We start from the raw sequence: 114,236 nt of genomic DNA on the forward strand, positions 1-114,236 counted from the left end.
GGACAGACCAACCCCTGCCCGATGGACGACGAGTTATTCGACCTGCTCCGAGGCAACGTCGACGGCGCGGACCGCGACCGTGCTGATGCCGGCGAGGTCGGAGCCGACGCCGGGTTCGCTCATCGCGATCGCGGTGTACAGGTCACCGGAGGCCAACCCGGGGAACCACCGGCCCCGCTGGCCCTCGTCGGCGAAGGCGAGCAGGTACGGCAGCACGATGTCGAGGTGGGTACGCAGACCGCCGAGGGTGACCACGGCACGGGCCGTCTCCTCCTGGATCACCACGTTGTACCGGTAGTCGACGGTGCCCGCCCCGCCGTACTCCTCGGGGACGGAGAATCCCATCACTCCCACCGCGCCCAGGGTGCGGAACAGGTCTCGGGGCACGATGCCGGCCTCGCACCACTGCTGGTGGTACGGCGACACCTCCCGTTCGATCACCTTGCGGACCAGATGCCGGAACTCCTCGTGTTCCGGTGCGAACAACGTGCGCCGCATCGCCTCAGACGCTCTCTTCCTGTGCCGGCCGTTTGGCCTGGTCGTGGTCCTCCCAGAAGATGATCTTCCGGTTGAGCAGGGCCAGGATGCCGTGCACCGCCAAGCCGATCGCCGCCATCACCACCAGCAGCGCGAAGACCCCGTCGACGTGCAACTGGGCGTTGCGCTGCAACAGCATGTAGCCCAGCCCCTGCGAGGAGCTGATGAACTCTCCGGTGATCGCACCCAGCAGGCTGAACACGGCGGCGACCCGCAGCCCGGCGAAGATGTACGGCAACGCCACCTTGACCCGCAGCATCCGGAACGTCTGCCACTCCGAGGCCTGCAGCATCCGCATCAGATCGCGCTGCTCCCGGGTGGAGGACTTGAGCCCGACGATGACGTTGACGAACACCGGGAAGAACGCCAGCACGGTCGCCAACGCGATCTTGGGCGCCATACCGAAGCCGAACCAGGTGACCAGCATGGGCGCGATCGCGATCTTGGGGAAGTTCTGGAAGGCGATGATGTACGGGGAGAAGCCCTTCTCCAGTGGCGGGATGCGCACCAGGACCGCCGCGACGATGATCGCCGAGACCGAGCCCAGCACGAACCCGATGCCGAACTCGGAGACCGTCACCAGCAGGTTCCGGTACAACTCCGCGCCGGTGAGCATGATCCACAGTTCCTCGAGCACGTCCAGCGGCGGCGGCAGGATCAGCGGCTCCACGCCGAAGATCTCGATGGCCGACACCCACGCGGCGAGCGCGACGAGCGCGATCAGCGGGCTGACGATGAGCGTGGGGTACCGGCGCACGAGTGACCGGGACCGCCGCTTGCGGGTGGCGGGGGCTGGGGTGCCGGTGGCCCCGGCCTCGCCCTGGACGGGCTCGCTCCTGGTCACGGTCATCCCACCGCTCCTCGTGCGTGCAGGTGCCCACGGATGTGGTTGGTCAACCTCGATGCCTCCGGCGAGTCCATGACGTCGAACGTGCGGGGACGGGGCAGGTCGATCTGGACCTGGTCGAGGATCGTGCCGGGGCGGCCGGAAAGCACCACCACCACGTCGCTGAGGAAGACCGCCTCTGCGATCGAGTGGGTTACGAACAGCGTGGTGGCGCCGGTCTCCGACCAGATGCGCAGCAACTCGGCGTTCATCGTCTCCCGGGTGAGCGCGTCGAGGGCACCGAACGGCTCGTCCATCAGCAGCAGGCTGGGGCGACTCATCAGGGCCCGGACGAGCGCGGCACGCTGCTGCATGCCGCCGGACAGCTCACGGGGGTAACGGTGCTGGAATCCGTCGAGACCGACCAGTTCCAGCAGGTCGGCAGCCCGTTGGCGGGCCTGGGGCGAGCGGTCCCGGGCGACGTCGGCCGGCAGCATGACGTTGCGGAAGATGGTCAGCCAGGGCAGCAGCACGGGCTGCTGGAACACCATCCCGAAGTCCCGTCGCGGCCCGTCGACCGGTGTGCCGGCCACCTTGGTGGTGCCGCCGCTGCTGGTCTCCAGCCCGGCGACGATCCGCAGCAGGGTGGACTTGCCGCAACCGCTCGGGCCGACCAGCGAGACGAACGAGCCCTGCCGGACCTCCAGGTCGATGTCGGTCAGCGCCACCACGTCACCGGCGTTGGTGCGGAAGGTCTTCGACACCCCGCTGACCTCGATCCCGGGTGCCACGCCGACGGCACCCGGTCCGCTTGTGGATTGCACGGTCACGCTGACCTCCATCAGCTGGGTGCTGTCACGGCGCGTACGGCCGCCTTGTCGAAGGTGTTGACGCCGGCGATCAGGGACCCGTCGTAGATCGCGCCGATCTCGACCGGCTTCGTCAGCTGCCCGTTGTCGGTGAGGTAGCCGACGATGTACTCGAGCTGGTCGGGGCGGATCGAGCCGTACTCGCCGTTGTCCGCTGCCTTGATCGCCTGGAGGCGGGCCGTCACCTGAGCCACGCCGCTGGCGATCACCGCCGCGTCGTCCCCGGCGGGCTTGGTCTCCGGGAACTTGCGGTAGTGCAGCTTGACCGCTTCCTCGGGGTTGGCCTGCATCCACTCGGTGGCCTTGGCGACGCCCCTGGCCCACGCCTCCAACGCGTCCTTCTTTCCGCTCATGTTGGACTTGGTGGTCGCCGCGACGACGCCGATGACGAGCTTGTCGTTGATCGCGCTGTCGAGCAGCTTCAGCTCGGTCCCGGCCTGCTGGAAACCGACGATCGAGGTGTCGGTGTCGCTGACCGCGTCGACCTGACCGCTCCTGATGGCGTTGGCGGCCTGGGCGCCGGTGCCGATCGCCACGAACGTGATGCTGTTCGGGTCGACGCCGGCCTCGGCCGCACCGGCCTTGGTGAAGGTGACCGCACCGCTGGCGAGGTTCGGCACGCCGACGGTCTTGCCGCCCAGGTCGCCGAGACCGTTGATCGCGCTGTTCGCGGGCACCGCGGTGACGACGATGCCGCGCTGGCTCAGCGAGTACGGGATCACGAAGGGCTGTCCTTCGGAGATCGGCGGGACGACCGCCTCGCCGGAGACGACGGCGACGTCGATCTGGTCACCGACCATCGCCGACAGCGCCACGGCGGTGCCCTCGATCCGGGTGATCTCGACCGTGAGCTTGTCCTCGCCCCAGAAGCCGAGCAGGTCGGGCAACGAGGTGTACATGGCGGCACCGGGCGACAACACCGCTCCGGCGAATCCGAGGCGGAGCGTCATCTCGCCGTCGGCACCCGTGGTGCCGGAATCGTCGTCGCCACACGCGGTAAGAGGTAGGAGAGCGAGCGCGGCCACCATCGCCAGCGCCCTGCGCCTTTTCATCGTCGAAGCCACCGAATTCCTCCAAAGCCTGGAATAAATCCTGCGAATGCAGATGCGTGAGGGCCACAGGAAATGTGCTCGAAATCATCGTCACGGCCTGGGGAGCGGTGGTCAACGTACGATTCGGTCTACCGCATACCTAGTTCGACTGCACCCATAGCGGGGAAGTATCGGTCGTATTCGGCGACGCACATGCGTCAGCTTGCGAGGCGTACCTGGCGACTCGCCGCGGCCGCGCGGGCGTCGCGGATCCGCGCGTCGACGGCGGCACCGGCGGCGACCAGGCCGAGCCCGAGGTCCTGTTGCTCCTGTAGCGCGGTGACCCATCGTTTCGCGTCGGCGTGGATCACGCCGGTGAGGGCGTTGACGCCGACCGACCGGTCCCCCGGGCGGCGGAGCAGCCGCAGCCGGCGGACCTGCGCGGGCGTGATCTCCTGGACCACTGCGCCGCGCGCCCGAGCCTCGATCGCCAGGCGCAGGGTCAGGAACGTCGAGCCGACCCCGGCCAGCACGAGCGGGATCGTGGAGGAGGTGCGGGCGACCTCCACGACGACCGTGGCGGCGACCCCCCGATCCGCCATCGCCCGTTCCACGTCCGTCCAGGCCTGGCCCCGGCGGTCACCGACGACCATCGGCACCCCGGCGAGTTGTTCCAGCGGCACCGGCCCACCCGAGCAGGGCGTGCCGGGCGGCGAGACCAGCACGACGTGTTGCTCGCTGACCAGCAACTGCTCCAGTTCGTCGCAGACGATCAGGCCGGCGGTCAGGCCCAGCTCGCAGTCGCCGGAGCGGACGAGTTCGGCGACGCCGTCGTCACTCTCGCTCTCCTCGACCCGCACCACTGTGTCGGGATACTTGCGACGGAAACGGCCGAGCCAGGGGGCAAGGGGGTCGGCGACGAGTCCCGCCCCGGCGGCGACGGAGATCTGCCCCGCGTGCAGTTCACGGACCCGCTGCACGGCGACCTGCGCCCGCTCCACCGAGCGGACGACCTGGCGGGCGGGGCCGACCAGGGCCTGTCCGGCCGGGGAGAGCACCAGGCCACGGCCGACCCGGAGGAACAGGTCGGTGCGCAGTTGCCGTTCCAGGCTGCGGATCGCCTGGGACAGCGACGGCTGGGACAGGTGCAGGGCCTTGGCCGCGCGGGTCACCCCGCCGTAGTCGTGAACGGCCAGGAAGTACTCGAGCTGACGAACCTCGATGCTGGTCATCCCGCACCTCACGCATCATCGCCGGGGGTTCTAGCCGGCGAGTGTTCCAGAATCAAGTCTGGTTTTCAACGGTTGCGTTGCCGTGCGATATCGCCGATAGTGCCTGGTCAGAGACAGCAGCAGCGATCAAGGTTACGGAGAGACAGAACCGGTTCTGCTGCCGACCGACTCCGGCGGCAGGTCCAGCAACCGGCACGCCAGCGCGATCTCGAACCGCGCCTCGTCCGCCGAGAGCAGACCGGCGATCCAGTTGCGGGTGGCCGAGCCGAAGCAGCCGGCCACCACCCGCAGCACCATCCACGCCTCGTAACCGGGGGTGCTGTCGTGGCCGTGCGCGATCACCGAGAGCAGCCGTAGGTGCATCTGCTGGACCTCGTCGTGGGTCTCGCGGTAGTCCGGGTTCGTGCCGATCAGCACCCGCGCCAACGCCGAGGTGACGTGTGGTTGGCGCTGCTGCGCGGCGAACTCCCGCAACAGGTACGCGCTGACCCGCTCGCCCGGTGTCGAGCCGACCAGGTCGATGTCGGCCTGCTGGACCCGGACCAGCGCCCGCTCGAACCGGGCCCGAGCCATCGCCAGGAGAAGATGGTCCTTGGACGGGAAGTAGCGGTACACCGTCGCCAGCGACACCCGCGCGTCCTCGGCGACCCGCTTCATCTGCAGCGCGTCCTCGCCACCCGTAGCCAGCATCGCCGAGGCGCTGGTCAGGACGCGACTACGCCGGTCGTGCTGGGCCGGGGTGCGGGGCTGAGCCGGAGCTGCGACCACGCGCGACGCGGCTACCTTCACCGCGGAGGCTTTCACCGTCACGTCGGACATCGTGGCGACGGAACGGCCCGCCGTCCACTCCGCAGCACCGGACTTGTCCGTCATCGCCCCTCGAACCGGGCGGGTCGGCGTTCGCGGAACGCCGCGATCCCCTCCTGCGCGTCCGCCGAGAGCCGGTTGATCGACTGGGCCATCGTCTCCGCGGCGAGGGACTCCTCGACGCCACGGGCGAACGAGTCGCGGAGCAGTTGCTTGGTGAGCCGGGTCGCGATCGGCGGGCCCGCCGCCAGTCGCGCGGCGAGGGCCTCGACCCGTCCGGGCAGCTCGTCCGGCTCCACGACGTCCTCCAGCAGACCCCACTCGTGGGCGCGGTCGGCGTCGACGATCTCCGGCAGCAGGCACAGCCGGGTGGCCAGGCGTGGCCCGACCAGCCGGGGCAACAGCCACGACGTGGCGAAGTCCGGCGACAGACCACGGGCCAGGAACATGGTGCCGAACCGTGCCCGCCTGCTGGCCACCACGAAGTCGCAGGCCAACGCCAGGCCGAAGCCGGCGCCTGCGGCGAGCCCGTCGACCTGCGCGATCGTCGGCTGCGGGAGCGACACCAGGGTCTGACAGGTGCGGGCGACCGCCGCGAGCTGCGCGTGCGGATGCGGCGCCCGGTCGCCGCCGTCGAGATCGCCACCGCTGCAGAACGCCCCGGCGGTGCCGGTCACCACCACCACCCGGGCGTCGCCGGCCGCCGCCTCGCCCAGGGCCGCGCCCAGCTCGTCCCAGGCCGCATAGGTCATCGCGTTGCGCCGTGCCGGCCGGTCGATCGTGACGGTCAGCACCGGCCCGTCGCGGGTCACCCGCACCGCCTGCGCATCGGCGTCGCCGGATGCGGCCCCCGGGTCGGCCGGTCGGGCCAGCGGGATGCCGTGCTGCGGGGCGCTCACGTGGTCACCGCCAGGTCGGCGGCGAGTGCGGCACGGACCGTCTTTCCGGACGCGTTCTTCGGCAGCTCGGCGACGACCACGACCCGCGCCGGTGTCTTGTAACCGGCCAGCCGGGACCGGCAGTGGGCCCGCAGCTCGTCGGGGTCGGGCACGGCACCGGGCCCGGCGACGACGGCCGCCACGACGACCTGCCCCCACCGCTGGTCCGGTAGGCCGACCACCGCCGCCTCGGCGACCGTCGGATGGTCCACCAGCACGTTCTCGATCTCGGCCGGGAAGATGTTCTCGCCGCCGCGCAGGATCATGTCGTCGACGCGGCCGGCGAGATACAGGTAACCCTCGTCGTCCCGCCAGGCCATGTCTCCGCTGCGGATCCAGCCGTCGACGACCTTGGTGGCGGTGAGCTCGGGGTTCCCGACGTAGCCGCTCATCACCGTGTCGCTGCGCGTACGGATCTCGCCGACCGTGCCGACGCCGACCTCGTTGCCGTCCGCGTCGCACAACCGCAGGTCGACGCCGAACATCGGACGGCCGATCGAGCCGAGCAGGTGCGGCCGCCCGGCGAACGCGGCACGGTGGTCGGCCGGACGCAGGATCGTCTGTCCACCTCCTTCGGTGCCGGCACCGAAGGTGTTGTACAGGTCGCAGCCGAACGTCTCGTGCAGCCGACGGACAAGCTCGGGAGGCATCGCGGAGCCGCCGTAGGCGATGCTGCGCAGGGCGGGGACCGCACCCGCGTCCGGATGGTCGAGCAGTGCGACGACCATGCTCGGCACCAGCAGACAGCGGGTCACCACGCCGCTGCGCAGGCAGCCCAGCACCGCCGCCGCGTCGAACTGCGGGAGCAGCATGAGCGCCGCACCCCGGGAGATCGCGTAGTAGAGCCAGCCCATGCCGGAGACGTGGAACAGCGGGGTGCCCGCGTACAGGCACTCCCCCGGCTGGAACCCCTGTTCGAGCACGCCCTTGGCGGTGTTCGCCTTGAGCATCCGCTGGGTCTGCGCGACCACCCGGGGAGTGCCGGTGGTCCCGCTGGTCAACATCCACAGCAACACGTCGTCGTCGCTGGTCGCGGCCGGCAGGCTGGCCGGGCCGGGCGGGTCGTGCGCGTCGCCGAACTCCTCGATCGAGGCGATCCCGGCCGACGGTCCGTCCAGGGTCAACACCAGCCGCAGCCCCGGTGCCGCGGCCCGCAGGTCGTCGAGCAGGTGTGCGTAGCGCGATTCCAGCACCAGCACGGCCGGATCGGCCAGCGCCGTCAACGCGGACAACTCCGCAGCGGCGAGCCGGTAGTTCAGCGGCGCGCCGATCGTGCCCAGCTTGAGCGAGGCGAAGAGCGTCACCGCGTAGCCGACGCTGTCGGTGCCCAGGATCGCTATCCGGTCGCCCGGTGCGATGCCGGCCGCCCGTAACGCGCTCGCCAGCCGCGACGCGCGGGCCTCCAGACCGGCGAACGTCAGCGCGACCCCGTCAGGGGTCCGCAACGCCGGTGCGTCCGGGTAGGCGTGCGCGCTCATGGTGGGCCAGTCACCCGGTCCGACCGAGGCCAAGGATCTCACCGGCTCACTCCCGCAGAATGTGCTTCCGAATATGCCCGCGCCACTGCCACGGACGACGTTAGTCGGCACACAATCCGTGTCAAGACGAAGGCGCCGAACCGTCCGATAGGCATCCCCTATCTGTTCGGCGCAGAGGTGTATTGGACGTGGCCGCGATTTGCCGTAATCGTCAATGGCGTCAGTGGCGCAATGGCGGCAGGAGAACTGAACGTGAATCTGGACAAGGCCACCGTCGTGGTGACCGGTGGGGCCTCCGGGCTCGGTCTGGCCACCACACGCCGGCTCGTCGCCCGGGGCGCGACCGTGGTGATGGTCGACCTGCCCACCGGGACCGAGGCCGGCACCGCCGAAGCGAAGGCGCTCGGCCCGGCCGCGACGTTCGTCGCCGCCGACATCACCAGCACCGAGGAGATGTCCGCAGCCGTGGACGTCGCGCGGCAGCGCGGGCCGGTACGGGGGTTGGTGCACTGCGCCGGCCGGGGCAGCGACCGTCTGCGCATCCTGGACAAGGAGGGTCGGCCCGCCCCGATCGAGGGCTTCGCCGAGGTGGTGCGGGTCAACCTCGTCGGCACGTACAACGTGCTGCGTCTGGTCGCCGCGGCGATCGCGGAGGCGGAGCCGGTCGACGGGGAGCGCGGCGCGTGCGTGCTCACCGCGTCGGTCGCCGCGTTCGAGGGACAGATCGGTCAGGCGTCCTACACCGCCGCGAAGGCCGGGGTGCACGGGATCACCCTGGTCACCGCGCGGGACCTGGCGAGCCGGCAGATCCGGGTCAACACCATCGCGCCCGGCGTGTTCGACACCCCGATGCTGGGGCGGCTGCGCGACGACCTGCGCGCCGGGCTGGCCGCGAGCGTACCGAGCCCGAAGCGGCTCGGCGCGCCCGACGAGTACGCGGCGCTCGCGGTGCACATGCTCTCCAACGGCTACCTCAACGGTGAGACCGTCCGCCTCGACGGGGCGATCCGGATGGCGCCACGCTGATGGCCGGCGCTCCGCACGCACCAGCCGACGCGCCCGCCGTCCTCCTGCACCGCCACGGCCACGTCGCGGTCGTCACGGTGAGCCGGCCGCACCGACGCAACGCGATCAACCGGGTCACGGCGGAGGCGCTGGCCGAGACGTTCATCTCGCTCGACTCCGACGCGAGCGTCCGGGCCGTCGTGCTCACCGGCGCCGGTGGCACGTTCAGCGCCGGGATGGACCTGCGTGACTTCCCGGTCCAGGGCCGACCGAGTGTGCCCGGCCGGGGGTTCGCCGGGTTCGTGCAGTCGCCGCCGCAGGTGCCGATCGTCGCCGCCGTCGAGGGCTGGGCGCTGGGGGGCGGCTTCGAGATGGTGCTCGCCTGCGACCTGGTCGTGGCCGCCGAGGACGCCCGGTTCGGGCTGCCGGAGGTCACTCGGGGGCTGGCGGCCCGGGGCGGCGGGGCGTTCCGGCTCCCCCGCCGGCTGCCCTACGCCCTCGCGATGGAACTCGTCCTCACCGGCGCACCGATCGACGCCCCGCGTGCCGCCGGGTGCGGGCTGGTCAACCAGCTCACGCCGGCCGGCGGGGCGCTCGACGGGGCACTCCGGTTGGCGCAGACCGTCGCCGCGAACGCGCCGCTCGCAGTCGCCGCCAGCCTCCAGGTGCTGCGGCGTAGCCCGGACTGGGCCGACGACGAGGCGTTCGCCCGGCAGGACGAGTGGTTCGACCCGGTGTTCGCCTCCGCGGACGCGGCCGAGGGCGCGCGCGCGTTCGCCGAGCGGCGCGCGCCGGTCTGGGCAGGGCGGTGACGATGCCGGACCCGACGTTCGACGCGCTGGTCACCGAGATCCACGCGTTCGCCGCCGCTGAAGGGCTGGTCCGTCACGACCCGGAGGCCGTGGTGGACGAGTCCGCTGGCGGCGACAGCGGGCTGGCCGTCTCCTCGGCGTTCCAGCGACGGCTCTTCGACGCCGGCCTCGCCTGGTTCGACGGGCCAGTCGAGCACGGCGGCCGGGGCCTGGACCCGGACGTCGCCGCCGCGCTGCGCGACGTCCTGTGCGGGTACGTGCTGCCCGACCAGGCGTACTTCACGGTCAGCCGGCGCATCGTCGCGCCGACGATCCTGGCCCACGGCACCGCGTCGCAGCGGGACCGCTGGGTCCGGGCCCTGTGGCGGGGGGACGCCCTCGCCTGCCAGCTCTTCTCGGAACCGGAAGCCGGTTCCGACCTCGCCGCGCTTCGCTGCACGGCGGTACGCGACGGTGACGACTGGGTGCTCAACGGCCAGAAGGTGTGGTCCTCGTGGGCACATCTCTCCGACGTCGGCGAGCTGCTCGCCCGCACCGGGGCGCCCGCCGACCGTCACCGGTCCGTCACCGCCTTCCTGGTCGAGATGGACCGTCCCGGCATCACCGTCCGGCCGATCCGTCAGATCAACGGCGACAGCCACTTCAACGAGGTCTTCTTCGACGACGTCCGGATCCCCGACAGTGCCCGGCTCGGTGCCGTCGACGACGGTTGGGTCGTCGCGATGTCCACGCTGACCAGCGAGCGCGCGGCGATGGGCAGCCGGGACAAGACGTACCTGAGCCAGCCGTTCCGGCGGCTGCGCGCCCTGGTCGGCGACCGGGACCCACTCGGTGAGGCCGACCGGGAGCTGCTGGCCGAGGCGTGGATCCGCGAGCAGCTCACCGGGGTGACGGCGGACCGCGTCGCCACCGCGGGGCTCTCGCCGTCGGTGGGCAAGCTCGCCCTCGTCGACGACCTCGGCTTCTACGGTCGGGCGGCCGCGCGGCTGCTCGGACCCGACCTGGTCGCCGACGACGGCAGCTCGGGCGGCTCCGCCTGGTCGGACTTCCTGCTCAGCTCACCCGCGCAACGCATCGCCGGCGGCACCGACCAGATCCAGCGCGGCATCGTCGCCGAGCGGGTGCTCGGCCTGCCCCGTGACCGGCACCCTCGAACGAAAGGACCCGCAGCGCCATGATGACCGGGGAACAGTACCGGCAGAGCCTCCGTGACGGCCGTCAGGTCTACCTCGCGGGCCGGCGGATCGAGGACGTCACCGAGGAGCCGCTGCTGCGGCAGAGCATCGCGATGACCGCGGCGAACTACGACGAGTTCTATCGGCCCGGCGACGACGCGTACGGGCCGCTGTTCTTCATCCCGCGCAGTGTGGAGGATCTGCGTTACCAGGAGGTGGAGCAGCTCAAGTGGGCCAATCCCACCCGCACCACGTCGGTGAGCCTGCTGATGCTGATGACCGCCGCCAGCCGGATCCGCTCGCAGTTGCCCGAGTACGCCGACCGGGTGATGGACTACTTCGAGCACGCCAAGAAGGTCGACCTGCGCTGCGTGCAGACGATCACCGACGCCAAGGGCAACCGGGCGCTCTCGCCGATGAAGCAGGACGACCCGGACCTGTACGTCCGGGTGGTCAGCCGGGACTCCGGCGGGGTGGTGATCCGTGGGGCGAAGCTGCACATCACCGGTGCCCCGATCGACCACGACCTCATCGTGATGCCGACCAAGCGGATGAAGCCCGGTGAGGAGGACTGGTCGATCGCCTGCGCGGTGCCGGTCAACTCGCCCGGCGTGAAGATCGTCGCCACCACGTACGCGCCGCGTCCGGACCTGCCGACCGACTACTTCCCCTACAGCGGTCGGCGCAACATGGCCGAGGGGTTCGTCATCTTCGACGACGTCTACGTGCCCAACGAGCGGGTGTTCCTCGACGGCGAGGTGGAGCACTCCGCCACGTTCGCCCACTCGCTCGGGCTGTGGGAGCGCATCGGCAGTGTCGCGCACTACGTCGAGATGGCCGACACGCTCGTCGGTATGGCCCAGCTCATCGCCGAGGCCAACGGGTTGCCGCGCATCCCGCACATCCGGCAGAAGATCGCCGAGCTGATCAACTACGCGACGATGGTGCGGGCCGGGCTGGAGGCCGCCGTCAACAACGCCCAGTTCACCGCGGAGGGTTGGGCGTCCCCGGACGAGCTGATGACCAACGCGGCGAAGTACTTCGCCGCGTTGAACTACGCCGAGATGGTGCGCAACCTGCACGACGTGGCCGGCGGCAGCATCCTCACCGCGCCGATGCTCGACGACCTGCGTCACCCCGAGACGGGCGAGTTCGTCGCGAAGTACATGCGCACGATGGAGGGCGTCGACGCCGAGCACCGGATGCGGCTCTTCCACGGCATCCGCGACTTCACCGCCGACACGTTCGGCGGCTGGCAGAGCGTGACCATCCTGCAGGGCGGCGGAGGGCTGCACGCGCAACGCCTCATCGTCGAGAAGCACTACGACATGACGCACGCGAAGCACCTGGCCCGCAAGGTGTGCGGGATCGAGGAGCCGACCGCCGATCCGACGCCGGGAACCGTGTCGTGACCGCTGCGGAGGAGGTGGCCGCGGAGCTGGGCTCCGCGCTGCGGGACTTCCTCGGCGCGTACGCCCGCCCCGTCGTGCCGGTGGAGGACGGCGGGCACGTGTGGTCGCGGCTCAGCGGCGAGCTGGGCCTGGCCGGGTTGCTCGTCCCGGAGTCGCGGGGCGGGCTGGGCTTCGGCGCGGCCGAACTGGTCGCCGTCGCGGCGGAGCTGGGCCGCGCGGTCGTCGGCGGCCCGTTCGTGCCGGGTGCGGTCGCGGCGGCGACGGCACTGTCGGCGGTGGACACGGCCCGCTCGGGCGAACTGCTGGAGGGCATCGCCGCCGGAACCCCGCTGCCCACGCTGGTCCACGTGCCCTTCGCGTCGGGCCGTCGGATGACCGCGTCGACGGCGGCGGACGGCGCGCTGACCCTGACCGGCACGGTCGGTCCGGTGCTGGCCGTCCCGCCGCCCTGCCCGATGCTGGTGCCGGTCGACGTGGCGGGATCACCGGCGCTCGCCCTCGTCGCGCCGGACGCACCCGGCGCGACGCTGACCGCGCTGCCGTCGCTGGACCTGAGCCGGCCGGCCTGGCGGGCCGGGTTCGACGAGGCTCCCGCCACCGTCCTCGCCGACGGTGCCACCGCCGCCGAGGCCATCCGGCGGGCCGAGATCGCGACCTGTATCGCGCTGGGCGCCGAGTGCGTGGGCGTCGCCGGGCACGCGTTGGAGCTGACCGTCGACCACGCCAAGACCCGCCACCAGTTCGGGCGGCCGATCGGCGCGTTCCAGGCGTTGGCGCACACGCTGGCCGACCTCACCGTCACGGTCGAGGTGGCGCGGTCGGCCGCCGCGTACGTGACGCGGTGCGGCGGGGACGAGCGCAGCGCGCACACGCTCGCGGTCAAGGCGTCCGAGGCTGCCGTGACGATCACGACCGAGGCCATCCAGCTGCACGGCGGGATCGGCTTCACCTGGGAGTACCCCGCCCACGTCCTGCTGCGCCGGGCGCACGCCGCCGCGGTGCTCGCCGGAACGCCGGACCAGCACCGGCGCGCACTGTTCGCACTGGTCGACGAGAGGTGAACGATGAGTACTGACGACCGGTCCCGGGTGCGGTTCGTCGCGCCCGCCGCCGTGATGGGCGGCGGCTTCTCCACGAAGTCGTTCCGCGCCGCGTTGCAGACGAAGCCCGACTTCATCGCCTGCGACGCGGGCAGCACCGACTGGGGTCCGTACTACCTGGGCGCCGCGGCCAGCTGGGCCGGTTACCGGCAGACCCGCCGGGACCTGGAGCGCATGGTGCTCGGCGCACTCGACATCGGGGTGCCGCTGCTCATCGGGTCGGCCGGGTTCACCGGCAGCGACGCCGGACTCACCTGGTTCCGTGGGATCGTGACGGACATCCTCGCCGCCCACGGCCGTACCGCCCGCATCGCCACGATCCGCACCGAGCAGCCGAAGGACTGGGTACTCGACAAGGTCCGTAGTGGACAGACGTGGGGACTCGACGGCCGACCCGAGCTGACCGAGGCCGACGTCGAACGGGCGACGCGGATCGTGGCGATGATGGGCCCGGAGCCCTACGCCGAGGCGCTCGACGCCGGTGCGCAGATCGTGCTGGCCGGCCGGTCCTCGGACGCGGCGATCTACGCGGCCGTCCCGCTGCTGCGGGGCATCGCGCCCGGCCCGGCCTGGCACATGGGCAAGACCGTCGAGTGCGGGTACGCCATCGAGGAGCCGATCGGGGCCGGCGAGTGCATCGTCGGCGAGGTCGACGACGAGGGCTTCACGGTACGCCCGGTCGGCGGCCGGTCCCGCTGCACCGTCCGGTCGGTGGCCGCGCAGATGCTCTACGAGAACGCGACGCCGTACCTGTTGCGGGAGCCGCCGGGGACACTGGACACGTCGGCGGCCCGGTACCTCCAGCTCGACGAGCAGAGTGTGCGCGTGGTCGGCGCGACGTTCACCCCCGAGCCGTACAGCGTGCGGCTGGAGGGCGTCGAGCAGCTCGGCTACCGCAGCATGTGCCTGTTCGGGGTCCGCGACCCCGCCGTGGTGGCCAACGTCGCCGACTACACCGCCGCGATCACCGATCTCGTGCACCGCACCGCTCGGGACCGGTACGGCCTGGACGACTCGGCGTACACGTTCGGGTTCCGCCGGTACGGGTACGACGCCGTCCTCGGCGCCGCCGAGCCGAACGCGGCCCACGGTTACGCCGGCTGCTACGAGATCGGGTTGGTCGCCGAGGCGGTCGCCGCCGACCAGGAGATCGCGCACGAGATCGTCTCGGGAGCGATGCCGTTCTTCATGCACGGCGTACGGGTGCCCGGCGTCGCCAACTCCGCCAACGGCGCGCTCGCCTACGCCCCGTCGGTCGTCGACGTCGGCCCGGTGTTCACCTGGAGCGTCTGGCACGGCGCGGCCCTGGACCACCCGATGGAACCGTTCACCCTGGAGATCACCGATTCGGCCGCCGTGGAGAAGGTGACGGTCAGCGCATGAGTGACATCCGATCGGACTGCAGCACGTTCCGTACCCGCAACGCGGGAGCGTTCCTCGTCTCGGTGGACATGGTGTTCCGCACCGAGGAGGCGTACCTGACGTGGCGCGACTCCGGAGCCGTCACCGCCGGGGCGGTCGCCGACCTGCTGCACGTCGACCCCGCGACCGTCCAGGTCATCGACTACCCGGCCGCCAACGCCATCAAGGTGACGATGCCCCGCCGGACGGTCGCCGGTGGCCCCGACGACACCGACCTGGACAGCGCGGCCCAGTTCGTGCCACTGCTCGCGCTGCGCCTGCCGTGAGCGGGGGTCCGCTCGCCGGGGTCCGCGTGGTGCTGCTCGCCGGTGCCGGCCCGGCGCCGTTCGCCGGGATGCTCCTGCGGGACCTGGGCGCGGAGGTGGTCCGGGTGGACCGCCCGGGTGGTGGCGTCGGGGTCTCCGGGCTGCCGGTGCACCACGACTCCCGTTCGTCCGGGGTGCGGGCGGTCACCGCGGACCTGAAGACCACCGAGGGCCGGGAGGAGGTACGCCGTCTGGTCGCCACCGCCGACGTGTTCGTCGACCCGTACCGGCCGGGCGTCGTGGAGCGGCTCGGGCTCGGTCCGGCGACGCTGTGTGCCGCCCACCCGACGCTCGTCTACGTGCACATGACCGGCTGGGGGCACAAGGGCGCCTGGGCGCAGCGGGCCGGGCACGACATCAACTATCTCGCCGTGGCCGGGGCGCTGCACCCGACCGGTCCGGCCGACCGGCCGCCCCTGCCGCCGCTGAACCTGCTCGCCGACTTCGGCGCGGGTGGCACGTACCTCGTGACGGGGGTGCTCGCGGCGTTGCTGGAGCGGACCCGCACCGGTCGGGGTGCGGTGCTGGACGTCGCGATGACCGACGCGGTGGCGTCGCTGACCACGCTGCTGCACGACATGCGGGCGGCCGGACTGTGGTCGGACGAGCGGGAGTCCAACATCTTCGACGGCGGCGCACCGTTCTACCGCACGTACCGCACGGCGGACGGCGGGTTCATGGCGGTCGGCGCGATCGAGGCGGCGTTCCACGCGGCGTTCCTCGCCGTCCTCGGGATCGACCCGGCCGGCTGGCCGCAGCACGACCGCAGCCGCTGGCCCGACCAGCGGCGGGAGTTGGCCCGGATCTTCGCGTCCCGGACCCGGGCCGAGTGGGCGGAGGCGTTCGACGACGTGGACGCCTGCGTGACCCCGGTGCTCACCCCGGGTGAGGCACCCGAGCATCCCGCGCTCGCGTCGCGGCGCACGTTCGTCGACTCGGGCGGTCGTCCGGCTCCCGCTCCGGCCCCGCGCAGGGTGGTCCGGTGACTCCCGCCGCGCAGACCCTGCTGCTGGAGGTGTCGGCGCTGCAGGCGGCGTACTGCCGGGGCGTCGACGACCGCGATCCCGACCTGCTGCGCGCGGTCGTCACCGACGACGTGGAGGTCGTCGGCGCCGACGGGGTGCGGCGGACGGGGGCGGAGGAGTTCGTCGGGCTGTTCGCCCGGTACTGGACGGCCGCCGCGTCACCGGGCCTGCACCTGGTGTCGAATGTGGAGGTGCTCGGTGACGGCGACCCGTTCGCGGTCCAGGCGCTGTTCCACGCGGTGTCCCGGACGGCCGACGGCCAGATCGTGCAGACCTGGGGTCGGTACCATGACCTCGTCACCCGGGCCACGCACGGTGGTCTGGTCTTCGCCGCCAAGCGGATCTCAGTAGTGCACCGCCGCTGACGTCCCGCCGGAGACCGTGAGCACCTGCCCGGTCAGGCCCGAGGACGCCGTGGACGCGAGGAACACCACGACGGCGGCGACCTCGGCCGGCTCGACGAAGCGACGCAGCGACTGTCGGGCGGCCAGCCGTCGCAGGTGGTCCTGCGGGTCCGTGCCGGGCGGAGCGGCGGCCAGCAGCATCGCCCGGACCTCACCGGTGAGCACCACACCGGGCTGGACGACGTTCGCGGTGATTCCGTCCGGGCCCAGTTCACGGGCCATCGAGTGGGTCAGGTGGACGAGGGCGGCGTTGCGTACCCCGGAGCTCACGTTGTGCCGGGCGATCCGTGCCGCCTCGCCGCCGATGTTGACCACCCGGCCGGAGCCACCGGCCCGCAGGTGCGCCACGGCGGCGCGGACGACACGCAGGTAGCCGACGACCTTCTCCTCGAAGTCGGTCCGCAGCAACGCGTCCGTCGTCGAGAACAGCCCGTCGGGCACTCCGCCGGAGACCCGGGCGGCATTGTTCACCACCACGTCGACGCCGCCGAGCGCGTCTGCCGCGTCCACCACCGCGCGCCCGCACCCGACCGGATCGGTGATGTCCGCCGCGTGCACTGACGGCACCGGCAGACCGGCGTCGGTGCACGCGGTGACCACTCCGGCCGCCCCGGCGGGATCCCGGCAGAGCACGGCGCAGCGGGCACCCGCTGCTGTCGCGGCCTCGACGATCGACCGGCCGATCCCCCGGGAACCACCGGTGACGAGCACCCGTCGACCGGCCAGGGAGCTCACTCGGCCAGCTCGACGATCGTGGCGTTGGCCAGGCCGCCCGCCTCGCACATAGCCTGCAGGCCGTACCGGATGCCCTGGTCGCGCATGTGGTGCAGCAGGCGGGTCATCAGGATCGCCCCGGACGCGCCGAGCGGGTGGCCGACCGCGATCGCACCACCGAGCGGGTTGAGACGTTCCGGTTTCGCACCGGTCTCGGCGAGCCAACCGAGCGGTACCGGCGCGAACGCCTCGTTGACCTCGAACGCGCCGATGTCGTCGATGCCGAGGCCGGCCCGGGCGAGCACCTTCTGCGTCGCCGGCCAGGGCGCGCTCAGCATGACGACCGGGTCGTCGCCGACGACCGTGCCGCTGTGGAAGCGGGCCATCGGCGTCAGGCCGAGCGCGCGGGCGCGGTCACCGGTCGTCACGAGCAGGGCGGCGGCGCCGTCGGAGATCTGGGACGAGTTGCCCGCGTGGATGACGCCGTCGGGACGGAACGCGGGCGTGAGACCGGCCAGGGTCTCCACGGTGGAGGTCCGGCGGATGCCCTCGTCAACGCTCAGCGGAGTGTCCGGCAGCGTGACGAGCTGGCCGACGAAGGCGCCCGCATCGGTCGCCTGCGCGGCGAGCGTGTGCGACCGTACCGAGAACTCGTCGAGAGCGGTGCGGGACAGGCCGTACCGCTCGGCGATCATCTCCGCGCCCTCCCCCTGGCTGAAGGAGTCACGGGCGTAACGGGCGCGGACCTTCGGGCCGTAGGGCATGCCGGTCGCGCGGGCTGCGCCCAGCGGTACCCGCGACATCATCTCCACGCCGCCGGCGACGACCGTGTCGGCCATGCCGGACAGCACGCTCGCGACCGCGAAGTGCAGGGCCTGCTGGCTGGACCCGCAGGCCCGGTCGATCGTGACGCCTGGCACCGTCTCGGGCCAACCGGCGGCGAGCGCGGACATCCGGCCCACGTTGGTGGACTGGTCACCGAGCTGGTTGACGCACCCGAACACGACGTCGTCGATCTCGGCCGGGTCGACCCCGGTCCGCGTGACGAGCGTCGTGAGCACCTCGGCGGCGAGATCCACCGGGTGCCAGGCGGCGAGGGCCCCGATGCGTTTGCCGATCGGGGTACGAACGGCGTCGACGATCACCGCATCACGCAAGACTGCTCCTCAGGCCGCAGGGCTCCCTCTCCCCATCCCACCCGGCCGGGCAGGGGCGCACAAAGACGAACCGCGTATCGCTCGATAGGCACTACCCATCACCGCGCGACCGCCGACGGTCCTCGGCCGGTCCTATGGTCGGCTGATGGGACAGGGGATGTACGTCGACGGCCGCTGGCGTGGGGCCTCCGACGGTGGCACGGCGGACGTGGTGAACCCGGCGACCGAGGCGGTGATCGGCACCACGGCCGTCGGCACGGTGTCCGACGCGGCCGACGCGGTGGCCGCCGCACACCGGGCGTTCCACGACGGTCGCTGGTCCGGGCTGCTGCCGGCCGACCGTGCCGCCGCCCTGCGCCGGCTGTGGCGGAGGCTGAGCGAACGGATCGACCACCACGTGGCACTGTCGGTCGCCGAGTCGGGCGCGCCGCGTGGCCAATCGGCGGCGTTCGTGGCCGCCGCGCTGGCGCACCTCGGGTACGCGATCGAGGTCGCGACCGGGGAACACGACCGGATGCTGCCCCCGCCACCCCGTGCGGCCGGCGACCCGCCCCGGACGACGGCGAGTCTGGTGCGCCGGGTGCCGGTCGGGGTGGTCGCGGCGCTCACCCCGTACAACGCGCCGTTGCTGCTGACCCTGCCGAAGGTCGCGGCAGCCCTGGCGATGGGCAACACGGTGGTGGTGAAGCCGTCGCCGTACACGCCGTTGGAGATCCTCGCCCTGGCCGAGGCCGCCGACGAGGCCGGGATACCGCCGGGCGTGCTGAACGTCGTGACCGGTGACGCCGACGTCGGCGCGGCGCTGAGCGGTGATCCCCGGGTCGGTCTGGTGACGTTCACCGGCTCGGACGCGGTGGGGGCACGGGTGATGGCCCAGGCCGCCCGCAACGTCACCCGGGTGGTGCTGGAACTCGGCGGCAAGTCGGCGCTCGTGGTCAGGGCCGACGCCGACCTCGCGATGGCGAGCCGGATCGGTGCCGTGAACACGACCACGCTCGCCGGTCAGGGCTGCGCGCTGCTCACCCGTCACCTGGTGCACCGCGACGTGGTCGCCGACTACGTGGCGGCGCTCGCGGAACGGCTCGCCGCCGCCGTACCGGGTGACCCGGCCGACGAGCGGACGACCCTGGGCCCGTTGATCAGCGCCGCGCACCGGGACCGGGTGTCCGCAGCGGTCCACGCGGCGAAGGCCCGGGGCGCGCGGGCGTTCGTCGACGGTGGACCGACCGGCGTCGACGGCCGTGGCTTCTTCCACGAACCCGTGGTCCTGACCGGTGTCGGAAACGACGACCCCGTCGCCCGGCAGGAGATCTTCGGCCCGGTCGCGGTGGTGCTGCCGTTCGACACCGACGAGGAGGCGGTGGCCCTGGCGAACGACTCACCGTACGGGTTGGCCGGTGCGGTGGTGTCCGCCGATCGGGTGGCAGCCGTCGCGGTGGCCGAGCGGCTGCGTGCCGGACGGGTGAGCGTGAACGACGGTGCGACCCCGGACGTGCGGTTGCCGTTCGGCGGTTTCGGGCGCTCCGGGATCGGACGGGAGTTCGGCCTGGAGGGGGTCCTGGAGTACACGGAGGTCCAGACGGTGCAGTGGTAGCCGGTCCCGGGCCGGGTGGAGCCCCGGGACCGGCAGGGTCGGTCAGCAGCCGAGGCGTCGGCTGGCCAGGGCGATGTCGTCGATCCAGAGGTCGAACGCGCCCGGGGTGGTGCCGCCCTGATAGAGCTGCCAGCCGATCTTCACGGTGTTGACGTTCGGCAGGACGAACGGCACGTCGTTGCCGCCGTGCTCGGTGGTGGAGGCGGTCAGCTCCGGGTTGGCCACTCCGTCGATCCAGACCGTGACGCGGTTGTCGGTCGGGTCGAGCTTCCACTCGAAGCACTGCCAGGTGTCCTCGACCACCGGGGCGGACTCGCGCCAGTTGGTCCAGTCGCCGGTCGGCCCGCCGTCGGCGCCGATCCCCCAGAAGATGCCGGGGACGGTGGGGGCGTACTGGCCGCCGACCGGTCGGACGACCTCGGCGCTGCCGCTGCCGGTGGCCTCGACGAGGGTGAAGTGCGCCCAGTCGGGGGCGGTCGGGAAGGCGTCCACGCGCAGCCGCATCCGGCCGTAGAAGCGGTTGCCCGGTGCGGCGAAGTCGTCGACGCGCAGGAAGGCGCGTCCGTTGTCGACGGTGTGGACGTGCAGCACCTGGTTGCCCCGGTGGGTGCGTTCCACGGTGAGCGTGCCGTTGCGGGTGTCGATGCCCCAGTTCAGGCTGCTGGCACCGCCGCGCGGCAGGCGTTCGAAGTCCTCGCAGAACAGCATGTGCCGGGTGCAGGAGCCACGATGCGAGGCGTTCGCGGCGTCGGACGGGACGCTGCCGGCCGTGACGGCGAGTGTCAGCGCGGCGGTCAACGCGGCGAGAAGTGTGCGCATGCCTGTCCTCCGATGGTCGCCACGGCGGCGGTCCGCCGCCGGGCACCCGGCGTCCGACCTCCGGTGCGTCACGGGTGCCCAGGCGGGACCAGAATCCGTCGACCGCCTGTGGAAGCGTTCCCATATATAGCAGATGATGGATGCCTGCGATGGCCCGTGGTCGGACCCGACCGGGTGACGGGCCTCAGGCGCGGGCGTCGAAGACGCTGACCGAGCGGTGTGCGGGATCGTCGGAGAAGAGCGACGGCCCGTGGCTGACCTCCCGGGGCATCGAAGACAACGCGGTCAGGCCGTGCCGGGCGGTGTACTCGCCGAAGGCGAGCACGTACAGGTATCCGGCCGCCGCCTCCTCGACGGGCGACAGGTCGCCGTCTGCACCGGCGGTGAAGGTGATCTCCAGCCGGGCCGGCAGCGTCCCGGTCACCGCGCGGACGGGCTCTCCGGTCCGGGAGCGCACCCGCTCCTCGATCAGGTCGCGGGCGGCCTCGTCCAGACCGGCGGGTCCGGGACGGGCCAGCAGCATCCGGGAGGCCGCGCCGGCCCCGACCGACTGCGCGGCGGCGGCCCAGCAGAAGGCGGCCGGGGGCAGCGCCAGGTCGGCGAGGGCCTCGCCGAACGCCTGGTCGACCTCGGGCGTGACGGCGGCCATCTCGGACATCCGCCCGACCGTGCCCTCCACGTCGTCGGGGATGTCGAGATCCAGGATCACTCCCACCCACTCCAGGCTCGGTGCGGCCTGCCGGTGAGCGGTCAGGTCCGCCGGGTCGCACTCGGCGATGTGCGCGGCGACGGCCAGGAAGAAGTCCTCGAAGCTGCGCCGCATCATGACCTTGTCGCGCCACTGCGCGAACGGGAAGTCGGCGGCCTCCCCCAACTCGGACAGGGGCACCTGGGCACGACGCAGGAGATCAGCCATGATCCCGTGTCGCACCTGCGAGCGCGCGTACTGCCGGTACCCGGAGCGCGGGTCGACCGACGCCGGGGGCAGGATGCCGCGCTCCGCGTACAGGCGCAACGCCTTGGCCGACAAGCCGGTCATCACCTGGAACTCACCGGCGGTGAGGTCGTCGTTCATGGTTCTCCTCGGGCCTGGCGCTTGTGGACCGACTCATCATCGGCCCGGCCCTTTGGGCAAGGTCAACCGCGCCTCGAACGCCGCCCGCCGGCCGGTGCGCCCGCGCTGCCGGAGAGACCAGCCCGACGACGGGACGCAGACTGTTCGTCACCAAGAGTTCATCCGCCGGCCGACCAGCCCGCCGGACGCTTCTCCACGCGTCCTGAGCTGGGATTTTACCGGCTCCGCAGGGAATCGTCGGGCCGGGAGCGAGGGTCCGTCCACGGCTAGCATTCGACGGCGGCCGCGCCGTGCGCAGGCCGCTACCGCGCGAGGAGGAGCACGGTTGGACACGCCGTCCCTGAGCGAGCTCGGCGGCTTCCTGGACACCCACCGGCAGACGCTGCTGACCGTCCTGACCGTCGTGGAGCTGGCGATCCTGCTGGTCCTGCTGCTGCGGTGGGTCAACCGTCGGTACGGCCTGCGTCACCTCGGGCGACGTCTCCGGCGCGGCATCACCGACACGGCCCGGGGCCTGGTGGCGCCGATCGTCGGTCGCCTGCGGGCCCGGCGTGGCATGCGGGTGGTCGCGGCACGGTTCGCCGGTCCCGGTCCGGTGCCGACGGCGCGAGCCGGGATCATGTCGGCGGGCGCGGCGCTCGGCGGGCAGGACGAGTGTTGGCCGTACCTGGTGCTGCTGGGTGACCAGGAGGTCGGCGTCCGGGTCGCCGGGCCCGGGTCCACCGCCCTGCGGCCGTCGGCGGAGTCCGGGTGGCAGGTCAGCGGACACCTGTGGCGTACGCGACGACCGCTGCCCCCGACGTCCGGCGCCGTCTCCGGGGCACCGCTGCCGGTCGCGGTGGGCGTACGGGCCAGGGATCTGGTCCTGCTGGACCTCGGTCGCTGCCCGGGCGTCGTGTCGGTGCACGGCGCACCGGGGGCGGTGGACCGACTGGTCTGCGCGATGACCGTCCAGGTGGCCGCGCTGATCGGTGGGCACGGCGTGGACCGCCTGATCGTCGCGGTGCCGCCGGACGACGATCTCGCCACGGCCGACCTGGAGCGGCAGGGGTTACCCGAGGCGTTGACGCTGCTCGCCACAGATCGAGCCGCCGCCGTCGGGCGGCGCGTCCTGGTCTGCCGACGGCCCGACGCCGCGACGGCTGCACGGCTCGCCGCGCTGGTCGCCGACGACCCGACCCTGCTGGTGCTGGTCGCCGGTTACCTGCCCGGGTCCCGCTGGCGGCTGCGGGTCGACACGGACGGCCGGGTCAGCGCGCCGGAACTGGCGCTCGACGCGGAGTCCGCACCGCTCGTGCGGATCACCAGGTCGCGTCGACGGCCGACGGCGCCCACGACGTCACCGACCTGGGCCGAGGAGGACTCCCCGGCCGCCACGCCCGTCAGCGCGGTCTCCTCCGCACCCGCCGCACCGACGGCGGGTGTGGACACACCGCCACCGCCACCACCGACGCCGACGCCGACGCCGACCGGCAACGACGACCTGATCGAGCAGACGCCGGAGACGCACCGGCCGATGGCGCACTCCAGCGCCGAGCCCGCCGGCCGACCCGGAGACCGATGATGCGACTGCTGCTGACCGTCAGTGCGGCCGAGGCCGAGCGGGACGTCGCGGTGGACGTCCAGGTGGACACGCCGGTGGGGGCGCTCACCGACAGGGACGACCGGCCCGACGGCTGGTACCTCGACGGAAACCGGCTGGATCCGACGCAGACGGTCGGCACCGCCGGGATCGTCGCCGGGGTCCGCGTGGGTGCGGGCACGCCGACGACGGCCGGCGGTGTACGGGACCTGCCGGGCGACCCCGGTACGCACTGGTTGGAGGTGCACGGGGTCGGCGGCCCGGACGCGGGACGGGTCTGGCCGGTCGGCCTGGGCTGTCACGACATCGGCGCGGCGCCCGGGTCGGCGATCGGCCCGGCCGGTGCCGGCGTACCCGCGCACGCCGCCCGACTCGCGGTCGACGCGCAGGGCCGGGCCTGGGTGACCCTGGGCGACGGGGTACGGCTGGCGCTTCCGCAGGCGCCGCCGGAGACCGAACCGGTGGTTCCCGCCACGGACTCGGACCGGCCGCGACGCGACGACGAACCCGCGAGCGGACGGCCCGAGGCGGCGCGATCGGCTGGTGCCCGACGCTGGCCGCTCGGGGTGGACCTGGCGGTCGGTGACAGTCTGCTGCGGCTGGTCCGGCGGCCGGCCCCGGACGCGGCGGTGACGCCCGCCGTGGACGTCCCGATGCTGGACTTCAACCGGCCGCCCCGGATCGTGCCGCCGCTGCTCTTCGCCCGGCGACGGCTGCCCACCCCGCCGAGCAAGCCCACCCGCCGGCCCATCCCGCTGCTGATGATCCTCGCCCCGATGGTGCTGGGTCTGGCCTTCGTGTTCCTGTTCGGCTCGTACTTCTTCCTGCTGATCATGCTGCTCAGTCCGGTGCTGGCGATGGCGAACTGGTACACCGACCGGCGCAGCGGTCGTAAGCGCTACCGCCGGGAGCTCGCCGAGTACATCCGCAAACGCGCCCGGGTGGTGCGGGAGCTGGCGGCCGACGTCGCCGGGGAACGACTGGCCCGGTGCGAGGCGTCGCCCGACCCGGCGACCCTGCTGTTCACCGCCGTCGGTCCGGGCCGCCGGCTGTGGGAGCGGCGGCGGCGCGACCCCGACCACCTCGTGCTGCGGGTGGGCACCATGGACCAGCCCTCGCTGATCGAGGTGGAGGACCCGGCCCGCGTCGACGGGGACCGGCAGTTCCGGTGGACCGTGCCGGACGTGCCGGTCACCGTGGACCTGGTCGAGCGCGGTGTGGTCGGTCTGGCCGGCGCGGCGGAGACCACGTACGCGACGGCGCGGTGGCTCCTCGCCCAGGCCGCCGCCCTGCACAGCCCACGTGACCTGCGGATCCACGTGTTGACCGAGCCGGCCGGGGAGGAGCGGTGGAGCTGGGTGCGCTGGCTGCCGCACACCCGGCCGCCCGAGGACGGGACCGGACGGCCGTACACGCTGCTCGGCAACGACCCGGAGACCGTGGCGAACCGGGTCGGCGAGTTGGTGGCGATGGTGACCGCACGGACCAAGGCCCGGGGCACGCAGCTCGGTCAGGTCCTCTTCACCGAACCCGACGTGGTGCTGGTGGTCGACGGCGCCCGGCGGCTGCGGGACGTACCCGGCATGGTGCAGGTGCTGACCGAGGGTCCGCCGGTGCGGGTCTTCGCGATCTGCATCGACGCCGAGGAGCGGCTGCTGCCGGAGGAGTGCACCGCGGTCCTACGGGCCGACGCGGAGGGGCTGACCGTCCGCCAGACCGGCGTGCCGGAGGCCACCGGCGTACGTCCGGACCTGGTCACGCCGCAGTGGTGCGACCGGGTGTCCCGGGCGATGGCCCCGCTGCGGGACGTCACCCCGGACGAGAGCGCGGGGCTGCCCGACCGCAGCCGCCTGCTGGAGTTGCTGGACGCCGACCCCCCGGAGGGTGCCGAGGTGGCCGCGCGCTGGTCGCGGCAGCCCGCGTCGACGGCGTTCGTGATCGGCAGCGGGTTCGACGGGCCGGTCAGCCTCGACCTGGTCCGGGACGGGCCGCACGCGTTGATCGCGGGCACCACCGGTGCCGGCAAGTCCGAGTTGTTGCAGTCCATCGTGGTGTCGCTGGCGGCGGTGAACCGACCCGACGAGTTGACCTTCGTGCTGGTCGACTACAAGGGCGGCAGCGCGTTCCACAGTTGCGTCCGCCTGCCGCACACCCTCGGCATGGTGACCGACCTGGACGGCGCGCTGGTGGTGCGGGCGCTGGAGTCGCTCGGCGCGGAGCTGCGCCGACGCGAGGAGATCCTGGCCGGGGTGGCCGCCAAGGACCTCGTTCAGTACCGCACGATGCGCGGTCGTGACCCGGCGCTGCCGGCTGTGCCACGGCTGGTGCTGGTGATCGACGAGTTCGCCACCCTGGTCCGGGAGGTGCCGGACTTCATCCCCGGCCTGGTCAGCATCGCCCAGCGGGGACGGTCGCTCGGCATCCACCTGATCCTGGCCACCCAACGGCCGGGCGGGGTGGTCACCACCGACATCCGGGCCAACACCAACCTGCGCATCGCGCTGCGGGTCACCGACCCGACGGAGAGTGCCGACGTCATCGACGTCCCCGACGCCGCGATGATCCCGGCGGCCACGCCCGGTCGGGCGTTGGCCCGGCTCGCGCACCGCTCCACGCTGCCCTTCCAGACCGGGTACGTGGGCGCGGTGCACCAGGGCGCCGAGCCGGACACGTCGGAACCTGGGCCGGTGGTGCCGGTGCGGGGCACCGAGCTGCCCTGGTCCCGGTTGGGCCGGTCGTTGCCGCCACCGGTGGAGGTGACGCCGAACGGTGTCGCGCCGGACGAGTTGGCCGCCACCGACCTGGACGTGTTGGTGGACGCGATCGACGCGGCCGCCCGGGAGGTGGCGTGTGAGCGGCAACCGAGCCCGTGGCTGCCGCCGCTGCCCCCGGTCGTGCTCCTGGAGGACCTGGCCGCGCCCGCGTCCCCGGCCGGTCCCGGGTTGCCGCCGGTGCCGTACGCGCGGACCGACCTGCCGGAGCAGCAGACCCAGCCGGTGCTGACCGCCGACCTGTCCCGCCTGGGACACCTCTACGTGCTCGGCGCCGCCCGCTCCGGCCGGTCGCAGTTGCTGCGCACCCTGGCCGCGTCACTGGCCCGGTCGCTGTCCAGCGCCGACGTGCACTTCTACGCCATCGACGCGGCCGGCGGAGCGATGGCGGCGCTGGCGGAGTTCCCGCACTGCGGCGCGGTGGTCCCCCGCGCCGACCTGGAACGCCTGGAGCGTCTGCTCGGTCGGCTGCGCGGTGAACTGGCCCGGCGGCACGACCTGCTGGCCCGCCACTCCTGCGCCGGGCTGGACGAGTTGCGCGCGGCGCTGTCGCCGGCCGAACGTCCGGCGCACCTGGTGCTGCTGGTGGACGGCTGGGACTCGCTGGCCGCAGTGCTCGGCGACCACGACGGCGGGCGGCTGCTCGACCAATTCCTGGGTCTGCTGCGGGAGGGGCCGGCGGCCGGGCTGCACCTGATGATGACCTCCGAACGGGGGTTGTTGTCCGGACGGGTGGCCACCCTCAACGACCACCGGATCATGCTGCGGATGACCGACCGCACCGACTACTCGGCGATCGGCGTCAACCACCGGCGGGTGCCCGAGGTGATCCCACCGGGCCGCGCCTGGAGTTCGGTGGACCGGGGCGAGCTGCAGATCGCCCTGCTGGACCGGGACCCGTCCGGTCCGGCGCAGGTCGAGGCGATGCGCCGGATCGCGGCCCGGGCCACCGCCCGGGACAGCGGCGTGCCCGCGCAGCGCCGACCGTTCCCGGTGGCCGGGCTGCCCGGCGCGGTCACCTTCGCCGAGGCGTTCGCGCTGTTCCCCGACGCACAACGGCGGCCGTTGCACGGTCTGCTCGGGCTCGGCGGCGACGCCGCCGCACCGGTCGGTGTGGACTTCGCCGGCCAGCAGGCGACCTTCCTGGTCGCCGGGCCGCCCGGATCGGGACGCAGCAACACCCTCGCCACGCTGGCGGTGTCGCTGCTGGCCGGCGGCACCGCGTTGGTGGTCCTGACACCCCGGGAGTCGGTGCTGCGCCGGTTGGCGGTCCACGCCCGGGTGCGTGTCCTTTCCGGTACGAGTCCGGACCCGGCGCAGGTGAACGCCGCGCTGGAGGAGTTGGGCGGCCCGTCGGTGGTGCTGGTCGACGACGTCGACCTGTTCGGCTTCGCCAACCCGGTGGACGGGGTGCTGCGGGAGGTGGTGGCCACCGGCCGCGACCGGGGCATCGGACTGGCCTACGCGGGCACCGCCGAGACGCTCGTCCAGTCGTTGGGGGGCTGGATCGCCGAGGCCCGCCGGTCCCGGCAGGGGGTGCTGCTGGCACCGCAGTCGGCCATCGAGGGGGACCTGGTGGGCTCCCGGGTGCCACCGGCGGCACTGCGGTCGGGCAGCCGCCCGGGTCGCGGGTACGTGCCGGACCCGGCGACCGGCGCCCTGAGCACGGTGGCGATCCCGCACACCGTGGTGCGATAGGCCCGACACAGAACGGCCGAGCCCCGGGCGCCGTGGTCGGCACCCGGGGCAGGACCGGTCAGTCCTTGGCCGGCGGCTTGGACAGCGTCTGGTCCATGTCGGTCAGGTTCTTCACGATCGCCGCGAAGCTCTTGGCGAAGCTCTCCAGGTTGCTGACCGCCTTGGTCAGCGAGGCGGTGAACTCGTTGTACTGGCTGTTCATCACCGGGCTGGCCTGCTGCATCCAGAGTCCACCCTGGCTGGTCAGCAGCTCGGTGACGCTGCCGTTGAGGGTCTTGAGCACCTGGGCGATGTCCGCGCCCTCGGTGGTGAGCCGCCCGGAGACCGTGTGGACCCGGTCGTAGTCGACGTCTACCTCTGCCATGGTCTGCCTTCCGGTCCTCGGGTGCTCAGCCGCCGCTGGACGACGTGGAGATCTGGTCGTCCATGGTGCGGAGCTGGACGGTGATGTTGTGGAACTGCTGGGCGAACGAGCGGATGTTCTCGATCGCGCTGGTCAACTCGGTGTTGAAGGTCTGGTACTGCCCGCTGAGGGTCGGGCTGGACCGTTGCAGCCAGAGACCACCGTCGCTGGTGAGCAACTGGGACACCGCGTTGCGCAAGTCCTCCAACCGGGGCACGGTCTGCGTGACGGCCAGGTTGAGCTGGTCGTTGACGGTCTTGACCCGCTCGAAGTCGACGGTGATGTTGGCCATGGCCTCACTCCAGAAATCAGATGGTGACGGTGGTGTAGGGGACGTAGTCGTCCTCGGGTGGCTCCTCGGAGACGAGCGTCCACTCCCCCGTGGTCGGGTTGCCGTGATAGACCTCGGTGCCGTCCGGACCCACCACCGTCTTCGTGCCGGTGTCCGGTCCGGTCACCACGATGTCGGTCGTGGTGGTCTCCCCCTCGTGGTCGACGGTGACCTGGTGTGACCCGCCGTCGTCGGTCGAGGTGATCGTGCTGGTGGTGGTGCCCTCGTCGGTCGTGGAGGTCACCACGTACGAACCGTCGGGGTTGGTCTTCTTCTCGATCGTCTCCTCGGTGCCGTCGGAGTGCTGGATGGTCGAGGTGAAGTCGACGACATCGGGCTCACCGTCACCGTCGGTGTCGTGGTAGGTGAACCGGGTCGTCTCGGTGTAGGCGAGCCCGTCGCCGGAGTCCACGGTGGTGGTCTCGGAGACGATCCGGCCCTGGTCGTCCACGACCGCTACGACGTCGTTGCTGCCCACCGGCGAGGTGCCGGCCTTGGAGGTGGGCACCTCCCCCGGCTCGGGCACCGGATCCCCGGTCCACACCGGCACCGAACCGTCGACCAGGTTCCCGTGCTCGTCGTAGTACTGGAAGGTGATCTGGCGGTCCTTGAGATCGAGGTAGCGCTCGTACGCGGCGGTGTCGGACTGCCAGCCGGCGATGTCGGCCCGCAGCTGGTCCAGGTTGACCTTGCCGGCGATGTCGGCGTCGAGTTCGAAGTACGCCTGGGCGATGCCGTCGAAGGTGCCGGCCAGTTCGTCGAGCAGGTCCATCGAGTCCTTGAACGGGGTGTGGCAGGCGTAGAAGAAGGCGCTCAGCGAGGCGTACAGCGACGAGTTGCCCACCTGGGACGAGTCGACCACGGACCCGTCGGAGGTGACCACCGATCGCCGTGAGCCGGTGTCCACGTCGAACTGGATCCGGCTCTTCAGCTCCCGCATGCTGCCGGCCAGCCGGTGCAGCAGCGCGTAGTCGAGCACCAGGTCGGCCATCCCCGCCCTCTCCTCCGGTCGTCGCTCCTCGCCGTCTGTCGGGTTCGACGCGGCCGGGGCGGCCGGAGGTTCACCGTGAACCTCCGCGCGGGTGCGCCGCGTCGAGCAGGACGAGGAGCGTCGGGGGCGGTGGGAGGGGTGCGGTGGGCGTACGGCCCGGTGACTGGTCGCCGCTGACGCTGTCCGGGGACCCCACTCCCGGCGATCCGGACGTGCTGGTGCGGGTCGCCGACTACATGGACGTGATGGCGCGGCACGCCCAGACCGCGGACGACGGGCTCGGTGCGGTGCTGCGGCAGAGCGGCGAGGGCGCGTTCGTCGGCAAGACCGCCGACTGGCTGCGCGAGCAGGTCAGCAAGGAGTTGCGCGGCTTCGTCGCCGGTGTGCGTACCGCCTTCACCGCCGCCGGGCCGGCGATTCGCGCGTACGCGCAGGCGCTGCGCGAGGCCCAGGCCAAGGCGGACCAGGCGCTGCGCGAGGCGAGCGCGGCCGGCGACGACGAGGAACGGATCCGCACCCTGAAGGCGGACGCCAAGAGCGCCGCGGCGGACGTCCGGAGCGCGGCGGGTACGGCCCGGCAGGCCATCCTCGACGCCACCGACCACATCACCTCGCCGGTGACGCCCAAGTCGGCGTGCGAGGTGTTCTGGGAGATCTTCAACTGGCTGGCCATCATCGTGACGGTGGTGGCCATCTTCGTCGGAGGGCCGCTCGGTCTGCTGGCCTTCGCGATGAACGCCGCGTTGGCGATGAAGGCGGCGCTGGACTTCGCGACGGGCAAGACGAACGCGCTGGGGTTGGCGCTCGGGCTGCTGGCGATCCTCGGGCCCAGCACCCGACCGTTGATCGCCCTCGGTGACCTGACCAAGCTCGCCACCACCGCCTGGCGGAACATCACCCAGTTCAGCCGGAACAGCTTCACCCTGGCGCGGGCCGGCATCGACGACTTCTGGCGGGTGGTGTCCACGCTGAGCATCAGCGCGGCGGTACGCGGCATCGGCGACCTCGGGATCACCGTGGCCAACTCGGTGAAGAACGGCGCGCTGCTGATCCCCAGGATCGTCGGGCCACTCGACGGCCTGGCCGTACGCGGGTTCGTGACCCTGGAGAAGTTCACCCTGGTCACCGTCCCGGCAGCAGCCATCACACTGGGCAACCTGGGATACCGGGGCCTGGTCAGGCTCGGTGGCCTGGCGGCCGCCGGCGGTCGGTTCGTCGCCGTCAACGCCGTCCGGTTCGGCAACCTCATGGTGCGCGAGTTCGGCGGCTGGAAATGGCTGCGGATCTTCCTGCCGCTGGCCGGGCACGAGATCGGCGCGGTCGGTCTGTCCGGGGCCGCCAAGCTCGGGATCCTCGGTCGCGGACTCGGGATGAGCCGGTTCGACGCGCTCGCCGGGCTGGGCGGGGGCGTACGGCTCGCCAACGGACTCACCACCGTGCACGTCGTCAAGCCCGGTGACGCCCCGCCCGCCGGTGGGCTCCACGTCAGCCCGAGCGGCCTGCACCTGCCCGACCTGATCGAGAAGCCGCTGATCGGTGCCCCGTCGACGCCCCACCTCGCCTTCTCCGCCCGCAGCGTCGACCTGTCCGCGATGCGCGGGCCGCTCGGCGCGCACGACCTCGCCGCCGTCAGCCCACCCCGGATGCCGGCGATGGCCGGCGGGGTCGACCTCGGCGCGCTCCCCCGGTTCGACCCGCCGACGGTCACCGGGGCGACGATCCCGAGCCACGTCGACGTCCCGACCCCGGGCGCGGTCGGCGCGGTGCACCTGCCGGACGTACGGATGGGCAACCTCGGCGCGCTGAACCGGGCCGGCGGGCTGGAGGGGCTGGAGACCTTCGGACGTGCCGAACTGCGCCACCTGCACACCGGCGACGTCAGCGCGGTGCGGACCTCGGAGACCGCGGTGGCGTTCAACCTCGGCGCCCCGGAGAAGGTGTTCGGCGACACCACCGTGGTCACCCCCACCAGCGTCGCGGTCCCGCACACGCCGCCGACCGCCGTCATCCGCGCGGAGACGGTCACCACACCACCCGCACAGGTCACCACACCACCGGCACCGGTCGGCACGGTCACCGACGCGTCCACGGTCCACCAGGCCCTGCACCTGTTGAAGGAGCCCGGGCCGACCGTGCCGAACGCCCTGCACCGGTGGGACGCGCCACCGTCGACCGCGCAGGTGAGTCACCTGCACGCCCTCGACCAGCTCAAGCAGGCCCAGCGGGCGCTGACCGACGCCTCCGGGGACGCGCTGGCCGTCGCCCGCGCCGAGAAGGACGTCCGGGTCGCCGAGGCACTGGTCCGGCGTACCTCGGACAGCCTCCGGATCGACGGTCCGGGTGTCCTCCTCGACGCACCACCGGCCCGGGCGGTCGAGACGGCCGCGCCCGACCTCGCGGTCACCCCGCCGACGACGGCTCCCGATCTCGCCGCCGCCAGGGCCCCCGTGACAGTGGACGAGGCGACGCGGGCGTTGCAGGCCCGGCTGGACCGCCTGCGCGGCGCCGACGCCGTCGACCTGGCCGGGCTGGACGTAACGCACCGGTTCGCGCCGGTGTCCACCGCCGACCTGCTGGACCTGCCCTCGGTGCCCACCCATCAGCCCGGCACCGGCGTGGCGGAGTTGGAGAGCCGGCTGGCCGCTCTGCGCGGCACCGACGTGCCCTCGCCCAGCGCCCGCCACCTGGAGCTGGAACACCGCTTCGACCGGCTCCGGCCCGGCTCGACGGGTCAGGCCGGGCCGGTCGACCCGGCGATGTTCCCGGCCCCACCGACGATCTCCCCGGCCGAGGCCACCGCCCGCGCCACCGCCGTCGAGCGCCTCGCCGATCTGGAGGTCGAGCTGGCCGCCGTACGGGCCGAGGAGGTCCCGTCGGTCACCGACCCGTCGCGGCTCGACAGCGCGACCCCAGCAGCCACGCCGCAGAAGCCGGGAGCGGACGTCCCGGGTCGCACGGCCAACCCCGACCGGGCGGAGGTACCCGGTCGGCCGGCGGGAGTGGACGGTCGATCCTCCCTCGACGACCTGTCGGACCTGCCCGCCGTGCCACGCACCGAACCGGCTGCCACCCCCGGCGCCGACGAACTCGGCCACCGGTTGGCGGAGCTCACCGACGACGCGCGGCGTACCCAGCTTCCCGAGCGGGAGTTGCGCCCCCTCACCACAGACATCCGTACCGCGATCGAGCAGGGGCGGCACGGTGACGCCGCCCGGGGAATCAACGCGCTGCACGACCGGGTCGACCGGCACTCCCTGTTCCAGCGGCTCGACTCGTACCGGGAACACGTCGACGCCGGGCACCACCGCGCCGCCCAGCTCGGCATGGACAAGACCACCTGGTTGCAGCACGCCGTGGACATCGAACGCGCGACCGCGACCGGGCACACCGATGACCTGCACCGGCTGCTCAACGCCTACGAGAACGCCCTCGCCGATCGGCTGGCCCAGCAGAAGCTGCTCGACCAGCCCACAGGCACCACCGGCCGGGTCGCCGACGAGGCCGGGTCCCCGGGCGACCTGGACGAGCTGAGCGCCCGGCTCGACGCGCTGCGCACCCACCACACACCCGATCCGCAGCTCGCCGGCCTGGAACTCGAGCTACGTTTCGCCAACCTCCGCAACACCGACGATGCCGGCGGTCCGTTCCCCGAGCTTCCCGACCCGCCGACGCGAGCCCCCGAGAGCATCGACGACCTCCACCGACGGCTCGAGGCGCTACGCCGGGAGAGCACGCCGAAGCTGGACCTCGCCGGCCTGGAGCTACGCCACCGGCTGGACGCGCTGCGTGGCACCGCCAGCCCGCCGCCCAGGGTCGACGACCTGCCCGACGTACCGACGCAGGCACCCGGCAGCCGTGACATCGACGCCGACCTGGCCGACCGGCTCGCCGCCCTACGCGCCCACGGGGACGAGGCGCTCGGCATGCCGCCGGCCGAACGCGCCGAGTGGAGCGCCGAGTTCACCCGCGCCTCCGACGAGGCCGCGCACGCCGACGTCCTGGCCCGCCACGAACTCCGCGTCGCCGCACTGAACCGGGAGCTTCGCCTCGCGGAGCTGCGGGGCGGCACCGGTCCGCTGCCCGCCGACGAGCTCCGGGGCTGGCAGGACGCGCTGGCCCGAGTCGGCGACAACCAGGCCGGCATCGACCATGTGCTGTCCCGGTACGCCCTGCGCCTCGACGAGCACCGGCTGGCCGACACCCAGCAGATCCACGCCGCGCTCAGCTCACCCGACCACCTCCGCGCGCTCGACTCCCGGCTGGACGAGGCGCTCGGCGGGCTGTCCCAGGGCCTGCGGGACTCGACCGCGACGCGGTACACCACCCTCGGTGACCGGCTGACCCAGCTCCGGGGACCAGAGGGCCCACCAGTTCCCGGCCGGGCCGGCGACGGCCCGCCGACGCCCTCGCCGCGAGCCGGCGAGGCGACGAGCGGACACCGGCTCGACCAGTTGCCGAGCCCACCCCGCGACCTGCCGACACCGCGCACCGGTTCCGACGGCGCCGCCTCGGCCCGAACCGACCCGTCCGCGCTCCCCTCGATCCGCCCCGATGCGCCCGCAGCGGACGTGCCGACCGCCACCAGGCTGGCGGACACCCCGGCGGTCACCAAGCCGACGGATCCACCCGCAGTGACAGAGTCGACGTCGACGAAGCCGCTGGACGGACCACCGGCACGGCCTACGCCAACGGCCGGCGACGAGGTTCTCGAACTGCCGGCGCCTCGCCGCTCCACCGACGACGCGTCCACAGCTTCGCCCGTGCAGAAGGTGGCGACGCCGCCGCGCAACCTACTCGGCGACGGTAGAACCGGCGGCCCGGCCCGGGTGATCGAGGTGGACACCGAGCGATGGACCCCGCTGAAGGACGCCTTCCGCTTCGAGCCACCCACCACCGCCGGCCAGCCACCGAAGGTCATCCGGCCGCCGGCCAGCGGCGAGCGAGTCGGCGTCGGCTACCGCCTCACCGTCACCGAGCAGGACATGCACTTCGCGCTCACGCTCCGCCTCGACCCCGCGCCCGGCGTCACCGCGCAGGAGATCGCCGAGGTGAAGGCACGTACGGTCGAGGGGCTTCAGCGCTATGTCAACGCAGCCCAGCACCAGTTGCCCGGGTGGGACGTCCCGATCCGGGTGACGGTGGACTTCGACGACCCGGCCAACGCGCGCGGCGCCATCACGGTCGTCCCCGCCGGTAACCAGATCTCCCAGCAGGTCTGGGCGGCCGGCGCGTCGCCGGCCAAGTACGCCCACGAGATCGTGCACCAGCTCGGCGTCACGGACGCCAACCCACCCCCGAACGCGTTGCTGCGCGGCGGCCACCTGCCGGAGCACGGTGACCTGATGGGCCGCCACACGCACGACGTCGATCACTTCGTGCTGACCCCTCGGGCCCTCGGTCAGATCGCCGAGGTGTTGTCGCCGTACTTCTCGGGCTCCACCGCCCCGCGTCCGGTGCCGGACGTCATCGCCGGCAACGTCGCCGAGGAGTTCTGGTCCTCCGGTGTGGACACCGCGCCCAAGGTCAGCACCGCCGAAGCCACGGTGTCCGCCCCGGCCGGTACCTCGTCGGGCACTCCGCCGCCGCCGTTGGCGCCGCTCGTCATGAGCAGCACCACGCCCAAGATCACGATGACCCCACCGGGTGAGAGCATCCCCATGACGGTCCTGGCGCCGACCACGATCGCCGACAGCCCACTGCCCGGCCTCTACAAGACTCGGCCCGACCTGCTGTACACACCCGACTTCATCGACGACCTCGACGACCTGATTCGCGGCCTGGAACAGAGCGTGACCGACGCGGTGCGTGCCCGGGTGGCGGAGAACCTGCCACTGGTGCCGGGGCTGTCCAAGCTCTCGGTGCAGACCGGCGACATCGCGCAGGCGCTACGCGACGACCAGAAGTCCTTCTTCGTCACCGGTGGCCGTAGCTTCTATGTCCAGGACGGGCTCTTCGGCTGGCACCGGGTGACCGTCGCACCGAACTGGTCGTCGTCCCAGGCCCAGGTCATCGATCAGTCGGCGGACAAGGCGAAGTTCGACACCCGCAGCGACCAGTCCGCCGGTGTCAAACATGCCTCCACCACCGGCGGCTCCGGATCGCTCGGCGCCGGCACGATGTTTCCCCAGCGAGTCGGCTACGGTGCCGGCGGCGCCATCGACGTCGCGCTCTCCCGGCCCCTGGAGTCGTTCGAGAACGGCGTCAAGCTGACCGACTCGCACAACGTACGCAGCGGCTCCGGCTCCCACCTGCTGTCCATGCCGGTCGGCTTCGGGGTCGCCGTGACGGACCCGACCGCGCCGCTGACCGGCCCGAAGGCGGCCGAGCGCACTCGCGGCGAGCCGGTCCCCGCCGACGTGACCTTCCGGACCGTCGACGACGTCGCCAAGGCCACACCCCGCGAACCTGGCTGGCTCACGGTCGACCCGAGCAGACACACCTCGATGCTCGTGGAGAACTTCACGCCGGTCCGCATCCTGCGCGCGGACCTCGGCCTGACCGAGGATGCCGACCCCACGGGCACCTGGAACGACGTGGTCGAGGACATCCTCGTGATGCTCCAGCCCACCAAGGCTGTCGGGCCGGGCACGCTGGGGGCAGGGCAGGCCCGGGGCCTGTTCGAGGAGTCCTCCATGCTCGGCAACCTGATGCCGGCCCTGGACACGGTGGTCCACCCACCGACGATCACCAGCACGCACGGCGCGCACGCCCTGTCGCTGGAACTCACCGCGACCATGCCGAAGCTGTCCGTCCTGGCCGACGTCGGCAAGACCTCCTTCCGCTGGCAGCCGGGGCAGAGCGAGGCGACGAAGCTGTCCCATTCGAGTCGGGTCGGCACGGGCCTGTCCCTGGTGCCCGCGCGTTGGGCGTTCGGCACCGGCTACGTACAGGCCCGGCTCTTCTGGGGCTTCCTGCGCTCGATGACCGCCTCCGCCACACAGGGCGGCACGTCCCGGGTGGGCACCGAGTTCAAGGACATCCCCAACGTCCTGGTGGAGGCGCACTTCCGGGTCGTGACGAACGCCGGGCTACGCGAGGTGCCGGGCAGCCGGCTGTTCGGCAAGGGCACCGTCGAACCGATCACCGTCGATCTGGTGGTGCTCGGCCACCTGCCAGCGGCTCGGGTGGCCCAGCTCCTCCACGACAGCAGCGTGCTCGTCCCCTCCCCGACGCAGTGGCACGTACCGCCGTACGCGCTCGGCGGTGGGCGTTCCGTGACCTACGGGCTCGGCGGGTTCCAGCAGCTCTACCTGGACGTGAGCGGACTGATCCGGCGTATCGAAGGCGGTTTCCTGCCCGAGTTCGGCAAGTCCGGCGCGGTGAAACGGATGGGCAGCAGCCGGGCGGCGATCGAGCGGCAGGCCAACCAGGACGCGCTGGACCGGGTGCTGACCGTGGCCGGGCTGCGTCAGGGCCGGGGCAGTCTGCTCAAGACCGGCCTGATCGCCAGACTGAGTCGCACCAAGAAGATCGGCACCCGGCACATCATCGTGCACGTCACGGGCAGCTATACCAAGGCCTTCGAGTACCTCGGCACCAGCAAGGGCGACGCGGTGCGGACCACCCACGCCGACACCTTCCAGGAGAAGATCAACGCCGGCAGCCAGTGGCGAGGTGCCCTGGCGTTCGAGGGCGGCGGCGTGTTCCGGCTGACCGGAACGACGGCCGCCGCGTTCGTACCCGGTGGCGCGATCGAGGTCCGGGGCCGCATCGATCGGCAGAGCGGCCAGCAGTTGGCCGGCCAGGAGAGCCGACTCAACGGCGGCACCCCCGACTCGCAGGCGTTCGGCAACGACCTGAGGATCACGGTGCGGGTGTACGCGTACACGAAACGCCTGGGTGTTGACCCCAGGTCCCGCTTCAGGTACGGGCGGGTGATGCGCCAGCGCCTGCCTCGGCCGGTGACCAACTCGGCCGCCGGGACCCGGGTGGTGAACCCCGTCCACGAGCCGGCGGCCGTGGTGGGCGGAAAGGCGTTCACCCGATTCCGGTTTGTCGAAACGCGTCCGGTCACCGTGCAGTTCGACGACGCGTCGGTGCTGGCCCAACCGATCGACATGCCGACCACGATGACACTGCGGCCCGATCCACTGGCGGTCGACCGGCGGACCCAACTGGAGTTGACCAAGTTGCGCGACTGGGTCGACGAGGGGCCGACGTCGAAGGTGAACCGCTGGCTGTCGGTGGAGGACTTTCCCGGCAGCACCTTCATCCGGGACCTGGCCAACGATGCGCTCCAGGCCGCCCAGAACTACACCGATGCGGTGTCCCGGACCAAGTTGGGCGGCCTGCGCGGCGTCGACGGGTTGGCCGAGGGGATGCCGGTGTGGGCCGACACCATCGATCGGCTCGCCGAGTCACGTCAGATCCACGGTCTCACCTCGATGCTCGACAATGTGTGGCACGTGGACCGGCTCACCTCCGCCGAGGACGGCGCGGCGACCGACCTGGCCGTCGCGGTCTCGTTGACGAACCCGACGGTGCTGCCGGCGTACGCCACCATCACCAACGAGTCCGCCTCGATCGGGTCGGTCGAGATCAGCGCCGCGACGACCTCGGAGAAGCAGTTCGCGCTCCGGGCCAACTTCTCGACGAACGTCCGCCGCGCCGGCAGCAGCAACGACAACACCCACGGCGGTGGCGCCGTCTTCCCGGCCACGTACGAGAAGCTGCTCTACGCCGGGTCTCAACGCGAAACCGAAAGCGTCAGTGGCGCGATCGAACGCAACGCCAACAATCGCAAGGGCAAGCAGCGGTCCTTCCTCGTCGCCTTCGACATGCGGGTCTCGGCGGCCGCAGAGATCACCACCGATCCGGACCGGTACGCCGCCGTCCCGCAGTCGGTGCGCAGTGGTGAGTGGCTGCACCACCACAAGTCGATCGCCCGGCACGGCACCATCACCAACGCGATCTTCCTGCGGCTGTCCGCCAGGACCATGGTCAAGCTCGGCTTGTTGCCCAAGTTGGCCGGGGACCCGGGCATGATGGGTACGCCGTGGCTGCCGAAGGTGCCGCCGACGCTGACCCTGCCGCCCGGCCGCAGCCCCGGACTGGGCCTCTACACCTTCGACGAGACACCGACCCTGACCGAGGCGATGACCGCCGCGCTGCGGGCCGAGGCCGCCAAACTCGGCCCGGACCGGGGGTTGGTCAAGAGCCTTCTCGACATGGTGCAGGCCAAGGTCAGCAACCGGTCGATCGGCAAGATCTCCGACTCGCTCTCCGGCCCCGGGCTCGACGACCCGATGTTGAACCGCCGCCGCCTGCTATACCTGCTCACTCCCGAAGGGCAAGCACAGCACTGGTCCTCGATGGCCGACGGCGGGGCGTCGGTGCTGCACATGAAACCCGGCCGGATGACGCAACACTCCCGGGACGTACGCCTGCTCTCCGAACCCATCGGTCAACCGAAGGTCCACGGTTTCGTCGCCGACCACGAGGACCTCGACATCAAGACCACCCACACCAGCGAACAGGGCGTCACCAAACAGCGGATACAGGGCAGCACCGTGACCGCCGGGGTCGCCGGCACCGGCGTCTCCAACCACAACGGCGAGAACCTCGCGGTCGGCGTGGGAGACACGGTGGGACGGGTCTCCCAGGTGCTGAACGCACAGAACGACGGCTCGACCACTCTCGACGTGAATCTGAGTTCCGCTCGTGGGATCAAGGCCAGGATGGAAACGCCCGTCAAGTACACCCTGGCCATCTTCGACAATGGCAAACGCGTCGACGGCGACCTGCTCGTCGTCTATGACAAGGTGGTCCAGGACCGGTGGGCCGACGACCTGAGGCCGTCCCGATCCACGCCGGCGGCAACGCCCACGCCCTACCGGATCCTTCCGCCGGAGAAGCTGCCACCCGGCTGGCGGATGCTCAACGGGATGCCGTTACCGCCGCGGTTCAGCGCCGAGGACCTCCACCAGGTTGCCCAGGTACAACGCGTCGTCGAGGGCCTGCTGACCGACGCCGCCAAGCGCCTGAAGACGACGGGCTATGCGGGGGCGCACCAGATCCACCAGAGCCTCACCCCGGAGATCCTGCTGCCCGCCATGCCGAAGATGCTCTCCACCGGCGGTTTCGTCCTGCCGCCGGCGGTCAGCGCGCAGATCTTCGGGCAGGCCGCCACGATCACCCTCAAGCTGCTGCCCGAGAGTGCCTCACTCGGCGGGGTCAGCTCCGGCGTCTACCGTGAACACGCAGCTCAGCAGAGCGGCGGCTACAGCACCGGCACCAGCATCGTGACCCAACAGCTACGGATCCCCCGGGTCCCGCTGATCGGGCGGGGCTTCGCCGACGACCCGTACCAGGCGTTGGAGGCGGGTGGTCCCGGTGTCGCCGCGGGTGACACCCAGGCCGCCGCCGAGAACGGCGGCAACACCACCGGCGACCTGGGCAACGTCAAGCCGGAGAGCCGCTCGGGCGCCGTCGACTACCTGAGCCGGATCGAGGTCACCGTCGACCTGTCGTACTCGGCGTGGTCGACCAAGAAGGTGACCAGCGCCAGCCAGCCGGACGAGCTGGTGAACGTGTCGTTGCGGATGGGCCTGCACGACACGCGTACGGCGCTGCACATCCCGCGGGACACCACGGCGATAGCCGACGACTCACCCGACCGCGTCGCCGCCTTCGACGAGATCGTCGATCACGAGGCGAAGCTGGCCAAGGCGGCGGAGGGCTTCGTGTCCGCCGCCGACAAGCTGGACCAGGCCCGCTACGATGCGTACACGGCGCCGGAAGGCAGCCCCGCCCGCACCGCCGCAGAGGCCAGGGTGCCTGGGTTGCACGAGGACTGGGACCGGGCCGGACAGTCCTGGTGGGACCTGCTGCAACGGCACCACCACCTGCTCGACGACTTCCGGTACCGGTACCTCGGGGTCCCCGAGAGCACCCCGGACAGCGACGCGGCCGCCCTCGCCACGTACGTCCAGAACGACAGCACCCGCCGCACCGACACCGGTCCCCACGCGGACACCACCAAGACGACGACGGCAGCGCCGCAGGTGCTTCCGACACCGGGTGGCGGGTACTGCCAGCTCTACGCCACCATCGGCAGCGCTCCTGCGCTGGTCAGCGGGAGGCTGACCGCCGCCGGACTCGGCTCGCCGGCCCTGCACGCCTGGCTCAACGACGCCGAGGCGGTCCGCCTCCAGATCCGCGCGGCGGCTTCCCACGCAGGTGGCCTGGTGCCGTCGACCACCCAACTCGGTCAAGCGGCAGAACTCCTGCGCCGCCTGGTCGAGCAACACCTGAACACCGTGGGCGCGGACGGTGTGCCGGCGGCGGCCTTACAGGGTTATCGCAACAACCGGGTGCTGGCGTTGCGTACCACGGTGAATGCGATGAACCGCGACACGTTGCTGGGGCGGTTGCAGGAGGCGGGCATCACCACGCCGAGAGATCCCCACCTGATCCCGGCCACCCAACTACGTGACCTCTACCTCGCCCAGCGAACCGCCGACCTGGTCGCCGTCGGGTGGCACCCGGCGGTGGCCCGCACCCACGTGGAAAACCGGGTACCCCTCAAACCCACGACGGACGGATCGCCGTCCCGGGACCTGGCCGACGAGTCGCTCTCGATGCGGGCCATGTTCGACTACCTCACCGCCAGCGGCAATCCGGTCGGCCTACGGACGCTCACCGACGAGACGCTCCGGGACCAGCTCATGGTGCATCTCCTCGACCCGCTCCGACCGGCCGATGCCGGCGAGTTCGCCGACCTCACCAAGTCGGTCCGGCGCTGGGAGAACCGTTGGCGGGACGCGGCCGGCGAGGCGTTTCCGGGTCTGTTGGCCGACGCGTTGGACGCCCGGATTCGCATCCACGCCCCCGAGCACACCCAGACGATCGGTCGCGAGGACGCGCCCCTGCTGGACGTCTACCGCCGCAGCGACCACTACCAGGCGATGGCCGACCAGCAGCCACCACCGGTGGACACGTCGACTCCGACCGAGTCGCACCCGACCGAGTCGCACCAGACCGAGTCGGACCAGACCAGCGGTCCCGCCGTCCATCCGAAGCAGGCCAAGCCCTTCGAGATCGACCCGCCCGCCCGCGCCGACGGGAAGAAGATCAGCGGAGAAGCCCTGCACACCCAGCGGATGCGAGTCAACCCGGCCTGGATGCCGCTGTCCGACTTCACCCCCGAGATCCACGCCGGCAGACCGGACGCACGCTGGCACTACGTGGTCACCGAAACCGACGAGATCATGATCGGCAGTGAGGAGATCCTGACCGCCGTCTCCGCGCGACAGCTTGCCGACCTGCACACCGCGATGCTCACCAAGAACCCCGACCTCACTCTGGACCAGCTCAAGGAGAGCATCAACCAGCAGGGCCATCCCACCATCGGGGTACGTTTCGACGCCGACGGCCACGCCTACGTCGGCAAGGGACGCATCAGCGGTGAACTGCACCGTGACCCGGAAACAGGCCGGTGGGTCGTCGACGACAAGTCCGGCCGCTACATGAGCGAGAAGGTCCGTCCCGGCCTCGACCCCAGGGACGTCAAACGGTGGCTCGACGGCGTCGCCGCCAAGGTCAGCGAGCAACTGGGCGAATCTGTCGAAGCCCGCCCGCACAAACACGCCACCGCCCCGCCACCGCCTCCCCCGCCGCCACCGCCTGTCCCCGAGACCGCACCGGGGATCGGCACCACCGCGCCGGCAACCGACGACCTGCGCACGCGATGGGTGGAGTTGATGGCGCAGCGTCTTCAGACCGAGGGCACCGACCCGGCGGCGGCCAGGATCCTCGCCAGCGGACTACCGGCCGACCTCGACACCATGCTGGCTGACCTGGCGACCGCACACACCGCCCCGGAACCACTCGTCACCGCCACCGAACCCGCCGTACCACCGCCCGGCGACCACGGACAGGCATAGCGGATGTTCCAGTCCGACCACGTCCAGCATCACCGCGAGGCAGTTGACCGGTTCCTCGCCGCCGGGCGAGGTCAGTTCGTGGCGCTGCCGGTCACCCCGTGGCGGCTCAGCGCCCGCTGGAGTTCCCGGGTGGCGTGGTGGGTGCGCGACTTGACCGTGCCCGGTGGCACGCCCAGGGCCCCGGCCACCTCGCTGTGCGTCCGGTCCTGGTAGTACACCAGGATCAGTGCCTCCTGGTGCACCGCCGAGAGGCTCCGCAGGGCCGGCATCAGCATCGCCCGGTCCAGGGCGGCGTCGTAGAGGCTCTCCGCCGGTTCCCAGACGGTGGTGGTGACGTCCTCGGCCACCTCGGTGGGGCGGGCCGTCACCCGTCGGGCCTGGTCGACACAGAGGTTGTGGGCGACCCGGGACAGCCACGCCTGCGGATTCCGGGTGTTGGCCACCGTGGGCAGATGACGCCAGGCCCGCAGCAGCGTCTCCTGGACCAGGTCCTCGGCCCGGTGCGGGTCACCGGGGACCAGCCGACGGGCGTACCGGCGCAGCGCGGGTGTGCTCTCGGGCACCAGCACCCGCTCGTACCAGTCGGCCAGGTCGGCCTGGCTCGGCGGGGCGTCGCACTCGACGGTCGTCGTCATCGGATACCTCTTCTCTGGCCGGACGAGCCGGTCAGGCGATCGAACCGGCGGTGGGTACGTCGGAGGCGGTCAGCCGCAACAGGTCCTCGGTCGACGGTTCGGCCAGGTCGGCCACCCGCTGCGCCTGGTGTTCGGTCATCCGCTGGAAGAGCTGCCGGGCGGCACGACCGTTGCCGAAACCGTGACCGTGGTCCATGCCGGCGAACAGGGTGTGCAGAGCGCTGCGGGCCTCGTCGGCGAGCTGGTACTCGTGTTGCCGGCACTGGGACTCGACGATCGCGGTCAGCTCGTCCGGCCCGTAGTCCTCGAAGGTCAGGGTGCGGGAGAAACGGGACGCCAGGCCCGGGTTGGAGGCGACGAAGCGGTCCATCTCCAGCGGGTATCCGGCCACGATCACCACCACGTCGTCGCGGTGGTCCTCCATCAACTTGACCAGGGTGGCGATGGCCTCCTGGCCGAAGTCGTTGGTGTGCCCGGGCGGGACCAGCGAGTACGCCTCGTCGATGAAGAGGACGCCGCCCAGTGCCCGCCGGAAGACGGCCTGGGTACGGGGTCCGGTGTGGCCGACGTACTCGCCGACCATCGTGGTCCGGTCGGCCTCGACCAGGTGGCCGCGTTCCAGCATGCCGAGTGCGGCGATCAGTCGGCCGTAGAGGCGGGCGACGGTGGTCTTGCCGGTGCCCGGGTTGCCGGCGAAGACGAGGTGCCGGCTCAGCGGCGGTGCCGCCAACCCGGCCTGCTGGCGGCGGCGGACCGTCTGCATGAGTTTGATCTGGGCCTGCACGTCCTGCTTGACCCGGTCCAAGCCGACCAGCGCGTCCAGTTCGGCGAGCAGTTCCGGCAGGTCGGCCTCGGTGGGTGGCTCGGGCACCGGGGTCGGTGCGGTGCCGGCCGCCTCGCCGCCGGCCACCGCCGGCACCGCCGGGGCGGCGGCGTCGGCGGCGAGCCCGGACGGCGGCAGCAGGGAGCGGGTCACCCCGGTCAGCCGGACCTCCTCGAAGACCGGCCGGGCCTGCGGGTCCACGTCGACGTCGAGATCGCTGTCCCGGATCCGGGCGCGCACGACGGTGGGAGTCGCCCCGGCACCGACGTGGATCGCCGGGTACCCGCTGGCGGTGAGGACGCAGTCGACGTACTCGCCGGCGGCGCCCTCGGCGACGAAGAGCGCGTTCTTCGCGCCGGACGTGCACGACGTGGACGTCACCCGGGGTGCCGCGCCGGTCCACACCACGATGCCGGAGCCCGCCGCGTCGTGCACCGCGCACCGGTCCACGGTGCCGCCGCTGTCCTGCTCGAAGACGATCCCGGCGGTGCCGGGGCGGTGGATGCGGCAGTCGGTCAGCTCCACGGTGGCGCCGACACCCACCTGCACCCCGGCCCGGTCGCTGGCGTCGATGACGCACCCGGTCAGCCGGACCGGCTGGTCCGACCCGGCCACCACCCCGTTGCGGTTGGCGGCGAGCACGGTCGCGGTGGCGGTCACCTGGGCGTGTCCCTCGCTGCTCAGGCCGGCGAGTCCGCAGTCGTGGACCCGGCCGCCGGTCAGGTCGGCGCGGCCCGTCCCGACCACGTGCAGCCCGTGCTCCGCCGACGGTCCCAGCCAGGTGTCGACGGCGGTCAGCCGGCCGTGCCCGCCGACGTGCAGGACGCTGTAGGTGGTGGGACCGACCGCGGTGTCGGTGAGTGTCACCGTGCCGCGGTCGGTGACGTAGACGCCGTTGCCCGCGCAGGTGCGCACCGATGTCGCGGTGAGGCTGACGTCGGCGTCGTCGCGGCACACCACGGCGGTCGCGCCCGCGCGGTCCAGGGCGCAGCCGGTCAGCACGACCTGCGCCTGGTCGGCGGCGACCACACCGGCGGCGGTCGGGTCGCTCAGCCGGCAGCCGGTCAGGTCGACCCGGGCGCTGCCGACGGCGGAGATCACCTCGGCCCCGCTGCGGGTCACCGCGACGTCGCGTGCGGTCACCGCCGCGTTCTCCTCGGCGCGTACCCCGTTGCGTCCGGGTGTGACGACCGCCCCGCCGACCAGCTCGACCCGGGCGGTGCCACGGGCCCGGACCCCGGAGCCGGTGACCGGGCCGATCCAGGTGTCGCGGAGCGTGCCGTGGGCCGACTCGCCGGCCACCACACCGATGCCGTCGACGTCGGCGACGACGCAACGGTCGAGTTCCACGACGCTGTCGCCGACGGCGTACAGGCCGGCCAGCCGGGCCCCGGTCAGCCGGCAGTCGCGCAGCACCGGGCGGGCCTGCCCGCTCACCTCGACCCGGCCACCGTGCAGACCGCAGCCGCGCAGTTCGACGTCACCGTCCTCGACGCGCAGCAGTGGCTCGCCCGGGTCGGTGCCGAGCACGGTCAGGTCGACCAGCGTCGCCGAGGCGGCGATCCGCAGCGGCGTACGCGCCACCAGCGTCACGGTGCCGGGACCGCGCTCCGCGCGCAGCCGTACCGGCCTGTCGATCAGCAGGTCCTCGGCGTACCGGCCGGGTGCCACCAGGACGGTCTGCCCCTCGGCGGCGCGTAGGGCGGCGGTGATGGTCGGTGCGGCGCCGCGTTCGCCCGGTGCCACCCGGACGCCCTCCGGGGCGGCACCGGGCCGGCGGGTCCTGAGTATCCGTACGCCCATCGTTCACCCCCGCCGGACACCGCTGGTCCGGATGCTCACGGCTTGCCGCTGCGCACCAGGTCCGCGCCGTCGGCGTGGCTGCGGAACGGGTCGTCGGCCTGCTCGGCGTCCCATCGGCGGCGTCGGCGGGCCGCCCGGTACCGACTCCACAACCGGCCGCCGACCAGCAGCGCACCGAGTGTGGCGAGGACGGTCAGCACGACCGGCCAGGAGACCGGTACGGTCCGCGCGGTACGGGCGGCGCGCGCCTCGGCCGTACCGGGCAGCCCGCTGTCGACCAGCGGTCCGGTGACCGCCCGATGCGGGTCGAGCCGACCGACGCCGGCCGGTCCGTGTTCGACCGGGGCGACGGTGCTGACGAGTTGCCGGCCGAGTTGTCCGGCGGTCAGTCCGGGGTGGGCGGATCGCACCAGTGCCGCCGTACCCGCGACGAAGGCGGCGGCGTAGGCGGTGCCGTTGCCGACGAAGGCGCCGGAGCCGGCCGCGCCGATGCTGCGGACGCTGGTCGCCGGGGCGAGCAGGTCCACCGAACCGGCCGGGTGGTCGACGGTGGCGTGCTGCGCGGACCGGAGACCGCCGACGCGGAGCAGACCGTCTGCCGGGGCCACCGGCGTGCCGCCGGTGGGGGCCGGCACCACCACGAGTACGCCGTGGCCGATCGCCTCGTCGATCGCGGAGCGGACGGTCGGGTCGGTGGCGTCCACGGCCGGGCCGAGCAGGATCACCTTCGCCCCGGTGGCGACCGCGACCTGCACGGCGGTCACGGAGGCGGGAGGGCTCGCCGGGACTCCCCGGTCCACCAGCCGCACCGGGACGATCACCGCCTTCGGCGCGACGCCGACCCGTCGGCCGTCCGCACCGTCGTCGGCGGCGACGATGCCGGCCAGCGCGGTGCCCGTGCCGACGCAGTCGACGTCGCCCGACCCGTTGCCGGAGACGATGTCGGCGCCCCGGCCGAGCCGGTCGCCGAGTTCCGGGCGGCCGGCGGCCACCCCGGAGTCGACCACGGCCACCCGGACCCCACTGCCGCTGGTGATCCGCCAGACCTCGTGCGGGGCCATCAACCGCTGTCCCCAGGTCGAGGCGGCCGGTGGCTCGGCGACGACGCGGGGCCGGCAGCCGGACCGGGCGGCGGCCGGGGAGCCGGCCGTGCGGACGGTGCCGGGTGCGACGGGCGGCAGCGTCCGGGCGGCGGGTACGGCCGGGGCGGGGGCGGACCGGGCGGTGGTCGGGGCGGTGGTCGGGGCGGTCGTCAGGACGCCGTGGCGCAGACCGGTGCCGATCGCGTCCCAGGGCAGGACGAGGTGCCAGCCGGCGTTCAGTCGCCCGGGGTCGGTCAGCCGTCCGCCGTCGGGTTGCCGCCGTCCGGTGTTCAGTTCGAGGATCTCGCCGGCCCGCTCGGCGTCGCCGAGGAACCGGGCGGCGATCGTCCAGAGGGTCTCCGGCCGACCCTGGTGGGAGGCGGTCACGGTGTAGTAGAGGACGTAGGGCTGCACCTGCGGGTCGGCCGGTGCGGCCAGTGCCGGCGCGGGGTCGGTGACCACGGCGGTGGCCGCCGGGGCCAGCGCCGTGAGCACGGCGAGCCCGGCCAGGGCCGCCCGCCCGGTCACCAGTCCGCCCTGCGGATCAGCGCCCAGTCGTGGTCGTCGTCGGCCCGGCAGCCGAACACCTCCAGGCGCAGGTCGGGTCCGCCGGTCGCCAGGCCGGGCACGTCCAGGCAGAGGTTCGACGCGGTGTTGACGATCCGGTGGTACGCGATGCCGCCGGAGCGCACCGTGGGTTGCAGCCGCCAGTACTGGTTCTCGTCGTCGAAGCAGCCGGTCTCGTTGAGCGGTGTCGCCGGGGCGACCGTGCCGAGGCCGGGCAGGTCGAGGCAGTACTGACTGGCGACGTTGCGGATCCAGTAGAGCTGGTTGCCGGCGCTGTCGACCCGACGGGGGACGAAGGCGAACTCCTGGTTGTCCGACGTGTGCGGACGGCAGCGGCTCTGGTTGACCGGTCCGTCGCGGGGCCCCGGACCGGTTCCGGGGATGTCCACGCAGAGTGTCGTGCCGAGGTTGCGCAGGAGGTACGGCCCGTACGGGCGGCCGGTGGTGTCGGCGTCCACGGCCTTGACGGGTGGCTGGTCGGAGCGGGGCTGGGCCGGCGTCGCGGCGGTGTCCGACGGCGTGGCCCTCGGTGTGGATGAGGCGGCCGGGTCAGCCGTGGGCGTCCGGCCGGGCGAACCGGGGGTGCGGTCCGGGGTGGCCGACGGGACGGCGGGCGGGTTGAGGCGTGGGTCCTTGGCGTACTCGGTGGTGAAGTGCTCCACCTGCGCCGCGAGGATGGTGATCCGGTCGCCGCCGGGCACGTCGGCCAGGGACCGGACCGTCGGGTCGCCGCGCAGGAACGCGGCCAGCGCGAGGGGGTAGTCGTCGGTGCCGGGCACCGCCGCCAGCAGCGCGCACATGGTCTCGCCGAGGGCCGGCACCGCCGAGTCGGGAGTCCACGGGGAGTCCGTCGGTGACGGTCGCACGTAGGCCACCCACACCTGCGGCAGGAACTGGGCGATGCCCTGCTCGCCGGTGGCGCCGAGCCGCTGCGGGTCGAAGGCGGAGGTGGCCATGAGCTGCGCGGCGACGCGGGCCGGTGGCATCGGGGCGCAGACGTCTCCGGCGGCCAGGATCGACGCCAGGTACGCGTCGGGCACCGGCAGCGGCGCGACCTCGGTGACGCGTTCCGGGATCGCCGCCGGGGTGACCGGGGGCCCGGCCGCGTCGCTGCCACCGAAGGCCGGCTGCATGGCGTACCAGGTGGCGTACCGTTCGACGGTGTCGACGTAGTCCACCGCGCCGGCCGGCACGTCGCCGGTCGCGACGATCGCCTCGACACCGACGCGGTGCGCCGCGAGAGCCAGGCGCCACCGGTCGCCGTCCAGGTCGAGCACCCGGAGTTGGCCGACCAGTTGGCACATGTGGTGAGCGAGCGCCGTGACGCTTGCCGTGCGGTCGGCCGGGCGGGCGCCGTCCCAGGGTGCCCACTTCTGCCACACGCTCGGCACCAGGCCGGCGGTGCCCTGTGCGCCGACGGCCTGCACCGCCTCGACGGGCGTGGCGGTGAAGCGGGAGGCCGCCATCACCTGGCCGGCGAGCCGGGGTGGGGTCAGCGTGGGGCAGGCCGTGGCCGCCTCGGTCAGCAGCCGGACGTCGGCGTCGGATACCCGGGTGCCGGCCAGCGGCTGCACGGCGTCGGCCGGGCGGGGTGCGATCGAGGCGGTCATGGTGACCAGTGCCGCCGTCGCCAGTGTCGCCGCGCCGATCAGGCGACGGCTGGTACCGGTCGATCTCCTGGTCCGCGTCGGTCTCGTCGCCACCGCGCCACGCCTCCCCGCAGTCCGTCTGAAGTGGACTGCACGGACGGTAGATGCCGGCGGCGTGGAGTGCGGGCGATCGAAGGGGCGTCACCGTGAACTTTGCGTGAATCGCCGGGTGGCCGACCGACGCGCGCCCTGCACCGTCGGCTCCGCCGGGGAGCCGCCGGAGTCGCCGCCCCAAACCCGGATTTTTAATACCATATGTCCCGTATGAGTTTTCGTGGGCCAGCCGCAGCGACGGTGCCGGCGGACGGCCGGGTGCCGCGATGACCTCTGCCAACAGCCTGCTCCGCAGCGCCGCCACCCCACGCCGGGCCACCTTCCTGGAACTCTTCTTCGACCTCGTCTTCGTCGTCGCGCTCGCGCTGCTCTCCGAGAGCCTCGTGGCGGAGCTGACCTGGCGCAGCGTCGCCGAGGCCGTGGTCGTCCTGCTCGCCGTGTGGTGGGTGTGGGTGATCACCACACTGGTCACCGACCTCTACAACCCGGACAGCTGGGTCATCCAGGTGGTGACGGTCGGCGTCATGTTCGGCGCGCTGATGATGGCCGCCGCGTTGCCGTCCGCGTTCGTCGACCGGGCGGCCATCTTCGCCGGGGCCTACGTGGCCATCCACCTCGGTCGAGGATTCCTCTTCTTCCTGACGTTGCACGAGCCGGTCCCGCGCCGACGCGCGGTACGTATCTGGGCGTGGTTCGGGATCTCGGCCGTCGCGTGGATCGCCGGCGCCTTCGCCGACAGTACGACGCGCCTGTGGTGGTGGGGCGGTGCGGCGGCCGTCGACTACCTGGCCTTCGCGTTCGGCTACCCGTTCCCCGGTCGGCGACGGGTCGGCGCGGCCCAGTTCAACCCCATCGCCGAACACATGGCCGAGCGGTACCACCAGTTCTTCATCATCGCCCTGGGCGACATCATCCTGGTCGCCGGCCTGACGTACAGCGCACACCCGGTCACCGCCGAGCGCACCGCGGCGATCGTGGTGGCATTCGCCAGCGCGACGCTGCTGTTCCGGATCTACGTACACCGCGCCGCCGCGCAGTTGACCCAGGCCATCGAGAAGGCCCGGCAGCCGGGCCGGTTCGCGCGGTCCGCGCCGTACACCCACCTGCTGATGATCGCCGGGGTGGTGACGGCCGCCGCCAGCGCGAAGCTGATCATCGCCGAGCCGACCGGCACGGTCGAGCCGGAGCTGCTCGCCGTCGTCGTCGGCGGACCGGCGATCTTCCTCATCGGTCGGACCCGCTTCGAGTACGAGGTCTTCGGTCGGGTCGCCTGGCCACTGTTGGCCGGCGTCGTGCTCCTCGGCGCGCTCGCCCCGGTCGCGCTGGCGCTCACCCCACTGCTCGCGGTGGTCTGCGCCAACCTGGTGCTGCTGGCGATCGCCGTGTTCGATTTCGCGCACCGGCGACGTCGCACACCCGTGCCGGCGACGCCGCCGCTGTGACCGGTCCGGCCGGTGGCGCACGATCCGGTCGACTCTGCCGCGCAGGCGGGTGACGCCGTCCGACCGACACCGGTGTCCGGGAACCGGCCGGACAGCAGACGGTCGGGCCACCGTGGGCGTACCCACCCAGGCCACCACCCCCGACGAAGGAGAACCGATGCTGAGAAGAAGTGGGGCGCTCGTCGCCCTGGCCGCCGTGGCGCTCGCGTCCACCGCCCTCGCGGCGGCACCGGCGGCGGCCGCGACGAGCTCCGGACCGGACAACCGGGTTCCGGTCACGTCGACCACGACGTATCCCGCCAGCGCCACCGTGCTGCTGACGTTCCCCGGCGGCCGGTGCAGCGGCTTCATGATCAGCCCCCGCACGGTGGCGACCGCCGGGCACTGCGTGCACACCGGAGGTTCCGGCGGTGGCTGGCGGACGAACATCGTCGCGTACCCGGGGCACAACGGGACGACCGCGCCCTTCGGCTCGTGTGCGGCGACCCGCCTCTTCGCCCCGCAGAACTGGACCGGCTCCATCTACGCACCCGGCGGCGGCGACCCGGCCCACGACTACGGGGCCGTGCAGCTCAACTGCGCCGTCGGCAACAGCACCGGCTGGTACGACCTCGGATCCACCACCCAGCCCCTGACCGGCTCGTGCACCGTCACCCACGGGTATCCGGCGGACCGGACCGGGCAGTGGGCGAGCACCGACCGCATCCGCGCCGAGACCGCCACGCAGCTCTACACGTCGCACAGCTTCGGCGGCGGACAGGACGGCAGCCCCGTCGCCTACACCCCCGACCCGGAGGACTGGTGCCCGCTGCCGCCGCGACTGGACTTCCCGTGGCCGAAGCCGCCCTGCCCCTGCCCGCCCACGCTCACCGCCCTGGGCATCCTGGCCAGCGGCGTGGGTGGCACCGGACCGGTCCACACCAGCAGCGTCGTCACCCGACTGACGCAGCAGGCCCTCACCAACTACGCGCAGTGGCGGTGACCGCCGCCCACGGCCGATCCACGTTCGCGCCGGCCCGGTCAGGCCGACCGGGCCGGCGCGGCGGTCAACCGCGCCCGGACCTGCGCGGCGTCCGCGTGGTCGAGTTGCTCCAGAATCTCCAGCGCCCGACACCAGGCGGTACGGGCCGACTCCGGATCGCCGGCCACGCGGTGGCTGTCGCCCAGGTGGGTCAGGGTGGTCGCCTCGAAATAGCGTTCCGCCGCCTCCCGCCACAGCGCCAGGGCCTGGTGATAGCACCGGATCGCCTGCGGCTGCCGGTCCAGCCGGTAGTGCACGTAACCGAGGCTGTCCCAGGTGTGCGCCTGCCAGTACCGGTTGCCGACCTGTTGTTGCAGCGCCAACGCCTGCTGGCAGTGCGCCAACGCCTGCGGGTACTCGCCGAGCTGGCTGTGGTACCAGCCGATGTTGTTGAGCGCGTTGGCCCGGCCGCCGACGTTCCCCGCCTCGGTGAACAGCTCCAGCGCCTGCCGGGCCTGGTCGAGGGCATCCCGCAGCCGCCCCTGACGTTCGGCGAGGATGCCGAGGTTCAGATGCACCCGGGCGCTGCCGACGGCGTCACCGAGCCCGGCGTAGAGCGCCAACGAGGCGTCCAGATGGGACCGGGCCTGCTCGTGGTCCTCGCGCCGCAGGCAGGCCACGGCCCGGTTCCGGTGGGCGCGGGCCTCGCCGTCCCGGTCGTCCACCCGTGCTGCGGCGGCCAACGCCAACTCCTGCACGACCAACTGCTCCGGCCAGGCGCCGATGCGGTCGAGATAGGTGTTCAGGGTCCAGGCGAGCTGCCAGGCGTGCGTGTCGAACCGGGTCTGTGCGGCGAGAGCGACGAGCGCGAGCAGCACCCGATGTTCCCGGACGAGCCAGTGCCATGCCTCGGCACGGTCGGCCGGCGGATCGACCACCGCCCCGACGCGCGCCGGGACGAGATCGATCGGGTCGCGGTGGTCGTACAGGAGCAGCGCGGCGGCGTACGCGGTGTGCAGGTAGTGGTCCAGGAGACGACCGAGGGCCTCCCGGCGTACCGGATCGGGGTCGTGTGTGGCCGCCTGCTCGGCCGCGTAGGCGCGCAACAGGTCGTGCAGGACGTACCGGCCGGGCCGTGGCTCGGAGACCAGGTTCGCGTCGGCCAGCGCCGTCAGCGTCCGTCCCGCCTGCCCGGCGGGCACGCCGGTGAGACTGGCCAGTGCCGCGACGGTGGCCTCCGGCCCGGGGTGCAGCCCCAGCAGGCGGAACGCCCACGCCCCGGTCGCGTCGAGACTCCGGTACGACCAGGAGAAGACCGCGCGGATGTCGAGGGTCCGGTCGCCACCGGTGAAACCGTCGAGGCGCCCCGGCTCGGCCAGCTCGTCGGCGAGGCGGCCGAGGCTGAGTCCGGCCCGGGTGGCAGCCCGTCCCGCCACGATGGCCAACGCGAGCGGCAGTCCGGTCGCCGCAGCGACGATCCGCGCCGCCGCGTGCGGCTCGCCGGCCATCCGGTCCGGACCGAGCCGGGCCGCGAGCAACTCGTACGCCTCCGGCGGCGACAGCGGTGCGAGGACGAACGGTTGGGCGGCCTCGATGCCGACCAGTCCCGGCAGGTGGTTGCGGCTGGTCACCAGCACCAGACACCCGGGTGTGTTGGGCAGCAGCGGACGCACCTGCGCGGCGTCACGGGCGTTGTCGAGCAGCACGAGAACCTGCCGATCGGCCAGCAGGCTGCGGAACAGCCCGGAGCGGCCGGACAGTCCCGCCGGGACGCGCGGCGCGGACACCCCGAACGCCTCCAGGAACTCCCGCAGCACCTCCGCCGGTTCCGGTACCGGCCCGTCCGGGTCGAACCCGCGCAGGTCGACGTAGAGCTGCCCGTCGGGGAAGCGGTCGGCGACCCGGTGTGCCCAGTGCAGTGCCAGCGCGGTCTTGCCGACGCCGGCCGTACCACTGATCAGCGCGACCGGCACGGTGCCCGGCTCGCCGGGTCGGCGTGCCACCAGCGCCGCCAGCCCGGCGAGCACCGTGCGCCGGCCCACGAACACGGGTACGGCCGCCGGAAGCTGCCGGGGTGTCACCGGCGGCGTCACGCGAGGGGCGGTGTCCTCGGCGCGCCGGGCGAGCTGCGCGTGGGCGGCGGCCTGGAGCCGGTCCTCCGCGCGACCGGCGTCGACGGCACGCAACAGTCGCCAGTGCGCCGCGTCCCAGCGGCTCAGCTCGGCCATCTCGGTCGGCACCGGGACGCCGGACTGCTCGGCGTGGGCCAGGCAGGCGGTGACGTAGGAGACGACGAACGGCCACTCGGGCAACGACTTCGCGTTGAGCTTGTCGCTGAGGGTGGAGCGGGCAAGCGGTGACCCCAGCTTCGTCGACACCACCACCAGGGTGTTCAGCGACGGGGACCCGCAGTGTTGCCGCAGGCGCCTGAGGTCGTCGACGAACCGGGCCAGAGCCGCCTGCGCCTGCCCAGCCGGTCCGCTCATCCCGCACCCCTCCCCAGCCGGACGCGATCGCCAATCCATAGAGGATTGTCGACCTATCCCGCCGTCGCCACGGGTCGGCGCATCCGGCGATGTCGCGACATCTCGGGAAAACGTGTCCTGGCAGAGCGAGGCACCCCCGCCCCGGGTACGCCTACCGCTGCGCCTCGAAGTGCTCCTTCATCGCCGGGTAGTAGTCGTCGAAGTTCGGTCTCGGCTGACCGGTGTGCGCGGCGACCAGTGCGTCGAGGTAGTACTCCCACCCCGGCCCGACCTCGCCGGCGTCCGCCGTGCCGGTCAGGTGGTGGGTGAACCGCAGCTCGGTCACACCCGCGCTCTCGACGAGCGTCATGTCCAGGTGCCAACTGCCGTACTCGTCCACCGCGGAGACCGTGAGCCGGCTCGGCGGTTCGCACACCTCGATGGTCATGTCCATCCAGGGCTCGTCCTCCTCGTACGCCATCTGGACCTTGATCGTCCGCCCCGGTGCCGCGTCGCCCTGCCACGGGCCGAACCAACGCGCCGTCCGCGACGACTCGGTGAGGCTCGCCCAGACGTCGGCGACGGGTGCGCGGAACGTGCGGGTCAGCACGAGGTCGTCGCCGAACAGTCGGCCGGTCGGTGTCGGTGTCACGCCGTCTCCTTCGCTGATGGGTGCCGTTCGGTGGTGGTGCCCCGCCCGGTGGCGGGGCGCCGTTCGCGGCGGGTGCGGTAGACCTCGGTCTCCAACGCGTCGAGGTGCTGTTGCCATCGGGACGGGCGCATCAGCCGTCCCAACCACCCGACCAGTTCGTCGAGGGGCGCGGCGGTCAGGGTGTAGACCCGCCGACGTCCGTCGGCCGTGTCGCGCACCAGACCGGCCTCCCGCAACACGCGCAGGTGACGACTGACGGCCGGTCGGCTGATCACGAACCGGTCGGCGATCTGCCCGGCCGAGAGCGACTCGTCGCGCAGCATCAGCAGGATCTCCCGGCGCACCGGATCGGCGATCGCCGCCGCCACCTCGTCCACGCCTGAAGCGTAACCCATAGGTTACGCTTCTGCTCGCCGCCGGACGCGCGGTCGTCTTCACCGCGACCTGAGCCGATCCCCGCTCCGGGTGCTGAGCCTCAGGCCACGAGAAGTCGCAGGCCCAGCTCGGCCGCGTCGAGGTCGACGAGCTCGCGGTTGAGTTCGGCCCACCGGCCCGAGGACAGGTCCTGCCGGAGGGCGCGTACGGCCCGCTGCTCGGCCGCCGGCCCGACCCGGGTCCACACCGACACCGCCCGGCGGACCTGCTCCTCCAGGTACGCCTCGGGCCGACGCCAGTACGCCTCGAAGAAGCCGTCGGCACAGTCCCACGGGACGAGCACCGGTTCCATGCGGGCCCCGATCGCGCGGGCCAGCTCGTCCACCGAGGGGCGGCCGACCACCAGGCCGGCGACCTCGGGCAGGTAGTCCCGGCTGAGCCAGAACCGCTGCCGCCAGCCGGTGTCGCTGGCGTCGTGCGTGAACACCACGACGCGACGGGCCACCCGCCGCATCTCGTGCAGACCGGCGATCGGGTCGTGCCAGTGGTGGACGGTGCTGAAGGCCAGCGCCGCGTCGAACGCCCCGTCCGCGAAGGGCAGGTTCTCGGCGCCGGCGGCCACACACGGCGCCGCGTCCACGGCACGCTGCGCCCTCATGGTCGCCGAGGGTTCCACCGCGGTGACCGCACGATCGACGGGTTCGTACGAGCCGGTGCCCGCCCCGACGTTCAGCACCGTGCGGGCGTCACCGAGCGCTTCCCAGACCCGCGCGGCGATGCGCGGCTCGGTGCGTCGCGTCGCCGGGTAGGCGGACCCGATGGACTCGTACAACTGCGCGCCGCTGACCCTCAGATGCTGCTCCGGCGTCATGCTGATGCCCATTGCCCGCGCCTCCAGTTCCCTGTCGATGGCGGCGATCGTGGCGGTGGCGCGGTCCCGTTGTGCCAGCAGCAGGCCACGCAGCCGATGCAGATGGGCGACCGCGTCGCTGGTCGGGTCGTCGACCAGAGCGGCGATCTCCCGCAGACCGAAGCCCAGCCGCCGGTAGGCGAGCACCTCCCGCAGCCGTTCCACGTCGCCCGCGGAGTAGGCTCGGTGGCCGGCGCCGGTCCGGGCGACCGGTCGCAGCAGGCCGATCTCGTCGTAGTGGTGCAGCGTGCGCACGCTCACGCCGGCCATACTCGCCACGCGTCCCACGGTCAGGTGCTCGGTCACCTCGTCGACGATGCGGCATGACGTCACGTGAGGTGCAAGGGCTACCGGGTCAGTGTCCGCCCGCGAGCGCCTCGCCTCGGGCGAACGGCTGTGCGGGATCGGAGTGACGGCAACCGAGTACGTCGGCGGGTCGGTGTCGTCGGGCTAGCGGTCGTGCGACGGTGTCGGGACGCCTGGCCGGCCGCTGGTTCGAGTCGGCGTGCCCCTCGTCCGTGCCGCCAGGACGGCGAGCGCGGTGAGGCTGACGAGTACGGCCAGGACAGCGACCGGACCACCCGGCCCGAGCGCGGGCATGACCGCCGGAACCGTCCCGTCGAAGAAGCTGCTCGCGTCGTCGTAGCGGATGGCGATGGCGACGGCAGAGCCGGCCACGGCAAGTCCGGCCGCCGCGCTGACCGCGAGGGGTCGGCGGGCGGGGGGCCGCAGCAGTGCCCACAGCGCCGCGCCGTACAGGACGATGACAGCGGCGAGGTGGACGAACCAGCCCGGAAATCGGTGCAGCGGTATGTCGATGCTGCCGTAGCCCGCCCACGGCAGCACCAGGACCGCCAACAGGTTGCCGAGAGCACCGACGATGACGGCGATCCGGATTGCCACTCTCATCTCCCGTCCTTCGCGTGCGCCGGCGTGGCGGGCGCTCCCGTCCGCCACGCCGACGACCGGTCACGAGGTCTGGAGCGAGACACCCAGCGCGGCGGTCGCCGTGCGGGCGTCACCGAGCGCTTCCCAGACCCGCGCGGCGATGCGCGGCTCGGTGCGTCGCGTCGCCGGGTACGCGGACCCGATGGACTCGTACAACTACGCGTCGCTGACCCGCAGATGCTGCTCCGGCGTCATCCCGCACCTGCTCGCGATCGTTCGCACTCCATGATCGCGAGCAGGTGTCGTCGGGTCAGTTGGACCAGGTGAATCCCGCCAGGTGCGAGATCTCCTGGGCCTGGTCGAAACCGAGGGCGGCGACCACCCCGGCGACGGCCAGGAGGGCGAGTGACACAGCCGTGCGGCGCAGGCGCATGATGACCTCCATGAGGAGCAACACGGGCTCGACTTCCTCGAAGGGTATCAATCCTTCGCGCAAGCCGGGGACGCCTCAGGGGATCGACTCGGTGGCTTCCCTGCGGGCCGGACCGGCCAGCGAGTAGGCGATCAGCCCGCCGAGGGCCAGCACCGTCGCCGTCACCGTTGCCGCAGTGCTGTCGGTCGGCTGGCCCTGCCAGGTCAGGACCGCTCCCCCGGTGCCCGCCTGGGGATACATGACCGCGACGCTGGTCCAGCCCAGCGGCAGGAACCACGATCGACCGGCACCCACCACCGTCGCACACAGCGCCGTCAGTCCGAGCAGGCCCGCGGCGTCGCGGAACACCAGCGTGGCCGGCCCGAAGCGGGCCCCGGTGTACCGCGTGGCGACCAGGGCCAGCAGGACGACCAGCAGGCCGACCAGCAGGTGTGCCGCACGCCGTGGCGGCCATCGCACCGAGGCGGTCCGGTCCAGGTTCTCGTCGGGTGCGGCCAGAGTGGCCGAGAGCACCGCGACCATCAGCAGGACCGTCAGGACGACCGTCGTCGGGGCGACGTCGCGTTCGTCGGCGATGGTCAGCCACAGCGTCCAGATCACCGCCGCGCCGCCGAGGGCCACGGCCAGCGCCAGGGGTACGCGCCGGGAGCGCAGGTACAGCAGCGTCCAGGTCACCGAGTGCTCCGGGACAGCAGTTCGCTCGTGTCCTCGCAGGCCCTTTTGGCGTCACGGACCGCCGTCACCCGGGCCAGCGCCTCCTCGGCGGAGACCTCGCGCAGCCCCTGCCACAGGGCGAGCGCCTCGGAGTTGAGCTCGGGGTCCTCCTGGATCATTCCGGGGATGAGCCCGACGTCGGACTGCGGCTCGCGGCCCAGCAGCCAGTACGCCGCCGCCCGTTCGACCGCCTCGTGGTGTTGCCGGCATTCGACGTCGGTGGGGACGCCCAGCCCTCGGACGACCTCGACGGCCACGACGCCCGGGTGCGCGAGTCCGCCGTGCTTGTCGATCCGGACCGGTACCTCGACGACGTCGTCGCGGGACGGCGTGGCCCCGCCGCGCCCGTACGTGGAGGTGTCCTCGTGCACGGCGGTCGGGGCGTCCGGGAGTTTCGCCAACGCCGCCAGACCTTCGCGGGCCAACGGGGTCAGGTCGTCGAGGACCTTGGTGTTGACCCGGCTCACGCACACCGTCGGGGCATCGTCGGTGCACACCAGTTCCCGGGCGATCGGGTCCACCGGCGCGTCGAGCACCGCCGGGTCCCGGGGCACGAACGCCACTGCCGCGCCGAGCCCGAGCAGCACCGGGACCAGCGCCGCCGTACGGGTCCGCCAGCCACCGGCGACGAACAGCACCAGGCCGGCGACGGCGAGCAGGGCAAGCCAGATCGCCAGCGCTCCGCTGACCCGGTTGTCGATCGTCTGGTACGCGTGGAACTGGCTCGTGCCGTAGATCGGGGACACCGCCGCGGCCAGCCAGTCCGGACGGATGAACATGCTGACCGAGACGACCAGGACGCCGGCCACGCCCAACGCGGGCGCGGTCGCGGGAACAGGTAGCAGACGCCCGATCCCCAGACCGAGCCAGGCCGCGGCGATCAGGGACAGCACGCCGACGCCGGTGACGACGGCGAAGCCGAGCAGGGGCAGATAGCCGGCGCTGGTGGCGATCCGGGCGGCACCCGCTGCGGTCACCAGCAGGTAGGCGGTGCCGAGGGTGAGGGCCATCGCGCCGAGAACCGGCACCATCCGCTGGATGCGGGGCCGGGCGGTGGTGCCGAAGAGTTCACCGACGTTCGACCGGTGTTCCCGACGGCCCTGCCAGGCGCCTGCGGCCAGCGCCAACGGCCACATCAGCAGCAGGTACTCGCGGGTGATGAGAGCCAGCGACATCCAGCCGCCGGACCAGCGGGCCGGGGCGACATAGAGTGCGCCGATTCCGGCGAGCACGGTGATCAGCGCGGCACCGAGCGCGGCGGAGCGGCGTAGTTCGACTCCCAGGATGCTCATCGGGCGGCCTCCGCCCGGTGCCGGCGCAGGACGGCGGAGTAGCCCCGTTCGGTCGGGCTGTCGCCCGGGTGGCTCTGGTCACCCTGGGCGCTGAGCGCCTCGGCGGTGCCCTGCCAGACCAGGCGCCCCTCGTTGACCATCACCACGTCGGTGCAGGCCGCCGCCACGTCCTCGACCATGTGGGTGGAGACCAGGACGCAACTGTCGGTGCCGAGGTCCCGCAGCAGTTCGCGGAAGTCGAGTCGTTGTTCCGGGTCGAGGCCGACGGTGGGTTCGTCGAGCAGCAGGAGCTGCGGGTCGTTGACGATGGCCTGGGCGATGCCGGCGCGGCGCAGCATGCCGCCGGAGAGGGTCTTCAGTCGGGCGTCGGCCCGGTCGGTCAGGCCGACCCGGTCGACGGCCCGCTGGACCGCTGCGGGGATCGCGGCCTTGGGCATCTCCTTGAGCCAGGCCATGTATCCGACGAACTCGCGCACGGTGAAGCGCGGGTAGAAGCCGAAGTGCTGCGGCAGGTAGCCCAGGCCACGGCGGACCGCGCGCAGGTCGGCGCGGCCGTCGACCGGGTGTCCGAGCAGTGTCAGGCGCCCGGCGGCCGGCGCGAGGACGGTGGCCAGGGACCGCATCAGCGTGGTCTTCCCGGCGCCGTTGGGGCCGAGCAGTCCGTGGACCCCGATGTTCAGGGCCAGGTCGAGGCCGTCGACGGCCAGGCGCCGTCCGGCGCGGACCCGCAGTCCCTCGGCGTGGACAGCCCAGGGATTGGTGGTGACGGCCGTTTCGGCCGCGCTCAGGGCACGCATCGGCATCCTCCTTCGTTCGGGGTCGGTGGAGCGGGACGCGGCGTCGCGCGTCCGGTGGGCGGAAAGGTGTTACTGCTGGGCGACTCGTCGGAGCCCGTCGGCCCGCAGCAGCGCGGTGAGGGTCAGGGCGACCGTGGTCAGTGCCCAGATGCCGGTGCTCTCCTCGGTCAGCACCAGTGGCGTACGGGCGGCGGCGAGGCTGGGTGTGATCACCGCGAGCGTCCAGACCGCGACCAGTCCGATCGCGGCCCGACGTACGCCGACGAGGCTGCCCAGCGCCAGCGTGGCGGCGGTGAACGTCAGGCAGGGCAACAGCATCAGCGCCGGTGGCACGCCGGTGCCGTAGCCGGCGAGGGCGAGGGGCGGGATGACGACCACCAGCACCGTCGCGGTGCGTCGCAGCAGGGTGGTCAAGCCGGCGCCGGGGGTGGTGGCGATCAGTTCCCAGGCGGGATCGGCCCGGCGGTGCCACGCGACCGCGACGCCGGGCAACGGGGCCAGCGGCGCGAGCAGCAGCACCAGCGACGGCAACTCGGTCCACAACTCGCTGAGCACGACGGCGCAGGCGAGAACCGCGGCGGTCATGGCCAGCCAGGGGACGAGCGTGCCGGCCAGCCAGCGGCGGCGCAGCACCGTCCAGGACCGGCTGCGGGCGGCCGGGGCCGGGGACGCGGCGATCTCCCGGTCCAGGGTGGCGGCGACCTGGGCGAGGACGGTACGCGTGTCGACGGTGGTGCTGCCGGCCAGCCGGGCCCGGCAGTCGGCGCAGTCCTCCAGGTGCACCTCGACGGCCCAGACACTGGGCTCGTCGAGGCGGGGGTCGGCGGTGGCGTACCGCTCGATCTGGGTGAGGGTCGGGTGGGAAGTCATGACAGGGCCTCCCGTAGCGCGATCCGGGCTCGGCGGACACGGGACTTGACGGTGTTCTCGGGTACGCCCAGCAGCACGGACGCCTCGCGGGGCGAGAGCCCGTCCAGAACGGTGGCGCGCAGGGCGGCACGGACCTCGGGCGGCAGGGTGAGCAGCGCCTGTTCGAGTTCCTGCCCGATCCGGGCCGCCATCACCTCGTCCTCGGCGGCGGGTGCCGTGGTCGGCGTCAGTGGCACCTGCGGCAGTTGCGCCGTGCGGGCCCGGCGACGGAACGCGTCGACCAGTCGGTGGGCGGCGATGGTCCACAGCCAGCCCACAGCGGTACCCCGCGCCGCGCCGCCGCTTCCGCTCCGCACTCCGGCGAAGGTGCCCGAGGCCCGCCAGACGGTCAGGTAGGTGTCCTGGAGGACCTCGGCGACGATGTCGGGGTCCGCGCACCGGCGACGCAGGCGCACCTCCAGCCACGGCGAGGTACGCCGATACAGCTCGTCGAAGGCCCGCCGATCACCACGGGCGACGCGCCGCACGAGTTCACCCTCGTCCGCTGCGTCCATGCCAGTACTCACACCGGGTAAGACGACGGGCGGACCGGGATCGGGTCCCGGTTTCCTGTGATGGCCATCACCTTCGTCGCGCCTCGGTCGACCGGCCGGACGTGTCGACCACGGCCGACATTGTCCGGCGGCTGGCGGCGCGGGATGACCTTGGCTGACATCGCCGGGTAGTTCGGCTGACTCGGCGAGACAACTGGCCGCGCAGGTGCGGGGTCAGGGTCGACCGATGAGGTCCAGGCCGGTCAGGTCAGCCGAGAGGGCCCAGAGCCGGGCCGCCTCACGACGGTCTGTGACCACGTCCCCTGCGATTCCACAGTCCGCGCAGTACGCACCCCCGCTCGCGTCGAGCGCGGGTGACGTGGCAGCCCAGACCTGCGTCGCCGCGCCCTGTTCGGCGGTCTTGAACAGGCCCGGCAGGGAGTTGCCGGCGGTGTCGATCCAGCCGGCGGCGACCATCTCCCCGGCGGTGAGGTGTCGTTGCAGGGCGGTGCGGATCCATCCGGGATTGACCGAGAAGGCGCGTACCCCGTGTGGTCTGCCGATCAGGTCGAGGTGGCGGGCGAAAAGGATGTTGGCGAGCTTGGACTGGGTGTACGCCTCCCACCTGTCGTAGCCGCCGTCGAACTGCACGTCGTCCCACCGGATGCGCCACGCCGGGTTGTAACCGGAGGTGACCGAGACGACCCGAGCCGCACCCGCGGCGGTGAGCGCGGGCCACAGCAGGTTCGTCAGCGCGTAGTGGCCGAGGTGGTTGGTCGCGAACTGCGCCTCCCAGCCGGGTCCCCGGCGCTGGGGTGGGCAGGCCATGATCCCGGCGTTCGCGATGAGGATGTCGAGAGCGGAATCGCGGTGCAGGTAGCGTCCGGCGAACGCGCGGACCGAGGCGAGGTCGCCGAGGTCGAGATGGTCCACCTCGATGCCGGACGTGCCGGCGAGCGCCCGCCGGGCGACGTCGGGCCTCCGTGCCGGGACGACGACCCGGGCACCGGCCCTGGTGAGCGCGAGGGTGGTGGCGAGGCCGATGCCGGAATAGCCGCCGGTGACGATTGCGGTCTTGCCGCGCAGGTCGATTCCGGCCAGGACATCCGTGGTCGTGCTGTGGGCACCGAACGGGGTACGGGTGGCGTCGTTGGTCATGCCCTGGACGCTAGGAGCTGGACCGAGGTCTAGGTCAATCGACTACGGTCGACCGCATGGCAGAGGGCGGCCTGAGTATCGGGCAGGTGGCGCAGCGCACCGGGTTGAGCGTGCACACCCTGCGGCTCTACGAGCGTGAGGGTCTGTTGGGCGGCGAGGTGCAACGTGACCGTTCCGGTCGGCGCGTGTACAGCACCTGGGACGTCGAATGGCTGACCAACTGCGTGAAGTTCCGGACCTCCGGGATGCCGCTGACCACGATCAGGCGCCTGGCCGAGCTCGTCCGTGCGGGCAGCGGCAACGAAGCCGAACGACTCACCCTGCTCCGCGAACACCAACACCAGGTCACCGAACAACTCGCACGGCTACACGACTGCCTCCAGCTCATCGACACCAAAGTGGCCAGTTACGAGCGGCACCTGGCTGCCGGCGCCTCCGGAGATCCCTGGTAACGGCGGTGCCCGGCGCGGCAGGCCGGACGGAGGACGCTCCGCCGCATGCCGGCCAGGGTGTCCACGCTCGCCGGTCACCCCTCGGGTCGAGGTGCGGGCGCCGCCAGCCGGATCACCTCGACGGGACCGTCGACACGCAACGGGCCGGCGGCGTACGGGACCAGCAGGGTGTCGCCCCGTCGCAGCGCCAGGTCGTCGTGCTCACCGGTCAACCTGCCGTCCCCGGCGACCACGACCAGGACGCCGAAGCCCGGCTCCAGTCGGTCGCCGCCGTGCAGCCGTCCGGCGGCGAAGAACTCGTCGGCGGCCTCGGGCAGCAGCCGGTGCCCGCCGCGCAGCCGGTCGAGTCGGTCCGGTGTCCACCTGCTGCGGTCCACGCACTGCAGGGCGAGGTCGTAGCCGATCCCCAGGTGGCCGTCGGCGAGGCCGAAGCTCTCGTATTCCAGCAGCACGGAGAAGTCGGTCGGCTCCTGGACCTCGACGAGCAGGATGCCGTCGCCGATCGCGTGCGGCAGGCCGGCCGGGCAGAGGATCGCGTCGCCGGCCGACACCGGGATCCTGTTGGTGGCGTCGAGCATCTCGGCGGTCCGCTGCCCGGTCACCCAGCCGGCCAGTTCGTCGGCGGGCACGTCGCGGGAGAAACCGAGGTGGACGTACGCGCCGGGGCGGGCCGAGACGATCACCCAGGCTTCGGTCTTGCCGTAGGGCGAGGCCAGGTGGGCGGTGGCGAACCGGCGGTCCGGATGGACGTGCAGCGGCAGGCGTTGGCCGGCGTCGAGCAGTTTGACGAGTACGCCCGTGTCGGTGCGTCCCGGTCCGAGCCACCAGCGCGGGTCGGCGGCGATCGCCTCCGCCAGCACGCGCCCGTCGGCGAGCGTGGACAGCCCGGACGGGCCCAGGCCGAACCGGGTGGTCACCGAGCCCACCCAGTCCTCGGGGCGGTCGGGCGACGCGGGCACGGTGCGGAAGTCGGCGATCCGGCCGGCGCCCCGATAGAAGGTCTCCGGCTGGTTGGCGGATAGGACCTCGACGGTCATCGGTGGTCAGTCCGTTCGTGGTGGGGGTGGCGGGCCGGTCGCGCCCGTCGCGGCGAGCGCGGCGAGGAAGCCGCCGACGAACGTGTCGCCCAGGCCGACCGTGGTGGGGTTCGGGACGTCGAGCGCGAAGCCGGGCACGCAGTGCACGGTGTCGCCCAGGCGGGTGCGCACCGCGGCGGCGAAGGCCACCGACTCGGGTCGGCGGGGCCGGGCGCGCAGGCGGGCGACGTCGGTGTCGGTGACGTCGTCGCCGTGGCAGTAGCGGGCGGCGGCCATGACGGTGCCGGTGTCGAGGGCGTCGGCGTAGCGGGTCGCGGCGGGACCGAACGCGGCGGCCCAGTACTTCGTGTGCAGGACCAGCGTCGGTGCCGGGATGAGCCGGTGCAGCGCGGTGAGCGCGTCCGCGACCTCGGCCGGGGAGAGCAGGTCGACGGGGTGGCCGAGGTACGACTGCATCTCGTCCTCGTTGAGGCCGTACACGTCGATGACGTCGAGCAGCGCGTCCCGGACCTGGCCGCTGAACGCGGGCTCGTGGTAGGCCGCGTCCTCGAAGTAGGTCACCGCCCCGGGTGGCAGGTGGCGCAGGTGGGCGCGCAGTTCGGTGAGCCGGTCGTCGAGCTGTGCCGAGGAGCGCATGGCGTTGAACCCGGAGATCAGGAACACCTCCGCGCCGCTGAGCCGGTGGCCGAGGTCGTCGCTGAGCAGCATGGTGCTGTTGGCGGGGTCGTTGACGTAGATCAGCCGGTTCGGGTGCGGCGCGGTGATGTCGAGCCGGTCGGTGCGGATCCGCAGGCCCTGGTCGTACTGGACGATGAGGTGCGGATAGAAGGTGTCCTCGGTGGCGGTGGTGAAGTGGTCGCTGTCGCGCGGCAGGAGCCGGCGGACGGTGTCGTTGACGGTGACCAGGTGCAGCGTCGACGGTATGCCCAGTCGGCTCATCAGGATCCCGGCCCGCACGGAGGTGCCGCCCAGGGCCACCCGGTGCGGGAACCGGCGGGCGAAGGTCTCCAGCACCGGGGCGGAGGCGACGAAGTGTTCGCCGCCTCCGCCCCTGGCGACGTAGCCGAGGATCGACACCACGAGGTCTCGCTCGCTGGTCACCGGCGTCGACGCGGTCAGGTCGGCGGCGACGATGTCGTAGTCGCCGACCAGGCGCGCCAGCACGTCGGTGGTCAGTGTCACCTCGTAGTCGACGCAGCCGCCGAGGCCGAGGACGACACGGGACGCGTCGGCCATGTCAGTACAGCGAGCCCTTGCCGGCGGCGCCGAACAGCTCGATCTTCTGGGCGGCGACCACCTTCATGGCCTCGATGCAGGCCGGCTGGATGGCGTTGGGCTCGCGGGTCTTCGGGTCGTTGCCGAGCACCTCGCGCATCTTGGCGTGGTAGGCGAGCTTGATGTCGGTCGAGATATTGATCTTGTTGATGCCGATCTGTGCCGCCTCGCGGATCTCGTCGTCGGGGTTGCCGGAGCCGCCGTGCAGCACCAGCGGGATCTGCACCCGGCTCTTGATCTCCTTGAGCAGGTCGAGCTTCAGCTCCGGCTTGAGGTGGGCCGGGTACATGCCGTGGAAGGTGCCGATGGCCACCGCGAGGCTGTCCACGCCGGTCTGCTCGATGAAGGTGACCGCGTCGTCGGGGTCGGTGTAGATGATCTCGGCGGCGCCTGCCTCGGCGTAGCTGTCGTTGCCGCCGATGGTGCCGAGCTCGCCTTCCACCGACACGCCGAGCACGTGGGCGGACTCGGTGACCTTGCGGGTGATGGCGACGTTCTCCTCGAACGGCAGGAGCGAGCCGTCGATCATCACCGAGGTGAAGCCGAACTGCACGGCCTGCAGGATCTGCTCGTAGGTGGCGCCGTGATCCCAGTGGATCGCGATCGGCACGCTGGAGCGGTGTGCCCGCTCGACGACGCCGTTGATCATCTCCCGGCCGATGTGCCGCATCTCGTCAGGGTGGATCGCGACGATCAGCGGGGCGTCCGTCTCCTCGCTGATCTCCACGATGCCCCGGAACATCGCCCAGTCGCTGATGTTGAAGGCGGGCACGGCGAAGTGGTGCGCGTTGGCGACGTCGAGGATCGCCTTACCGGTCGTCAGCATGTTCGCGTTTCTCCTTGTCACTGATGGGTGTTGCCGGTCGGTCAGGCCTTCACGGCGCCGGCGGTGAGCCCGCCGATGAACCGCCGCTGGAAGAAGAGGAAGAGCAGGAGTACGGGAATGGACCCGAGGATGCTCATCGCCATCATCTGGTTCCACTCGTACGAGTGCTGGCCCATGAGCAGCTGGATGCCGATGGGGACGGTGCGCATCTCGTCGGTGCGGGTCAGCGTGAGCGCGAACAGGTATTCGTTCCACGAGATCATGAAGGTGTAGACACCGACCGCGATCAGGCCGGGCACGGCGGTCGGCACGAGGATCCGCCACAGCGCGGTCCAGCCGCTGCCGCCGTCGACCTTGACCGACTCGTCCAGCTCGCGCGGCAGCGTGTTCAGGTAGGCGGTGACCATGATGATCGCGTACGGAAGGGTGAACACCATGTGGGTGAGGATCAGGCCGAGGTAGGTGTCGTACAGGCCGAGCGCCACGATGAGCCCGAAGTACGGGATGACGAGGGTGATCGGCGGTACCGCCTGGACGCTGACGATCGCGGCGTTGATGGTCTTCTTGAACGGGAACGCGAAGCGGGAGAAGGCGTACCCGGCCAGGATGGCCACCAGCAGCGTCAGGATGGTCACCGCGAAGGCGACGATGTAGCTGTTGAGGAAGAAGCGCAGTTGGGCGGCGTCGCCCAGGATCGCGCGGTAGGCGTCGAACGAGAAGCCCTCGGTGATCAGCTGCGGCGGGTTCTGGAAGACCTCGCCGTTGCTCTTGAACGACGTGGAGAGCAGCCACAGGACCGGCAGGCCGGCGAAGAGTCCGCCGATGACCAGCCCGGTGACGACGCCGACTTTGGCGAAGGTACGCCGCATCTTGACGGTGGTCATGTCTCACCGCTCCCTTTGCGAGCGTACGTAGAAGAAGGCCAGCACCATGGTGAGCAGCAGGACGATCACGGCGGCGGCCGACGCGGTGGCGAACTCGTACTCGCTGAAGGCCTGCTTGTAGGTGAAGGTGCTGAGCATCTCGGTGGTGTTCAGCGGTCCCCCGCCGGTGGTCATCCAGATCAGCGCGAACTGGTGTGAGGTCCAGATCAGGTCGAGCACCGCCATGCTGATGATCACCGGCCGGAGCTGGGGCAGCGTCACGTGCACGAACCGCTGGAACCAGTTCGTGCCGTCGACGGCGGCGGCCTCGTACAGGTCGCCGGGGATGCCCTGCAACGCGGCCAGCAGGCTGATCATGAAGAACGGGTAGCCGGCCCAGACGTTGACGAACGTCACCGCCCAGAGGGCCGTGCCCGGGTCGCTGAACCAGTTCACGCCCGACTGGATGACGCCCAGGGTCTGGAGCACGTGGTTGACCACGCCGGCCGGGTCGAGCAGCAGCCGCCAGATGACGGCGATCACCGCGATCGTGAACAGCCAGGGCAGAATGTAGACGATCCGGAAGATGGCCTTGGTGACGCCGCCCAGCAGCGGGCTGTTGAGCATCATCGCGAAGGCGAGGCCGAGGACCAGATGGGCCGCGGTGCTGACCGAGATGAAGACGGCGGTGTTCTTGAGCGCGGCCACGAAGGCCGGGTCGGTGAGCACCGTGGCGTAGTTGGCGAACCCGGCGAACACCGAGTTCTCCTGGGCGATCACGTTGTCCCGGAACGAGTAGCCGATCACCATGACGATGGGCACGACCATCAGGACCACGACCAGCAGCATCGTGGGGAACAGATAGCCGTACGGGACGAGGCGCCGGGTCAGGGTGGATCGGGAGCGCCCGGTGGTGCTCGGCGCGGCCCGCGTCGAGGTCTCCGGTGCTGTCAGGGTCATGGCTGTCTCCTTGGTCGGGCGCCGCGCCGAGGGTCCGGCGCGGCGCCCGGGCGGGCTAACCGATTACCGAGGACCAGTTCTCCTGCGCCTTGGCGAGGGCGTCGTCGACGCTCGACTTGCCGGTCAGCACGAGCTGGAGCTGCTCGGCGAAGCTGCGCATCAGGTCCTCGGACTTGGGCAGTCCGACGAACTCGTTGGACGGGTAGCCCTGCTGGTAGATGTCGAAGGCGGTCTTGAACAGCGGGTCGCTGTTGCCGAAGTCGGGCTCCGCGGTCTTGTTGCCGGGGAAGCCGTTGGCGATCGTGCTGAGCTTCGCGTTGGTCTGCTGGCTCATCAGGTACGAGACGAAGGTGAACGCCTCGGCCTTGTGCTTGGTGGAGTCGGAGATGCCGATGCCCCAGGAGGCGTAGGGGATGCCGCGCTCACCGGTGTAGCCGTCCTCGGCCGGCAGCGGCGCCACCTGGAAGTTCAGGTCCGGCTTGTTCTTGCGGATCAGGTTGATGTGCGCGAGCGAGTCGATCATCATGCCGACCTGGCCGTTGGTGAACTTCTCGACCTTGTCCTGCTCTTTCATGGTGAGCGAGCCGGGGGCGATGACGTCGGCGTCGTTCAGGCTCTTCACGTACTCGATGGTGTTCTTGACCGGCGCGCTGGTCAGGTTCGGCTTGCCGTCGGCCAGCATGCTGCCGCCGGAGGCGCCGAGCCAGGACATGACGTCGTTCTGCACGCCGTTGGGTACGGCGGTGTCCAGCGGCAGCACCCAGCCCTTGGCGTCGCCGTCGCCCGCGCTGATCTTCTTGGCGGCGTCGAGGAACTCCGTCCGCGTGGCGGGCACCTTGTCGACGCCGGCGGCGGTGAGCAGGTCCATGTTGACGAACAGCGGGTAGACGAAGTTGACCACCGGGATCATGTAGGTCTTGCCGTCGACCTGCACCTGGCTGGCCAGCTCGCTGTCGTCGTAGTTCGCCTCGGTCATCAGCGCGGACAGGTCGGTGATCGCGCCCTGCTTGGCGAAGTCGTTGACCCAGGCGCCGTCCAGGCCCACCACGTCGGGCAGGGTCTTGGAGGCCGCGCCGGTCAGCAACTGCTGCTTGGTCGAGGCGTACGGCGCACTGAGCAGCTTGATCTTGATGTTCGGGTTCTGCGCGGTGAAGTCATCGATGATCTTGTCGAATTCACCGGCCGGCAGCTCGGCCCCCCACCACTGCGCGAACTCCAGAGTCACGCTGCCGTCCGAGGCGGCGTCGTCCGAACCACAGGCGGCCACGGCCGCCACCATCGTCGCCGCCGTCACCACCCCGACCAGCCGCTTCAGCCGGGTAGCACGAAACATCATGGGGGACTCCTTCGATATCGAGATCCTTCGCTTCTCTGCGAGATTGGCGTCACGTTAGCAACGTGTTACAGGCAAAGACAAGAGGAGAACAGCAAGAAAACGCGTAGTACGGCAAAGCTGTGCGCACGCTGCGCTTTCGTTGGACTCCGCTCGGCTACGCCGCTCCGTGCTGTTCTATGCCGCCGCGCGCGGCACCGACGCGGGGTTGTGGCATACTGCCGCATTGACAAGGGGGAACCATGAGTGTCGACAAGGACGAGCGACAGCGGCATCTGCCCGCCGGACGCAAGGCGCAACTGGCCGCGTACGTCGCCGACACCGGCCAGGTGACGGTCAGCGAGCTGGCCGAACGCTTCGGCGTCTCCATCGACACCGTCCGACGCGATCTCGACCAGCTCAGCGCCGACGGCGTCCTCGTGCGCACGTACGGCGGCGCCGTCAGCCTCTCCACCGTCTTCCGCACCGACCGTGCCGTCGACCAGCGGCTCACCCTCCAGGAGCAGGAGAAGGAGAAGATCGCGGCGCTGGCCGCCGCGCTGGTCCGGGACGGCTCGACCATCATGATCAACGGTGGGACCACCACCCTGGCCGTGGCCCGCAACCTCGGCCAGCACCGGGACCTCACCGTGGCGACCAACAACCTGCTGGTGCCCGGCGCACTGCCGCCCACCGCGATCCGCGACATCTACGTCTTCGGCGGAGCGGTACGCACCCTCACGCTCGCCACCATCGGGCCGGTGAGCTTCCGGGCCGGTGGCGGTGCCGAGCTGGACATCAGCTGCGACCTGGCGCTGATCGGCGTGGGCGCGGTCGACGCGGACGCCGGCTACACCACCAGCAACCTCGCCGAGGCCGCGATGATGCAGGAGATGATCTCGCGCGCCGCCCGGGTGGCGATCCTCGCCGACTCCTCCAAGTTCGGCCGCCGACTGTTCGCGCAGGCATCCGAACTGGGCAGCGCCGACTACCTGATCACCGACACCGCGCCACCGGCGAATCTGCGCGACGCCCTCGCCGCGAGCGGGGTGCAGGTCATCACCCCGACCACCTCACCGCGTCAACGGGACGCCCGCCGCACCGACTAGCCGGGCCCGACCTTTCTCGGACCGGCCGCCGGGGGCACCGGCGCCGGCCGGCGCCCCGCAGTCGACGCGTTCGACGGCCTCAGGTCCAGGGCAGCGCCGCGCGCTCCTGCCAGTAGCGGTCGACCGGCATCGCCAACTCCGCCCACCGTGCCGGATCGACGGGGAGCGTGGACGCCCGCAGGTTCGAGGCCAGTTGGTCGCCGGTGGCGGCTCCGGACAGGACGATCGTCGCCCACGGCTGGTGCAGCGCCGCCGCGAGCGCGCTCGCGTCGCCGACGTCCTCGCGTACGGCGAGGCGGCCGTTGGCGAGGGCCTCCTTGACGATGACCACGCATCCCGCGTCGTGCGCCTCGGCCAACGCCGGGCCCGCGCTGGGCTCCAGCAGGTTCCAGGTGGCCTGCACGCTGCGGAACAGCGGCTCGCCGTCGACACGTACGCCGAGCGCGTCGCGGATGACCTCGGCCTGCCTCGGCCCGCTGGTCGACAGTCCCACCAGCACACCCTGCCGGCCGAGGTCGGCGAGTCGACGGTGCAGGGCCACGTCGTGCAGCGCGGGACTGTCCGGGGTGACCGAGTGGATCTGGTAGAGGTCGAGGCGGTCACCGAGCACCTGCCGGGTCTCCGCGTACTGCCGCTCGAAGGTGGCGAGACGATGGTCCTTGACCTCGTGCGTCTCGGCCTCGACGCGCCAACCGGCGGTGTAGGTGTAGCCCCACTTGCTCCCGACGACCACGTCGTCGACGTCCGGCCGGCTCCGCAGCCAGTGCGCGAGGAACTCCTCGGCCCGGCCGTACGAGCGGGCGACGTCGACGTAGCGGACCCCGGAGGCGTACGCCTGATCGAGGAGTTCGGCCGCACGCGCGCGCAGCGCCTCGACGGTCCGATCGACCGGCAGGTCCGCGGCGCGTCCGAGATTGATGTAGCCCGGACGGCCGACGGCCGCCAGTCCGAGCCCGATCCGGGAGCCTGCGGCCAGGCGCGCAATGGTTGCCATCACCCCATCCAACACGGCAGGCTGCGCGTCGTCGTCGCCACCCGGGTCGTTCCCGTCCGGCCCGGCGGGTTCAGCGGTGCAGGTAGGCGGCCAGGCCGCCGAGTTCCTCGTTGGCGATGAAGACCGAACGGACGTTGATAATGGCTTCCTCGACGTGGGTGGGACAGCCCCACGCGGCGTCGCCCCAGGAGTCGGCGATCTTGATTTCGGCCGGTGCGGTGCATCCGGCCGTGCCGCCGAGCTGGCAGTGATCGGGATGCGGCACCGCGACCTGCGCGGCGGCGGCCGACCGCATCCGGGCGTTGAGTTCGGCAGCGGCGGCGGCGCGTTGCTCGGCCTCGGCGCGGAGTTCGCGCTCGGCGCGTACCGCCTTGGCCAGTTCGTCGTGGGCGGCCGTGGCGCGTTCCTCGGCGGCCTTCTGCGCCTGCTCGATGTGGTGGCGTTCGATGGCCAGTGCCGCGGTGCCGGCGAACAGCCGGGCGATGGCGAGGTCGGTGTCCTGCGGGACGCGTGGGGTGCGGTGGTACATGGCGAAGGTGCCGAGCAGTCCGCCGTCGCGGGCCAGGATCGGCGTGGACCAGCAGGCGGCCAGCCCGGCCCGGTCGGCCAACGGGCGGAAGTCGCTCCAGAACGGGTCGGTGGCGATGTCGGTGACGACGACCGGCTGCCGCCGATGGGCTGCGGTGCCGCAGGAACCGACGCCTTCACCGGTGACGATGCCGTCGATGGCCTCGTTGTAGAAGTCCGGCAGGCTGGGCGCGGCACCGTGGCGCAGGTGCCGGCCGTCGGGGTCGGCCAACAGGACCGAGACGAACACCTCCTGCGGAGCGAGGTTCTCGATGCAGCGGGCCATCCCGTCGAGCACCTCGGTCAGCGGGGCCTGACGGGCGATCTGCTCCAGCAGTGCGCGGTGTTCGGCCATCAGCCACTGGGCGTGCTTGACCTGGGTGGTCTCCACGCCGATCACCCGGATCCCGGTCACCGCGCCGTCGGCGTCGCGGCGTGGTTCGTAGGTGAAGTCGAAGAAGGTCTCCCGGGCCTGCGGACCGGTGCCCAGCACGACCCGGACGTCACGTCCGGTGTAGGGCTCCCCCGCGCGGTAGACCTGGTCCAGCAGGTCGATGAATCCCTGACCGGCGAGTTCGGGCATCAGGTCGGCCAGCGGGACTCCGCTGCGTGCGCGTTCCTGGCCGATCGTGGTGAAGAACGCCGGGTTCGCGGCCTCCAACAGGTGCGTCGGCCCGGTGAGCGAGGCGAACACGGCGATGGACTGGCCGAACAACGTACGCAGGTCGTCCTCTGCCGCGGGCGTGGTCACCGCCGGACCCGCAGCAGCAGGCCGCCGGCCCGATACCGCTGTCATGATGTGTGGTCCGCCCCTCGCCGTCGATCCCGTTCGTGCGCTATCAACCTACGGGACGACGCGCCCGCTCACCGGTCGTGGCCCTGCTGCCGCCTCCGTGCCCGGGGGCGCCGCGTCGCGAGCGACGGAGACGGCGCAGCCGGTCCGCGACCACGGCCACCACCGTTTCCGATGCCCGCACGACGTGTGATGCGCATTCCGCAGCGGTCGGAGAACTGCCGATCATCGAATGTCGACCCGTCGAGATCGATCCGAACCAGTGGCGCCCGCGTGAATCTCGGCGACGACTTCGGTAGTTCCGAAAGGCCGAAGTTTAATAGACGATCATTAATATAGGGTACTCTCGATGTAATACTCGTTGGAAGCGCTCCCACACCGTCCCCGGAGCGCTCGGAACGGAGGATGCACCGTGCGTTCACACCACCCCCCTCAATCCCGGTCGGTCGTCCGCCGACCTCTCCAGGCACTCGCCCTGGCGCTCACCATGGTCGTCGCGATGCTGCCCTGGGCCGGCGCCGCCCAGGCCCACGGCACCGTGATCAACCCGGCGACCCGCGCCTACCAGTGTTGGCAGAACTGGGGCCACCGGCACATGGATCCGGCCATGCAGACGCAGGACCCGATGTGCTACCGCGCGTTCCAGGCCAACCCCGACACGATGTGGAACTGGATGAGCCAGTTGCGGGACGGCCTGGGCGGGCAGTTCCAGGCCCGTACGCCCGACGGTCAGCTGTGCAGCAACGCCCTCTCCCGGAACAACGCCCTGAACCAGGCGGGCGCCTGGAAGGCGACCACCGTCAGCCGCAGCTTCACCCTCCAGTTCTACGACCAGGCCAGCCACGGCGCCGACTTCTTCCGGGTATACCTGACCCGGCAGGGGTTCAACCCGGCCACCCAGCAGGTCGGGTGGGGAAACATCGACCTGATCCAGACGACCGGACGGTACGCGCCGACGCAGAACATCTCGTTCAACGTCTCGACCTCCGGCCGTAGCGGACAGCACGTCCTCTTCGTGATCTGGAAGGCGTCGCACATGGACCAGACCTACATGTGGTGCAGCGACATCAACATCGTCTGATCCGCAAGGTCGGCAATTACGCCGCTACTCCGGTCCGGACCTCCTCCGGACCGGAGTGGCGATGCGTCAGCTCCGATCGCCGAACACCCCACCGGCGTTGTTGGCCAGCACGTCGATCCTCGGGTACGCGGCACGCAGTTGGCCGGCGAGACGCTCGATGTCGTCGAGGCGGGTGAAGTCGGCGAGCGCCTGCGTGACGCGCTGACCGCACGACCGTCCGGCGAAGCGCCCTGGGATCGCCCGCCGCCTCGGCGCCGATCCGACCGACGATTCCGACCCGCGCGCCAACGCGGTGATCGCCGCCGCCCTCGGGTGCGTCGAAGCGGCCCTGACGGCGTGGACCGCACCCGCCCAGTCGGAATCGCTCGCGACGATCCTGGACCGCGCCATGCAGGCCCCGTCCCACCGACGGTGAGAGCCCGGAAACGCGCGAGAACGGCATCCCACGGATCGCGACTTCGCCGCGACACATAGTCGCCGTCCACTTACCGCACCGAACATTTTCGACGCGGCTGGGACGGCCGATCCCCCTCGGCGATGGGATCGGTCAATACCTCGACCGTTATGCGGATCCCGTTGACGCGACAAGTATCGCAGGCGCTATTGTGACTACCACGTTCGTGGAACTGTCCTCACTGGAAGGGAATGTGCTCAGACGTGGCTAAGCAGATCATTCATAAGCTGGTCGACGACCTGGACGGCGGCGACGCCGACGAGACCGTGAAGTTCTCTCTCGACGGCGTGCAGTACGAGATCGACCTGTCCAGCAGCAATGCCGCGAAGTTGCGGGAAGCGTTCGCCTCCTACGTCGCCCACGGCACCAAGGTGGGTCGCGGCGGCGTGGTCGTCGGCGGCCGGGCTGCTCGTGGTCAGGGTTCCGCCAGCACCGACCGGGAGCAGAACAAGGCGATCCGGGAGTGGGCCAAGAAGGCCGGTAAGGACATCTCCGACCGGGGTCGGATTCCGCAGGAGATCGTGGACGAGTACCACGCGAAAGCCGGTCGCTGACCGGCCGCACGGCTCATCTGGCGCGGCTCGACGAAACGCTCGTTCCGGTGCCGTGAAGCCTTCGCCCGCCGGGGGCACGCGCACTGTGACGGGCCTTTTACCGGTCGTGCACGATTCTGAACCGGTGGTGCCTGAATCGCATCGACGTCCGGTCACCGATCTCCCCATCGGTGCCGGCGTAGCGAAGACGAAAAGGTGTCCGCCACCGGAGTCGCTGACGGTCGTCGCCGCATTTGCGGCGCGATCGGCCGCGGCGGCTGATCGACCCGAGTGTCGCCGCGGATGCCGCGTGCCGGCATGACAGCCGCCACAGTGTCGCAACACAATGATGCCCATGAGCAACGACGAGGCCCGGCCGTCCACCGTGGTGTGGGTCGAGCGGCGCACCGACCCCGTCGGCGCGGTCACCGATCACGACGCCGTGTCCCGTGCGCAGGCGTACCCGATCGTGCGGATCGGCGCTCCGATGTTCGGGCACGCGGTGGACCTCGGCGACGGGCGGTGGCAGGTCGTCGCCCTGTTCAGCGACACCCCGCAGGAAGCGCGGACCAACCTCGCGCACCGGTTGCGGGAACGGCTGCTCGACATCATCGCACCGGCGCTGGCCGCCGAGGTGACCGCTGCCGCGCGGATCCTCGACCGCCGTAAGGTCGACGAGGTCGTGGTGGCGGGGCAGGCACACCGGGTCGTCCGCGTGGACACCTTCGCCCGGTTCGGCCCCGACGGGCCCGAACCGCCGCGTCCCACCGACCCGGACCCTCCGGAATACGGTGAGCACGACAGCTTCCTCGACCCGGAAGTGGTCGCCGATCCGGCCGCACCCACCGGGGTCGGCGCGGCGATGCTGAAGGTCGACCTGCTGACCGCGCACTACCCCCGCGCCCAGGTGCCGGCCGACGTGTACGCCGACAGCATCGCCGCCGTACGCACCCACCCGCACGCCGCCCTGCTGCCCACCCGTTACGCCGCAGCCGAACGCGTCGACGGTGCGTGGCAGCCGGTCAGCCGGGCGGTCGCGACGCCACAGGAGGCACGCGACGAACTGGCCTACGCCTTCCGGCACCTCGAACCGCGCACCCAGATGCTCACCGCCGCGCAGGCCACCGCGTACCAGCAGGCCACCGATGCGCTCGAAGCCGGCCGGACCGACGAGATCAGCGTCGAGCAGCGTCGTTTCCGGATCACCCGGGTCGAGACCCTGCTCCGCTTCGACGACGACGGTCCGGAAGGTCCCCGTCGCTCCGATCCCGACCCCGACCTGCCGCCGGAGGCCACCGCCGACGCCGACCGCTCCGAGCGGTGGATCGTGTGGCGACAGGACGACAACGGCAACCGGTACGAGGTGGCGCGCACGGAATCCCGCGCGGACGCCGAGGGTCTCGTGGCAGTGATGGAGGCCAGGGGGCACAAGCAGTACTACTGGGCCGCGAAGGCGTCGGAATGACTTGTTGCCCGCTGGATCAACGCGGGGCGCGGTGACGTAGGTCATGCCGCCCGGCGCTCGACGTCTAGTACGTTTGTACTTGTACGGACGTACTAGTTCGAGAGGCTGAGCATGACCACCGGACTGCCCGCACGTGGGGAACGCCCATGACCCCCCGCCGGGACCCCGAGGGGCGTCGGCGCGCGATGCTCGAAGTCGCCGCGCAGGAGATGATCGACAACGGCTGGGAGGCCCTGACCCACCGCCGGGTGGCCGAGCTGGCCCAGGTGCCGCTGGGTGCCACCACCTACTACTTCGACTCCCTGGACGACCTGCGCACGAGCGCCCTGGAGATCGTCGTCGCCCAGGCCGACGAGGAGATCCGGCAGGTCGCGGAGGCCGTCCACGCCTGCGCGGGAAGCCCCGAAGGTCTTGCCGCGTTGTTCATGGACTACCTGAGCGACCGCGCGCGGCTACAGGCCGAGAACCTGCTCTACTACGCCGGCGTCCAGCAGCCCGAGTTGCGTCCGTACGCCCAGCGCTGGATCCGGGGCACGACCGAGATGCTCTCGGCGTACGCCACCCCGGAGGCCGCCCAGGCCACCGCCCTCTACCTGGACGGCGTCATCCTCTACACCCTGCTGCACGACCGGCCCGTCGACGAGCAGGCCATGCGCATGGCCATCGCCGCCCTGATGGGCACGTCTCTCCCGGAGGACCAGTGAGTACGACGCACACCTCCGACGCACCCGGGGCCACCGCCGGGCACCTGTCCGCCCGGCGCCGCTGGGCCGCCCTGGCCGTGCTCTCCACCAGCCTGCTGGTGGTGGTCATGGACATGACCATCCTCAACGTCGCCCTGCCCGACATGGCCGCGGCACTGTCGCCGACCGCCGCCCAGCAGCTCTGGATCGTCGACATCTACTCGCTGGTCCTGGCCGGGCTCCTGGTCGGCATGAGCACCCTGGGCGACCGGTGGGGCCGCCGTAGGTTGCTCCTGGCCGGATTCTCGATCTTCGGTGGCGCGTCCCTGCTGGTCCTGGTGGCCGAGTCGGCCCCGATGGTGATCGCCGTTCGCGCCCTGCTGGGCGTGGGTGGCGCAATGATCATGCCGGCGACCCTGTCGATGATCCGGAGCCTGTTCACCGATCCGGCCGAACGCGCCAAGGCGCTCGGCATCTGGGCGGCGGTGGCCTCCCTGGGTGCGGCCGTGGGGCCGATCGTGGGTGGCTTCCTGCTGGAGCACTTCGCCTGGCAGGCGGCGTTCCTGGTGAACGTGCCCTGGATGGTCGCGGCGATCGTCGCGGCGGTGCTGCTGCTGCCGGAGGCCCGCAATCCGAACCCGGGCCGCTGGGACGCGCTGGCCACCGCGCTGTCGATCGCGGGCATGACCGCCCTGGTGTGGAGCATCAAGCGCATCGCCAAGGAGGGGCCGACCGATCTGCTGGCGCTGGCGGCCCTGACGGCGGGGCTCGCCCTGCTGGTGTGGTTCGTGCTGCGGTGCCTGCGCAGCGACTCGCCGCTGCTGCGGGTACGCCTGTTCGGCGTCCCCTCGTTCACGGCCGGCACGCTGGCGGCGCTGTTCACCATGCTGGCCATGGGGTCGGCGCTGCTGCTCTCGGCCCAGTGGCTGCAACTCGTCCGAGGCATGTCGCCGCTGCAGGCGGGTGTCGCGTTGCTGCCGATGGCCGTCGCCGCGACGGTGGTCTCACCGCTGGCACCGGCGCTGGCCCAGCGCATCGGTGCCCGTACCGTCCTGGTGGGGGGCCTGGCGCTGGCGGGTCTGGGTTTCGCGGTCCTGGCGGTGGCCCCCGAGCCGCTCGGCTACACCCCGGTCGGGATCTTCCTGGCCCTGCTCGGGGCCGGGATGGGCTCGCTGGCCATCGCCTCGGCGATCATCATGTCGGGGACACCGGCCGAGCACGCGGGCAGCGCCGCCGCCATCGAGGAGACCTCCTACGAACTGGGCGCGGTGCTGGGCGTGGCCGTGCTGGGCAGCACGGCGGCGGCGTTGTACCGCGCCGAACTCCCCGCCTCCGATCTGGCCGCCGCGGGGCTGAGCCCCGAGCAGGTGGGCGTGGCCCAGGAGTCGCTCGGTGGCGCCCTGCACGTGCTGGACGGACTGGGTCCGGCCGGGGCCGCGGCTGCCGCCCAGGCCCAGGACGCCTTCACCCACGGACTGATGCTGGTCGGGGGCATCGGCGCTGCGATCATGCTGGTGTCGGTGGTCGTGGTGTTCGCCCTGACTCCGAAGGGACTGGACGTGACCAAGGGCCACTGAGGGTCGGAAGAGGGTCGTCACCGGGCGGTGCTGGTCATGGTGCTGTCGAGGTGGAACGTGCGGTCGGCGAGCGCCGTCTCGGCGGGGTCGTGGCTGGCGACGACCACGGCCGCGCCGGTGGCGACGCGGTCGGCGAGCAGCTCGTGGACCCGCTGTCGGCTGTGCGTGTCGAGGGCGGCGGTGGGCTCGTCGAGGAGATAGACGTCGGCGTCCTGGACGAGCGCCTGGGCGATGAGTGTGCGTTGTCGCTGACCGCCGGAGAGTTCGCGCAGCCGCTGGCGGGCCAGGTGGGCGATGTCCAGTCGCTGCATGATCTGCGCGATCGCCGCACGGTCGTCGCGGCTGAGGCGGCGACGCAGCGTGAACCGCCCGATCTGGACGCATTCGGCGACGGTCAGCGGAGTGGCGTCGATGTCGCTGGTGCGCTGCGGCAGCAGGGCGAGGCGGGTGCCGGGCCGGCGGTGGACGCGCCCCTCGGCCGGCTGCGCGACGCCGGCCAGCAGGTGCAGCAGCGTGCTCTTGCCGGAGCCGTTGGCGCCGGTCAGCGCGATCACGGCTCCGGATGCGACGCCCAGGTCGACATGGCGCAGGACGGGAACGTCGGCGTATCGAAAGCCGACGTTCTCGGTGGTCAGGACGTCGGAACCCACAGCAACCCCTTAACGGCAACGGTTTTCGTTTCAGTATAGTCGGCCGGGTGATGTCGTCCCTGGTCGAACCGTTCACGGTGTCCTTCGTCGTCCGCGCGCTCGTCGGCGGCGTGCTGCTGGCCGGCGCGTGCGCGCTGGTCGGCGTCTGGGTGATCGCCCGTGGGATGACCTTCCTCGGCGAGGCGATGAGCCACGGCATGTTGCCCGGCGTGGCGATCGCGTCGATCCTCGGCGGCAACCTCGTCGTCGGCGCCGCCGCCAGCGCCTTCGCGATGGCGGCCGGGGTCAACGCACTCCGACACAGCCGCGAGTTTGGACGCGACACGACCATCGGGCTGCTGTTCGTCGGGATGCTCTCGGTCGGCGTCATCATCGTGTCGCACTCGCGGTCGTTCGCCACCGACCTGACGGCGTTCCTGTTCGGCGACGTGCTGGCGATCCGCAGGTCGGACCTGATGATGCTGGGCGTCGCGGTCGCGGTGGTCGCCACGGTGACCGCCGCGTGCTACCGGCCGTTCCTCGCGCTGACCTTCGACCCGCGCAAGGCCCGGACCCTCGGGCTACGCCCCGACCTGGCCAACGCGGCGATGCTCGCGCTGCTCACCATCACGATGGCGGTCGCCTTCAGCGTCGTCGGCACACTGCTCGCCTTCGGCATGCTGATCGCACCGTCGGCAGCGGCCATGCTCGTCGCGCGGCGGCTGCCCGCGCTGATGCTGACCAGCTTCCTGATCGGCTCCGCCGCCACCGTGGTCGGCCTCTGGATCTCCTGGTACGCCGCGACCGCCGCCGGTGCCACCATCGCGGCCGTCACCGTACTGATCTTCTTCACGATTCTCGGCGCGCGGTGGGTCACCACCGGGGTGCGGCGCCTCCGGTCTCCGGTGCCCGCATCCGTCGCCGCCCCCACGCTGGAAGGACGTCCGTGACACGAACCGACAGGCTGCTGGCCGGTGTCGTCGCCCTGAGCCTCACGCTCACCGTGGCCGCCTGTGGATCAGGTGATCCACCGACGAGCGAGGAGACACCGCACGGCTACGTCGCCGGTGCCGAGGAGATGACCGAGGCCCAGTCGGCCATCGCGTACGCGACCCGTGGCGGCGGACGGCTGCACCTGCTCGACCTGATGACCGAATCGGAGAGCGGGATCGACCTCCCGTTCGGTGCCGAGCGGATCACCGAGGACGGCCGATTCGTCTACGTCGACGACGGTGACCGGCGGGTCGAGATCGTCGACGCCGGCGTCTGGACGGTCGACCACACCGACCACGTCCACTACTACCGGGCGCCGGCACGTCCGGTCGGTTCGCTGACGCTCGACGCGCCGATCACGACGGTCGCCGGCGTCGAGGCGCACACCACCATCGGCACCGCCGACGGCACGGTCACCGTGCTCGACCGGCGTGCGCTCGAAGCCGGCCAGGTCACCCGGCTCGCCGCGATCCACTCCGGCAGTACCACGGCGCTCGCCGTGCCGTACGCGGAGCACCTTCTCGTGGCCGTCGGCGACGATCCGGGTCGGCCGGCGGACCGGATCGTCGCCATGGACGAGCGGGGCGAGCCGACCGGCGGACTCGACGTCGCCTGCGTCGACCCGCGCGGGTGGGCGGTGTTGCGCGGCGGCGCGGTCTTCGCCTGTGCCGACGGTCTCGTCCGGGTGAAGCTCGACGGCGACCGGCTCACCGCCACCACGCTGGCCAGCCCCCGTGCGCCGGTCGCCACCGACGCGTTCGGATACCGACCGCGCAGCAACGAGGCGGCGGTCGCGGACCACGACGGGATCTGGTCGGTGAACGCGGCCAAGGCCACCCTGCGCTACCTGCCGGTGGACGACCGTCGGCTCGTGGCGGCGGCCTCGCCGGCCGACGAGAGCACGGTGCTGGCCCTGGACGACACCGGCACGCTGGTCAGCTACGACCTGGAGACCGGGAAGGTCCTGGCACAGTCGACCGTGCCGGCGACGAGCCTGACGCTCGACGTCGACCGCGCCTACCTCACCGAACCGGCGGCCCGGGTCATCCACGAGATCGACTATCGCGACGGGCTGCGTACCGCCCGGAAGCTGCGGGTCACCGAACGACCGGATCTCGTGGTGGAGGTCGGCCGGTGAAGGCACCCAGACTCCTGACGGCGCTCGCCACGGTGGCCGTCCTGCTGGCCGGCGGCATCGCCTGCACCGGACCGCAGCCGACGCGCATCGTGGTCACCACCAACATCCTCGGCGACGTGGTCCGCGAGATCGTCGGCGACCAGGCTCGGGTCAGCGTGCTGATGAAGCCGAACGCCGACCCGCACTCGTTCGCCGTCTCCGCCCGGGAGGCGCACGCCATGCAGACGGCCGACCTGCTCGTCTACAACGGCCTCGGGCTCGAGGAGGGCGTGCTGCACCATGTGCAGGCGGCGAAGTCCGAGGGGGTGCCCACCGTGGAGGTGGGCGCCCGGGTCGAGCCGATGGACTATCGGGACGGCGACGCCGCCGGTCTTCCGGATCCGCATTTCTGGACCGACCCCGTCCGCGTCGTCACGGCCGTGCGGATGCTGACCGAGGAGATCGTCACGCACGTCGACGGCGTGGACGCCGACGCCCTCCGGCGGCGCGCCGAGTCGTACGCGAAGCAGGTCGGGGAACTGGACGCGACGGTGGCGGTGCGTTTCGCCGGGGTGCCGGAGCAGCGCCGCGTCCTGGTCACCAACCACCACGTCTTCGGCTACCTCGCCGCGCGCTACGACCTCACGGTCGTCGGCGCGATCATTCCGAGCGGGACGACCCTGGCCTCGCCGAGCGCCTCCGACCTCGCCTCGCTGGTCACCGCCATCGAGACCCACCGGGTACCGGCCATCTTCGCCGACACCGCGCAACCCGCACGCCTCGCCGAGGTCCTCGCCAGCGAGGCCGGCATCTCCGTACGCGTCGTCGGGCTGTACTCGGAGTCGCTCAGCGACCCCGACGGTGACGCGCCGACCTATCTGGACATGATGCGTTTCAACGTCGACGCGATCATCGGTGGCCTGAGCGGCTGACCCCCGGCGCGACCCGTCCGGGGTCACCTCTGTATCGTAATTGAAAATGGTTGTCAGTTTCAGAAGGAGAGTAATCGTCGTGACTCGACGCAGTAGCCGTGGTCTGGCCGTGCTGATGGCCGCATCGCTGGCGCTCGCCGCATGCGCCACCGAGACCACGGGTGAGAGCGGATCACCCGCACCGTCGTCCAACGGATCGGTGCCGGATCCGGTGGCGATCACCTACGACGGCGGCATCTACGTGCTCGACGGTGAGACCCTGCGGGTGGCGCACACCGTCACCCTGGACGGGTTCAACCGGGTCAACCCGGCCGGCAACGCCACCGGTGTCTTCGTCTCGACCGAGGCCGGCTTCCAGGTGCTCGACGCCGCCGCCGGCAGGATGACCGACATCAGCTACCCCGGCGCGAAGCCCGGCCACGTCGTCCTGCACGGCGACCGCACCATCCTGTTCACCGACGGCACCGGCGAGGTGCACAGCTTCGTCTCGGCGGACCTCGCCGACGGCAAGCCCGCCGGGCGGCAGTACAAGACCGCACAGCCGCACCACGGCGTGGCGGTCGAACTGCGCGACGGCACCCTCGTGGTCACCCTGGGCACCGAGGAGTCCCGGCCCGGCGCGATCGCGCTCGACAAGGACGGCAAGGAGATCGCCCGCAGCGAGGAGTGCCCCGGCGTACACGGCGAGGCCGTCGCCCAGGGCGAGGTCGTCGCGTTCGGCTGCAAGGACGGCGTCCTGCTGTTCAAGAACGGCGCGTTCGTCAAGGTTCCCAGCGACCGAGCGTACGGAGCCGTCGGCACCCAGGTCGGCAGCGGCGACTCGCCCGTCCTGCTCGGCGACTACAAGATCGATCCGGATGCCGAGCGAGAGTTCCCGGAGCAGTTCGCGCTCATCGACACCGTCGCGAACGCCCTGACGGTGGTGCCGATGCCCGAGGGCGTCAGCTACAGCTTCCGCTCCTTGGCCCGGGGCCCGAAGGGCGAGGGCCTGATCCTCGGCACCGACGGCAAGCTGCACGTGGTCGACCCGGCCACCGGCACCTTCGCCGCCTCGTGGCCCGTGGTGGCCGCGTGGAAGGAGCCGATGAACTGGCAGGAGCCCCGTCCCGCCCTGTTCGTGCGCGGCGACACCGCCTACGTCACCGAGCCCGTGAGCAGGAAGGTGCACCGGCTCGACCTGACCACCGGCACGATCGTCGGCTCGGTGGAACTCCCGTCGGCCCCGAACGAGATCAGCGGGACGCTGTCCGCCCACTGACCGCACCGCTGTGGTCCCGAAACAGCAGCACTGTGCCGCCCGGTCGGATCGACCGGGCGGCACGGGGCGCTCTCGGCTGCCGCGCCGGGCCGGTGAGGTCCGGCACTGCAGCCGAGGTCAGCCCAGCATCACCCGTTGCGCAGCCGGTACGCCCGGATGATCGTCTGGTCGAGGCTGTTGCCCGCCCGGTCGGTGACCGAGGTACGCAGCGACACGTACCCGCCGGAGCGGGGGTGCTGGACCGTCGCGGTCCACTTCGTGCCGGTCGACCGGACCGTGGCCGGCTGCCAGGTCTTTCCGTCGTCGTAGGAGACCTGCACGGTGACCTTCTTCGGCGTCACCGCGGCCCCCTCGTTGCCGAGCACACGCAGCGGGATGTCGAGGCGCCCACCGGCCGGCGCAGCGGCGTCGCGGTCCAGCTTCGGATCGAACCGCACCACCATGACCGGCAGGCGTTCCCAGTCGTCCCCGGCCGGCCGGGCGGACCGGAACTGCCAGGTCAGAGCGACCTCGGTGGACAACTCGGTGAAGCTGCGCCGGGAGGAGGTCTCCAGTCGGTACGACGCCGCTTCCGGCGGCACCTCGAAGAAACCGAAACCGGCGTCGAGCGCCCCGGCGTACTCGTCGACCAGCTCGTCGCCCCGGTAGAGCGCGGTCCGACCGGTGTCCCCGTTGGAGACGCCACCGTGCCCGGCCGCGTCGCCGTGCAGCGGGATGTCGATCCGCATGAAGTCCTCGAACCGACTCGCGCTGCTGAACGGGGTGTCGTTGCGCAGCAGGGTCGGCCCGATCGGCGCGGCGTTCCACACGTCCCGGTAGGTGTGGCCGGCCCGGTATCGCTCCGACGCGCCGTAGAGGATCTTCCGGAACTCCTCGTCGAGCTCCCCGTCGCCGCTCTGCGCGATGCGGACGCCGCCCGACCAGGCGGAGTCCGTGGTGCTGTGGTACTCGGTCCAGGAATCGCCGACCGGCACCGACGCGCTCGCGGTCCAGCCGTACACCCCGTCGAACTCCGCCGACATGCTCCGCTCGATCATGTCGCCCAGGCGTTCACCGCGCAGTTCGTGTCGTACCGTGGCCAACTCCGCGCGCCGCACGTCCTTGCGGTAGCCGGTGGGCAACCGGCCGGGGAATCCCTCACCCAGGTGATAGATGTACGGACTACCGGCGAAACCGCCGTCGCCGTCCGGCCTGGCCCACTGGTGTGCGACGAAGCCGCTGATGTGGTCGTGGTTCGCCCGGTCACCGAGTTGGGCCGTATAGATGCTGTCGAAGTCGCCGGCCCACATGTCGATCTTCGCCGGTGAGCTCTCGTACATGTCCACCAGCACCCCGGCCTGCACCAGCACCGGGCGGGCGGTGCGCTCCGGCACCGTCGCCGTGATCCGCTTGGCCTTCCGGGCGTCCAGCGTGACCGTCAGGTCCCGGTTCAGGTCGATCTCCGGTCGGCTGAGCACGGTGCTGCGCTCCCGCTCGCCGAACTCCTCGACGACGCCGGTCACGGCGTAGCGGCCGGTGGGGATCCGGATGGTGGCGGGTCCGCCGGACGTGCCGTCGAGCGCCTCGTACGCCGGACCGTCGATCCCGTTGACCAGCGTCCAGTACGTGTCGGCCGCCGCCCCCGTCGAGTCGAGGTGCCGGACGGTCAGGTCGTAGCTCTCCACCTCGCGGTGCACCCCGACCGGAACGACGGTGCGGAGTTGGCCGGCGGTCGCGACCAGGTGCCCGCTGTAGTAGCCGTCCACGCCGTCGACGCTGGTGTCCACCGTGGCCGCGACCTCGGCGGTGCCACCGGCGGGCACGGTGACCTGCGGCGCGGCGGTGCGGAACATGCCGGCGGGGGCCGCCTCGCCGTCCGGCCCGATGATCTGCCAGGTCAGGTCGAGGGTGAGCGGCGCGGTCCCATCGTTGCGGAAGGTGACCGTCCGGGTGATCGGGTCGTCGTCGTGGTGCGGCCACCGCGTGCGGCCGTACGACACGCTCGGCGGATCGGCGGTCACCGCCTGCCCGACTGCCCGCGCCACGTCGACCAGGCCCGCTCCCTGCTGGTAGGCGGTGTCACCCGGCCGCGGGTTGGCCGAGCCCATCAGGGTGGACTTGAGGCGCGCCGCGTCCCAGTCGGGGTGCTGCTGCGCGAGCAGTGCCGCCGCGCCCGCCACGTGCGGCGCGGCCATCGAGGTGCCGGACTCGGCGACGTAGTGCTCGCCGACCGGTACGCCCATCACGCCCTCGGCCGCCCGCGCGGCGACGATGCCGACGCCCGGCGCGGTGATGTCCGGCTTCACGGCGTCGTCACCGACCCGCGCTCCCCGGCTGGAGAAGTCCGCGAGGGACCCGTCCCGGTCGACCGCCCCGACGGTGAGTGCGGCGTCCGCGCTGCCCGGCGAGCCGACCGTGCGCTCACCCGGCCCGCTGTTGCCGGCGGAGACCACGAAGAGGGCGCCGGTCTGGGCGGTGAGCGTGTTCACCGCCTCCTCCATCGGGTCGATCTCCGGCCCGTCCCATCCGCCGAGGCTCATGTTGATGACCGTGGCCTGCTTGTCCACGGCCGCCCAGTGCATCCCCGCGAGGATCGCCGAGTCCTCGCACCAGTCGTCGCAGACCTTGGCGGAGACCAGGTCGGCGTCCGGGGCCACGCCCCGGTACGTGCCGCCGGAGGCGGTACCCCGACCGGCGATGGTCGAGGCCACGTGCGTGCCGTGCCCGTACCGGTCGACCGGATCGGTGTCTGGCACGAAGGTGACCGCCTCGCTCACCGCGTCGGCCAGGTCGGGGTGGGTCAGGTCGACGCCACTGTCGAGGACCGCCACGGTCACCCCGGCGCCGGTGAGACCGGCCTCGTACGCGGCGGGGGCGCCGATCTGCCGCACCCCCCGGTCCACCGCCGGTCGGCGCTTCCCGTCGAGCCAGATCCGTTCGACGCCGGGAATGCGGTCGGACGCCTCCGGTCCGGACCCGGTCAGCTTCGTCCAGACGTCGGCCAGGTCGGCCTTGTCCGCGCTGACCGCGACGCCCTCGATCGCCGGCAGCGCCCGGTCCACCCGGACCTCGCCACCGGGCACCGGCGAGCCACCCCGCCGGGCGGCCACCCCGTCCGGATACGCCATGATCATCGGCAGCCGGTCGTGGGCCGCGTCGTGGTAGCCGTACTCGATCAGCTTGCTGACGTTGAACAGTCGACGGTCCAGCACGCCGGAGGCGATCAGCGGCACCGCGTCCACGGGTACGACGTGCAGCTCACCGCCGATCTCGTGGGCGCGGAACCGCATGTCCGCGCGACCCTTCGCCGGACGGATCGTCACCCGACCGCCCCGGTCGACGGTGATCCGGTCCCCCGTGATCAGCGTGACCGTGGCCGGATGGTGGTCGGCCCTGGCCGGCGTCCCGCCACTGCGGCCGGGTCCTCCGCCACCGGGCGTACCGCCACCCGGCGCAGACCAGCCGGGTTGCCCCAGCCCCAGCACGAGAGCGGTGGCCAGCCCGGCCGCACCGATCCGTTTCAGTCCCCTCATCAGACCTCCACATCAGACGATCAAGACGTAGAAGCATCATCCGGACCACTCATCAGATTCCTGTTAGGACGGTTGGTTTGCGGGCGCGGGCGGTATGGTCCGGCGGCATGGCCGATCATGGAACGGTGATGGATCCTGCCGCGTCGTCGGCCACTCCCGGTGGGTTCTCGTTGGCGGTTCCGCCGTTGTTCGCCGCGCTGGCTCCCGCGCGGAACATCCTCATCGCCGGGGCCGGCGGAGGCTTCGACCTGTACGCCGGCCTGCCCCTGGCGCTCGCTCTGTCCAGTGGTGGTGCTCAGGTGCACCTGGCGAGCCTGTCCTTCTCCGAACTCGAACTGATCGACCACACCGCATGGCTGACGGAACACGTCGCGGCCGTGCAGCCGGACACCGGCAGCCCGGACTGGTACTTCCCGGAACGCACTCTCGCCCAGTGGTTGGCGACGCAGGACCTCCCGTCGACCGTGTACGCCTTTCCACCGTTGGGCGTCCAGCCGCTACGGGCGGCGTACCGGCATCTGGTCGAGCACCTTGGTGTCGACGCGGTCGTCCTGGTCGACGGCGGCACCGATGTGCTGCTGCGCGGCGACGAGAGCGACCTCGGCACCCCCGTGGAGGACATCACCAGCCTGGCCGCCGTCACCGCCCTGGACGTGCCGATCAAGCTGGTCACCAGCCTGGGCTTCGGCATCGACGCGCACGACGGCGTCAACCACGTCGAGGTCCTGGAGAATCTCGCCGCACTCGACCGTGAGGGCGGCTACCTGGGCGCACTGTCGATACCCAACTCCAGCCGTGAGGCGACCCTGTACCGCGACGCGGTGGCCCACGCCCAGCACGCCACCCCGGACCGGCCCAGCATCGTTCAGGGGCAGATCGCGGCAGCCACCCGTGGCGCGTTCGGAGACGTTCGATTCACCCGACGCACCAGCGAAGGGAACCTGTTCGTCAATCCGCTGATGGCGATCTACTTCACCGTCGACCTCGACGCGCTCGCCGCACGGTGCCTGTACCTGGACCGCATCGAGAACACCATCGGCCGGCGACAGGTGATCACACGCATCCAGACGTTCCGCGACGAACTCCTCCACCACCGCGTTCCCCGCGCCTTCCCGCACTGACCGCCGTCCGCCTACCTCGAACGGTCACCGAGAAAATCTATGCCCGATGCGCTAGACATTCGCTTCGGGCTTGGCTAGTGTTCCTGGTGTTGAGAGATGAGGTCCGAAAAAGACGCAGACGACCAAGACCGAGCATCACGCAGGGCCCGGAACCATCGCGGCTCGCTCGGCACAGCGGTGCAAGGACCTGCAACCGCAGCAGTAACCTGACGAGATTCCAGGTCAGGGCAAGACGGGCGGGGCACTCCCCAGCCCGGTAGGACAGCTCGCCGCACGTGTGCGGGGCCATGAAGTCGCGTGGGCTCCGGCACCGGCGGGCAGCATGGCTCATGTGTAAGCAGAGGAAAGGGAGGGCTGAACACCGTTGGATCGCCCGCTGCCAGGACACAGACGCAACTCTGGCGCGGACACCGCAGTTTCCATCGAACGAGAGGTGGTCTCCGGTCACGCTTATGCGATCCTCGCACCCCACGCCGCTGACGGCGTCAGGTGCGGACACGACAACCCGACGAATCAGTCGGTAGATGGTGTTTCCAACCCGTAACCCCGGGCCCCGGCGCGTACGCGCCGGGGCCCTCGTCATGGAGAGATTCGTTTATGGCCCAACCCGATGACATGTTCGGTGACGATGACTACCCCGCCTACACGATGGGCCGCGCTGCGGAGATCACCGGCGCGTCACAGGACTTCCTGCGTAGGCTCGACGAAGCGAAGCTGATCGCCCCGTCCCGGTCGGCCGGCGGGCACCGCCGATACTCCCGCTACCAGTTGCGACTGGCCGCCCGAGCCCGGGAGATGGTCGACCAGGGCACTCCACTGGAGGCCGCCTGCCGGATCATCATCCTCGAGGACCAGCTTGAGGAGGCTCGCCGGCAGAACGAGGAGTACCGGCGCCGATCGGAAGCCGACACCTGAGTCGTACCCCCTGTGAAGAATGGTGGGCATGGCTCAGCAGACCTCGCACCGACACCATGCTCTCGACTACGTCGAGCTCACCGTCACCGACCTGGCCGACGCCAAGCGCTTCTACGCCGACGCGTTCGGGTGGCGGTTCACCGACTACGGGACGGCCTACGCCGGCATCCAGGGTTCGAGGCCCGGGTCCGAGGTGGGCGGTCTGCGCCTGGATCAGCAGGTGCGGACCGGCGGTCCCCTGGTGTTGCTCTACTCGACCGACCTGGACCAGAGCGTCGAGGCCGTCCGGAAGGCTGGCGGTGAGGTGGTCGAGGGGCCGTACGCGTTTCCGGGCGGTCGTCGCTTCCACTTCACCGACCCGAGTGGAAACGAGCTGGGCGTCTGGGCCGAGGCGTAGTGCCACGCAGACGGTGACGAGAGGTCGGCGTCGGGCCGGTCGGTCCTCTCGTCGGCGTCACCGGCACGAGCGTCGGGGCGCAATCGGCACCGGTCCCGGATACCCTTGCCGCATATGGCTACTTATCGCAGCGCCTCAGTGCTCCTTTCCGCCGACGGCACCAGGACCCCCGGCACCGCCGCACTCTTCGCCGAGCCGGCCCGCAAGGGCGGGGTCCCGCCGTGGGCGGGTGACTTCCGGCCCGCCAACAGCGCCGGCAACGGCCCCAAGAACGCGGTCGGGAAGACCTTCACGTTGGAGCTGCCCGACGGCAGCACCGGCACGGTCGTGGTCCAGAGCCTCAAGCGCGGCAAGGGGGGCGTCGTCCTGGCGCTGATGGGCGAGGACGCACCCCCCTTCTGATCGCGCGACGGATCGCCGCCGCCTGCTGCTGGCACCGGTGACAGCGGGCGGCGGCGCTGCGTCACGACCAGGCGCCGGCCGTCGCGGCCCGCTCGACGTAGGTGTCGAAGTCGATCGGTTCGCGTCCGAGCAGCCGCCGCACCGTGTCGGTCGGCTCGGCGAGGTATCCGGCCCGCATGCCGGCGAACATGAGGTTGAGCGCCGTCGCGTCCGCCTCCGACCAGCCCTCGGCGAGCACCTCGGTCCGGTACTCCTCCGGCGTCAACTCGACGTACCGGATGGACCGGCCGGACGCCTCGGCGATCGTCGCCACCGCCTCGGCGAAGGTGAGTGCCCGTCGGCCGGACAGCTCGTACACCTGCCCGTGATGGCCGTCGTCGGTCAGCAGGGCCGCCGCCACGTCGGCGATGTCCTGGGCGTCGATGAAGGGTTCCGGCGTGGCGCCCATCGGCAGGGCGAGGCGACCGTCGACCAGCGGTTGGCGCCACAGGTCCTCGTCGAAGTTCTGGTGGAAGTTGTTCGGGCGGATGATCGTCCACTCCACGTCGGAGTCGCGCACCGCCTGTTCCGCGCCGAGCATGCTCGGCGAGAAGCCGCGGTCGATCTTGTCGATCCCGCGTCCGGAGAGCGCCACGAATCGGCCGACGCCCGACTTCACCGCCGACGACACGAAGGCGTCGGCCACTGCCGGGTCCGCCGGGGCGGTCAGGTAGACAGCCGCGGCTCCCGCCACCGCCGGCTCCCAGGTGGCCGGCTCCATCCAGTCGAAACGCACCTCGCCCGAACGGGAAGCCGCCCGTACCCGCTCGCCCGACGCCCGCAGCGCGTGCACCAGCCGACGTCCGGTCTTCCCGGTCCCCCCGATGACGAGGATCTCGTTCGCTTCTTTCGTCATGACCACGAGTCAACCCGCCCGGCAGCCGGCAGGACATGGCTCGTCGTACGCCCGGGATACGCGATCGTCCGCACCCCTATGGTGAGGCGATGGACCCGTTCGACACCCTGCTGCGGGACGTACGCGCCGAGGGCGCCGCCTTCGGCAGATCGGTACTCTCGCCGTCGTGGGCGCTGCGGTTCACCGACGGCGCACCCCTGACACTCTGCGTGCCGCTGCGCGGCGAGGCGTGGATCGTCCATCCGGAACGCGACGAGCCGACTCGGGTGCGGGTCGGCGAGGCAGTCGTGGTGCGGGGGCCACGCCCCTTCGTCCTCTCCGCCGAGCCCCGGTCGACCTTCCGACCCGACGAGTTGCGCGACGTCGACTGCCGCCAGTCGTCGGACTCCCGGCCACCGGTCCCGGGCACCGCCGAGCAGATGCTGCTCCTGGCCGGGGCGTACCACGTCCGGGGTCAGGCCCCGCAGCGGCTGCTCGGCGTACTCCCGCCCGTGCTGGTCGTGCCGGACGAGCACGACTGTTCGTCGCTGCGCGACTACCTGGACTTCCAGCTCGGCGGGTGCCGCCCGGGACGGCAGGTCGTGCTGGACCGTCTGCTGGACTGGCTGCTGGTCTGCACGATCCGGGACTGGTTCGACCAGCCGGGCGCCGAGGCTCCCCGCTGGTATCGGGCGCTCGGCGACGACACGGTGGGTCCGGTGCTCCGCGCCATGCACGACGCCCCCGGTGAGCCCTGGACGCTCGCCTCCCTGGCCGCCCGGGCCGGGGTGTCCCGCACCACGCTGGCCAAACGATTCACCGAGCTGATGGGCGAGCCGCCGCTGACCTATCTGACCGACTGGCGGATGACCCTCGCCGCCGACATGCTGACCGACACCACCGCGACGGTCGCCGCCATGGCGCGTCGACTCGGCTACTCGGACGCCTTCGGTTTCAGCACGGCCTTCAAACGGGTCCACGGGGTGAGCCCCAGCGAGCACCGCAGGCTCGCGCAGTCCGCGGGACAGGTGACGGCGACGATCGACCCACCGTCTCCGGGGCAGGTCCCCCGGCAGCCCCTGCCCCGCTGACGCCCATCCGAACAGGCGGTCGGCCTCAACCAGCGTGGGCAGGTGGGGCGGTGACGATCCGGTCGACCAGTTCCGGCACCCACTCGACGTACTCGACCTCGGCCCCACCGGCATGCCGGGCGTACAGGTAGCGGCCGGTCGGACTGGTCGCCTCCGGGGTGGTGACCACCCCGCCCTCGGCGGTCAGCGCGGCCACGACGGCGTCCAGATCGTCGACGACGACGGTGGCCGAGGCATGCGCGTAGCGGGCGCGTTCCGCCGGTGGACCGGCGATCACCAGGAAGTCGCCGAGCGCGGCCAACTCGATCGTGTCGAAGGCGAATCGCAGATCCGGCTCCGCGCCGACCAGGGTCCGCAACGACGGCAGCGAGGCGTCGAGGTCGTCCACCCACAGCCGGGCGTACGTCTTCAAAATGGTCATATCCACTCCTGTACGTTGGGTCGTCGACAAGACCGTAGGGCCAGCAGCAGGAATGGGTAAGTACGCACCTTTCGGTAACCGGTGCGGGTGAAGGAGCAGCGGCACGTGAACGAGCCCGGCACTCCGACGGCGGCGCAGGTAAACCAGGTGCACCTGGTGGCTCGCGAGGTGTTCGACGTGGTCGGCACCAAATGGGCCCTGCCGGTCATCGAGGCCATCGGTGCCGACACGCGTCGCTTCGGCGAACTGCGCCGGAGCATCGCCGGCATCAGCCATCGGCTGCTCACCGCGACGCTGCGGCAGTTGGAACGGAACGGAGTGGTCGACCGGACGCTCCACCCCACCGTGCCGCCCCGCACCGAATACCGGCTCACCGCCGCCGGCCTGGAGCTCCATCAGACGATCAACGGATTCTGCCGGTGGAGCCGCCGTCATCTGGACGAGGTCCTGGCCTCCCGCCGCCGGTTCGAACAGACGTGACGTCCGTACTCGCCCGCCGCGCGGTGACGGGCCCGGACCGGGGCGGCCCGTACGGTGGCGGCCCGGACGAGGAAGACTGACCGGTATGGCTGACGAAGACGACGCGAAGGCGGCGCTGCTCCACTACCTGCGGACGACGCGCGAAGACCTCGTCTGGAAGCTCGACGGGCTCAGCGAACGCGATGCCCGACTCCCCCGTACGCCGACCGGCAACAATCTGCTGGGCATCGTCAAGCATTGCCTGAACACCGAAGCCGGCTACTTCGGGCCCACCTTCGGTCGCGCGTTCCCGAACCCCGAGGAGCTGGTCTCCGAGTCGGCTTTCGACGAGGACCCGCAGGCGGACTGGTACGCGCGTGAGGACGAGACGAAGGACGGCCTGATCGACCTGTATCGCCGCGTCGCGGCCTTCGCGGATCAGACCATCACCGAGCTGCCGCTCGACGCGCCCGGACGGGTGTCGTGGTGGCGGCCGGAGCGGCAGGCGGTGACGTTGCAGCGGGTCATCATCCACGTGACCTGGGACCTCACGCGTCATGCCGGTCACGCCGACATCATCCGCGAGCAGCTCGACACGGCGATCGGCCTCCGGCCGGACAACACCAACATCCCGACCGACTATCCGTGGCCGGAGTACCTCGCCAAGCTGACGCGACTGGCCGACCGCTTCGCCTAGCCGCTCTGGCCGGTCACCGTGTGCGGACGACGTTACGCTGGCCGCGTGCGGTTGGTCATCATGGCGGACACCCACCTGCCGAAACGTGCTCGGGACCTGCCGGCCGGGCTGTGGGCGGACATCGACGCGGCCGACCTCGTCATCCACGCCGGGGACTGGGTCGACGCGTCGCTGCTCGACGAGGTGGAGCGACGCAGCGCCCGGCTGATCGGTGTCTTCGGCAACAACGACGGCCCCGAGTTGCGTACCCGGTTGCCGGAGATCGCCCGCGCGGAGGTCGGCGGTCTGCGGATCGCGGTGGTGCACGAGACCGGTCCGGCCGGTGGTCGGGAGCGGCGGTGCGCGGCCCGGTTTCCCGACTGCGACCTGCTCGTGTTCGGGCACTCCCACATCCCCTGGGACAGCGAGGCCCCCGGTGGCCTGCGGCTGCTCAATCCCGGTTCGCCGACCGACCGGCGGCGTCAGCCGTACGCGACGTACCTCACCGCCGAGGTCGGTGACGGTCGGCTCGACGCCGTGACGCTGCACGAGGTGCCACGATGACGAGGGGTGGACCGGCGGTCGGATCGGCATAGTCTGGGCACATGCCGAGAGCGATCTGGAACGACCTGGTCGTCGCCGAGAGCACGGACACCGTCGTGGTCGAGGGGAATCACTACTTCCCCCGTACGGCGCTCCGCGACGACCTGCTGCGCGAGTCCGACACGCACACGTTCTGCCCGTGGAAGGGCACCGCGTCGTACTACACGCTGGAGCACGACGGGAAGAGCAGCGTGGACGCGGTCTGGTTCTACCCGGAGCCGCTGCCGGAGGCGGAGATGGTCCGGGACCGGGTCGCGTTCTGGAAGGACGTCACGGTCGTCGGGGAGGACTGACTCCCCGTCACGCCCGACTCACCGTTTCCGGCAGAGTGCTCACCGCCACCACCGGCCGGGTGACCACCACCGCGGTCGCCCAGAGCACCACGGCCGCGCCGAGCGAGGCGACGGCCGCCGCGAGTTCCGGCGCTCCCCTGACGTACGCGACGAGGGAAACGACGGCCACCAGGCCGAGCGCGAGCGCGGTGGCCGCGTACTCGCGTTGCCGGAGGATCGCGACGAGCGGCACGAAGTGCGCCGCGACGACGACCAGGACGAGGGTGGGGATGAGCCTCGGGTGTCCGGTCGGCACGGCGACCAGGCAGACGCCGCCGATCAGCAGTCCCTGCACGGCGCCGACCTGGTGGAACCGGCGCATCCAGGACGCCGCCAGGCGGCGGGTGACCTGTGGTCGGGGTCGGACCAACCCGACGGCGAGGACGATGGCGGTGAGCACGGTCGCGGCGACGAGCAGCGGGATGCGCGCGGCGGCGGGCGCGACGTGCAGGCCGGAGACCGCCCAGAGCAGCGCGAAGCCGGCGAGGACGAGGGTCCCGGTGCGGGCCAGGGCGCGCTCGGACACGGCGACGTCGTCGGTGCGCGTGCGGGTCTCTCCGGTCTCGGTCATGACGTCCCTTCCGTGGTCGCGGAGCCGGGCAGCAGGTGTCCGAGCAGGAGTTTGAGGATGAGCATCGGTGCCAGCCAGGCGAGTGCCGTCGGGACCGGTGACAGCGTGACCGCCGCGACGAGCAGCACGGTCGCGGCCGCGAACGCGAGTGGGCGTTTCAGCGCCGGTGCGGCGGTGGCGATCAGCACGGCGGCGGCGAGGGTGCCGGCGTAGAGCACGATCGCGGTCGACCACGGGTACGCGGGCAGGACGAACGCGACGACGGGCAGGTGGACGTGGGCCGCCACGAAGACCAGTTGTCGCCGGACAACGTCGGCGCCGGTGTGGAACCTCCTCGATGCCGACACGGTGGCGTTCACGACGGCACCACCGAACAGGTCGAACCCGAGCACTGTCAGCAGGAGGACGATCGGCACCGGGTAGCCGGCAGCGGCGCCCACGGCCCCGGCGACGGTCGCGCCGACACCTGCGGTGAGGTAGCTGAGCCGACTCTCCGCCCGCGTGGCCCCGGGCGCGACGAGCAGGTCGTTGAGCCGCGAGACCGGGCCGCGCGGCGGGCTGGACGTCGTCGTGGTCGTGGGCATAGCCGCCGTTCGCTCGGGGACGGTTGGTGAACTATCACTCAGCATAGTGAACGTTTGTGCACCCGTCGAGCCAGGGTCGTCCAGGGCCCCACGAAGCAGCCCGACCCGCAGGCGATATTCAGCCGTCGACCGGAACCGGGTCCTGGATCGCGGTGCCGGAGTACAGCCGATCGATGGTGTCCCACCAGCGCCGGAGGCCGTCGCGACCCATCGGATCGGTGCCGAGCACGTCGGTGATGCGGTCGCGCAGCAGAATGATGGACAGCTCGTGGGCCAGCAGCACGACCGCGAGTTGTGCCCGGTCCACGTCCGGGGCGACCGCGCCCGCGTCGGCCATCCGGTTCATCAGCGAGTCGGCGAACCCCTGCACCATCCGGTACGCCTCGACCGAGCGCGACGTGGTGCCGACGAGCAGGTGCGCGAGATACCGGGTGGCCGCCGGAGAGGACAGCGCGTCGGCCGACGCGAGGAAACCGTCGGGCGGACCGGAACCGGCCGTCTCGGCGAGCGCCTCCAGCGCGTTACCCAGCACGCCCAGCACGTGCGCGTCCACGGCGGCGACCAGGCCCTCCCGTGACCCGTAGTGCTTGATGATGAGCGACTGCGAGACTCCCGCGCGCTCCGCCACCTGCTTGAGCGACGCCGCCGCCGGCCACTGCTCGCCGAAGAGTTCCAGAGCGGTGTCCCGAATGATCGCCTTCGCAGTGCGATCCTCGGGTGCATACATGTTCACCACGGTAGCAACCCGTCGCGTCGTCGGGCCGGCCGTGCCACCGGCGTCAGGTCAGCGCCTCGGCCATTCGTCGTACTCCTTCGGTGACCAACTCCGGGGTGGTGCCGAGGTTGAACCGCGCGTGTCCCGCGCCGCCGGTGCCGAAGACCGGGCCGGGGCTGAGCGCCACCCGTCCGCGGTCGAGGAAGGTCGCGGCGGGGTCGTCGCCGAGGCCGAGGGCGCGGCAGTCGAGCCAGGCGAGATAGGTGCCCTCTCCGGGCCGGTACCGCACCGCCGGAAGGTGGTCGGCCAGCAGCCGGGTGAGGAGGCAACGGTTCTCGTCGAGGTCGTCCAGGAGGGCGTCGAGCCATCCGACACCGTCTCGCAGGGCGGCGACGTGGGCCAGCACACCGACGTGGCTGGGCCCCTCGTTGACCCAGGCGGGGATGCGGGCGAGATCGTCGACCGCGGCGGGTCCGGCGATGGCGACGGCGGCCTTGAGACCGGCCAGGTTCCAGGCCTTGGACGCGGAGATGACCGAGAAGGCGTTCTCGGCGCCGGGCACGCTCAGGTACGGCGTGAACCTGGCCCCGGACAGCACCAGCGGCGCATGGATCTCGTCGACCACCACACGGACACCACGGCGGCCCGCCAGCGCGGCGACCTCGGCGAGTTCGTCGGCGGTGTGCACCGTGCCGGTCGGGTTGTGCGGGCTGCACAGCAGGTACGCGGGCCGGGAGCCACGTTCCGCCGCGCGTCGGAACGCCTCGGCCAGGACCGCCATCTCGATCCGGCCGTCCTCGCCGAGCGGAGCCTCCTCGATGGGTCGACCGGTACGCCCCACGACCTGGTAGAACGGCGCGTAGACCGGGCAGTTGACCACGACGGCGTCGGTCGGGCCACAGATCACGTCGAGGACCTCGACGATGCCGCTCATCACGTCCGGGACCATCGTGGTGCGTTGCACCGCGATGCCGTCGAAGTCCCACCGGTCGCGGGCGAAGTCGGCGAGCGCCTCGGCGTAGTCGGTGCCGGCGGGGTAGCCGGTGTCACCGCGCCGGACGGCCTCGGTGATCGCGTCGACGACCGGCCCGGCCAGCGGCGCGTCCAGCTCCGCCACGAACATCGGCAGCACGTCGCTCGGGTAGGCACGCCACTTCTCGCTCGTCCGCTTTCGGAGCTGGTCCAGGGCGAGCTGCCGCAGGGGTGTGGTCTCGGAGGTCACGACAGCGAGACTAGTGACTCGATCTTCCGGCAGCGCCGACGGACGACGGTGTCCGGTAGGGTGCTCGGCGGCACGAACTGTTGCGAGGTGCCCCACCCGTGGTGGGGAGAATCGGGAAGCCGGTGAGAGTCCGGCACGGGCCCGCCGCGGTGACCGGGGAGCTGCCGCCCACGCGCGTCACGCGCAGCCACTGGCCCTGCCGGGCTGGGAAGGCGGGCGGTGAGGTGACGATCCGGAAGTCCGAAGACCGGCCTCGCGCCTGGTTGCCCTGCGCCGTGGCCAGGGCCTGGAGCGCAGCGGGAGCCTGCCCATGATCAGCGAAGTGTACGAGGTCATCCACGCCCGTCGGGACGTCCGCGGTCAGTTCACCGGCGCGCCGATTCCGGCCGAGGCCCTCGATCGGGTACTGGCCGCCGCGCACGCCGCGCCCAGCGTCGGCCTGTCGCAGCCGTGGGACTTCATCCTGGTCAGCGACCCCGCACTACGGGCGGAGTTCCACCGCCACGTGCAGCAGGAGCGGGACGTCTTCGCCGCGACCCTCGACGGGGAGGAGGCGCGCCGGTTCGGCCGGATCAAGATCGACGGAGTGCGGGAGTCGACCCTGTCGGTCGTGGTGACGTACGACCCGGACCGGGGGTCGCCGGCGGTGCTGGGTCGGCACGCCATCGCCGACGCCGGCCTGTACTCGGTGTGCCTGGCCATCCAGAACCTGTGGCTGGCGGCCACCGCCGAGGGGCTCGGCGTGGGCTGGGTGTCGTTCTACCGGGAACCGTTCGTGCGGGACCTGCTGCGGATCCCGGCGGGTGTCCGCCCGGTGGCCTGGCTGTGCCTGGGTCCGGTCACCCACCTGGAGCAGGTGCCGGACCTGGAACGACACGGCTGGCGGCAGCGCCGTCCCTGGCGGGCAGCGGTGCACCGGGACCGCTGGGAGCCGGCGGGCCACTGACCCCGACGGCGCGAGGGTGCGTCAGCCGGGGGCGAGGAGGCAGAACTCGTTGCCCTCCGGGTCGGCCATGACCGTCCACGGCAGATCGTCGCGGCCCACGTCCACGGTGGTGGCGCCGAGAGCCCGCAGCCTGGCCGCCTCGCGCTGCGGGTCGTCACCGGGGTACGGGCGGACGTCGAGGTGGACCCGGTTCCAGCCGGTCTTCACGTCGGGGGTGCGCAGGAACTGCAGGTACGGACCCACGTCCGCAGCGGAGCGCAGGACCGCTCGGCGGTCGGTCACCTCGTGCGGACGCCAGTCCATGGCGGTGCTCCAGAAGTCGGCCATGGCGCGCGGGTCCGCACAGTCGACCACGACGGCGGCGACCGGTCCGACGTCCCGGTGGGCCGGTCGGGGGTCCAGGACGCAGAACTCGTTGCCCTCCGGGTCGGCCATGACCGTCCACGGGACGTCGCCCTGGCCCACGTCGGCGAGGGTGGCGCCGAGATCCTTCAGGCGCGCGACCGTCGCGGCGTGGTGGTCCGCCGAGGTGGTGGCGAGGTCGAGGTGCACGCGGTTCTTCACCGTCTTGGGTTCCGGGGAGACGACGAGGTCGACGAAGACGGCGATCGGGTCGGGATAGGCGACGCCCTCGGGTTCGAGGTTGGTGACGCCGGGCTCCTCGCTGGAAATCCCCCAGCCGAGGGCCTCCGCCCAGAAACCGCCCAGCGCGGAGTCGTCCCGGGCCTTCATGTTGATCTGTACGAGCCGTGTTGCCATCCGGCGATGCTAGCGGCAACGCGACTCGAATTCGATTCACTTGATACTGGTCGATACACCTCCGTGAAGTTTTAGGCTTTATGACCGACTTGTCCGCATTGGAGTTCTATCGTGTCCCTGCGTGACAGCACGCCAACGGGGATGCACGAGGAGGACAAAGGTGAATGGAGCGACAGGGATGACGACGGGCGAGTCGAGCAGTCGAGGAAACCGTCGCAAGCTCAAGGCGATCCTGGCCGGAGGGATCGCACTCGGCCTCGGCGCGACGATCACCCTCGCCGCCTGGAACGACTCCGAGTACGCCTCGGGCACGTTCACCGCCGGTAGCTTCAGCATGGAAGGCAGCACGGACGGCACGACCTACGCCGAGCATCCGACGGCCGGCACGGCGGCGTCGTTGGCCTTCAGCACCGGCTTCGACAACATGAGCCCGGACGACGTGGTCGCGGCCCCGTTCGCCGTTCGCCTGACCGCGGCCACGACGTACGACGCGACCGTCACGGTGGCGTCGGCCACCCCCGCGCCGCCCACCTTCGTCGGCCTCACCTACGGCATCGCGACCGTGCCGACCTTCGGCGACTGCGGCCCGACGCCCACGACTCCGACCTGGATCGTGGCCCAGGGCACCGCGCTCGACTCGGTGACCGGCGCGCTGTCGTTCAACCTGACCCAGGGCACTCCACCCACGACACCCGGCTCGCCGGTGTTCCTGTGCTTCGTCGTCACGGCGGGCTCCGGACTGGTGCAGGGCACGTCGGTGACGGAAACCTGGCAGCTCCTCGCCGAATCCGTATAGGTGGTGGCCGTGGTCAACCGTCGAAAGCCGGCCGGGACACCACGGCTCCGCCGGACCCGTGCCGTACTCGCCGGTGCCCTGGTTCTCGGCCTGGGCACGACCTCCACGCTCGCCGCGTGGACGGACGGCGAGTACGGCACCGGGTCCTTCGCGGCCAGCGTCTTCGGCACCGAGTCGCAGACCGCGTCCAGTAGCTGGGCCAGTCACACCCCGGCGGCGAACGCCGCGACGCTGGCGTTCAACGCCACGGCGATGTCCCCCTCGGTCTCGTTCTACGCCTACCTCGACATCCGCACCACCGCCACGACGAACGTCGGCGGCACGGTCGCACTGACCGGTTCGTCCAACAACGCCGGTGCCCTGCTGCCGGCGCTGGAGTACCGCGCGGTGCGGACCGCCACCACCAGCACCACCTGTGCGGCAGCCGCCTTCACCGGTACGCCGACGTGGATCGTCGGGCCCGGCTATCTGGGTGTCACCTCGGTCCCCGGGTCGCCGGTGTCGTCGGCGATCACCGCGCCGGCCGGCGCGACGCCGCAGTTGCGGTTCTGCTTCGAGGTACGCGTCCAGTCCGGCGCCAGCAACTCGTACCAGGGCACCACCGGTGTCGTCACCTGGGAATTCACTGCCACGTCTACGTAAGGACCGGTCGGATGGTGGGACGAGGGCGTCGGCGGCGCGGACTCCTCGCGCGGGTCGGTGACCTGGTGCTGACCCTGCTCGCCGTCGGCGGGACGGTCTGCGTCGTCCTCGTCCCGCTGGCGTTCTTCTTCGACGTCTCGCTCATCCTGTTCAAGACCGGGTCGATGAGCCCGAGCATTCCCGCCGGATCGCTGGCGGTGGTCCGGGAGATCCCCGCGTCCGAGGTCGCCGTCGGAGACGTCGTCACCGTCGACCGTACGCCGCTGGCACCGATCACCCACCGGGTGGTCGAGATCGCCGACGGCGGCGGGTCCACGCGGCTGCTCACCATGCGCGGGGACGCGAACGAGTCCAACGACGCCGCGCCGTACGCGGTGACCCACGTGCGGCTGGTCGAGTGGTCGGTGCCCCGGCTCGGATACGCGGTCCGCACCGTGTCGAACGTGTACGCGATGAGCGTGATCACGATCGGTACCGCCGCCATCGTCACCTGGGCCTTCTGGCCGCGCGCCGAGCCACAGCCGTCGGGGCGTCATCGGCGGCCGGGCCGGGCAGGGCAGGACGGGTCGACGCCGGACCGGGAGACGGGCGCGCACCCGAGTTCGACCCTGCGATGCCTGCTGCTGGCCGTGGCGGTGCTGCCCGGTGTCACCGCTGCGGTGCTGGCGGCACCCGGCACGGCCCGCGCCGAACCGGCCGAGGACGTCATCCGAAGTCGGTTCCTCACCCTGGTCTCGATCGGCGACGAGGCGCGGATGACCAACATGGCGCCGGACGAACCGGTGCCCTGGCAGGTGGGCGTCTCGGCACACGCGCCACAGCCCGGCACGGTGACCATCTCGCTGTCGGCCTTCGGCCCGCTCGCCGCCAGGCCGGACGGACTCCAGGTGACGGCCGCCGTCTGCCCGCAGCGGTGGGTGCGGGGCGCCTGCCCCACCGGCCAGGAGAAGCAGGTACTGACGGACGGTCCGGCCACCAGACTCGTCGCGGAACCGATCACCATCAGCACGATGCGCGCCGACCAGCAACGGTGGGTGCTCGTCACCGCGAGCCTGCTCGCCGGTTCGACGCCCTCCGGGTCGGCGGACCTGGTCGTCACCGCGACCGGGTTCGGTGACCGGGCCTCGGCCGGCGGCACGGTCGGCCCACTTCCGCGTACCGGGCCCGATCTGCGGACGCCGTTGGCCGTCGGGGCCGGTGCGCTGCTCGCCGGCCTGCTGCTCGTGCTGACCGTACGCCGACGCCGCCTCCGGGTGGGGCAGCCGTGAGGCGTGCGTGGGTCCCGCTTCGAGCGGCCGGGACGCGGACCGGGCGACGGTGGATCGCGGGTACGGGCGCCCTGATGCTCGCCTTCGCGGTCGGGGTACTCGCACCACCCCGGTCGACGTCGGCCGCCTGGACCGACACCGAGTACGGCCGAGGATCCCTCCAGGCCGGCACGGTCAGTCCACCGACCAACCTGCAGTGCAGCGCGGGTGTGCTCACTCCGCCGACCTTCACCTGGACGCTGCCCGCCGGGGGCCTGACCCGCAGCGGGTTTACGTGGTCCCTGTCCGGCGGCTTCACCGGCGGCGGGACGGTCGGCCCCACCGCCACCAGCGTCACCGTCCCCGGCGGACTGCTCTCCATCGGCAGCGGCACCTTCCAACTGGTCGCGAACGGACCCGGTGGATGGACGTCGACCCAGGTCACCGGCTCGCTCGGCATGCTGACCGCGGTGCTCTACACCTGCAGCGTGCCGTAGTACCCCGACAGCCGTGCTCCTCGCACGGCTCAGGGCTGGGCCAGCAGCGCGAGGAACCTGCGCAGGGCCGGGTTCGTGCTGTCCCGGGGCCAGGCCAGGGCGACGTCCACGGTGGGTGTCGGGGCGGTGAAGCGGCGCAGGCGTACCCCGCGCATCCGCAGCGCGCGCGCCCGACCGGCCGGGACGGCCGCGACCACGTCGCCCTGCGCCACCGCCCGCAGCAACTGCTCGTCGTCCGGCTCCTGCCGGACGAGCCGGAAGCCGCCGCGCGGCCAGACCTGCGCGATCGTCCGGTCGAACATGCCGGGGCCGTTCTCCCGGGGCCACATCACGGCCGGCAGGTCGACCACCTCCGCCCGGCTGATCCGGCGTCGACCGGCGGCCAGTGGGTGACCTGCGGGCAGGGCCAGCAGCAGTTCCTCGGTGTCGACCGTCCGGCAGGCCAGCGCCGGCTCGTCGAGCGGTGGGCGGACGAACGCCGCGTCGAGCCGGCCGGCCAGCAGTCCGGCCACGTTCGGTGCCGTCCAGGCCGTCTCCGGGACCACCTCGACCTCCGGGTGGGCGGCCCGGAACCGGGTCACCAGGTCGTCGACCCGACCGCCGCGCGCCGACCGGGTGTACGCCAGCCGCAGCCGACCACCCCGCCCGCGCACCAGACCACGGATGCGGGCGGTCGCCGCGTCCACCTCGGCGAGCAGCCGCGCGGCTTCGTCGGCGACCCGCGCGCCCACCTCGGTCAGCGTGCAGCCCCGGCTGGTGCGGTGCAGGAGCGGCACGCCGAGCTGACGTTCCAGCGCACGGATCTGCTGGCTGAGCGCGGGTTGGGCGACGCGTAGCCGCGCGGCGGCCCGGGTGAAGTGCAGTTCCTCGGCGAGCACCGCGAAGTACCGCAGTCGGCGCAGGTCGGACCAGGCTTCCAGGGCCGGCGCGTCGGACATGGAGCCACCATAAGCGCCGCTTATCGCCGACCGTCCCACTTCGTCTTGGACGTCGCCGCAGCGTCGCCGCCACGATTCGAGACAGGCGGTGCGACAGACGGGAGCCAGCGATGACGGCAGCGACGGACGTGGTGGTGGTCGGCGGTGGGATCGTCGGGATGACGGCAGCCGTCACCCTCGCGCGACGCGGGGCACGGGTGACCGTGCTGTCGGCCGACGATCCGGCGGACTCGGTGTCGACGGTGGCGGCCGCGGTCTGGTATCCCAGCCACACGGACGAGGATCCCCGGGTGTCGGACTGGGCACGCCGGACCCGGATCGAGTTGAGCCGCCAGGCGGCCGACGGCGTGCCGGGGGTGGTCGACCGGCCGACCCGGATGCTGCTGCGCGGTCCGTACACCCGGCCGCCGTGGTGGTCGGCGGCGTGCGCGGACCTGGTGGCGGAGCGGGCGACGCCGCCGTACACGGCAGTGCTGCGGTTCACCGCGCCGACGGTGGAGATGACGCCGTACCTGGACTGGCTCCGGCAGCGGTTGGAGGCCGACGGTGGGCGGCTGGTACGCCACCGGGTGGACCGGCTCACCGACGCGTTCGACCTCGCGCCGACGGTCGTCAACGCGACCGGACTGGCCGCCGGTCGACTCGCCGCCGACCCGGCCGTCCATCCGGTGCGCGGGCACCTGGTGCTGGTGGCGAACCCGGGCCTGACCGTCTCGGTACGCGACGAGGACGACCCGGCCGGCATCACCTACGTGCACCCGCGCCGACACGACGTGGTCCTCGGCGGCACGTACCAGCCGGGCGTGGGGCACACCGCGCCCGACCCGGACACCGCAGTGGCGATCCGACGGCGCTGCGTCGCCCTCGTGCCGGAACTCGCCGACGCCCCGGTGCTCGGCGAACGGATCGGGCTGCGTCCGGCCCGCCACGGCGGCCCCCGGGTCGAGCTGGACCCGTCGCCCGGCCCCGGGCGCCGGCTCGTGCACGCCTACGGCCACGGCGGGGCCGGGGTCACCCTGTCCTGGGGATGCGCCGACGAGGTGGCCGATCTCGCCATGGGCACCTGAGCGGGGACGGGAACTGTGCGGCCACCACCCGGAGCCGATGCGGGAAGGACTTGACGCACCGTCAACCATCGAGCAGGGTCGATTTCATCGATGCTATGACACGGGGAGAACTGATGAGGGGTTTCGTCACCACCGTCTCGGCTGCGGCCCTGCTGTTCCTGGCCACGGGCAGCGCGCCCGGCGGTCCGCCGCCGACCGACGCGCCCTGCGCCGGACAGATCCACGCCAACCCGGGGTTCGAACGCGGCACCACCGGCTGGACGGCCGGACCCCGCATCGTCGTGCTCGGCGACGCGGCGCGGCCCGCACACGCCGGCCGCGCCTACGCCACCTTCGCCGGGTTGGACGTCACGCGGTCGGACCTGCTGCGTACCACCGTGACCGTGCCGGCCGACTGTGACCTGACGGTCCGCTTCTGGGTCCGCACCACGACCACGGAGACCAGCCGGAGCGACTACCTGAACGTCGGACTGGCGGTCACCGGGATACCGCCGAAGACGAGATTCTCGCTGGCCTTCGACGGTGGGGCGCAGTGGCGCGAGTACGCCATGTCGACCGGGACGGCGACGACCGACCGCACCGCGACGGTCAGCTTCCTCGCCAGCGAGACGGCCGGCAACGGCGTCACGACCTTCGACGTCGACGACGTGACCTTCACGTTGAGCTGACGCCGGACTGGCCGTCGCCGCCGGGCCCGGACGTCTTCTCGGCGTCCGGCATCGCGGCGAGGACCTCGTCGAGCCGCCGGTAGCGCTCCTCGGCCCGCTGGCGGTACCGCTCGATCCACCCGGCCATCAGGTCCAGGACCTCCACTTCGAGGTGGGCGGGCCGGCGACGCCCGTCCTGGCCACGGGTCACCACGCCGGCGTCCTCCAAGACCGCGAGGTGCTTGGCCACGGCCTGGAGGCTCATGTCGAACGGCTCGGCCAGCTCGGTCAGCGTGGCGTCCCCGGCGGCGAGCCGGGCCACGATCTGCCTGCGGGTCGGGTCGGCCAGTGCCGAGAAGACGGGCGACAGCGTGTCCGTGCTCATGCCCGCCGCCGTCGAGTGGTCATGCGCCCTGCTCGGCGAGCAGCTCATCGAGCTGCTCGTAGCCCGCACGGACCCCGGCCTCCATGCCCGAGGCAAGGAACGCGTCACGGTCCTCGAACGAGTCGACGAGAGCGGTGGCGGTCAGCCGGGTACGCCCGCCCAGGTCCTCGAAGGAGAGTCGTTCCAGCGCGACGCCGTCGGGCATCCCCTCGAAGGTGAAGGTCTGGACGATCAGCTCACCCGGCCGTACGTCGTGGAAGCAGCCCCGGAACCCGCCCTCGAACCCCTCGGCCTGCTGGACGTAGCGGTACGACCCGCCGCTCCGACAGTCCCACGTGTCGATCACGGTCGTGATGTCTCGCGGACCGATCCAGCGGGCGAACAGCTCCGGATCGGTGTGCGCCCGGAACACCGCGTCCGGCGGGGCGTCGAACTCACGGGTGATGATCACCTGAGGGACCGTGGGGTCGGCCACGATCCGGGTCTCACGGGTGTTGGCGGTCATGGTGGTGCCCTCCTTCGCGGCAACGTCGACAAGCGCCCTGAAATGCTATTTCAACCACGCGGTTGAGCATCGCAGGGCGCCTCGATGATTGTCAACCCATTGGTTGAGTAACGTCGGTCGGGTCTCGTCCGCCGCCGCAGACGGCTCTCAGAGACCGACGTCGCGGGCGAGCAGGGCCGCCTGGACCCGATCGGAGACCCCGAGCTTGGCGAAGACCGCAGAGAGCTGGTTGCGGACCGTCTTCTCACTCAACCCGACCCGGCGGGCGATGCGGGCATTGGTCTCGCCGGCCGCCAGGTAGCGCAGGATGTCCCGTTCGCGTGGGGTGAGCTGGTCGAACGGTGCGGGCAGCTCCACCGGTTGGCGTTGCAGGCCGGCCAGCACCCGAGGGCCGACCCGGGGGCCGAGCACGAGTCCACCGCCGGCCACGGTGCGCAACGCGTCCACGATCACGTCCGGGTCGGTGTCCTTGAGCAGGTATCCCCGGGCGCCCGCGTGCAGCGACCGGCTCACCACCTCGTCGTCGTCGGCCATGGTGAGCATGAGCACGGCCGTCGCCGGACGGTCCCGCACGATCCGGCGGGTGGCCTCGACACCGTCGCCGTCGGGCAGACCGACGTCCATGGCGACCACGTCGACCGGCTCGGTCATCACCAGACGGATCGCCTCCGCGCAGGTGGCGGCCTCCAGCACGGCGCTGACCCAGTTCTCCCCCTCCAACATGATCCGTAGTCCACGACGGACCACCGGATGGTCGTCCACGATCAGCACCCGGCCCTGTCCGGACATCTCCTCGCCCCACTTCCGGCCCGACCGCCTCGACCGGCCCGCCTCATGCTGTCAGCCGGGTTCGTCCACCGGAACGGGGGCCGACGCGATCGGCTGGAACGGCAGTCGTACCCGTACCAGGGTGCCCTGCGGCGTGCGGTCGACCAGGTCGCACTCGCCGCCCAGTTCGGCGGCGCGTTCGCGCATGGAGTCCAGGCCGACACCGCCCGGACGTCGGGCGCGGACACCGACGCCGTCGTCGGCCACCTCGACGACCAGGGCGCGGCCCCGGCGTACCACCACGTCGCAGGTGGTGGCCTGGGCGTGCCGGGCCACGTTGGCCAGTGCCTCGCCGACGATCCGGTACGCCGCCACCTCCACGGCGGCGGGCAACCGGTCCAGTTCGTCCTCCACCCGCAGTCGCACGGACAGGCCGGGGCCGTCGAAGCGCTGGCACTCCGCCCGCAGGGCCGATTCCAGCCCACGGTCCAGGGCGGGTGGACGTAACTGGTCGACCAGTTGGCGTACCTCGGTGGTGCAGGTCCGAAGGTCCTCGGCGAGCCCGTCGAGGATGCCGACCAGTCGCTGCCGGTCGGTGGCGAGTTTGCGGGCGGCCCGTACCTGCATGGACATGCCGGCGAAGGTGGGACCGAGCCCGTCGTGCAGGTCGCGACGCAGCCGGCGCCGCTCCTCCTCCCGCGCGGTGACCAGTCGCTCGCGGGAGGCCCGCAGGTCACGGATCAGGCGCGCGGTCGCCGCCGCCACCGAGGCGTGCAGGGCGACGTCGCTGAGCAGGCGTCGCTCGACGGAGGTGAAGCGGGTCCCGGGGGTACGGTGTGCCACCACCAGCGAGCCGACGCGCTCGCCGTGGGTGACCATGTCGAACCGTTCGACCGAACCGGTCGCCCGGCCGTGTTCGGCGTGCACCCTCGGGGGCCGGTCCGGGTCGTGGTCGGCGGTCAGCTCGACCGCGACGTAGGGCACCTGAAGGGAGCCGGCGACGGTACGGGTGAGCAGTGGCAGCACGGCCTGCGGCTCGACGGTGCGTTCCAGCAGGTCCCCGAGGCGGGCCAGGACCGCGTACGGTTCGTCGCGCTCGCCGTAGAGCAGCCGGTTGACGCCGCGCTGCACCCGGTGCCGCAACGGCTCGAAGGTCACCGCGATCAGCCCGGTGGTCACCAGCGAGGCGTTGGAGGTGTCGCCGCGTAGCACCAGGTCACGCAGCAGGCTCACGGTGGAGACGAAGGCCACGATCAGCAGCAGGCTCATCACCAGCCACACCAGCGTGCGGTTGATCACCTGTTCCAGGCCGTAGAGCCGGTAGCGCAGCACGGCGAGTGTCATCGCCCCGGGAATGGCGATCACCATGAGCACCCAGGCCCCGGAGAGGTTGAGCGCGTCGAGCACGAGTCCGAGCAGGAACAACGCCGCTGCGGCGAGCAGGCAGGCCAACTGCTGGCGGGTCTCACCGGTGGCGCGGCGCCAGCGCACGGCCAGCGAGCAGAGCACCGCCAGCAGCGCCAGCACCTCGACGCCGATCGCCAGCAGGGCGATCTGCACCAGCGTACGGGCCTGGGCGGTGGCGGCCGGCTCGGCCGAGAGCAGCAGCCGGCGGGGGTCGCTGAGCGCGGCAACCGCCAACGCCACGGTGGCCACGGCGGTGGTGACGACGATCAGGTACGCGACCGGACGCCACCGCCGTCCCGGCAGCCGGCCGTCGGGGAAGACCAGCAGGGCGAGGATGACCAGTCCGTACGGCGGCCACCAGAGCCACTGCCCCACCCAGGCGACCGGAGTGATCCCGGACCAGCTCAGCGACAGGGCGGCGACGGCGGCGGTGAGTCCGGCCGCGGTCATCAGTCGACCGACCGGATGGCCCGGCACACCGGCGAGCACCAGCGTGCCGAGCGCGGTGAACGCGGCGGCCATGCTGGCGGTCACCGCGACCGGGCCGTGGGCGGCGGCGTCCCGGCTCCACAGGTGGCCGATCACCACGAGCAGCGCGACGATGGTCCCCGCCACCGCCAGGGCCCGACGGCGGACGGTCACTGGTGGCGGGGTCGGCGACAAGGGAGCCTCCGGACGGGTCGGAAAGGTGTCGGGTCAGCGAGCCCAGCCCGCCGCGTGCATGGCGTTGTGCAGCAGATTGCCCCGATGGCCGTGCGAGTGCCAGGGCAACGCGTCGACGACGTCGATGAAGTTCGGAGCGTCGCAGTCGGGCAGCTCGGAGAGCACCTCCTCGACGTCGACCCGGTGGTCGCCGAGCACCTGCGGGCGTTCCCGGACGAACCGTTCGACGTGCGCCAGGACCGCCTTGAACCGTTCGCGCAGGACCTCCGGCGCGGCCGGACGGGGCGACGGGTGCAGTTCCACCAACTGCCAGTCCTGCGAGAAGACCGGGATCAACTGCCGGCCGGTGGGGTCGAAGAACTCGACCGGGCCGTCGAGCTTGTCGTAGTGCCTCTGCTCGTCGAGCAGTTCGGCGAGGTTGCGGTAGACGTGACAGAAGGTGTCGTCGCCGCCGACCAGCACGATGCGCGGGTCGGTGTCGGCGGAGGGGCGGTCCGGTTCACGAGTGGGCAGGGTCATGGTGGTCTCCTCAGGATCACGCGAAGCGTAGACACGCGCGGGGTCCACAGTGGCACCGTCGCGGGTATCGCATTCGTCGGCGCAAGGTCCGACCTGCCCATCGTCGCGCGGCGGGTGTCCCGCCGACCCGGGGCGGATGTCCCGGGTCGGCGGGATGGTGGCCCGGCCGGTCAGCCCAACCGGATCGCCCGGCTGGCCGCTCGGGTCATGTCGACCGTGGCGGTGACGTCCGGCAGCCCTTCGACGTGCGCTCCGGCGTCCACCCGCCCGGACCAGTGGCTGTACCGCGCGGCGAGCTGGTTGGCCCGCAGCTCGGCAGCGCCGACCAGGCAGGCGCTGAGCGGGTCACGGGGTGCCCCGCTCGTCGCCTGCGGGCAGCCGGCACCGTACTGGCCCTGGTTGGCCAGGGGGTTGAATCCGGACTGGTCACCGCCGCACGGGTCCCAGCCGTCGACCTGCGTGCAGCCGGCGTAGTTCGCCAACGCCTGCGCCATCGCGTTGTGCAGGTGCCGGTTGGCGGACTGGTCGGCGTCGCTGCGGGGCCGGGCCCAGTCGGCCGGCAGGCCGTGGCTGCCGAAGAGAAGCCCGCGCAGGCCGTCGTCGGACTCCAGGGCGGAACCCCAACCCAACTCGGTGTACGCCTGCAGCAGTCGCAACGCGTTGGAGACCTTCTTGCCCTGCTGCCACAGCGCCTTGGCCGAGTCCCAGGTGCCGGGGTCCGGCGCGGCGGTGCCGGAGCCGGCCAGCATCACCCGGTAGAAGTACTTCTGCCGGCCGGCGAGCATGCTGGCGGCCTTGGCCCGGGCGGTCGCCGTCTGGGCGTCGACCGTCGGGATCGCGGCGGACTCGAAGGCCGTCCGATAGGTGGTGTTCCACCGCTCGTCGAGGAACTTGCGCTCGTCGTAGCAGTAGCCGTCGGGCACCTGGGAACGGACGTTCCAGGAGCAGTAGACGCCGATCGGGAAGACCCGGGTGGCGCTGCGGACCTGCTGCCAGTCCCCGCCGGCCCACTTGACCCGGGACCGCACGGTGATCTGCAGGTCCCCGCTGGTGGTGTGGAAGCGGGGTCCCTCGTTCTCCACCACGTTGACGAACTGCGCCTCGTAGCAGCTCGTGAAGGACGGACGGTGGGCCGGCGGCAGGCCGTGGGCGGCCAACTGGAACGGGTTCGGCAGGGTGTTGTGCCGCAGGGTCGCCGGGACGGCACGGTTGCCGAGAGTCCCGGTGCAGGGACTGATCGAGCCGGTCTCGCTGATCCGGTTGCCGGCGGCGATCTGCTGGTCCGGGCTGCCCCACATGTCGTACTCGGGAATCGCGTCGCTGCCGTTCCAGAGCACCGCGCGACGCACGTTGTCGACCTGGTCCCGCCAGCCGTTCACGGCGGTGCGGTAGTCGGCGACCAGCGCGGTGAACAGGGCGTTGGTGGCCCCGTCGTCGGTCGGCTCGCTGAACTGCCGGACCCGCTCGTTGATCTCGTCACCGGCCAGGGCGACGGCCTCGGCCCGCCCGGTGTCGATCCGCCTGGCGTACTGGGGGTTCTGCAGTTGCAGGATGTTGTAGGTGCGGGCGGCGGTCTTCCAGGCGGCGGCGTTGGCCACCGGTCCGGTGGTCCAGGCGCCGCCGACCCGCTGACCGGCCCACTGGGTCAGGTAGTTGATCGAGCCCTCGGGCAGGTAGAGGTCGAGCTGCGAGACCGGGTCGGCGGTGCTCGTCCCGGCCGGGACGGTGAAGGTGCCCTCGGCGTCGGCGCGCAGCGTGGCGAACTCGAACGTCGGCGACTCGGCCTTGGGGTAGTACGTGTCGATGTAGTCCGGGATCGGTTCCCCGGTGATCTCCTTGTGGTGCACGTAGGTGGTGATGACCTTGTTCAGCGGGTCGCGGGCGATGTTCTGCAACGCCACGTGGGTGGCGAGCGCCATCGCGTCGACCTTGCGTTCGATGGTCTGCAACTGGGTGGCGATCCGGCCGAGGTTGGCGTGGACCTGGTCCAGCGACCGGGTCAGCGCGTCGAGCTGGGAGACCAGGTTGGCGTACATCTCGCCGAGCGCCGCCTCGATCCGGTCGAAGCGCCGGTCCATGCCCTGGGCCAGGCGGTTGATCTGGTCCCGGAGCTTGCCGATCTCGGCCTGCACGGCGGCGTTCGGGTCGCCGCCACCGGCGAACAGACCGATCAGGCTCACCGCCGCGCCGAGCAGGTTACCGGTGAGCACCGCGGTGCCCATGGCGATGGCGGCGGTGCTCAGCCCCTGGCCGAGCACGGTGGTCATGTAGGTGTTGATGGCGGTGACGGAGGTGACGATCGCCTTGCCGATCGTCTCCAGTTGCTTGCCGAACTTCTTGTCGTGGAACCCCATCACGGTGGAGAGCACGCTGACCGTGGAGCCGAGCCCCTCGAAGATCGTCTTGTTCTCGGCGGTCTTGCGCTTCTCCTCGTCGACGACCGCCGCGGTCGGCTTCGGGTCGCCGTTGAGCGGGTAGGTCGCCGCCCTGGCCACCACCTCGTCGGCCCGGGCCCGTCCGCCCGCGTCCAGCACGGCCAGCGCCGCGTACGCCCGCTCCTGCACCAGCGCACGGAAGGCGGCCGGGTCGTCGCGCTCGTCCCGGATGGCGGTCAGCGGCACGTAGTGGCCGAGGGTGCCGGTGTTGCCGTCCGCACGCGGTTCGTGGATCCGGGTGGCCAGCAGCGTGTCCACCGGGGTACGGACCGCCGTCTTCGTGCGGCCGGTGAACGCGGCGTCCCACCCGACGGTCAGCGGGTCGTCCACCTTCGCCCGCCGGTGCAGCTCCATCCAGGTGTCGCGGACGACGTCGCGGGACTTCGCGTTCCAACCGGCGTCCTGGTAGCCACCGCGGACCAGGTTCAGCATGTCCGGTACGACGTTGGCGCCCTCGGCGCCGATGGTGCTGTCCAGGAAGAGCCGCAGCGCCGGGCCGGTGAGCACCGCGCCGCTGCTCGGGGTCTCCCCCAGTCGCGCCAGCAGGGCCATCGCCAGAGCGAAGCGGGACCGCTCCTCCCCGCTGCCGTCGGGCGCCACCGTGGCGACGGCCGCGCGGGTGCCGTTGGCGTGTGCCGCCACCTGGGCGGCGTCGGCGTTCGGGTTCGCCGTACGCCAGTCCAGCAGTTCGGCGGTGAGCAGGGCGTCGGTGAGCCCGGCGGCGCCGTTGTCGTGGAGCTGCACCACGGCCGCGAAGAGCGCGCCGTGCACGGCGTGCTCGTCGAACGGCACCTGCTCGACCGCCCGCGCCGGAGTCTGGTGCATGGTCACGGTCAGCACCGCCGCGATCCCGACGGCACACCACCGTCCGAGGGTGCCCCGGCGGCCCGGGGGCCTGCCGTGTCGGCCGGGCGGTCTGCCCGACCCCTTCGCCGCTGTCGTCACCACGTGTTCCTCCCAAGACCGGGACCGGACGGGCCGGGCCGCATCGAACCTGACCGTTCCGAGGCTGGTGGACGGGATGTCCCGGAGGGCAGGGACGACCGCCCGTCGTCCAGGGACATCCGTACCGGCCGGGTGCGGGTCATGCGCAAGACCTGCGGCGGTGGTGCTGCGGTAGGTCGCTGGTCGAATGCGGCTCACTCCGCAGTGGGAGGCGAATCTCGCGCCTGAGCACGATGCGTCCCGACGGGGACACATCGATGCTATTTCCATGTCTCGTACTCTTCGGACACTGAAGGTGGCGGCCACCAGCCTCACGCTGGTCGCCACGATCGCTGTCGTACCCGCCTCCGCCGTGGCGCAGCCCGGGACGTCCGCCGGGAAGCTGGACCGCGCCGGGCTGCGCGCCGCGCTCGCGGCCGTGCCCGCGGCCGGTGTGCCCGGCGCGCTGGCCGCCGTGCGCGACGGCCGACACGACTGGCAGGGCGCCGCCGGCCAGGCGTTCGTGACCACGCCACGTCCGATGCAGCCGCAGATGCGTCACCGCATCGGCAGTGTCACCAAGACGTTCGTCGCCACCACCGTGCTCCAGCTCGTCGACGACGGCCGACTGGGTCTGGACGACCCGATCGGGCAGCGGCTGCCCGACGCGGTGCCGGGCGAGCTCGGCACCCAGGTCACCGTCCGGATGTTGCTGAACCACACCAGCGGTATCGGCAACTACACCAACGCGATGATCGACTCGTACGCGGCGATCAACCGGATGCAGGTCACCACGTACGCGCCGGCCGAGTTGGTCGCCATGGGCCTGGCCATGCCGCCGACCAACGCACCGGGCGAGCGGTTCAGCTACTCGAACACCAACTACGTCCTGGCCGGAATGCTGATCGAGGCGGTCACCGGCAACAGCACGGCGGCCGAGGTGCAGCGCCGGATCCTGCGACCGCTCAAGCTGACCGGCACGTCCTTCCCGGGCACCGATCCGACGATCCGTGGCCCGCACGGCGGTGCGTATTTCGCCCCCTTCGGCGTCCGCGACATGAGCGAGTTCAACATGAGCTGGGGCGGCGCGGCGGGTGAGATGATCTCCACCACGGCGGACCTGAACACGTTCTTCCGGGCGCTGCTCCGTGGTGACCTGCTCCGTCCGGCCACCCTCGACCAGATGCTCACCCAGGTCCCGATGGTGCCGGAACTGCCGGCGGCCGGTGGCTACGGTCTGGGCATCTATTCGCTGCCCACCCCGTGCGGCGAGTTCTGGGGTCACGACGGCGCGGTCATCGGTCACCTGACGTACTCGCTGCACAGCCGGGACGCCGCCCGTCAGGTCTCCTCCGGGATCAACCTCAGCCACTACCAGCTCGGGCTGCCCGATGCGCATCCGATCGACATCGCGTGGCAGACGTTCGTGCTCACCGCGATGTGCCCGGCCAGCGGGGCGAGCAGCCGTTCGGCGCAGGCGGTGCCGCAGTTGCCCAGCGTGACCCGGATGCCGGGCAACGACGCGGTGGTGGCGGGGCCCTGACCCGTTCGGACATCGACGGTTCACGGGCGATCCGGTGATCGCCCGTGAACCGGTTTGGTCGGTGCGCGATCGGGAAGATCTTCTGCATGTCTATCTGGAGCAGGTTCACCCAGCGGCGTAGGCGGAAGATCGAAGAGCAGCGCAACGCGGCCGTGGCCAGGGCCATGGCCCGGGGCGACAGCCCGGAGGAGGCAGCGGCCGCCGGCGACCGCGCGGCGCGCGGTGACACCGCCACCACGATGT

General features: G+C 71.7%; 102 protein-coding genes and 1 riboswitch (1 of these 103 running past the window's edge). Of the genes, 45 read left to right on the forward strand and 57 right to left on the reverse strand.

Features of this window, described 5'->3' with window-relative positions; genetic code table 11:
* Window positions 1-33: 33 nt before the first annotated feature.
* The 8 genes from ACWDVW_RS07900 to ACWDVW_RS07935 all read right to left on the reverse strand — a co-directional run bounded on the left by ACWDVW_RS07900 (window position 34) and on the right by ACWDVW_RS07935 (window position 7,760).
* Window positions 34-498: an acyl-CoA dehydrogenase family protein gene (locus ACWDVW_RS07900; RefSeq protein WP_449945923.1), complete on the reverse strand. Its 465-nt coding sequence runs from the start codon at window positions 496-498 to the stop codon at window positions 34-36.
* A gap of 4 nt (window positions 499-502) precedes the next feature.
* Window positions 503-1,387, reverse strand: coding sequence for an ABC transporter permease (locus tag ACWDVW_RS07905; RefSeq protein WP_449945925.1), 885 nt, complete (start codon window positions 1,385-1,387; stop codon window positions 503-505).
* The gene (locus ACWDVW_RS07910; RefSeq protein ID WP_449945926.1) at window positions 1,384-2,193 is read right to left on the reverse strand and encodes an ABC transporter ATP-binding protein; all 810 of its coding nucleotides are present in this window, start codon (window positions 2,191-2,193) and stop codon (window positions 1,384-1,386) included. Before ACWDVW_RS07910 ends, ACWDVW_RS07905 begins: the two co-directional genes overlap by 4 nt.
* A gap of 11 nt (window positions 2,194-2,204) precedes the next feature.
* Entirely contained in the window at window positions 2,205-3,284 is a 1,080-nt protein-coding gene (locus ACWDVW_RS07915; protein WP_449945928.1) for an ABC transporter substrate-binding protein, read from the reverse strand.
* Window positions 3,285-3,481: 197 nt separating this feature from the next.
* Window positions 3,482-4,495, reverse strand: coding sequence for a LysR family transcriptional regulator (locus tag ACWDVW_RS07920; protein ID WP_449945930.1), 1,014 nt, complete (start codon window positions 4,493-4,495; stop codon window positions 3,482-3,484).
* Window positions 4,496-4,627: 132 nt separating this feature from the next.
* Window positions 4,628-5,305, reverse strand: coding sequence for a TetR/AcrR family transcriptional regulator (locus ACWDVW_RS07925; protein WP_449945932.1), 678 nt, complete (start codon window positions 5,303-5,305; stop codon window positions 4,628-4,630).
* A gap of 59 nt (window positions 5,306-5,364) precedes the next feature.
* Window positions 5,365-6,201 (reverse strand): enoyl-CoA hydratase/isomerase family protein, encoded by an 837-nt coding sequence (locus ACWDVW_RS07930; RefSeq protein WP_449945934.1) that lies wholly within the window; start codon window positions 6,199-6,201, stop codon window positions 5,365-5,367.
* Entirely contained in the window at window positions 6,198-7,760 is a 1,563-nt protein-coding gene (locus ACWDVW_RS07935) for a class I adenylate-forming enzyme family protein (RefSeq protein WP_449945936.1), read from the reverse strand. The genes ACWDVW_RS07930 and ACWDVW_RS07935 overlap by 4 nt, the downstream gene beginning before the upstream one ends.
* Window positions 7,761-7,970: 210 nt before the next feature.
* Here ACWDVW_RS07935 and ACWDVW_RS07940 point away from each other — a divergent pair, with 210 nt between their 5' ends.
* The 9 genes from ACWDVW_RS07940 to ACWDVW_RS07980 are packed head-to-tail and all read left to right on the forward strand — an operon-like array spanning window position 7,971 to window position 16,339.
* Entirely contained in the window at window positions 7,971-8,744 is a 774-nt protein-coding gene (locus ACWDVW_RS07940; RefSeq protein WP_449945937.1) for an SDR family NAD(P)-dependent oxidoreductase, read from the forward strand.
* On the forward strand, window positions 8,744-9,535 hold the full coding sequence (locus tag ACWDVW_RS07945; protein WP_449945939.1) for a crotonase/enoyl-CoA hydratase family protein: 792 nt from the start codon (window positions 8,744-8,746) through the stop codon (window positions 9,533-9,535). Before ACWDVW_RS07940 ends, ACWDVW_RS07945 begins: the two co-directional genes overlap by 1 nt.
* Before the next feature lie 2 nt (window positions 9,536-9,537).
* Window positions 9,538-10,713, forward strand: a complete 1,176-nt coding sequence (locus ACWDVW_RS07950) for an acyl-CoA dehydrogenase family protein (RefSeq protein ID WP_449945941.1) — start codon at window positions 9,538-9,540, stop codon at window positions 10,711-10,713.
* Window positions 10,710-12,122, forward strand: coding sequence for a 4-hydroxyphenylacetate 3-hydroxylase N-terminal domain-containing protein (locus ACWDVW_RS07955; RefSeq protein ID WP_449945943.1), 1,413 nt, complete (start codon window positions 10,710-10,712; stop codon window positions 12,120-12,122). Before ACWDVW_RS07950 ends, ACWDVW_RS07955 begins: the two co-directional genes overlap by 4 nt.
* On the forward strand, window positions 12,119-13,183 hold the full coding sequence (locus ACWDVW_RS07960; protein WP_449945944.1) for an acyl-CoA dehydrogenase family protein: 1,065 nt from the start codon (window positions 12,119-12,121) through the stop codon (window positions 13,181-13,183). The genes ACWDVW_RS07955 and ACWDVW_RS07960 overlap by 4 nt, the downstream gene beginning before the upstream one ends.
* A gap of 3 nt (window positions 13,184-13,186) precedes the next feature.
* Window positions 13,187-14,605 (forward strand): acyclic terpene utilization AtuA family protein, encoded by a 1,419-nt coding sequence (locus tag ACWDVW_RS07965; protein WP_449945946.1) that lies wholly within the window; start codon window positions 13,187-13,189, stop codon window positions 14,603-14,605.
* Complete coding sequence (locus tag ACWDVW_RS07970; RefSeq protein WP_449945948.1) at window positions 14,602-14,910, forward strand: DUF4387 family protein; 309 nt, start codon at window positions 14,602-14,604, stop codon at window positions 14,908-14,910. The genes ACWDVW_RS07965 and ACWDVW_RS07970 overlap by 4 nt, the downstream gene beginning before the upstream one ends.
* Complete coding sequence (locus ACWDVW_RS07975; protein WP_449945949.1) at window positions 14,907-15,935, forward strand: CaiB/BaiF CoA transferase family protein; 1,029 nt, start codon at window positions 14,907-14,909, stop codon at window positions 15,933-15,935. The genes ACWDVW_RS07970 and ACWDVW_RS07975 overlap by 4 nt, the downstream gene beginning before the upstream one ends.
* Entirely contained in the window at window positions 15,932-16,339 is a 408-nt protein-coding gene (locus ACWDVW_RS07980; protein WP_449945951.1) for a YybH family protein, read from the forward strand. Before ACWDVW_RS07975 ends, ACWDVW_RS07980 begins: the two co-directional genes overlap by 4 nt.
* On the opposite strand, the gene ACWDVW_RS07985 is transcribed toward ACWDVW_RS07980, so the two are convergent.
* Both ACWDVW_RS07985 and ACWDVW_RS07990 read right to left on the reverse strand, forming a co-directional pair.
* The gene (locus ACWDVW_RS07985) at window positions 16,319-17,113 is read right to left on the reverse strand and encodes an SDR family NAD(P)-dependent oxidoreductase (RefSeq protein WP_449945952.1); all 795 of its coding nucleotides are present in this window, start codon (window positions 17,111-17,113) and stop codon (window positions 16,319-16,321) included. The two genes, ACWDVW_RS07980 and ACWDVW_RS07985, sit on opposite strands and share 21 nt — an antisense overlap.
* Entirely contained in the window at window positions 17,110-18,249 is a 1,140-nt protein-coding gene (locus ACWDVW_RS07990; protein WP_449945954.1) for a thiolase family protein, read from the reverse strand. The genes ACWDVW_RS07985 and ACWDVW_RS07990 overlap by 4 nt, the downstream gene beginning before the upstream one ends.
* A gap of 145 nt (window positions 18,250-18,394) precedes the next feature.
* Here ACWDVW_RS07990 and ACWDVW_RS07995 point away from each other — a divergent pair, with 145 nt between their 5' ends.
* A complete protein-coding gene (locus ACWDVW_RS07995) occupies window positions 18,395-19,843 on the forward strand; it encodes an aldehyde dehydrogenase family protein (RefSeq protein ID WP_449945956.1) in 1,449 nt (482 codons plus the stop codon).
* Between the two features lie 42 nt (window positions 19,844-19,885).
* On the opposite strand, the gene ACWDVW_RS08000 is transcribed toward ACWDVW_RS07995, so the two are convergent.
* On the reverse strand, window positions 19,886-20,662 hold the full coding sequence (locus ACWDVW_RS08000) for a hypothetical protein (RefSeq protein ID WP_350700549.1): 777 nt from the start codon (window positions 20,660-20,662) through the stop codon (window positions 19,886-19,888).
* Window positions 20,663-20,846: 184 nt separating this feature from the next.
* Entirely contained in the window at window positions 20,847-21,737 is an 891-nt protein-coding gene (locus ACWDVW_RS08005) for a MerR family DNA-binding transcriptional regulator (RefSeq protein WP_449945957.1), read from the reverse strand.
* 325 nt (window positions 21,738-22,062) lie between these two features.
* Between ACWDVW_RS08005 and ACWDVW_RS08010 the strand changes: the two genes are divergently transcribed.
* The gene (locus ACWDVW_RS08010; protein ID WP_449945959.1) at window positions 22,063-23,301 is read left to right on the forward strand and encodes a hypothetical protein; all 1,239 of its coding nucleotides are present in this window, start codon (window positions 22,063-22,065) and stop codon (window positions 23,299-23,301) included.
* Window positions 23,301-27,788 carry an FtsK/SpoIIIE domain-containing protein gene (locus tag ACWDVW_RS08015; protein ID WP_449945960.1) on the forward strand — a complete coding sequence of 1,496 codons (4,488 nt, stop codon included), beginning with the start codon at window positions 23,301-23,303 and terminating at the stop codon, window positions 27,786-27,788. Before ACWDVW_RS08010 ends, ACWDVW_RS08015 begins: the two co-directional genes overlap by 1 nt.
* A 58-nt stretch (window positions 27,789-27,846) precedes the next feature.
* On the opposite strand, the gene ACWDVW_RS08020 is transcribed toward ACWDVW_RS08015, so the two are convergent.
* From ACWDVW_RS08020 to ACWDVW_RS08030, 3 genes are read right to left on the reverse strand one after another with little or no spacing between them, the layout of a single operon-like run.
* Window positions 27,847-28,152, reverse strand: a complete 306-nt coding sequence (locus ACWDVW_RS08020; protein WP_396748032.1) for a WXG100 family type VII secretion target — start codon at window positions 28,150-28,152, stop codon at window positions 27,847-27,849.
* A gap of 25 nt (window positions 28,153-28,177) precedes the next feature.
* The gene (locus tag ACWDVW_RS08025) at window positions 28,178-28,483 is read right to left on the reverse strand and encodes a hypothetical protein (RefSeq protein ID WP_396748029.1); all 306 of its coding nucleotides are present in this window, start codon (window positions 28,481-28,483) and stop codon (window positions 28,178-28,180) included.
* A gap of 16 nt (window positions 28,484-28,499) precedes the next feature.
* Window positions 28,500-29,513, reverse strand: a complete 1,014-nt coding sequence (locus tag ACWDVW_RS08030; protein WP_449945963.1) for a hypothetical protein — start codon at window positions 29,511-29,513, stop codon at window positions 28,500-28,502.
* Between the two features lie 143 nt (window positions 29,514-29,656).
* Between ACWDVW_RS08030 and ACWDVW_RS08035 the strand changes: the two genes are divergently transcribed.
* Window positions 29,657-42,397: a hypothetical protein gene (locus ACWDVW_RS08035; protein ID WP_449945964.1), complete on the forward strand. Its 12,741-nt coding sequence runs from the start codon at window positions 29,657-29,659 to the stop codon at window positions 42,395-42,397.
* 71 nt (window positions 42,398-42,468) lie between these two features.
* Here the strand turns inward: ACWDVW_RS08035 and ACWDVW_RS08040 are convergent, their stop codons facing one another.
* From ACWDVW_RS08040 to ACWDVW_RS08055, 4 genes are read right to left on the reverse strand one after another with little or no spacing between them, the layout of a single operon-like run.
* The gene (locus ACWDVW_RS08040; RefSeq protein WP_449945965.1) at window positions 42,469-43,032 is read right to left on the reverse strand and encodes a sigma-70 family RNA polymerase sigma factor; all 564 of its coding nucleotides are present in this window, start codon (window positions 43,030-43,032) and stop codon (window positions 42,469-42,471) included.
* A gap of 31 nt (window positions 43,033-43,063) precedes the next feature.
* Window positions 43,064-45,658, reverse strand: a complete 2,595-nt coding sequence (locus ACWDVW_RS08045) for a right-handed parallel beta-helix repeat-containing protein (RefSeq protein WP_449945967.1) — start codon at window positions 45,656-45,658, stop codon at window positions 43,064-43,066.
* Window positions 45,659-45,693: 35 nt separating this feature from the next.
* On the reverse strand, window positions 45,694-47,268 hold the full coding sequence (locus ACWDVW_RS08050; RefSeq protein ID WP_449945969.1) for a S8 family serine peptidase: 1,575 nt from the start codon (window positions 47,266-47,268) through the stop codon (window positions 45,694-45,696).
* Window positions 47,265-49,010, reverse strand: a complete 1,746-nt coding sequence (locus ACWDVW_RS08055; protein ID WP_449945970.1) for an RICIN domain-containing protein — start codon at window positions 49,008-49,010, stop codon at window positions 47,265-47,267. Before ACWDVW_RS08055 ends, ACWDVW_RS08050 begins: the two co-directional genes overlap by 4 nt.
* 266 nt (window positions 49,011-49,276) lie before the next feature.
* Between ACWDVW_RS08055 and ACWDVW_RS08060 the strand changes: the two genes are divergently transcribed.
* Together ACWDVW_RS08060 and ACWDVW_RS08065 are read left to right on the forward strand one after the other, a co-directional pair.
* A complete protein-coding gene (locus ACWDVW_RS08060) occupies window positions 49,277-50,452 on the forward strand; it encodes a low temperature requirement protein A (RefSeq protein ID WP_449945972.1) in 1,176 nt (391 codons plus the stop codon).
* Between the two features lie 157 nt (window positions 50,453-50,609).
* Window positions 50,610-51,434, forward strand: coding sequence for a trypsin-like serine peptidase (locus ACWDVW_RS08065; protein ID WP_449945974.1), 825 nt, complete (start codon window positions 50,610-50,612; stop codon window positions 51,432-51,434).
* Between the two features lie 38 nt (window positions 51,435-51,472).
* Here the strand turns inward: ACWDVW_RS08065 and ACWDVW_RS08070 are convergent, their stop codons facing one another.
* The 13 genes from ACWDVW_RS08070 to ACWDVW_RS08130 form a co-directional block, all read right to left on the reverse strand.
* Entirely contained in the window at window positions 51,473-53,899 is a 2,427-nt protein-coding gene (locus ACWDVW_RS08070; protein WP_449945975.1) for an ATP-binding protein, read from the reverse strand.
* A 151-nt stretch (window positions 53,900-54,050) separates the two neighbouring features.
* The gene (locus ACWDVW_RS08075) at window positions 54,051-54,530 is read right to left on the reverse strand and encodes an SRPBCC family protein (protein WP_449945977.1); all 480 of its coding nucleotides are present in this window, start codon (window positions 54,528-54,530) and stop codon (window positions 54,051-54,053) included.
* Window positions 54,527-54,907, reverse strand: a complete 381-nt coding sequence (locus ACWDVW_RS08080) for a metalloregulator ArsR/SmtB family transcription factor (RefSeq protein ID WP_449945979.1) — start codon at window positions 54,905-54,907, stop codon at window positions 54,527-54,529. Before ACWDVW_RS08080 ends, ACWDVW_RS08075 begins: the two co-directional genes overlap by 4 nt.
* Window positions 54,908-55,005: 98 nt before the next feature.
* The gene (locus ACWDVW_RS08085; RefSeq protein WP_449945981.1) at window positions 55,006-56,121 is read right to left on the reverse strand and encodes a MerR family transcriptional regulator; all 1,116 of its coding nucleotides are present in this window, start codon (window positions 56,119-56,121) and stop codon (window positions 55,006-55,008) included.
* A 144-nt stretch (window positions 56,122-56,265) separates the two neighbouring features.
* Window positions 56,266-56,724 carry a hypothetical protein gene (locus ACWDVW_RS08090; protein WP_449945983.1) on the reverse strand — a complete coding sequence of 153 codons (459 nt, stop codon included), beginning with the start codon at window positions 56,722-56,724 and terminating at the stop codon, window positions 56,266-56,268.
* A gap of 60 nt (window positions 56,725-56,784) precedes the next feature.
* A complete protein-coding gene (locus tag ACWDVW_RS08095) occupies window positions 56,785-56,919 on the reverse strand; it encodes a hypothetical protein (RefSeq protein WP_449945985.1) in 135 nt (44 codons plus the stop codon).
* Window positions 56,920-57,013: 94 nt separating this feature from the next.
* Entirely contained in the window at window positions 57,014-57,160 is a 147-nt protein-coding gene (locus ACWDVW_RS08100; RefSeq protein WP_449945986.1) for a hypothetical protein, read from the reverse strand.
* A 51-nt stretch (window positions 57,161-57,211) separates the two neighbouring features.
* The gene (locus ACWDVW_RS08105; protein WP_449945988.1) at window positions 57,212-57,811 is read right to left on the reverse strand and encodes a hypothetical protein; all 600 of its coding nucleotides are present in this window, start codon (window positions 57,809-57,811) and stop codon (window positions 57,212-57,214) included.
* Complete coding sequence (locus ACWDVW_RS08110) at window positions 57,808-59,142, reverse strand: hypothetical protein (protein ID WP_449945989.1); 1,335 nt, start codon at window positions 59,140-59,142, stop codon at window positions 57,808-57,810. The genes ACWDVW_RS08105 and ACWDVW_RS08110 overlap by 4 nt, the downstream gene beginning before the upstream one ends.
* Entirely contained in the window at window positions 59,139-59,939 is an 801-nt protein-coding gene (locus tag ACWDVW_RS08115) for an ABC transporter ATP-binding protein (protein WP_396747978.1), read from the reverse strand. Before ACWDVW_RS08115 ends, ACWDVW_RS08110 begins: the two co-directional genes overlap by 4 nt.
* Window positions 59,940-60,008: 69 nt before the next feature.
* Entirely contained in the window at window positions 60,009-60,809 is an 801-nt protein-coding gene (locus ACWDVW_RS08120; protein ID WP_449945992.1) for a hypothetical protein, read from the reverse strand.
* Window positions 60,806-61,363, reverse strand: coding sequence for an RNA polymerase sigma factor (locus tag ACWDVW_RS08125; RefSeq protein WP_449945993.1), 558 nt, complete (start codon window positions 61,361-61,363; stop codon window positions 60,806-60,808). The genes ACWDVW_RS08120 and ACWDVW_RS08125 overlap by 4 nt, the downstream gene beginning before the upstream one ends.
* A 213-nt stretch (window positions 61,364-61,576) precedes the next feature.
* Entirely contained in the window at window positions 61,577-62,500 is a 924-nt protein-coding gene (locus ACWDVW_RS08130; protein WP_449945994.1) for an SDR family NAD(P)-dependent oxidoreductase, read from the reverse strand.
* Between the two features lie 56 nt (window positions 62,501-62,556).
* Between ACWDVW_RS08130 and ACWDVW_RS08135 the strand changes: the two genes are divergently transcribed.
* The gene (locus ACWDVW_RS08135) at window positions 62,557-62,952 is read left to right on the forward strand and encodes a MerR family transcriptional regulator (protein ID WP_449945996.1); all 396 of its coding nucleotides are present in this window, start codon (window positions 62,557-62,559) and stop codon (window positions 62,950-62,952) included.
* 74 nt (window positions 62,953-63,026) lie between these two features.
* Here the strand turns inward: ACWDVW_RS08135 and ACWDVW_RS08140 are convergent, their stop codons facing one another.
* From ACWDVW_RS08140 to ACWDVW_RS08165, 6 genes are read right to left on the reverse strand one after another with little or no spacing between them, the layout of a single operon-like run.
* Window positions 63,027-63,989 carry a class I mannose-6-phosphate isomerase gene (locus tag ACWDVW_RS08140; protein ID WP_449945998.1) on the reverse strand — a complete coding sequence of 321 codons (963 nt, stop codon included), beginning with the start codon at window positions 63,987-63,989 and terminating at the stop codon, window positions 63,027-63,029.
* A gap of 6 nt (window positions 63,990-63,995) precedes the next feature.
* Window positions 63,996-65,225, reverse strand: a complete 1,230-nt coding sequence (locus tag ACWDVW_RS08145) for an ADP-dependent glucokinase/phosphofructokinase (RefSeq protein ID WP_449945999.1) — start codon at window positions 65,223-65,225, stop codon at window positions 63,996-63,998.
* A 1-nt stretch (window position 65,226) separates the two neighbouring features.
* Entirely contained in the window at window positions 65,227-66,090 is an 864-nt protein-coding gene (locus ACWDVW_RS08150; RefSeq protein ID WP_449946001.1) for a ketose-bisphosphate aldolase, read from the reverse strand.
* Between the two features lie 41 nt (window positions 66,091-66,131).
* Window positions 66,132-66,974, reverse strand: coding sequence for a carbohydrate ABC transporter permease (locus ACWDVW_RS08155; RefSeq protein WP_449946002.1), 843 nt, complete (start codon window positions 66,972-66,974; stop codon window positions 66,132-66,134).
* Window positions 66,975-66,977: 3 nt separating this feature from the next.
* Window positions 66,978-67,913 carry a carbohydrate ABC transporter permease gene (locus tag ACWDVW_RS08160; RefSeq protein ID WP_449946003.1) on the reverse strand — a complete coding sequence of 312 codons (936 nt, stop codon included), beginning with the start codon at window positions 67,911-67,913 and terminating at the stop codon, window positions 66,978-66,980.
* A gap of 55 nt (window positions 67,914-67,968) precedes the next feature.
* Window positions 67,969-69,249: an ABC transporter substrate-binding protein gene (locus ACWDVW_RS08165; RefSeq protein ID WP_449946005.1), complete on the reverse strand. Its 1,281-nt coding sequence runs from the start codon at window positions 69,247-69,249 to the stop codon at window positions 67,969-67,971.
* A gap of 239 nt (window positions 69,250-69,488) precedes the next feature.
* Between ACWDVW_RS08165 and ACWDVW_RS08170 the strand changes: the two genes are divergently transcribed.
* Window positions 69,489-70,334 (forward strand): DeoR/GlpR family DNA-binding transcription regulator, encoded by an 846-nt coding sequence (locus tag ACWDVW_RS08170; RefSeq protein ID WP_449946007.1) that lies wholly within the window; start codon window positions 69,489-69,491, stop codon window positions 70,332-70,334.
* A gap of 79 nt (window positions 70,335-70,413) precedes the next feature.
* On the opposite strand, the gene ACWDVW_RS08175 is transcribed toward ACWDVW_RS08170, so the two are convergent.
* Entirely contained in the window at window positions 70,414-71,328 is a 915-nt protein-coding gene (locus ACWDVW_RS08175; RefSeq protein ID WP_449946008.1) for an aldo/keto reductase, read from the reverse strand.
* Window positions 71,329-71,398: 70 nt separating this feature from the next.
* Complete coding sequence (locus ACWDVW_RS08180; RefSeq protein WP_449946010.1) at window positions 71,399-72,646, reverse strand: GAF domain-containing protein; 1,248 nt, start codon at window positions 72,644-72,646, stop codon at window positions 71,399-71,401.
* Window positions 72,647-73,100: 454 nt separating this feature from the next.
* Here ACWDVW_RS08180 and ACWDVW_RS08185 point away from each other — a divergent pair, with 454 nt between their 5' ends.
* A complete protein-coding gene (locus ACWDVW_RS08185; protein WP_449946012.1) occupies window positions 73,101-73,769 on the forward strand; it encodes a lytic polysaccharide monooxygenase auxiliary activity family 9 protein in 669 nt (222 codons plus the stop codon).
* A 66-nt stretch (window positions 73,770-73,835) separates the two neighbouring features.
* Here the strand turns inward: ACWDVW_RS08185 and ACWDVW_RS08190 are convergent, their stop codons facing one another.
* Window positions 73,836-74,057, reverse strand: coding sequence for a hypothetical protein (locus ACWDVW_RS08190; RefSeq protein WP_449946014.1), 222 nt, complete (start codon window positions 74,055-74,057; stop codon window positions 73,836-73,838).
* Window positions 74,058-74,061: 4 nt separating this feature from the next.
* Between ACWDVW_RS08190 and ACWDVW_RS08195 the strand changes: the two genes are divergently transcribed.
* From ACWDVW_RS08195 to ACWDVW_RS08215, 5 genes are all read left to right on the forward strand, one after another.
* On the forward strand, window positions 74,062-74,184 hold the full coding sequence (locus ACWDVW_RS08195) for a hypothetical protein (RefSeq protein WP_449946016.1): 123 nt from the start codon (window positions 74,062-74,064) through the stop codon (window positions 74,182-74,184).
* Between the two features lie 242 nt (window positions 74,185-74,426).
* Complete coding sequence (locus tag ACWDVW_RS08200) at window positions 74,427-74,777, forward strand: histone-like nucleoid-structuring protein Lsr2 (RefSeq protein ID WP_131053450.1); 351 nt, start codon at window positions 74,427-74,429, stop codon at window positions 74,775-74,777.
* Between the two features lie 334 nt (window positions 74,778-75,111).
* Window positions 75,112-76,221 (forward strand): DUF5954 family protein, encoded by a 1,110-nt coding sequence (locus ACWDVW_RS08205; RefSeq protein ID WP_449946018.1) that lies wholly within the window; start codon window positions 75,112-75,114, stop codon window positions 76,219-76,221.
* Window positions 76,222-76,367: 146 nt separating this feature from the next.
* Entirely contained in the window at window positions 76,368-76,925 is a 558-nt protein-coding gene (locus tag ACWDVW_RS08210; RefSeq protein WP_449946019.1) for a TetR/AcrR family transcriptional regulator, read from the forward strand.
* The gene (locus ACWDVW_RS08215; protein WP_449946021.1) at window positions 76,922-78,481 is read left to right on the forward strand and encodes an MFS transporter; all 1,560 of its coding nucleotides are present in this window, start codon (window positions 76,922-76,924) and stop codon (window positions 78,479-78,481) included. Before ACWDVW_RS08210 ends, ACWDVW_RS08215 begins: the two co-directional genes overlap by 4 nt.
* 17 nt (window positions 78,482-78,498) lie before the next feature.
* Here the strand turns inward: ACWDVW_RS08215 and aztA are convergent, their stop codons facing one another.
* The gene (gene aztA / locus ACWDVW_RS08220; protein WP_449946023.1) at window positions 78,499-79,131 is read right to left on the reverse strand and encodes a zinc ABC transporter ATP-binding protein AztA; all 633 of its coding nucleotides are present in this window, start codon (window positions 79,129-79,131) and stop codon (window positions 78,499-78,501) included.
* Between the two features lie 50 nt (window positions 79,132-79,181).
* Here aztA and aztB point away from each other — a divergent pair, with 50 nt between their 5' ends.
* From aztB to aztD, 4 genes are all read left to right on the forward strand, one after another.
* Window positions 79,182-80,060 (forward strand): zinc ABC transporter permease AztB, encoded by an 879-nt coding sequence (aztB, locus tag ACWDVW_RS08225; RefSeq protein ID WP_449946242.1) that lies wholly within the window; start codon window positions 79,182-79,184, stop codon window positions 80,058-80,060.
* Window positions 80,057-81,241 (forward strand): hypothetical protein, encoded by a 1,185-nt coding sequence (locus ACWDVW_RS08230; RefSeq protein ID WP_449946025.1) that lies wholly within the window; start codon window positions 80,057-80,059, stop codon window positions 81,239-81,241. The genes aztB and ACWDVW_RS08230 overlap by 4 nt, the downstream gene beginning before the upstream one ends.
* The gene (gene aztC, locus ACWDVW_RS08235) at window positions 81,238-82,152 is read left to right on the forward strand and encodes a zinc ABC transporter substrate-binding protein AztC (protein ID WP_449946027.1); all 915 of its coding nucleotides are present in this window, start codon (window positions 81,238-81,240) and stop codon (window positions 82,150-82,152) included. The genes ACWDVW_RS08230 and aztC overlap by 4 nt, the downstream gene beginning before the upstream one ends.
* A 79-nt stretch (window positions 82,153-82,231) precedes the next feature.
* Complete coding sequence (aztD, locus tag ACWDVW_RS08240; protein WP_449946028.1) at window positions 82,232-83,410, forward strand: zinc metallochaperone AztD; 1,179 nt, start codon at window positions 82,232-82,234, stop codon at window positions 83,408-83,410.
* Between the two features lie 128 nt (window positions 83,411-83,538).
* On the opposite strand, the gene ACWDVW_RS08245 is transcribed toward aztD, so the two are convergent.
* Window positions 83,539-86,922, reverse strand: coding sequence for a S8 family serine peptidase (locus ACWDVW_RS08245; RefSeq protein ID WP_449946030.1), 3,384 nt, complete (start codon window positions 86,920-86,922; stop codon window positions 83,539-83,541).
* 107 nt (window positions 86,923-87,029) lie between these two features.
* Here ACWDVW_RS08245 and ACWDVW_RS08250 point away from each other — a divergent pair, with 107 nt between their 5' ends.
* The 4 genes from ACWDVW_RS08250 to ACWDVW_RS08265 all read left to right on the forward strand — a co-directional run bounded on the left by ACWDVW_RS08250 (window position 87,030) and on the right by ACWDVW_RS08265 (window position 89,757).
* On the forward strand, window positions 87,030-88,043 hold the full coding sequence (locus ACWDVW_RS08250) for a DUF1152 domain-containing protein (RefSeq protein ID WP_449946032.1): 1,014 nt from the start codon (window positions 87,030-87,032) through the stop codon (window positions 88,041-88,043).
* Between the two features lie 597 nt (window positions 88,044-88,640).
* Window positions 88,641-88,958 (forward strand): MerR family transcriptional regulator, encoded by a 318-nt coding sequence (locus ACWDVW_RS08255; protein WP_449946033.1) that lies wholly within the window; start codon window positions 88,641-88,643, stop codon window positions 88,956-88,958.
* 28 nt (window positions 88,959-88,986) lie between these two features.
* Window positions 88,987-89,355: a VOC family protein gene (locus ACWDVW_RS08260; protein ID WP_449946035.1), complete on the forward strand. Its 369-nt coding sequence runs from the start codon at window positions 88,987-88,989 to the stop codon at window positions 89,353-89,355.
* A 114-nt stretch (window positions 89,356-89,469) separates the two neighbouring features.
* Window positions 89,470-89,757, forward strand: a complete 288-nt coding sequence (locus tag ACWDVW_RS08265) for a hypothetical protein (protein WP_449946036.1) — start codon at window positions 89,470-89,472, stop codon at window positions 89,755-89,757.
* Between the two features lie 61 nt (window positions 89,758-89,818).
* Here ACWDVW_RS08265 and ACWDVW_RS08270 read toward each other — a convergent pair whose 3' ends face one another.
* A complete protein-coding gene (locus tag ACWDVW_RS08270) occupies window positions 89,819-90,652 on the reverse strand; it encodes an NAD(P)H-binding protein (RefSeq protein WP_449946038.1) in 834 nt (277 codons plus the stop codon).
* A gap of 89 nt (window positions 90,653-90,741) precedes the next feature.
* On the opposite strand from ACWDVW_RS08270, the gene ACWDVW_RS08275 reads away from it, so the two are divergent.
* Window positions 90,742-91,722 carry an AraC family transcriptional regulator gene (locus ACWDVW_RS08275; protein WP_449946040.1) on the forward strand — a complete coding sequence of 327 codons (981 nt, stop codon included), beginning with the start codon at window positions 90,742-90,744 and terminating at the stop codon, window positions 91,720-91,722.
* A gap of 25 nt (window positions 91,723-91,747) precedes the next feature.
* On the opposite strand, the gene ACWDVW_RS08280 is transcribed toward ACWDVW_RS08275, so the two are convergent.
* Window positions 91,748-92,143: a hypothetical protein gene (locus tag ACWDVW_RS08280; protein ID WP_449946041.1), complete on the reverse strand. Its 396-nt coding sequence runs from the start codon at window positions 92,141-92,143 to the stop codon at window positions 91,748-91,750.
* A gap of 105 nt (window positions 92,144-92,248) precedes the next feature.
* Here ACWDVW_RS08280 and ACWDVW_RS08285 point away from each other — a divergent pair, with 105 nt between their 5' ends.
* From ACWDVW_RS08285 to ACWDVW_RS08300, 4 genes are all read left to right on the forward strand, one after another.
* Complete coding sequence (locus ACWDVW_RS08285) at window positions 92,249-92,623, forward strand: winged helix-turn-helix transcriptional regulator (RefSeq protein ID WP_449946042.1); 375 nt, start codon at window positions 92,249-92,251, stop codon at window positions 92,621-92,623.
* An 85-nt stretch (window positions 92,624-92,708) separates the two neighbouring features.
* Window positions 92,709-93,299, forward strand: coding sequence for a DinB family protein (locus tag ACWDVW_RS08290; protein WP_449946044.1), 591 nt, complete (start codon window positions 92,709-92,711; stop codon window positions 93,297-93,299).
* A gap of 45 nt (window positions 93,300-93,344) precedes the next feature.
* On the forward strand, window positions 93,345-93,842 hold the full coding sequence (locus ACWDVW_RS08295) for a metallophosphoesterase family protein (RefSeq protein WP_449946045.1): 498 nt from the start codon (window positions 93,345-93,347) through the stop codon (window positions 93,840-93,842).
* A gap of 41 nt (window positions 93,843-93,883) precedes the next feature.
* The gene (locus ACWDVW_RS08300) at window positions 93,884-94,174 is read left to right on the forward strand and encodes a DUF427 domain-containing protein (protein WP_449946046.1); all 291 of its coding nucleotides are present in this window, start codon (window positions 93,884-93,886) and stop codon (window positions 94,172-94,174) included.
* 7 nt (window positions 94,175-94,181) lie between these two features.
* Here ACWDVW_RS08300 and ACWDVW_RS08305 read toward each other — a convergent pair whose 3' ends face one another.
* The 4 genes from ACWDVW_RS08305 to ACWDVW_RS08320 all read right to left on the reverse strand — a co-directional run bounded on the left by ACWDVW_RS08305 (window position 94,182) and on the right by ACWDVW_RS08320 (window position 97,305).
* The gene (locus ACWDVW_RS08305; protein ID WP_449946048.1) at window positions 94,182-94,784 is read right to left on the reverse strand and encodes a hypothetical protein; all 603 of its coding nucleotides are present in this window, start codon (window positions 94,782-94,784) and stop codon (window positions 94,182-94,184) included.
* Window positions 94,781-95,368: a hypothetical protein gene (locus tag ACWDVW_RS08310; protein WP_449946050.1), complete on the reverse strand. Its 588-nt coding sequence runs from the start codon at window positions 95,366-95,368 to the stop codon at window positions 94,781-94,783. The genes ACWDVW_RS08305 and ACWDVW_RS08310 overlap by 4 nt, the downstream gene beginning before the upstream one ends.
* A gap of 118 nt (window positions 95,369-95,486) precedes the next feature.
* The gene (locus tag ACWDVW_RS08315; RefSeq protein ID WP_449946052.1) at window positions 95,487-96,095 is read right to left on the reverse strand and encodes a TetR/AcrR family transcriptional regulator; all 609 of its coding nucleotides are present in this window, start codon (window positions 96,093-96,095) and stop codon (window positions 95,487-95,489) included.
* 52 nt (window positions 96,096-96,147) lie between these two features.
* A complete protein-coding gene (locus tag ACWDVW_RS08320) occupies window positions 96,148-97,305 on the reverse strand; it encodes a MalY/PatB family protein (RefSeq protein ID WP_449946053.1) in 1,158 nt (385 codons plus the stop codon).
* Between the two features lie 68 nt (window positions 97,306-97,373).
* A riboswitch (cobalamin riboswitch) is annotated at window positions 97,374-97,575 on the forward strand.
* A 40-nt stretch (window positions 97,576-97,615) separates the two neighbouring features.
* Between ACWDVW_RS08320 and bluB the strand changes: the two genes are divergently transcribed.
* Window positions 97,616-98,251: a 5,6-dimethylbenzimidazole synthase gene (gene bluB / locus ACWDVW_RS08325; protein ID WP_449946054.1), complete on the forward strand. Its 636-nt coding sequence runs from the start codon at window positions 97,616-97,618 to the stop codon at window positions 98,249-98,251.
* A gap of 21 nt (window positions 98,252-98,272) precedes the next feature.
* On the opposite strand, the gene ACWDVW_RS08330 is transcribed toward bluB, so the two are convergent.
* Window positions 98,273-99,010 (reverse strand): VOC family protein, encoded by a 738-nt coding sequence (locus ACWDVW_RS08330; RefSeq protein ID WP_449946055.1) that lies wholly within the window; start codon window positions 99,008-99,010, stop codon window positions 98,273-98,275.
* Window positions 99,011-99,188: 178 nt separating this feature from the next.
* On the opposite strand from ACWDVW_RS08330, the gene ACWDVW_RS08335 reads away from it, so the two are divergent.
* From ACWDVW_RS08335 to ACWDVW_RS08350, 4 genes are all read left to right on the forward strand, one after another.
* On the forward strand, window positions 99,189-99,806 hold the full coding sequence (locus ACWDVW_RS08335) for a SipW-dependent-type signal peptide-containing protein (RefSeq protein WP_449946057.1): 618 nt from the start codon (window positions 99,189-99,191) through the stop codon (window positions 99,804-99,806).
* Window positions 99,807-99,815: 9 nt separating this feature from the next.
* Window positions 99,816-100,448 (forward strand): SipW-dependent-type signal peptide-containing protein, encoded by a 633-nt coding sequence (locus ACWDVW_RS08340; RefSeq protein ID WP_449946059.1) that lies wholly within the window; start codon window positions 99,816-99,818, stop codon window positions 100,446-100,448.
* 11 nt (window positions 100,449-100,459) lie between these two features.
* Window positions 100,460-101,716 carry a signal peptidase I gene (locus ACWDVW_RS08345; RefSeq protein WP_449946061.1) on the forward strand — a complete coding sequence of 419 codons (1,257 nt, stop codon included), beginning with the start codon at window positions 100,460-100,462 and terminating at the stop codon, window positions 101,714-101,716.
* A 74-nt stretch (window positions 101,717-101,790) separates the two neighbouring features.
* Window positions 101,791-102,192 (forward strand): hypothetical protein, encoded by a 402-nt coding sequence (locus ACWDVW_RS08350; protein ID WP_449946063.1) that lies wholly within the window; start codon window positions 101,791-101,793, stop codon window positions 102,190-102,192.
* A gap of 29 nt (window positions 102,193-102,221) precedes the next feature.
* Here the strand turns inward: ACWDVW_RS08350 and ACWDVW_RS08355 are convergent, their stop codons facing one another.
* Window positions 102,222-103,130: a LysR family transcriptional regulator gene (locus ACWDVW_RS08355; protein WP_449946065.1), complete on the reverse strand. Its 909-nt coding sequence runs from the start codon at window positions 103,128-103,130 to the stop codon at window positions 102,222-102,224.
* A 110-nt stretch (window positions 103,131-103,240) separates the two neighbouring features.
* Here ACWDVW_RS08355 and ACWDVW_RS08360 point away from each other — a divergent pair, with 110 nt between their 5' ends.
* On the forward strand, window positions 103,241-104,197 hold the full coding sequence (locus tag ACWDVW_RS08360; protein ID WP_449946067.1) for an FAD-dependent oxidoreductase: 957 nt from the start codon (window positions 103,241-103,243) through the stop codon (window positions 104,195-104,197).
* A gap of 113 nt (window positions 104,198-104,310) precedes the next feature.
* The gene (locus ACWDVW_RS08365) at window positions 104,311-104,865 is read left to right on the forward strand and encodes a hypothetical protein (RefSeq protein ID WP_449946068.1); all 555 of its coding nucleotides are present in this window, start codon (window positions 104,311-104,313) and stop codon (window positions 104,863-104,865) included.
* Here ACWDVW_RS08365 and ACWDVW_RS08370 read toward each other — a convergent pair.
* The 6 genes from ACWDVW_RS08370 to ACWDVW_RS08395 form a co-directional block, all read right to left on the reverse strand.
* Window positions 104,852-105,229 carry an ArsR/SmtB family transcription factor gene (locus tag ACWDVW_RS08370; RefSeq protein WP_449946070.1) on the reverse strand — a complete coding sequence of 126 codons (378 nt, stop codon included), beginning with the start codon at window positions 105,227-105,229 and terminating at the stop codon, window positions 104,852-104,854. The two genes, ACWDVW_RS08365 and ACWDVW_RS08370, sit on opposite strands and share 14 nt — an antisense overlap.
* Before the next feature lie 19 nt (window positions 105,230-105,248).
* On the reverse strand, window positions 105,249-105,734 hold the full coding sequence (locus tag ACWDVW_RS08375) for an SRPBCC family protein (RefSeq protein ID WP_449946072.1): 486 nt from the start codon (window positions 105,732-105,734) through the stop codon (window positions 105,249-105,251).
* 147 nt (window positions 105,735-105,881) lie between these two features.
* The gene (locus tag ACWDVW_RS08380; protein ID WP_449946074.1) at window positions 105,882-106,523 is read right to left on the reverse strand and encodes a response regulator; all 642 of its coding nucleotides are present in this window, start codon (window positions 106,521-106,523) and stop codon (window positions 105,882-105,884) included.
* 51 nt (window positions 106,524-106,574) lie between these two features.
* On the reverse strand, window positions 106,575-108,551 hold the full coding sequence (locus ACWDVW_RS08385) for a histidine kinase (protein ID WP_449946076.1): 1,977 nt from the start codon (window positions 108,549-108,551) through the stop codon (window positions 106,575-106,577).
* 54 nt (window positions 108,552-108,605) lie between these two features.
* Window positions 108,606-109,091, reverse strand: coding sequence for a hypothetical protein (locus ACWDVW_RS08390; RefSeq protein WP_449946077.1), 486 nt, complete (start codon window positions 109,089-109,091; stop codon window positions 108,606-108,608).
* Between the two features lie 170 nt (window positions 109,092-109,261).
* On the reverse strand, window positions 109,262-112,357 hold the full coding sequence (locus tag ACWDVW_RS08395) for a hypothetical protein (protein ID WP_449946079.1): 3,096 nt from the start codon (window positions 112,355-112,357) through the stop codon (window positions 109,262-109,264).
* A gap of 511 nt (window positions 112,358-112,868) precedes the next feature.
* On the opposite strand from ACWDVW_RS08395, the gene ACWDVW_RS08400 reads away from it, so the two are divergent.
* Both ACWDVW_RS08400 and ACWDVW_RS08405 read left to right on the forward strand, forming a co-directional pair.
* The gene (locus tag ACWDVW_RS08400) at window positions 112,869-113,993 is read left to right on the forward strand and encodes a serine hydrolase domain-containing protein (protein WP_449946244.1); all 1,125 of its coding nucleotides are present in this window, start codon (window positions 112,869-112,871) and stop codon (window positions 113,991-113,993) included.
* An 86-nt stretch (window positions 113,994-114,079) separates the two neighbouring features.
* A protein-coding gene (locus ACWDVW_RS08405; RefSeq protein ID WP_449946081.1) for a hypothetical protein crosses the window boundary here: on the forward strand, window positions 114,080-114,236 show its 5' portion. 20 nt of this gene lie beyond the right edge of the window; 157 of the gene's 177 nt are visible here — the first part of the coding sequence; it begins with the start codon at window positions 114,080-114,082; its stop codon lies off the right edge, out of view.

Source organism: Micromonospora sp. NPDC003241, from assembly GCF_053589795.1.

Coding starts and splice junctions, on each gene's coding strand:
- ACWDVW_RS07900 (WP_449945923.1), bottom strand. CDS start 498: ATGCGGCGCACGTTGTTCGCACCGGAACACGAGGAGTTCCGGCATCTG.
- ACWDVW_RS07905 (WP_449945925.1), bottom strand. CDS start 1,387: ATGACCGTGACCAGGAGCGAGCCCGTCCAGGGCGAGGCCGGGGCCACC.
- ACWDVW_RS07915 (WP_449945928.1), bottom strand. CDS start 3,284: ATGAAAAGGCGCAGGGCGCTGGCGATGGTGGCCGCGCTCGCTCTCCTA.
- ACWDVW_RS07920 (WP_449945930.1), bottom strand. CDS start 4,495: ATGACCAGCATCGAGGTTCGTCAGCTCGAGTACTTCCTGGCCGTTCAC.
- ACWDVW_RS07945 (WP_449945939.1), top strand. CDS start 8,744: ATGGCCGGCGCTCCGCACGCACCAGCCGACGCGCCCGCCGTCCTCCTG.
- ACWDVW_RS07950 (WP_449945941.1), top strand. CDS start 9,538: ATGCCGGACCCGACGTTCGACGCGCTGGTCACCGAGATCCACGCGTTC.
- ACWDVW_RS07955 (WP_449945943.1), top strand. CDS start 10,710: ATGATGACCGGGGAACAGTACCGGCAGAGCCTCCGTGACGGCCGTCAG.
- ACWDVW_RS07965 (WP_449945946.1), top strand. CDS start 13,187: ATGAGTACTGACGACCGGTCCCGGGTGCGGTTCGTCGCGCCCGCCGCC.
- ACWDVW_RS07970 (WP_449945948.1), top strand. CDS start 14,602: ATGAGTGACATCCGATCGGACTGCAGCACGTTCCGTACCCGCAACGCG.
- ACWDVW_RS07995 (WP_449945956.1), top strand. CDS start 18,395: ATGGGACAGGGGATGTACGTCGACGGCCGCTGGCGTGGGGCCTCCGAC.
- ACWDVW_RS08000 (WP_350700549.1), bottom strand. CDS start 20,662: ATGCGCACACTTCTCGCCGCGTTGACCGCCGCGCTGACACTCGCCGTC.
- ACWDVW_RS08005 (WP_449945957.1), bottom strand. CDS start 21,737: ATGAACGACGACCTCACCGCCGGTGAGTTCCAGGTGATGACCGGCTTG.
- ACWDVW_RS08015 (WP_449945960.1), top strand. CDS start 23,301: ATGCGACTGCTGCTGACCGTCAGTGCGGCCGAGGCCGAGCGGGACGTC.
- ACWDVW_RS08020 (WP_396748032.1), bottom strand. CDS start 28,152: ATGGCAGAGGTAGACGTCGACTACGACCGGGTCCACACGGTCTCCGGG.
- ACWDVW_RS08025 (WP_396748029.1), bottom strand. CDS start 28,483: ATGGCCAACATCACCGTCGACTTCGAGCGGGTCAAGACCGTCAACGAC.
- ACWDVW_RS08030 (WP_449945963.1), bottom strand. CDS start 29,513: ATGGCCGACCTGGTGCTCGACTACGCGCTGCTGCACCGGCTGGCCGGC.
- ACWDVW_RS08040 (WP_449945965.1), bottom strand. CDS start 43,032: ATGACGACGACCGTCGAGTGCGACGCCCCGCCGAGCCAGGCCGACCTG.
- ACWDVW_RS08045 (WP_449945967.1), bottom strand. CDS start 45,658: ATGGGCGTACGGATACTCAGGACCCGCCGGCCCGGTGCCGCCCCGGAG.
- ACWDVW_RS08060 (WP_449945972.1), top strand. CDS start 49,277: ATGACCTCTGCCAACAGCCTGCTCCGCAGCGCCGCCACCCCACGCCGG.
- ACWDVW_RS08065 (WP_449945974.1), top strand. CDS start 50,610: ATGCTGAGAAGAAGTGGGGCGCTCGTCGCCCTGGCCGCCGTGGCGCTC.
- ACWDVW_RS08070 (WP_449945975.1), bottom strand. CDS start 53,899: ATGAGCGGACCGGCTGGGCAGGCGCAGGCGGCTCTGGCCCGGTTCGTC.
- ACWDVW_RS08090 (WP_449945983.1), bottom strand. CDS start 56,724: ATGAGAGTGGCAATCCGGATCGCCGTCATCGTCGGTGCTCTCGGCAAC.
- ACWDVW_RS08110 (WP_449945989.1), bottom strand. CDS start 59,142: ATGAGCATCCTGGGAGTCGAACTACGCCGCTCCGCCGCGCTCGGTGCC.
- ACWDVW_RS08115 (WP_396747978.1), bottom strand. CDS start 59,939: ATGCGTGCCCTGAGCGCGGCCGAAACGGCCGTCACCACCAATCCCTGG.
- ACWDVW_RS08120 (WP_449945992.1), bottom strand. CDS start 60,809: ATGACTTCCCACCCGACCCTCACCCAGATCGAGCGGTACGCCACCGCC.
- ACWDVW_RS08125 (WP_449945993.1), bottom strand. CDS start 61,363: ATGGACGCAGCGGACGAGGGTGAACTCGTGCGGCGCGTCGCCCGTGGT.
- ACWDVW_RS08130 (WP_449945994.1), bottom strand. CDS start 62,500: ATGACCAACGACGCCACCCGTACCCCGTTCGGTGCCCACAGCACGACC.
- ACWDVW_RS08135 (WP_449945996.1), top strand. CDS start 62,557: ATGGCAGAGGGCGGCCTGAGTATCGGGCAGGTGGCGCAGCGCACCGGG.
- ACWDVW_RS08140 (WP_449945998.1), bottom strand. CDS start 63,989: ATGACCGTCGAGGTCCTATCCGCCAACCAGCCGGAGACCTTCTATCGG.
- ACWDVW_RS08145 (WP_449945999.1), bottom strand. CDS start 65,225: ATGGCCGACGCGTCCCGTGTCGTCCTCGGCCTCGGCGGCTGCGTCGAC.
- ACWDVW_RS08150 (WP_449946001.1), bottom strand. CDS start 66,090: ATGCTGACGACCGGTAAGGCGATCCTCGACGTCGCCAACGCGCACCAC.
- ACWDVW_RS08155 (WP_449946002.1), bottom strand. CDS start 66,974: ATGACCACCGTCAAGATGCGGCGTACCTTCGCCAAAGTCGGCGTCGTC.
- ACWDVW_RS08160 (WP_449946003.1), bottom strand. CDS start 67,913: ATGACCCTGACAGCACCGGAGACCTCGACGCGGGCCGCGCCGAGCACC.
- ACWDVW_RS08165 (WP_449946005.1), bottom strand. CDS start 69,249: ATGATGTTTCGTGCTACCCGGCTGAAGCGGCTGGTCGGGGTGGTGACG.
- ACWDVW_RS08170 (WP_449946007.1), top strand. CDS start 69,489: ATGAGTGTCGACAAGGACGAGCGACAGCGGCATCTGCCCGCCGGACGC.
- ACWDVW_RS08175 (WP_449946008.1), bottom strand. CDS start 71,328: ATGGCAACCATTGCGCGCCTGGCCGCAGGCTCCCGGATCGGGCTCGGA.
- ACWDVW_RS08205 (WP_449946018.1), top strand. CDS start 75,112: ATGAGCAACGACGAGGCCCGGCCGTCCACCGTGGTGTGGGTCGAGCGG.
- ACWDVW_RS08210 (WP_449946019.1), top strand. CDS start 76,368: ATGACCCCCCGCCGGGACCCCGAGGGGCGTCGGCGCGCGATGCTCGAA.
- aztB (WP_449946242.1), top strand. CDS start 79,182: ATGTCGTCCCTGGTCGAACCGTTCACGGTGTCCTTCGTCGTCCGCGCG.
- ACWDVW_RS08245 (WP_449946030.1), bottom strand. CDS start 86,922: ATGAGGGGACTGAAACGGATCGGTGCGGCCGGGCTGGCCACCGCTCTC.
- ACWDVW_RS08250 (WP_449946032.1), top strand. CDS start 87,030: ATGGCCGATCATGGAACGGTGATGGATCCTGCCGCGTCGTCGGCCACT.
- ACWDVW_RS08255 (WP_449946033.1), top strand. CDS start 88,641: ATGGCCCAACCCGATGACATGTTCGGTGACGATGACTACCCCGCCTAC.
- ACWDVW_RS08260 (WP_449946035.1), top strand. CDS start 88,987: ATGGCTCAGCAGACCTCGCACCGACACCATGCTCTCGACTACGTCGAG.
- ACWDVW_RS08265 (WP_449946036.1), top strand. CDS start 89,470: ATGGCTACTTATCGCAGCGCCTCAGTGCTCCTTTCCGCCGACGGCACC.
- ACWDVW_RS08270 (WP_449946038.1), bottom strand. CDS start 90,652: ATGACGAAAGAAGCGAACGAGATCCTCGTCATCGGGGGGACCGGGAAG.
- ACWDVW_RS08275 (WP_449946040.1), top strand. CDS start 90,742: ATGGACCCGTTCGACACCCTGCTGCGGGACGTACGCGCCGAGGGCGCC.
- ACWDVW_RS08280 (WP_449946041.1), bottom strand. CDS start 92,143: ATGACCATTTTGAAGACGTACGCCCGGCTGTGGGTGGACGACCTCGAC.
- ACWDVW_RS08290 (WP_449946044.1), top strand. CDS start 92,709: ATGGCTGACGAAGACGACGCGAAGGCGGCGCTGCTCCACTACCTGCGG.
- ACWDVW_RS08300 (WP_449946046.1), top strand. CDS start 93,884: ATGCCGAGAGCGATCTGGAACGACCTGGTCGTCGCCGAGAGCACGGAC.
- ACWDVW_RS08305 (WP_449946048.1), bottom strand. CDS start 94,784: ATGACCGAGACCGGAGAGACCCGCACGCGCACCGACGACGTCGCCGTG.
- ACWDVW_RS08310 (WP_449946050.1), bottom strand. CDS start 95,368: ATGCCCACGACCACGACGACGTCCAGCCCGCCGCGCGGCCCGGTCTCG.
- ACWDVW_RS08315 (WP_449946052.1), bottom strand. CDS start 96,095: ATGTATGCACCCGAGGATCGCACTGCGAAGGCGATCATTCGGGACACC.
- bluB (WP_449946054.1), top strand. CDS start 97,616: ATGATCAGCGAAGTGTACGAGGTCATCCACGCCCGTCGGGACGTCCGC.
- ACWDVW_RS08330 (WP_449946055.1), bottom strand. CDS start 99,010: ATGGCAACACGGCTCGTACAGATCAACATGAAGGCCCGGGACGACTCC.
- ACWDVW_RS08335 (WP_449946057.1), top strand. CDS start 99,189: ATGACGACGGGCGAGTCGAGCAGTCGAGGAAACCGTCGCAAGCTCAAG.
- ACWDVW_RS08345 (WP_449946061.1), top strand. CDS start 100,460: ATGGTGGGACGAGGGCGTCGGCGGCGCGGACTCCTCGCGCGGGTCGGT.
- ACWDVW_RS08350 (WP_449946063.1), top strand. CDS start 101,791: ATGCTCGCCTTCGCGGTCGGGGTACTCGCACCACCCCGGTCGACGTCG.
- ACWDVW_RS08355 (WP_449946065.1), bottom strand. CDS start 103,130: ATGTCCGACGCGCCGGCCCTGGAAGCCTGGTCCGACCTGCGCCGACTG.
- ACWDVW_RS08360 (WP_449946067.1), top strand. CDS start 103,241: ATGACGGCAGCGACGGACGTGGTGGTGGTCGGCGGTGGGATCGTCGGG.
- ACWDVW_RS08365 (WP_449946068.1), top strand. CDS start 104,311: ATGAGGGGTTTCGTCACCACCGTCTCGGCTGCGGCCCTGCTGTTCCTG.
- ACWDVW_RS08370 (WP_449946070.1), bottom strand. CDS start 105,229: ATGAGCACGGACACGCTGTCGCCCGTCTTCTCGGCACTGGCCGACCCG.
- ACWDVW_RS08375 (WP_449946072.1), bottom strand. CDS start 105,734: ATGACCGCCAACACCCGTGAGACCCGGATCGTGGCCGACCCCACGGTC.
- ACWDVW_RS08380 (WP_449946074.1), bottom strand. CDS start 106,523: ATGTCCGGACAGGGCCGGGTGCTGATCGTGGACGACCATCCGGTGGTC.
- ACWDVW_RS08390 (WP_449946077.1), bottom strand. CDS start 109,091: ATGACCCTGCCCACTCGTGAACCGGACCGCCCCTCCGCCGACACCGAC.